Source organism: Marinobacterium aestuarii (assembly GCF_001651805.1).
Lineage (GTDB): Bacteria > Pseudomonadota > Gammaproteobacteria > Pseudomonadales > Balneatricaceae > Marinobacterium_A > Marinobacterium_A aestuarii.
Genome location: NZ_CP015839.1, coordinates 2,360,063 through 2,475,405, shown reverse-complemented (window position 1 = coordinate 2,475,405; position 115,343 = coordinate 2,360,063). Strand labels below are relative to the sequence as shown.

The window sequence follows — 115,343 nt, the reverse complement described above, 5'->3', positions numbered from 1 at the left end:
ATCAGCACCGCCAGATCCGTGCGTTGCAGGATCGCCAGCAACTGCTCCGCATGCTGATAGTTGGGCGTTACCACCACCAGGGCATCCAGCCCCTGCACCTGCAACAGCTCATCCAGGGTATCCAGCATCAGGGCATCGGGCGCCAGCTGCGCCGCCTGCGCCTTCATGTCCGCATCGGGTTCGGCAATTGCCACCACCTGCGCGCCCTCGATCAGCGCCAGGTTGCGCAGATGCTCCTGCCCCATCATGCCGCAACCCAAAATACCGTACCTGACCACCTTGCTCATATGTATTCACTCTCTGGTTTTATTATTGCTTGAAAGAATCACGACCGACCGCCCAGGCCTTCGCCGTCCTGCGGCATGACCTTCCCTGGCAGGGCTGTCAGGTCGCCCTGAGCAGCCATGAATCATTTATGGATGAATTTTGCGCTGATCCGCGGGCCCAGGTCTCAGGACCAGCGTGCGAAATAACGGCACTTCTGCGGGTCGAACCAGGTACGGGAAAACTCCTCAACCTGGTTGTTATTTGACCAACCCTTGCGTTCAACCCGTACCAGGGTCGTGCCCGACGGCAGGCCAAGCTGTTCGGTGACCCAGTCCGGCGCCTGGACGCAGTCGATGCGGTCCTCCACCCGGCCAATCCAGAAACCGAACACCTCGCGATAATGCATATAGAGGGACTCGTGCAGATCCTCCGCCACCAGGCTGTCGCTGTGGCGATGGTCAATCCAGATTTCCTCGGCCGCCACCAGCTGGGTATTCAGGTAACGCTTGCGCCGGATGGACCACAGCTTTGCCTCCAGATAATCCATCTCCAGCTGCTGCGCCACCTCCGGCTCCTGGCGCATGCTGACCGCCAGAGTATCCGCCCGGGGCACACCGCCGCCGCCCAGCAGCTCAAGATGAAAGAACTGGTAGATGGCGGTACCGGTGGGGGCGCGTTTGACGTAGGTGCCCGAGCCCTGACGGCGCTCCAGCAGGCCGTCACTTTCAAGCTTGGCCAATGCCTTGCGCAGTGTGCCCACGGCCACATTAAGGCTGGTCGCCAGTTGTGACTCTATCGGCAGGCGTTCACCGGGCTGCCAGTGGCCCGCGGCGATCTCGCGGTGCAGCAGCTCACCTATCTGGATATAGAGCGGCAACTTTTTGGATTTTCCGTCTTTCAACACAACTGATTCCTTAAGGTCCGTATCCGAGATGGCCGGTTGTACCGCAGTAGTACCTGGCACAGCGTCACTGCAATATACCGGCCCTTGGGGAATAAATACAACAATTCATGCACAATTGATTTACACAATAAAAATACACTGATAGGGTAGCTTCACTACCGGATCCAAGCCTGGCTGCTCTTATGGGGCGCAGCCAGTGCCACACCGGATAACAAGAACTGACCCGCTCGCCATCTCCACGGCACGCGCAGAACATCTGGAGACAGACCCTTGGAAAACGTTCAGTTAGGCAATACCGCAGTGAAATTCAGCCGACTGGTCTACGGCGTCTGGCGTCTGGCAGACGATGCCGATACGTCGGTGGCACATGTGCGCGCCAAGATTGACGCCTGCCTGGAACAGGGCATTACCACCTTCGACCACGCCGACATCTATGGCGACTACCGCTGTGAAGCCCTGTTTGGCAAGGCGCTGGCCGAAGACCCTTCCCTGCGCGCATCCATGCAGCTGATCAGCAAGTGCGATATAGCCCTGGTGTCCGATGCTTTCCCGGCCCGGCGCGTGAAGCATTACGACACCAGCGCAGCCTATATCCGCAACAGCCTTGATACCAGCCTTGCCAATCTTCACAGCGAACAGCTCGACCTGCTGCTGATCCACCGCCCCGACCCCTTCATGGATGCGGCCGAAACCGGCGCGGCCCTGGATGCGCTAGTCGATAGCGGCAAGGTGAAGGCATTGGGTGTGTCCAACTTCATGCACTGGGACTGGCGCCTGCTGCAGCAGCATATGAAACACCCTCTGGTGGTCAACCAGATCGAGATGAACCTGCTTGAACGCAATGCCTTTACCGACGGCACCCTGGCCTGCATGCAGCACGACGGCCTGCACGCCATGGCCTGGTCACCGCTGGCCGGTGGCGCCCTGTTCGGCGACTCCCCCGCCGCACAGCGCCTGCGGCCCTTGTTGCAGGCGATAGCCGCACGCCATAACAGCACCGAGGATCTTGTTGCCCTGGCCTGGCTGCTGATGCATCCGGCCGGCATCATGCCGGTGGTGGGCACCAACAATATCGATCGCATCCGTGCGCTTGCCGGCGCCTGCGACATCCAGATCGACCGTGAAACCTGGTTCGAACTCTGGATCGCAGCCAGCGGCCATGACGTTCCCTGAGGCTCGATAACCCATCCGGTGGTCTGAAGCCCCACTATAGTTTCACTGTCAGATAGGTCGGCGCCACGCCTGGCGAGGCGCCGATACAACTGAATCCCTGAATAATTTTAATAAAAGGGTGTTGGCAGCTTATGAAGATACTCAAGTTCTGCCTGAGCGGACTGGAATGGATAAACACCCTGTTGATCCGCGCCGGCAAGTCCGTGGCCTGGGTCTGTGTCGCCGCCATGGTGGCGGCAATACTGCTGCAGGTGTTTTGCCGCTACGTACTCAACAATGCCCTGCCCTGGCCCGAAGAAGCGGCCCGCGCCCTGATGATCTGGATGATGGCACTGGTGGCCGCCAACGCCTACCGCCAGGGCTCCTTTGTCGCCATCGACATGCTGCACGGTTTTCTGCCTCCCCGCATCAGGGCCGTCCTCAAGTTTTTCCTGCTGCTAGTATCGGCGCTGGTACTGATACAGCTGTTCAGCCTTGGGCTGGAATTTTTCCAGCGCGGTTTTCGCGCCCGCGCCGCCTCCTTTGATCTGCCCCGTGCCTGGATCTATCTGGCCATGCCGGTGTGCTTCGGCAGCATGTTGCTGGTCAACGCCGAGCTGCTGCTGCGGGAAATCGGCCGCCTGTTCGGCTCTGCCGAAGACTTCCCCGCCCCCGTGCTCGAATCCAATACAGTCCCGGAAGCCGAATAAAAGGATCACGCACCATGCTCGTATTATTCCTGCCACTGTTCCTGATTTTCCTGCTGATTGGCATGCCGGTGTTTTTTGCCATGCTGTCGGCCCCCGGTATCATGCTGCTGACCCAGGGCATGGACCGGGACATTCCCATGCTGTTTCGCAATATCTATAACGGCATCGACTCCTTCCCGCTGATGGCTATCCCGTTCTTTATGCTGGCCGGGGAACTGATGAACCGGGGCGGCATTACGATGAGCCTGGTCAACTTTTCCCAGGCCTTTATCGGCCATGTGCGCGGCGGCCTGGCCCATGTGAACGTGCTCTCGAGCATGCTGTTCGCAGGCCTGTCCGGCTCCGCCGTGGCGGATACCTCGGCCATCGGCTCCATGATGATTCCGGCCATGGAGAAAAACGGTTACACAAGACGTTTCTCCGCCGCCATTACGGCAGCATCTTCAGTCATAGGTCCGATCATTCCGCCGTCGGGCATCATGATTATCTACGCCTACACCATGGAAGTGTCGGTGGCAGCGCTCTTTGCCGCCGGTGTTGTGCCGGGCATTCTGGTGGGGCTTGGACTTATGGCGGTGATCGCCCTGATGGCCAAGCGCTATAACTTCCCGGTCGCTGGCCCCAAACAGAGCTGGCCGCAGCGCGCCACCGCCACCAAGAGCGCCTTCCTGCCGCTCATGACACCGGTCATTATTCTGGGCGGCATCCTGGGCGGCATCTTCACCCCCACCGAAGCCTCGGCCGTGGCGGTGGGTTACGCCCTGGTGCTGAGCATCTGGGTCATGAAGACGGTCAAGGTCAGTGAACTGCCGGGCATCTTCACCCGCAGCGCCCAGTCATCCGCCGTGGTGCTGTTGCTGGTCGGTGCCGCCATCGCCTTCAAGACGGTGGTAAGCCTGTCCCACACCGCCGAACAGCTGGCCGCCTGGGTGCTGAGCATCAGCGACAATCCGCTGATGCTGCTGTTCATGATCAATATTCTGCTGTTCATCGTCGGCATGTTCCTGGATGCCGGTCCCGCGATTATTATTCTGGGGCCCATACTGGCGCCGGTGTTTATCGGCATAGGCGTGGACCCGATTCACTTCGCCATTATCATGAGCGTCAACCTGACCGTAGGGCTGGCAACACCGCCCATGGGGCTGGTGCTCTTCGTCGCCTCCAGCGTGTCAGGGGAAAAGGTCGAAGCCATTGCCAAATCCATACTGCCGTTCCTGTTCATCGAGATCGTGGTCATTTTCCTGATTACCTTCTTCCCGGCGCTGTCCATGACCATCCCCCGATGGCTTGGACTCGCCTGACGCACTTAATGCCGGCGGGCACACGAGCCCGCCACACCATCAAGACCAACCGTAGCCACAACAAGAATCAAAGAGGATCTACCCATGGTGATTAACAAAAAACTCAAATCTGCCCTGGTGGGCACTTTGGCGGGCGCCACCCTGCTGTTCGGCGCCCTGAGCTCCGCCGCCGAATTCAACCTGCGGGCCGTGGCCAACTCCAACGAAAACGACGAGGACTACGATGGTCTCGTGGTGTTCAAGGACTTCGTTGAAGCCCACTCCAACGGCAAGATCGCCGTGGAGCTGTTTATCGGCACCCAACTGTGCGCCAACGGCACTGAGTGCATGCAGGCCCTGGAAGACGGTTCCGTCGACGTCTTCATCTCCACCGCCAGCGGTGTGGGCAACATGTTCCCCTATGTCCAGGTACTGGATCTGCCCTACCTGCTGCGCGATGACCGTGTCGCCGAAACCGTGCTGGCCGGCGACTTCACCCGCGAACTGCGCAAGTCCATCCTGGACGACTCCGACAACCGCGTGCGTCTGATGACCATCGGCAACACCGGCGGCTGGCGCAACTTTGCCAATACCAAGCGCACTGTCCAGACCCCCAAGGATATCGAAGGCCTGAAGATTCGCACCGTGGTATCGGACCTGCCCCAGGAGCTGGTCAAGTCCCTGGGCGCCAGCCCGACGCCGATTCCCTGGCCGGAACTCTTCACCTCCTTCCAGACCGGCGTGGTTGAAGGCTCCAAAAACGGCATCACCGATATCATGAGCATGAAATTCCCCGAAGCCGGCCTCAAGTACATCACCCTGGATGGTCATGCCTACATGTCCGCCTACTGGTTCATGAACAACGAGAACTTCCTGGCCATGCCTGAGGACATGCGCCGCGTCATCGTGGACGGTTTCTCGGCGCTACAGCAGGCCACCTTCGCCTCACCCAAGCGCAAGTCCATCAAGGCCTACCAGGACTTCAGCGCCGCCGGTGGCGAAGTCTATGTACCGACTCCCGAACAGAAAGATGCCTTCAAGAAAGCCGCAGAACCCGTTTACAGCTGGTTCAAGGGCAACGTCAAGGATGGTGAAAAATGGTTTAACCTGCTGGCCCAGGAAGCCACCAAAGCGGAACAGGCCATTGAGACCAGCTACACCAGCGATCTGAACTAAGGCGTCTCTTGCGGCCAGCAAAAACGGCCGCCGCTAAAGACCAGGCGGCTCGAACACAAAAGCCACGCATTCGCGTGGCTTTTTGCGTTTAGCAGGTTCTGGCCGCTCGCGAGAGCAATACCCGCCTTCAGAGCATGTCGAACAGACCGTTTGAGCTGTGCTGCAGAGCGTTCAATTCATCCTGCAGCAGACTGACAAAGCCGCGGGTCAGGACCGACTGCGCTCGATTACGGGGGAAAATCAGCGAATAGCGGTAGCCGATGCGGGGCTCAAAGCGCTTCACCACCAACCCAAGCTTGGCATAGTGCTGCGCCGTGACGGGGTCAACAACGGAGACACCATTGCCCGCCAGCACAAAGCCGCAGGCCGCGTAATGCAGCTGGGTGTCGATCAGTAGCTGACGACTCACGCCCGCCTGTTCAAAGACGTTATCGATCTTGTAACGCAAATCCTGCTCGGTCCCCAGGGACACAAAGACCTCCCCCTCCAGATCCTCCGGTCGAATCAGCGCGTGCTGTGCCAGCCGATGTCCCGGCGGCAGCACGCACACCAGGCGGCTATCGGCCAGGGTTGTCATGTCAATACCCGGATCGCTCAGCTGAATACCCGAAATAACCCCGACATCAAACTGCTGGCTGGCCACAAGGTCCGCCACCTGCTGGGTGCTGCGCACCTGCAGCGACAGCGATACCCCCGGATGCACATCATTGAAGCGCCGCAGCAGGGTCGGCAGGAACTCCACCGACATGGCCGGCATTGAGGCGACCCGCAGCGAGCCCATGCTAAAGCCGCGCAGTTCCTCGGCGGCACGGGAGAGATGTTCAAGGGAAACAAAAGCCCGTTCCACTTCGGCATAGAAGAATTTCGCCTCGGGCGTGGCGATCAGCCGCTTCTTGTGACGCTCGAACATCTCGACGCCCACTGTGGCTTCGAAATCACTCAAAAGGCGGCTCACCGCGGGCTGGGAAACACACAGGATATTGGCCGCGCCACTGGTGGTGCCACTGATCATCACGGCCCGGAAGGCCTCGATCTGACGGTAGGTTAAACGTGCCACAGGCGAAGTCCCTCTGCAGGAGCAAATAACATGATGTTATTAAATCATATAAACAAACGATTTGATGTTATTTACTCCAATCCCCAATATTCACCCGAACCTTGGCCACAATCACAACTAGAGACCGCCTATGGAACGCTTCTTCCGCTACACACTGACAGCACTGATCGGCCTGGTCGCGCTGTTTCAGTTTGTACAGGTCATCACCCGCTATGTCTTCGAAATGCCGCTTATGGGGCTGGAGGAAATAGCACTGATCCCCACCATCTGGCTGTACATCCTGGGCAGCGTTAACGCGTCCAGGGAAGACACCCAGATTCGCGCCAACGTACTGGAAATATTTCTGAAAACGGATCGCAGCCGGGCGCTGCTGCAAGCCTTTTCCGACCTGATCAGTATCGTGATTTCGCTCTGGATGACCTGGTGGGCCTGGAAATACTTCAGCTATGCGCTGCGCGTACTGAAGGAGTCCCCGACCCTGTATATCCCCACCATTATCTATGAATCGGCGCTCTTTCTTGGCCTGGTGATGATGACGCTGTTCACCAGCTGGCACCTGCTGCGCAACATCCGTTACCTGCTGGGCCTGCGTGCAACGCCGGATCACAGCCTGGATCCAGACTTCCCGCAGACCGATGAAGTGCGTGAATTCGACGTTCTTACCGACATCAGAAAGGACAATAACAATGGTTGAAATAGCCCTGCTGGCCTTCGCCGTGCTGGTCATTCTGCTGACCATCGGTGTGCCACTCCCTTATTGCTTCGGTGCCGGCCTGATGGTCATGACGCTGGTTGGTGAAGCCACCATGCGCGGCATGATGCTGTGGGGCTTCAGCCAGCTGACCAACCCGATTCTGCTGGCCATTCCGCTGTTTGTATTCGCCGGCACCATCATGAGCGTGAGCGGCATCGCCGCCAGTCTGTTGCAGTTCGTCAACGTCTTTATCGGCCGGGTTCGCGGCGGTCTGGGTGTTGTCGCCGCTGTCAGCTGCGCCATTATCGGTGCTATATCAGGCAGCGGCCTGACCGGCATTGCCGCCATAGGCCCGCTGCTGATCCCGGAAATGGAGCGCAAGGGATACCCCCGCGCCTATGCCACCGCCCTGATCGCCAACTCGTCCATTCTTGGGCTGCTGATTCCGCCCAGCGTGACCATGATTGTCTATGGCTGGGTTACCGAGACGTCTATCCTCGCCTGCTTTCTGGCGACACTGGGCCCCGGCCTGCTCATCATGTTCAACTTTTCAGCGGTCAACATGGTGGTATCACGCAAGTTCCCGCTGATACTGGATGAGCCCCTGCCGATCGACCGGATGATACGCGAAGCCGGCAAGAAGACCGTTAACGCCATCCCGGCGCTGCTGATGCCGGTGATTATCCTCGGCGGAATCTACGGCGGCATCATGACGCCCACGGAAGCGGCGGCCGTCTCTGTCATCTATGCCCTGCCCGTGGGCTTTATGATCTACCGCGGCCTGACCTTCAAGACGCTGCTGGAATCCGGCAAGGAGTCTGCCACGGCGGTGGGCGCCATCCTCATCATGATCCTGTTCAGCCTGATGCTGAGCCAGCTCTACGTGATGGAAAATATTCCCCAGTCCCTGGTCGATGCCATTTTCCAGATCACCGACAACAAGATCCTGCTGCTGATCCTGGTCAACCTGTTCCTGTTCTGTATCGGCATGGTGGTGAACGACATTACCGCCATCATTCTGACCGCCCCGCTACTGCTGCCCCTGATGACGGCACTGGGCGTCACCCCGATACAGTTCGCCGCCATCATGGGCGTGAATACCGCCATGGGCGGCGTGACGCCCCCCTACGCCAGCATCCTGTATCTGGGGGCGCGTATTGGCAACGTCAAATTCACCGAGGTGGTGAAGCCCGCCATGATGCTGATTCTGTTCGGCTATATCCCGGTGGTTATCCTCGTGTCCGTCTGGCCCGACCTGTCGGAATACCTGCCGCGACTGTTCGGTTACTAAAGCAAACCCTTTGCAGCAAGACCCACAAAACCAGGAGAGAAAAATGAAAACATCCCTGCTCAAGCCGCTGGCACTCGCCATCGCACTCACGGCCTCCCTCGGCGCCAGCCTTGAAGCGGCCACGCTGAAACTGTCCCATGTACGCCCGCAGGACACGGCGATCGATGTGGACGCCAACGCCTTCGCCGCCGATGTCCAGAAGGCCACCGAGGGTGCCCTGAAAGTGCGCATCTATCCGTCCAGTGCACTGGGCGACTACACCCTGGTACAGGAGCGCGTGGGTCTGGGCGCCATCGATATGGCGGTACAGCCGCCGGCCTCCAGCGCCGACAAGCGCTTTCAGGTGATCTACATGCCCTATATGGTGAAGAACTGGGACGACGCTGAACGGGTATTCGCCAAGGGCTCGCCCATCCGCCAGACCGCAGCCGAGCTCTACGCCGCGCAGGGCATCCGCGTACTGGGTGCCTGGCCGGTGTACTTTGGTGGTGTGGCCCTGAACCGGGACATCCCCGATGTGGCCAACCCCGAGATTGCCAAGGGCGCCAAGCTGCGTGTGCCGCCCATCAAGAGCTTTCAGATGACGGCTGACAACATCGGCTTTATTGGCTCGCCGCTGCCCTTCTCCGAAGCCTTCACCGCCGTTCAGACCGGTGTAGTGGATGGCGTTATGGGCTCAGGCGCCGAGGGTTACTACGCCTCGTTTCGCGATGTCACCAAGTTCTATCTGCCCATCAATACCCATTTCGAAATGTGGTATTTGCTGATCAATGACGACATCTACGGCGAGCTCGAAGACACAGAGCAAGATGCGCTGAATGCCGCCGCTGATCGCTTTGAAGCCGCACGCTGGAAAACGGCCCGCAAGGATCAGGCCCGCAACGAGAACCTGCTGGCTGAAGCCGGCGCGACCCTGGTGCCGGTAAGCGATGCTCAGCTAGACGCCACCGCCGCCATTATCCGCGCCACAGTCTGGCCGGAAATCCTCGACGATATCGGTGCCGACTGGGCGAACGACGTGCTGACCAAAGCACTGCAGTAGCCCTGTAACGCCAGAAGCACGCAAGCCCGGTGTCCTGGCGACGCCGGGCCCTGTCCACAGTATCCACACTTTGCAAAAAGGTAACCCCTATGCAGGCAACCTCACACGCGGCCCGTACGGCGGACCTGTGCCTTGTCGGCGGCGGCCTCGTTGGCCTCGCCGTTGGCCTGGGCCTGCAGCGCAACGGACTCAAAGTCACCATTCTGGATGAAGGCGATATTGCACTGCGTGCATCGCGCGGCAACTTCGGCCTCGTCTGGGTTCAGGGCAAGGGTGACACTCTGCCCGACTATGCCAGCATTACCCGACACTCGGCCCGCCTGTGGCCTCAACTGGCCCAGCGCCTGCAAGAAGGCACCGGCATTGATATAGAACTGCAGCAACGCGGTGGGCTTTACCTGTGTTTAAGCGAACAGGAACTCAGCGCCCGCGAAACCCTGCTCTTGCAGATGCAGCAACAGGTCGGCGACGACTATCCGTTTCAGCGTCTGGACCTTAAACAGGTTCGCGAATTTATTCCCCAAGCCGGACCCGAGGTCGCTGGTGCCACCTGGTGCCCCGAAGACGGCCATTTAAACCCGCTGCGGCTGCTGCGAGCCCTGACCGAACTCTTTGTACGCCAGGGCGGGCAGATCCAAAACAGCGGCCGGGTGAGCCGGATTACGCCACTGACCCGCGGCTTTCGCCTGGCCACCCCCCAGGGCGATTGGCACTGCGACAAGGTGGTGCTCAGCGCCGGCCTTGGCAATCGAGAGCTTGCGCCCCAGGTGGGCCTGTCCGCCCCGCTGATCCCCAACCGCGGTCAGGTGCTGATCACCGAGCGCGTGCAGCCCTTCCTGCACTACCCCACCGGTCATGTTCGCCAGACGGGTGAAGGCACGGTGCAGATCGGCGATTCCAAGGAAGATGTGGGCTTTGACAGCGGCACCACCACCGAGGTAATGGCCCAGATCGCCGCCCGTGCCACCCGCATGTTCCCGCTGCTGCGGGATCTGCGCATGGTGCGCGCCTGGGGCGCACTGCGCATCATGACCGCCGATGGCTACCCCATTTACCAGGCGTCCACACAACACCCTGGCGCCTATCTGGTGACCTGCCACAGCGGCGTGACCCTCGGAGCTTTGCACGAAGGCCCCGTGGCTGACTGGATTGCGACAGGCGATCTCAACACCAACACCAACACCAACACCAACACCAACAGTTATAGATTCCCACTGGAGGCCTTCCATGCCCGGCGCTTCGAAATTTGAACGGCTGGCCTGCGCCAGCAACGACTGGATACAGGTGATGGTCGAAGGCCAGCCTGTAAAAGTTCGTCCCGGTGACAGCGCCGCCGCTGCACTACTCGCCGCCGGTCAGTCAGCGGCACGCACCAGTGCGGTCAGCGGCGACCCGCGCGCACCCTACTGCCTGATGGGCATCTGTTTCGAATGCCTGCTGGAGATTGATGGCGTGCCTAATGTACAGGGCTGCATGGTGCAAGTGGCAGACGGCATGAACATCCGCCGCCAGCAGGGTGCACCTGTGCTGAATGACAGCCTCGCAGCAGGAGTTCCGGCATGAGCGCCCATGATGTTGATCTGGCAATAATAGGCGCCGGCCCCGCCGGCATGGCGGCGGCCGCCACCGCCGCACAACTGGGACTGAAAACCGTTCTTCTGGATGAGCAAAAGGGTCCTGGCGGGCAGATTTACCGCTCCATCACCCAGCCGGCACCCGCCGATGAAAACATCCTCGGCAAGGATTACTACCATGGCCGCAGCCTGGCCCTGGCACTTAAAAATACATCGCTGGATTACCGCCCAGGCACCAGCGTCTGGGCCCTGGATCAAGACCTGACCCTCAGCCTGTCCGGCAACGGCCAAAGCCAGCGGATTCGTCCGCGCCGTTTGCTGATAGCCACCGGTGCCCAGGAAAGACCGGTGCCCTTTCCCGGCTGGACGCTGCCCGGCGTCATGACCTGCGGTGCCGCCCAGATTCTGCTCAAAAGCAGCGCTCTGGTACCAACCCAGCCGCTGATACTGGCCGGCAGCGGTCCGCTGCTGCTGCTGATCGCCGCCCAGCTACACCGCGCCGGTGTGGCCATCGAGGCCATTCTGGATACGACTCCGCCCAGGCACTACCTTGCGGCGCTCAAATACCTGCCCGGGGCCCTGCGTAATCTGCCGCTGCTCGCCAAGGGTGCAGGTCTGCTGGCTGAATTGCGCCGTGCCGGCATTCGCCGTATTACCGGCGTCAGTGAACTCCGGGCACTGGCCGGCCCCGACGGGACACTGGGCCAAGTGCGCTTTCGCCAGGGTAAAAAGGCACAGACTCTCAGCGCCACCACCTTGCTGGTACACCAGGGTGTTGTGCCCAATGTACAGCTGAGCCGGTCACTCAACCTGTCCCATGATTGGGACCAGCTGCAGCAGTGCTGGCGCCCCCATACCGATTCATGGGGAGAATCCAGTCTGCCCGGCCTCTTTGTCGCAGGCGATGGCGCCGGTATCGCGGGCGCCCTGGCCGCCGAGGCCTTCGGCAAACTGGCGGCTCTGCAGATCGCCCGGCAACTCAATGTGATCAGCGCACAGCAGCGTGACCAACAATCACAGCGTGCACGCCGCACACTCAACCAGCAACGGGCCATTCGACCATTCCTGGACGCGCTCTATAGCCCGGCCAGGGAGTTCCTGCTGCCCGCAGATGAGACCCTGGTGTGTCGCTGCGAGGAAGTGACTGCAGGGGAACTGCGCCGTCTCGCCCGGGACGGCTGCCCCGGCCCCAACCAGGCCAAGGCCTTCTGCCGCGCCGGCATGGGCCCCTGCCAGGGACGCATGTGCGGGCTGACGGTGTCGCAGCTTATGGCCGATGAACGCCAGGTGCCCAACAGCGAGATAGGCTATTACCAGATCCGCTCGCCCATCAAGCCACTGCGCCTGGGCGAGCTGGCCGACAGTGCCCATTAATTGAATTCCATCGAACAATCAGGAGATACAGATGAGCATTGACCGTTATGAGACCGCCAGCCGCATGAGCCGTGCCGTGGTGCACAATGGCGTCGCCTACCTCTGCGGCCAGGTCGCGGCAGACCGCAGCGCCGATATCACCGGCCAGACCGAAACCATGCTGGCCAAGGTCGATGCCCTGCTCGAGTCGGTGGGCAGCCAGCGCGAGCAGATACTGTCGGCCACGCTCTATATCCGCGATATTAAGGACTTTGCCGCCATGAATGCCGTCTGGGATGCCTGGGTACCCGCGGGTCATGCGCCGGCCCGCGCCTGTGTCGAAGCCCGCATGGCAAGCCCCGAGTTACTGGTGGAGATCTCGGTGATAGCCGCGATTGACTGAACATTGCCCTGTCTGCGGCCCACACGGGCCCAGACGTTTACCCTGAGCCGATAGACAGCCGCCACCAGAACGCACACCCGCACGGCGGCGGCGACACCGCACTTCAACGGCCAGCATCAGCAGCCCTGATGCAGGGTCAGCAGCATGCCGCCCGGCAGCCCGCCATCGTCCAGTTCGCCCGCGCCACACTGAACAGCGAGTCGCGCCAACGACCCGCTATACAGCGCCTGACAAACCGCCGTCATCACCGCGCACCCACCTCCGCTCAATCCGGATCCGCAGACCCCGTCACTGATCGCTGATAGCTTATGGCTTATGGCTGACTTTATCGCCTCAGCACGCCATTCAAGCACCGCTGTCGCAGGCCACACAACGGCTTGATGACCGAGAAAACCCTTTGCCTTTTCGATAACTAACGTATGATCCATAGGCACATTCGATGAGTTGAATCCCGACAAACGATTTGTTGTCAAGGGCCAGATACCGGATGTTTGTTGCTACCAAATCACACAAAAACAACAATGTGAGGTATGCAGATGAGCAGTTTATTCTCCGTCCGGAATCCAAGATTCGAGCGCTGGCGCTGGCAGATATTTGCTGTCACCTGGCTGGCTTACGCGTCCTTCTACTTTACCCGCAAGGCCTTCTCGGTCGCCAAGATCGGTATAGAGGAAGATAGTACCTTTGACATGACGAAAGAGATGATGGCCAATATCGATGCCTCCTATCTCATCGCCTACGCCATCGGACAGTTCGTGTGGGGCATGTTCGCGGACCGTTTCGGTACCCGGGTAATCATCCTCGGCGGCCTGGTCGCATCGGTTGTGGCCACCGTCATCATGGGCTTATTCCATGGTGCCATGATTTTCCTGATTTTCATGTTTATTCAGGGCCTGGCCCAGTCCACCGGCTGGTCTTCCCTGTGCAAGAACGTCGGCAACTTCTTCTCGCGACAGGAACGCGGTCGAGTCATGGGCCTGTGGTGTACCAACTACGCCTTCGGTGGCCTGGTGGCGACGCCTTTCGCAGGCTGGGTCGCCTATGACCTGTTCAACGACTGGCGCATGGCCTTTTTCGCCAGCGCGGCGGTCGTGGCCGTAGTTGGGGTGCTGATAGCACTGTTCCAGCGCAACAAGCCGGAAGACATCGGTCTCTCGACGATAGAGGAATATCATAACGAGCCGGCCGATGAACTGGACATCTCGGATCCCGACGAGGCCCAGGGCTGGGTCGAGATTAAAGCGGTGCTATCCAACAAGGTGGTACTACTGCTCGGGCTGATCTATTTCCTGCTCAAGCCCGCCCGCTACGCTATCTTGCTCTGGGGCCCCTATATCGTCTATCAGGAGCTGACCGACGTTTCCAAGGTAGAGGCCGCCGCCATCCCTGCCGCCTTCGAGTTCGCCGGCCTGTTTGGCCCCATCATCCTCGGATTCATGTCCGACAAGCTTTTCAAATCAAAACGCATGCCCGTCTGCGCCATCAGCCTGCTGTTGCTGACCTGCACCCTCGCCGCCTTTATTCCCATCGTTCACACCGGCAGCATACCGCTGGTCGTTGGCATGCTGTTCCTGATCGGCATCACGCTGTACGGGCCAGACTCCATGCTCAGCGGCTCCGCCGCCGTGGATTTCGGTACCCGCAAGGGCGCAGGCACTGCCACCGGCTTCGTCAACGGCTGCGGGTCAATCGGCGCGGTATTCGGCGGCCTGCTGCCTGGTTATTTTGATTCCGGCAGCATCTTTATCGGCTTTGCGGTCTGCACCTTCATCGGTGGCCTGCTGCTGTTGCCACTGTGGAACCTGCTGCCCAAGTCCAGCGGCAATGATGATGCCGAGGTATCGATCCCCGCCGCAGCCAAACCCCTAATGACATGATCGTTGGCGCCTAAGGCGCGGCCATCCCCTCTACTGGCTGATGGCCAGGCGAGTTCCCAATGCAAAGGGCGTCTGTGGACGCCCTTTTATCCTGTCGCCGCCAGGCTTCGAACCTGTGTCAAAGCCCCCCAATGGCTGCGGATAACGCAGCAAGAAGCTGCCTACCCTGACCTACCTTTCTCTGTGCCCAGAACTCAGGCATAGACAAGCGTCTATCGCCTAATTATAGACATAAAAACCAAACAATATCATGTACTTAATATCGTACATTCAGGCTAATTATCTGATCTATACGATTACTTGTACGCCGCTACGACTCTGTCTACACTGAGTTCGATGCCAATCTGGTATATACCAGATTGGCATTTATGGATAACGCGTTAACTTTCAGGAAAACCGCCATGAAACATCGCTATGAACCCTTCTGGTTTGATCAGGCCCTGGGTCTGGAACAGCAAGTCACCGTCTCTGCCCTGCGGGCCGATACGACAGCCGATATCTGTATTGTGGGGGGTGGCTTTACCGGTCTGTGGACCGCCATTGAGCTGAAGCAGCGTCAGCCAAACCTGGACGTGCTGCTGATCGAACGTGATCTGTGTGGCAGCGGTGCCTCGGGCCGCAATGGCGGCTGCATGTTAACCTGGTCCACCAAGTATCTGACCCTCAAGCGCCTGTTCGGCGAGGCAGAGGCCAAACGCCTGGTACAGGCATCAGAACAGGCCGTGTTCGATATCAGGGACTTTTGCCAGAAACACCAAATCGACGCCCAGGTGCGGATCGATGGCACCCTCTATACAGCCACCAGCCATGCCCAGTGCAACAACATGGATCCGGTGATGCGGGCACTGGATGAGGCTGGCATCAACAGCTGGCAGACACTCGCACCTGAGCAGGTGCAGCGTCAGGCCGGCTCACCGCGTCACCTGGAAGGGTTTTACTCGCCTGCCGCCGGCAGTTTGCAGCCCGCAATGCTTGTACGCGGGCTGCGCCGGGTCGCCGAACAGCAGTATGCTGTGCGAATTCATGAACAAACGCCCCTGCAGCGGCTTGAGCCAGGAAGCCCGATAAAAATTCAAACGCCAGGCGGTACTGTCCGGGCATCGAAGGTCATCATGGCCCTTAACGGCTGGACACCGGAATTTGTGCCTGCGCTGCGCCGTGCCATTGTGCTGGTGTCATCCGATATGGCCATTACACCACCCATGCCCGAACAGCTGGCCCAGATCGGGCTCGATCATGGCCAGGCCGTGGTCGACTCAAGGGTGTTTGTGCACTACTACCGCACCACCCCGGACGGCCGCTTGATGCTCGGCAAGGGTGGCAACCTGTTTGCTTATGGTAATCGGATGCTCAGGGCTTTCGATGAACCCAGTCGCTACCAGCGCCTGCTGCGGGAGTCCTTCGATCATCTGTTCCCGGGCCTCCCCAGCCCGGCCTTTGTCCGCACCTGGACCGGCCCCTCCGATCGTTCGGTGACGGGCCTGCCGTTCTTCGATCGCCTGCCCGGCCACGACAATATTTTCTATGGCCTGGGCTATTCCGGCAACGGTGTGGTGCAGTCCCATATCGGCGGCCATATTCTGGCGTCGCTGGCGCTGGATGCCGACGATGAGTGGAGTCGCAGCGGGCTGGCTGCGGGCCCCGTGGGCTTTTTCCCGCCGGAACCCGTGCGCTGGCTGGGCGCCATGACAGTACGCAATGCCGTTCGACGCAAGGAAAATGCCGAGGACCACTGCCGAACGCCCTACTGGTGGGACAAGCGTCTGGCCCGTCTGGCCGGCGCTGCCGGCAAAACCGACAAGGCCTGACCAACTGCGAAGACGCACGGCAAATACGGGCAGCCGACACCGCGTGGCACTGCAGCGGTCTGTCGGCATGACACTGGCTTCACGCGGAGACCCTGGCGCTCAGATCCCCCGGTTCAGGGCCAGCAGCACCAGCCCCATCAGTATCAACAGGGTCCCCCCCCATTTCATGCGCGTGCTGCGTTCGCCCAGCAACCAGATGCCGACAAACACCCCCAGCGGTATGCTCAACTGGCGAAACGCCACCACGTAGCTCACATTGTCGGCATATTGCATGGCCCAAAGCACCAGGGCGTAGGTCAGCAGCATCATGCAACCCGACAGCCCCGCCATCTTCCAGTTCGCCCGCCCGACGCTGAACAGTGAAGCCCGCAGCTCCCTGCGACACAGCTGTAGCGGCAACAGCACTAGCAGCGAGCCTGCTCCCTGTAGCCAGATATACAGCAGCGCCAGGGACAGGTCGGAGCCAGCCGTGACTGAGGCGCGCATCAGATGAATGGCGCTGGCATCGAGCAGGGAATAACCGGTGGTCGCCAGGGCCGCCGCAACCGCCCAGCCACTGGCACGGTTAAGGTAAAGGTTGAGGCGAAAATCCCGCAGATGCTGCATCGGCAGCAGCAAGGCCCCGGCAACGACCACCAGCATGCCCAGCATTTCGGCCACCGACAATTGCGCTGCGGGGTACAGCCAGAAACTGGCCAGTGCCACCATCAGTACCGGCAGCGCCCGCGCCAGCGGATAGGTATGGGAAATATCGCCGCTGGCATAGGCCCCCGCCAGTGACCAGCTATAGCAGGCCTGACAGGTCGCAGACAGCCCCAGCAACAGCCAGAAGGCGGGCGGCATAGACGCCAGCAAACCCAGCGTCGGCGCAATCAGCGGCAACAGCACCAGGGTGCCGATACAGTAGGCCAGGGTGAAAAAGGCCGGTGTCGGGCTGACTTTTTTGCCAAAAAGATTCCAGCCTACATGCAAAAAGCAGGATGCACTGACCAGCAGCAGGGCCAGCAGACTCATCGCACACGCACCCGGAAACTGGCGTCAAGGCTGCCATTAGCGCGGCCGTCATGTCCGCTCAAGCCCCAACCTGTAGCCGCCACGCCACTGCGCCACACCGAGATCATCCCGTATTCCAAAGTCATGCGAAGTCCCGGCTCGATCGGTGCCACCCTATAAGGCAGCGAGTTTCCATTGTCGCGCCCGGTTAATGCCCAGGGCTAATATCCATACTCAGCTGTAGCGCCTCATGGCGCCAGATTTCCGTATCACACTCGACAACCTGCCCGGCACCATCCCGTACCAATCTATCGATACGGATACAGGAATAACCCACCGGGGCCAGCAGCGTCTCGGCCTGGGCACTGGTCAGGGTCGAGGCACGAATATTCAGTGTCTGGCGACTATAGTCCTGGCCATAATGCTCACGCAGCACGGCACTGACCGAGGGTTCCAGGTTTCGTTCGGCAATCCCCGGCAGCAGGGCGCTTCGCAACCATACCTGATCCAGGCACAGGGGCCTGTCTTCTGCACCGCGCACACGGGAGAGAAACAGCAGTGGCTCGCCGGGGCTCACCCCCATCTGCGCCGCCAAAGGCGCATCGGCGTTAATGGTCTGCTGATCCAGCACGCGACTGAAGGGTGTCACACCCTGCCCCGCCAGCAAATCCATAAAGAAGGCGCTGCGGCTCGGATCATACAGAATCCGCGCGGGCGTCAGGTACCAGCCGCGCCTGTTGGAGCGATAGATAACCCCTTCGGCCTCAAGCAGCTTGAGCCCTTCGCGCACCGTCACCCGGCTGGTGCCCAGGCGCTGGCTGATACTGCGCTCCGACTCAAGCCTGGCCCCCGGCACGGACAGCCCCCGGGCAATACCCTGCTGCAGGTCCTGAGCGACATCGAATGCAGTGACGGGGTTGAGCGATGCCATTGAGGATGGACTCCAGGAGGTGATTTTTGTGCATGATTCGCACAGCTCAGCGCTGGCGACGGGCCCTACTCTACAAAGATCCGCGCCGCCTGTCGCGTCCAGATTGGCACGCCGGCGAACCCAATCTGGACAGGCCCTGCTACAGCCGAGCAGCTATAGCGTTGACCGAAGATGCTTGTCCAAAGAGCCGATTCGGCCCGAGCTGCGGGATCATCGATGCTCCCGCCGCCCGGTCTGCAACCATACTTTGCGAGGTTTACCGATGATGGCGGCCTCGCGGCGACCCTATACCACTGGGGGCCAATAGAGACGCGTATTCGCGCCACTTTGGCACTGCGGCGCCGGCCATGGCCCTGTTAACCTGGGATGCACGCACTGGAGCTATAGATATCGGCCAAACCTATACTAAAAATAATAATTAACGATTAGTCCAATAGCTAAAACCGCTTTAGATTAAATCCCGTGTCCAGCACCCCTGCTAAAGCCAGCAGCTCACGGAGAAAGCACCATGAATAACAAGACTATCGAGATTAACGGCCGCACCTACTCCTTCCCCACTCAGGCCCCTGTGGTGGTGGTCTGCATCGATGGCTCGGAACCGGCCTACTCGGGCAGCGACAATGGCGGCTACATCGAACGCGCCGTCGAGGCCGGCTGCGCCCCCTTCTTCGAGTCCATGATGAAAACCGGCACCTACCGTACCGCCAACTCGGTCGTACCCAGCTTCACCAACCCCAACAATATTTCCATCGTCACCGGTGTACCGCCCCAGGTGCATGGCATCTGCGGCAACTTTTTCCTCGATACCGAACAGGATCAGGAAGTGATGATGAACGACCCCAAGTACCTACGTGCCCCGACCCTCTTTGCCGCCCTGCAAAAAGAAGGTGCCAAGATCGCCGTCATCACTGCCAAGGACAAGCTGCGCAAGCTGCTGGGCAATGGTCTGGACTTCAGCCAGGGAAATGCTGTTGGCTTCTCGGCGGAGAAAGCCGATGAGGTGAGCCTCGCGGAAAACGGTATCGACAATATTCTCGAACGTGTCGGCATGCCGGTTCCCTCGGTCTACTCCGCCGACTTGTCGGAATTCATCTTCGCCGCCGGCGTCGAACTGATGAAGCACGAACGCCCGGACATCATGTACCTTTCCACCACCGACTATATTCAGCACAAGCACGCACCGGGTACGCCCGAAGCCAACGCCTTCTACGCCATGATGGATCGCTACCTGGCGCAGCTGCATGAGCTGGGCGCTATTATCGGGGTCACCGCCGATCACGGCATGAAGGCCAAGCACAACAGCAGTGGCCAGCCCGAAGTCCTCTATCTGCAGAACGAACTCGACGCCTTGCTCGGCAAAGGTCAGAGCCGTGTTATTTTGCCCATCACCGATCCCTATGTAGTTCACCACGGCGCCCTCGGGGGCTTCGCCACCGTTTATCTGGAGTCTGCGGCGGATGCCGCTACAGCCATCCAGGCATTGAGCGAATACGCCGGGATCGAGGCGATCTACAGCCGCGAGGATGCCGCCCGTGAATTCCAGTTGCCCGCCGATCGTATCGGCGACCTGGTGATCGTGTCCCGTGGCGGCTGGGCGCTGGGCAGCAGCCCCGACAAGCATGACCTGTCCGGCCTTGATGTCCCGCTGCGCTCCCACGGTGGATTGTCGGAGCAGCGCGTGCCCTTCCTGCTAAATCGCCAGATCAGCTGGGACAGTAACAGCTTGCGCAACTTTGATATCTTCTACGCCGCTCTCAACGCCTAGCAATAAGCCCGAACAGCACAGCGGCTGCCATCGTGGCAGCCGCTGACCCCGTTTAAAGGAGTTCAAACAGCATGACAACAATCAACGTCCGCCATGAAACCATGCGCATTGCCGGCCAGCGCGTCGACAACGACCGCCGTATTGAAGTGCGCTACCCCTTTACCAACGCGCTGGTCGGCACCGTGCCGATGGCAACTCTGGACGATGTGCGCGGTGCCTTTCGCAGCGCCGCCGCCTACAAACCGACCCTGACACGCTATGAGCGCCACCGCATTCTGCAGCGCACCGCTGAATTACTGCTGGCCCGCAAAGACGAGATTTCGGACCTGATTACCCTGGAAGCCGGCCTCAGCAAGAAGGATTCGCTGTACGAGGTCACCCGCGCCTACGATGTTTTCATGCTTTCCGGTCTCTTGTGCCTGCAGGACGATGCCCAGGTGTTCTCCTGTGATATCACCCCCAATGGCCAGCAGCGCAAGATCTACACCACCCGCTCGCCGCTGCGTGCCATCGCCGCCATTACGCCGTTCAACCACCCACTGAACCAGGTCGCGCACAAGATCGCACCTTCGATCGCGACCAACAACTGCATGGTGCTCAAACCGTCCGAGAAGACGCCCCTGACCGCCCTGCTGCTGGCCGACCTGCTCTACGAAGCCGGCCTGCCGCCGCAGATGTTTTCGGTCATCACCGGAGATCCTGCCGAAATCTGCGACGAGATGCTTACCAGCGAACATTCGGACATGATCACCTTTACCGGCGGCGTTGCCATTGGCAAATACATTTCAGGCAAGGCGGTGTACAAGCGCCAGCTGCTGGAGCTCGGCGGCAACGACCCGCTGATCGTAATGGAAGATGCGGATCTGGAGCGTGCCTCGACTCTGGCGGTAAACGGCGCCACCAAGAACTCCGGCCAACGCTGCACCGCCGTGAAGCGCATTCTGGTGGTGGAGTCGGTGGCCGATCGCTTTGTCGAGCTGGTGACAGCAAAGGCGAAACTGATCCGTTTTGGCGATCCAATGTCAGCCGACAATGATATGGGCACGGTGATCGATGAAGAGGCGGCCGAGCTGTTTGAACGCCGCGTCAATGATGCCATCGTCGCCGGTGCAGAGCTGAAATACGGCCACCAGCGCGACGGCGCTGTCTATGGCCCCACCGTGCTCGATCGGGTCCCCCCGGAAGCCGAAGTGGTGCTGCAGGAAACCTTTGGACCGGTCATCCCGATTATCCGCTGCCCGGACGATATCGAGGCTGTTATCCGCATTTCCAACGCCACCGCCTATGGTCTGTCGTCCGGGGTCTGCACCGACAATTTCAAGTACATCACGCGCTTCATTGATGGCCTGGAAGTCGGTAGCGTCAACGTCTGGGAAGTACCCGGCTATCGCATCGAAATGTCGCCCTTTGGCGGTATCAAGGACTCGGGGCTGGGCTACAAGGAAGGCGTGCTCGAAGCCATGAAGCACTACACCCACCTGAAAACCTACTCGCTGCCCTGGTAGGGACTGCACAAACAGGAACAGCGCATCGACATGTGCGCTCCCCGGGTTCGGTGGCATCAAGGACTCGGGGCTGGGCTACAAGGAGGGCGTGCTCGAAGCCATGAAGCACTACACCCACCTGAAAACCCAGTCACTGCCCTGGTCGCCGGCTATTGGGGCTCGTCCCCCCAATGATGGTTCCGCATCCCAGCCCTGTTTTAGCCTGCCAGAGACGCAATCGGCTGGCACAGGGTTAACAACGCCATTTGAGCGGCCTGGCGCCGCTCTTTTTTTAGTCACACTCGAGTAAAAAATCCCATGAAAAAGCGCCTACTGACGGCGATTTGCATAGCGCTAAGCTCTACAACCGTCTGGGCTGACAAGCAGCCCAAAGTCCTTCTCATCGGTCTTGATGGCGTCCAGTATGAGCAGCTGCTTGAAGCCAGCACACCCAACCTCGACACCCTTGATATTCAACTGGGCTTCACCGGGGGTATCCAGGGCACAAACACCGAGCAGGCCACTTACTCTGGCCCGAGCTGGTCCACTATTCTGACCGGCACCTGGGCGAACAAGCATGGCGTCTACAACAATAGTGACCGCATCGCGAACCCCAACATCCCGTCGTTATTCAAGGTTCTTTCAGACCAGCAACTGTCCGTCGCCACCCTGGTGAACTGGGCCAACCCCATTAGAGATTACTTCACCTACGACCTCCCGTTGATGGACTTCGCGTATTACTCCGATACCAAGCACGAGACACTCGACCATTACAGAATACAGGACGAAAAACTATCCCATATGTTTGGACGGGTGCTTGAACGCCATAGCCCGGATTTTACTTTCGTACATCTGGATCACGTCGATGATATCGGTCACGAACTGGGCTTGGGCGCTGAATATAGCCAGGGCATCGAAGCACTCGATGCCTATATCGGCACTATGACCCAAGCCCTCAGTCAGAGGATCAATGAAGACTGGCTGATCATAGTGACGACCGATCATGGCCGCAGTCCGAAGGATGGCGGCAAGTCACATGGCGAACAAAGCCGCCAGGAGCGCAGCATCTGGATCGCAGCCAATCGGCCGCTAAGGAAAACCGGAGACTCCTCGTCCACTGAGGCATCACTGGCAGATATAGCCCCGACGGTCTACGACTTCCTGGGTGTCGATACCGCAAGCCTCGACCTTGACGGCCGATCCCTGCTGCTGAAATAAGGCTCGTTCGCCTCCCGAGGAGACAGCCCCTGGCTGTCTCCTCGGGTTACTACACCTGGCCGCCGTCTTGGGCCTCAAGCAACTCGAAAAAGGCCCGCACCGCCGGCATGGGGTAAGCTTCCTTCAGGCAGACAAAATACTCAGTGACATTGAGCACCGCATCACGAATGCCCAGCGGGTGCAGGCGATTGTCATTACCGATTTCACTGGCCGCAATCACGCCTATCCCCAGCCCCGCAGCCACGGCTTCGCGCACACCTTCACGACTGCCGATCTCGAGCACTTCGCCTGGGCGTATTTCATGGCGCCGCATCGCCTGCTCGAAGATGGCTCGGGTACTGGAGCCCTGTTCACGCAGAATCATGCGCTGTCCCTCCAGCTCACTGAAATAGATCGTGCTGCGCCGCGCCCATTCATGGCCCTTGGGCACCAGCATGACAAAGCTGTCCTTGCGATAGGGCAGCGCATGCAGGCGATGGTCATCGATATACTCCGGCATCACGCCAATATCGGCGCGCAGCTCGTACAGGTCCTGCAGCACCTTTTCGCTGTTGCCAAACTTAACCGCCATTTCAATGCCGGGATAACGGCGATAGAACTCTCCCAGCAAGGGCACCACCAGAAAGGGACTGTCGGCAATCACACTGAGCTGCCCGCTGATCAGCCCCTGGGCACGTGACAGCAACTGCTCGGCCTCGGCTTCCAGATAGGACTGGCGCCGGGTTATTTCCAGCAGTGCCCGTCCCAGCCCGGTGAGCACCACGCCGCGCCCATGACGCTTGAACAGCTTGATGCCATAGCGCTCCTCCAGGGATTTCACATGGTCGGAAAGCGTTGGCTGGGTCACATGCAGGGACTCAGCAGCCTTGGTATAGCTGCCCTGGCTCGCCACCGCATGGAAGGCCCTGAGCTGCGCATGATTCATCGAAATTACCTATGTCTTGAATTTGTATTATCGATTTGTCCAACATCTTAAAACTTATTACAAATAACCCTGTAGCGCAAAACCTATTTCACCGGCCTGTTGCCGCTGATCCCGACATTCAAAAGGGTTACCCATGAAACCGATCGAACTACCCACAACACCCTACCTGCTGCTGACACCCGGCCCCCTGACCACCAGCACCGGTGTGAAAAGCAAGATGATGGCCGACGCCTGTACCTGGGATGATGATTACAACACGGTGGTGCAGCAGGTCCGCAGCCGTCTGGTACAGCTGGCCACCTCCAACCCGGATTACACCGCCGTGCTGATGCAGGGCAGCGGCACCGCCAGTGTCGAGTCCGTCATCGGTTCCGTGATCCCCAAGCAGGGCAAACTGGTGGTGGTGGCCAATGGCGTTTATGGCCGGCGCATCTCGGAAATTGCCCGCTACCTGCAGATCCCGCACCGCATGATCGATCCGGGCGAAACCTCTGGCCCGGACCTCGAAACCCTTGAACAGGTGCTGGCGTGCGATACCGAGATCACCCATGTAGCTGTGGTGCACTGCGAAACCACCACCGGCATGCTGAATCCGATTGAGGAGATCGGCAAGCTCACCAAGGCGGCGGGCAAGCTCTTTATCGTGGATGCCATGAGCAGCTTTGGCGGTATCGAAATGGACATGGAGCAATTGCAGATCGACTTTTTGATCAGCAGCGCCAACAAGTGCATTCAGGGCGTACCGGGATTCGGCTTTGTGATCGCCAGGCGCAACTGCATGGAGAACATCGCCGGCCAGGCCCGCTCCCTCAGTCTCGATCTGTATGCGCAATGGAAATGCATGGAGGACCACAACGGCAAGTGGCGCTTTACCTCACCCACCCATGTGGTGCGGGCCTTTGCCCAGGCACTGAATGAACTTGATGCCGAGGGTGGCATTGCGGTTCGCGCCGAGCGTTATCGCCGCAATCACCAACTACTGGTAGATGGCATGCGCAGCCTGGGCTTCAAAACGCTGCTGGCGGACGCGCAGATGTCGACGATTATCACCTCGTTCTATAACCCCGAGGACCCCGAGTATCGCTTTGACCGCTTCTACAACCTGCTCAAGCAACGTGGCTTTGTCATCTATCCGGGCAAGGTATCCGATGCCGAGTGCTTTCGCATCGGCAATATCGGTGATGTCTGGCCGGCCGATATTGAGCGCCTGATCGAAGCCATTGGCGAATCCTGCTACTGGACCGATGCTGAGGATACTCTGGGCGTACTGGCCAGCGCCTGATCGACGACTACGGGCGAGTCCTGCTACTGGGCCGATGCTGAGGATACTCTGGGCGCACTGGCCCGCGCCTGATCGACGACTACAGACAGGGCCTGTGACTGCAGCGATGCCGTTGCAGTTACGCACGGATAACCGCAGTGCATTGGGCAGCGCCTGAAAAAGACCCGGGGCTGTATAGCCCCGCTACCCGATTACTCGCGTTTTTGCAGCAGCGCTTCCATGCGTGACAGTTGTTCGCGCATGGCCTGCACATCGCTACGCAGGCCATGCAGCTCCGCCGCCTCGCCCTCACCGCTTTCAAGCTCCATCTGCACGCTTTCCTTTTGCATCACATCCAGCACTATGCCGATCATCATGTTCAGGAACACAAAGGAGTTGAGGAAGATAAAGGTGATGAAGTAGATCCAGCTGTAGGGGAAATGCTCCATGGTGGGATAAAGCACCGCCGTGGCCCAGCTTTCGAAGGTGGCCACCTGGAACAGCGTCAGCATGGCCAGAGCAATATTGCCCCACAGCTTCTCGTTCACTTCGTGAAACAGGAAGCTGCCGATAGCGCCATAGATATAAAAAATGATGAACATCAAAAGCGCCACATAGCCCATACGCGGAATGGACTTGAACAGCGCCGTCACCAGCATGCGCAACTCGGGGATCATGGACACCAGCCGCAGCACCCGGAAGATGCGCAGCAGCCGCGCCAGCAGCACCAGTTCCGAGTCATTCATCGGTACAAGACTGGCCACAACTATAATAAAATCAAATACATTCCAGCCCTTACTGAAGAAATCCCTCAAGCGGCGTTCGCCCGCCATGCGAATCGTTAACTCCAGCAGAAAAAAGGCGGTGACACCCAGATCCAGTACGCGCAACGCCTGCTCGAAGCGGCTGGTCTCCGAGTAGGTTTTGGCGCCGACCAGCAAGGCCGACACAATGATGATGCCGATGACCAGGGCTTCAAACAGCTTGTTGGCACGCAGGCGCTCAAAGCGCGCCTGCAGGTTGGGAATGGCTTCACTCATGGGCAACTCGTCCGCAAACAAAAGGCGTGATCCGCAGGGGCGGCACGCGGGAAACGCGGCGGATTATCGCCCATCTGCCCCGCCATGCAAAGCGTCGGCGGCCACATCTCACGGCTGCCGACCCATACAACAAGTCGCGGCCCCGCCTTCACCATGACGTCGCAGCCAATACCGCGGCCATCGCTGGGTCAGGGCCCCGAAAATGCTACTTCAGTACCAGCCGATCGGTACTTTCTGCATATTTCACACCCTTTGCCTGCGCCTTATGCTGGGTTTTCATGCCCATAACAATAATCACGGGAAATAGGGTTGGATCATGCCTTGCCTTCATTTTTATCAACGCCTGAGCCTGTGTCTGAGCGCGAGCCTGCTGCTTTGCTCATTGCAGGCTCCTGCGCGAGCCGCTGATAAAGCCACAGATGCCGAGCTCGAAGTGCGTGTCGGCTACCTGAGCTACAGGCCCGCAACGCCGCCGGCGCTGTCCAATGTGCTGCCAGAACCCAGGGACTCCGGCCTGCGCGGTGCAGAGCTTGGCATCAGTGACAGCAACAGCAGCGGCCGTTTCCTAAAACACCATTACCAGCTCGACCAGCTAAGCAGTGACGACCCCGATGCCTTGCTGCACCAGGCGCTCGCCTGGCAATCCAGCGGTATCCATCTGATTGTGGCTGATCTGCCCGCTGCGGAGCTTGCCCGCCTCAGCCAGACGCTGGGCAGCAACGCGCTTATCTTCAACGCCGGCAGCAGTGATGACGCACTGCGCACCGACCAGTGCCTTGGCAATGTGCTGCATACCCTGCCGAGCCGCGCCATGCTCACCGACGCCCTGGCTCAATGGCTGGCATCGCGCCAGTGGCGCAACTGGCTGCTGATCAGCGGCAGCGAGCCCGAGGATCAGGCCTATGCAAGGGCGCTGCACCGTGCCGCCAAGCGCTTTGGCGGCAAGATCATCGACGAAAAGGCCTGGAGCTTTGATACCGATCTGCGCCGCACCGCCCAGAAGGAAATGCCGCTGTTCACCCAGGGCGGCGATTACGATGTGATCGTGCTGGCGGATGAGCGCGGCGACTTTGGCGAATACGTGCTCTACAACAGCTGGCTGCCCCGCCCGGTGGCCGGCACCCAGGGGCTGACGCCCGTGGCCTGGCATCGGGTGATTGAACAATGGGGTGCCGCCCAGCTGCAAAGCCGCTTCGAAGACCAGAGCGGGCGCTGGATGCAGGCCCGCGATTACGCCGCCTGGGCGGCGGTGCGCTCCATCGCCGAGAGCGTCACCCGGCTGCAGCAGACTGAGGTACCGGCGCTGCGCAGCTATATGCTGTCCGACGATTTCGCGTTGGCCGCCTTCAAGGGCCGCAAGCTGAGCTATCGCCCCTGGAGCGGCCAACTGCGCCAGCCCATTGCCCTGGTACACCCAAGGGCGCTGGTATCCCAGTCTCCGCAGGAAGGCATTCTGCACCCGATCACCGACCTCGACAGCCTTGGCTACGATGCGCCCGAAAGTCACTGCGCCTCGGCCTACACCACAGATGCAACAGATGGAGCCGCCCAATGAGCCTCACACACAACACCCGGCATCGCCTTGCCTCCTGCCTGACGCTGGCGCTGTTAAGCCTGGGATACCAGGGCAGCGCCCAGGCCGAAGTCGTTTATGTCTCCAACGAGAAGGATGACACCCTGTCACTGATCGATCTGGACAGCCTTGAGGTCATAAATACCTTTAACGTCGGCCAGCGCCCCCGGGGCATTACCCTCTCCGGCGATGGCAGCAAGCTCTACATTTGCGCCAGCGACTCGGACACCGTGCAGGTGATGGATCTGGCGACGCACAAAATCATCGCCAGCCTGCCGTCTGGGGAGGACCCGGAACAGTTCGTGCTGCACCCCAATGACCAACTGCTCTATGTCGCCAACGAGGATGACGCCCTGGTGACAGTCGTGGATGTGAACAGCCACCAGGTGGTGGCGCAGATAGACGTTGGCGTGGAGCCTGAGGGCATGGCGGTGAGCCCCGATGGCAAGTGGGTCATCAATACCAGCGAAACTACCAATATGCTGCACTGGATCGATACCGTCACCAACCAGCTGATCGACAATACCCTGGTGGATCAACGCCCGCGCCATGTGGAATTCAACCAGGATGGTTCCCTGCTCTGGGCCAGCGCTGAGATCGGCGGCACAGTGTCGGTGGTCGATGTCAGCACGCGCCAGATCATTCACAAACTGAATTTTGAAATCCGCGGCGTGCATCGCGACAAGATTCAGCCCGTGGGCATCAAGCTCAGCAAGGATGGCCGCTATGGTTTCGTGGCGCTGGGCCCTGCCAATCATATCGCCGTGGTGGATGCCAAAACCTATGAGGTGCTGGATTACCTGCTGGTCGGCCGGCGTGTCTGGCATCTGGAATTCAACACCGATGAGTCGCGCCTGCTGAGCGCCAATGGCGTCAGCGGCGATGTGTCGGTGATTGATGTCGACAAGCTCAAGGTGATCAAATCGATCAAGGTAGGCCGCTACCCCTGGGGCCTGGCGGTGAAACCCTGATGACCATCGTCGTCGAAAATCTGGGTTTCAACTACGGTGCGCGCGCCGCCTTGAGCAATCTCAGTTTTGAGCTGCAGCCCGGCAGTTTCAATGCGCTGCTGGGGCCCAATGGCGCCGGCAAGAGCACTCTTTTCGGCTTACTCACCCGCTTGCTGGCGCCGCAGCAAGGCGATATCCGCCTGTTCGGCCTGCCGATTCGCCAGCATGCCGGTGCCGTGATGCGCCGCCTGGGCGTGGTGTTTCAGCAGGGCACTCTGGATCTGGATCTGAGCGTGGCACAGAACCTGGCCTACCACGGTGCGCTGCAGGGGCTACCGCGGCAACAGGTGCAGACACGCATGCGTGCAGAGCTCGAGCGGCTGGAACTGGGCGATCGGCTGCATGAACGGGTGCGCAACCTCAATGGCGGTCATCGTCGACGCGTTGAAATCGCCCGCGCGCTGCTGCACCGCCCCGCTGTGTTGCTGCTGGACGAAGCCACCGTTGGCCTGGATACCCAAACCCGCGCCGCACTCAACGACTATGTGCGCCGCCTGTGTCAGGAGGACGGCCTCACCGTGCTCTGGGCCACCCACCTGATCGAGGAAATCGACGCCGAGGACCGGGTACTGCTGCTGCACCAGGGGAAACTGCGCGCCGACAACAGCGCCGCCGGCCTCTGCCGCAGCACCCGTACGATAAGCCTGACACAGGCCTTCGCCCAGCTCACCGATCCACAGCAGCAGCAGGCGCGGCCATGAATTCCCCCATCAGTCCTGCAGCGGGCACGGCTCCAGGATCGGCGCCTGTTACCGGGCCCGACAGCACTGACCACACAGCGGGCTGCAGCGCCGGATTGGCCGCCTACGGGCACTGCTTTGGCGGCATCCTGATGCGCGAGTATCTGCGTTTTGTGCAGCAGCGCAGCCGCTTTCTCAGCTCTCTGGTGCGCCCGCTGCTGTGGTTGGTGGTGTTTGCCTCAGGCTTTCGCGCCGCCCTTGGCGTGGCGATCATCCCACCCTATGAGACCTACATCACTTATGAAACCTATATAGCGCCGGGGCTCTGCTGCATGATCCTGCTGTTCAACGGCATGCAGAGCTCGCTCTCTATGGTGTACGACCGCGAAATGGGCAGCATGCGAGTACTGCTGATGAGCCCGCTGCCGCGCAGCTGGCTGCTGCTATGCAAGCTGATGGCCATTGGGCTGATTTCACTGAGCCAGGTCTATGCATTTCTCGCCCTCGCCTGGCTGGCGGTTGATTTCGATCCGCCACTGATGGGCTATCTAACCGCATTGCCAGCGCTCTTTCTCACCGCCCTGCTGCTGGGCGCCATCGGTCTGTTTCTGTCGACCCATATACGCCAGCTCGAGAATTTCGCCGGCGTGATGAACTTCGTCATATTCCCGATGTTTTTTATTTCGTCCGCACTCTACCCGCTGTGGAAGATGCGCGAAGCCAGCGAGTGGCTCTACTGGCTGTGCCTGGCCAACCCCTTTACCCACGCGGTGGAGCTGGTACGCCACGCCCTCTATGGCCAGCTCAACCTGCTCGCCCTGGCCATCACCGCAGGCACCACCCTGGTGTTCGCCCTGCTGGCGATTCTCGGCTTCAACCCCGAGCGTGCTGCGACTGGAGGCAAGGTGAAAGGTGAAAAAGATAACGGTATAAAAATCTGATTCCCGCAAACCGGATAGAAGTTAACGGTATAAAATTTCAGTTCCCCAGGCCAGCTCCAGCGCCTTGCGCTCCACCACCTTAAGGCCCCGCACCACCAGAGTGTAGGAATGGTCAATCATGCGCTGCACTTCACCGTCCGGCAACGAGCCATCCAGCAGCACCGTGTTCCAGTGGCGTTTGTTCATGTGATAGCCGGGCTTTACCGCCTCGAACAGATCCCGCAGCATCTGTGCCTGCAGCGGGTCGCACTTCAGATTCAGGCGCGCCCCGTTCTTGTCGGTGATCAGCAGCGCGAACATTTTCTGCCGTATCTTGAACACTGCAGGACCTGGGCCAAAGGGATAGTCCTCCCAGGCATCGGGTTTGCCGAGCAGGTAGTCACGCGCGAGCTGAGCGTCCATAGGCAATAATCCTTGTGTCACCGGTGATTAAAGTATTTCGATGGATTCAACGTAAATAACCTCGCAAGCCCCGCGGCCGACATCATCCCGCGTCAGGGAACTCTGCCAGCGCCAACCATCGTCGCCGGTCGCCTGGATCAGGTATCCGCTGATGCGCACCAGATCGCCGGTCCTTACGGATGCAATCTGCCGCTCGACATAGCTATCGGCGGGCACCATATGCATATTGGCGCTGCTATGTTCGATCTGCTGGCGCGGTACCGGGAGCTGTTCGGAACGCCAGCGATACCAGCGCCCGGACTGGCGGATGTCGATACGCTCCAGCACCCGGCTGTCGGACATGACACCCCACCCCAGCGCCAGGTCGTACTTCGACAGATCCGATTCCCGATCCAGCCAGTAGCGCTCCTTGCCCAGCACCCGGGCATCGATTTCGAATTCGGCCAGCGCGTCGATACGATAGCCCTCATGATCAAAAGGGGCACGGCTGACCGGGGCCTGGCGCGGTAACTGTTCCACCAGCACACCTTCATTCTGGGTACGCTCGCCCTCGGGGAAAAGCACTACGGCCATCACACCCAGTGCCAGCACACCCAGCAGTTTTTTTGCAGCCATGAAGCCTCTCCCTGCATGCCAAGGCGATAAACATCGCCCGTATCAATTGCGCTCAGTGCACCTGAATCCAAGAGCCTTGTCTAAGGTTACAGATACCAGCGGCAGAATCCAGAACCCTCATGAACGCCCTCCTCCCCATAACGGTTTACTACGACGGCGCCTGTCCCCGTTGCCGGCGCGACCGTGCGCACTATGAGAAGCTGGCCGGCCCTGCAGCAGAGTCCATCTGCTGGTTCGATATTAGCGGCCGGGAGATCGAACTGCGCCGTCTTGGCATAGACCCGTACAAGGCACTCACCGAGCTTCACGTACAGGATGCACAAGGGCGTATTCACCGCGAACTGGATGCCTATATCCTGCTCATGCGCCGTGTAGCCTGGCTTAAGCCACTCGCCTGGCTGATGGGTTTGCCGTTCATCAGGCCATTGCTTTCCCACTGCTATCATCGGCAGGTGATGCGCAGGCTAAGGCGGAGTCAGCGCCTTTGAAACAGCAGCCTTTTTGCAAAAAGCAGTACTTTAGTACTGGTTGTTAGGCGCCATGGTAGGATTTTTCCCGCACTAAAGGCGCGTTCTAATTAGGGCATGAATATAAAAAGCTGGATCCTGCCCCCTCTCCTCTGCCTGTCCGTAGCGCTGTCGTTGCCACTGTCGGCGGCGCAAAGCGAGACCCCCGGGAATGACGCAACACTGTTTTCCGCCGATGGCTACCGTATTGCCCAGTATCGCAGCCCGACACCGGCGGCTATCGACCAGGCCCACACCCTCGATACCGCCGCCCTGCAGGCATTGCTACAACAGCGCCCCGATACGGCACTGCTGAATGTACAGGCGCTTGAGTGGCGCAATGGTGTCTTTATCGAGCAGGAAGCCCGCATGCAGATCCCCGGCAGCTACTGGCTGCCCAATGTCGGCAAGGGCGCACTTGAATCCCGCTGGGCAGACTATTTTCGCGCTCAACTGGCAACTCTGCGAGACAAGGACAGCACAAGGCCACTGGTGTTCTACTGCCGGGCCGACTGCTGGATGTCCTGGAATGCGACAAGACGCGCCGCCAGCTGGGGTTACACTGCGCTTTACTGGTACCCCGAGGGCAGCGATGGCTGGCAGGATGCGATGCTATCGGTAGAGCCTGGCGTGCCGGTTCCCCTGACTGACACCCATTAACAGCGACGGCCAGCGACTGGCAACACCTCAAAACACACCCAGACTGACCGAGCCAAACCGCAGCACAGCGGTTAAGATAGGGCGAGCAACGGTAACCGGCACCTTTACCCGCGACCACCAGCGCGCTGCCGGATAATAACTATAACGGAGAGACCCCGTGTACAAGATACTGATTGCAGATGATCACCCGCTGTTCCGTGAAGCCATTACCAACGTCATCCGCACCAGTTTCCCAGGGTGCGAAACCATCGAAACAGAGAGCCTTGATAGCGCGCTGGCGCTGACACTGGAGCAGGACGATCTGGATCTTATTCTGCTGGATCTGAACATGCCCGGCATGCACGGCCTGAACGGCCTGATTACGTTGCGCAACGAAGCCCCCACAGTCCCGGTGGTAATCGTCTCCGCTGAAGAGGACAAGCAAATCGTGCTGCAGGCGATTACCTACGGCGCCGTGGGCTTCATTACCAAATCATCGCCCCGCGAGCAGATGACCGAAGCTTTGCAGCAGATTCTGGACGGCAACGTCTATCTGCCCTCCGACATCATCCGTTCCAGCAAGCCCGAAAGCCGCCGCAGCCGCAATGACGACACCCGTATCCCGGTGGAGCTGCTTTCTTCCCTGACCCGCCGTCAACTGCTGGTACTCGAGCGCATGGCCACGGGTGAGTCCAACAAGCAGATCGCCTACAACCTCAATATCGCCGAAACCACGGTGAAGGCCCATGTCTCGGCCATACTGCGCAAGCTCGGCGTACATAACCGCATCCAGGCCGTGCTCTCGGCCGGCAATATCGATTTCGCCCAATACCTGCGTCGCTAATACAGGAGCTGCGCCGTTAAAAAGGAGCGGCGCCGCTAAAAGAACCTGAATTAAAAGCACAAACCTTACGCGGCGGACACGCAGCGCAACACTGCATTTCAGTCCCTCACCCTGCCCCTCACCACCTGTTCATCCCGTCTTTTATCCAGCCCTTGGCATCGGCTGTTAGACATGAGCCCAAGGCGCTCAGCCACGGGTGTTCAGCAGGTGATTGAGCGTGGTTTTGAGCTTCATGGGTCGCACGGGCTTGTGCATCAGCAGATAGCCCAGATCGCGGATCTGCTGCTTGAGCTCATGACTGTAGTTGGCGGTGACCATCAGCACCGGCAACTCATCGCTGCGCTGGCGCTTGATCTCGGCCACCAGATCAATGCCGTTGTCGTCGTTATCCAGGTGATAATCCACGATCAGCAGATCCACCAGGCCGTCGACCACCGACACCTTGAGCTGCAGATCCGCCAGCGACAACGCGGTCACCACCTCGCAGCCCCAGCCCTGCATCAGGGTCGCCATGCCATCACAGATGGCCTGATCGTTATCCACCACCCACAGGCGCGCATTGTCGAGCCAGGCCTGGGCAGGCTCGCGGCTGACCTGGGCGCTCTCACTGCGAGGCTCCAGGGTTCCCAGTGGCACCTCCACCGAAAACACCGAACCGCGCCCCGGCACCGAGGTGACGGCTACCTGATGCCCCAGAATGCGGGAGATCTTGTCAACGATCGCCAGACCCAGGCCCAAGCCTTTGTCATGATGGCCGCCGCCCGGGGGCAGAATGCGCTTGAACTCCAGGAAGATCTCGGTGAGTTTCTCTTCGGCAATGCCGATACCGGTGTCCCACACCTCGATCAGCAGGCTGTCTCGGCGCCGACGGCAGCCAAACAGTATCCGGCCGGTCTCGGTGTAGCGCAACGCATTGGAGAGGAAATTGCGCAGTATGCGCGCCAGTAGCTGACTGTCGGAGCGGATCACCGCATCACTGCTGACAAAACGCAGCTGCAAGTTTTCCTTGCGCGCCACCTGGCTGTATTCGTTGGCGATATTCTGCAACAGGTCACGCACACAAAAAGCATTGATATCCGGCGTAATCACGCCAGCATCCAGCTTGGATATGTCGACCAGAGTGCTGAGAAGACTCTCGACATCGGCCAGGGAATTGCTGACCGATCCCACCAGGCGTGACACCGGATCTGCCATATCCTGCTCCTGCAGTGCACCGGTAAACAGGCGGGCGGCGTTGAGCGGCTGCAACAGATCATGACTCACGGCGGCGAGGAACTTGGTCTTGGACAGGTTCGCCTGCTCTGCCTCTTTCTTGGCTTCACGCAGGCGTGCCTCTATGGCAACACGTTCATGGATCTCCTGGCGCAGCTTGTCATTCAGCGCGGTCAGCTCGGCGGTGCGCTCATCCACCCGATGCTCAAGGTGCTGATAGGCCTGCTCCAGCGCATGGGCAGTGCGACGCCGCTCGGTAATGTCGCGGATCATGACGAAAATACCCACGGCTCGGCCGCTGCTGTCCAGGTTTGGCACATAGGATTTGAGCATGCAGCGCGTTTCACCCTGCAGGTTTTTCTCGTCGATCTCGAAAGTCACGCTCTCGCCGGCCAAAGCCCGTTCCATGTAAGGGCGAATCTTGCGGAACTGGGCCTCGCCCTGGACTTCGCTGATCAGGCGGCCATTCAGCTCGCCCCGCGGCCAGCCATACCACTCGTCGTAGACCTTGTTGCTGAACTGGTAACGCAGATCCTCGCCCACATAGCCAATCAGGGCGGGCACATGGTCGGTTATCAGCCGGATCCACTGCTCGCTCTCGCGCAGGGTTTCGGCGTAGCGATGCCGCTCGGTGATATCGGTATAGGTATTGACGTAACCGCCGGTGGGCATGGGATGGGTGCGAATCTCCAGTACCCGGCCATCGGCCAGGGTCTGCTCCAGCGCCTGGACACCATCACTGCATTGCAGCGCCGTGATCGGTGCCAGTACGGTAACATCGCCGCCTGCCACTAAGGCGTTGAACAGCCGCTGCTGCGGCACCTGCGCAGGATCAATGCCGCTGAGCTCAATAAAGCGATGATTCCAGACCTCTAGCTCGCCCTGCCCGTTCACCAGTGCTACGCCCTGGGAGAGGTGCTCAACCAGGCTCTGCAGCAAACGGGATTTTTGTGCCAGCGCCCGTTCGCGCTTAGCCTCCTCGAAAGCCTTGAGCTCTGTGATGTCGGTATAGAGCACCACCAGGCCACCGTCACGGGTGACCTTTTCGTTGACCTGCATCCAGTGGCCGTTGGCCAGCTTCATGACCGGGCTGCCAGAGCCTGCCCGGGAGCCGCTCTCCTCCACAATCAGGCCATGCTCATGGGCCAGGCGCTTGAGATCGGAGATGGTGGTGCCATCTTCAATACGAATGCCGGTGCCCTTCCAGAAGGCCCGAAAGTGACTGTTGGACAGCAGAATGCGCCTGTCGCGATCAAACAGTACAAAGCCATCGGATATGCTTTCAATGGCATCGATCAGCCGCTGCTGCGACATCTCGGCCTCTTCACTGGCCCGGGTCAGGGCGCGGTTGCTGCGCTTGAGTTGCAGCAGGGCGCTGTTGAGCGCTTCGGTGCGTTCCCGTACCTGCTCGGCCAGCACCACAGAATGTTCGAAAGCGCCGTAGGGATCGGCGCGATGACCACCGCCGGACTCGACCCGCTCGATCAGGGCGCCATTGATCGAGCGCAGTTTGGCATTGTCCCGCTCCAGCTCCGCGATACGCGCCTGCAGCTCAAGCAGCTGTTCAGGGGCGCTCATGGGCGGCGAGCTCGCAGCGCCCTATCAGCGCCGGTCATGACGGTAACCTCCAATCGCCACACCGGTGAATGTCTGGTTCAGGTGCATGCCGTTGAACTGCTCGCCATAGGTGTTGAAGCCAATAACGCGGTGCGCCTGCAGGTAATCGGATGTGACCCCATCAAGCCCGGTGTACTCGGCCTCAAGGCGGCGCAGAAAACAGTCGCAGCCAATCACCAGCCGCGGAGTACCTATGGCCTGTTCAATACGTGCAAACTCGGCATCAAGGTTTTCCAGCATGGCGCCCGGGCGCATGGCCGTCAGTACGATGCCCTTCTCCACGGCGCAGTAGAAGGTCATGCTCAGGTCCGGATTGACCCGCTGAATGGAGCGCACGTAGTAATCGTCACCGATACGCACCGCCACCGGGTTGAGCGCAAAGGCCCGATAATCGAGCTCCGCCACCTCGACCCCCAGCACCCTGGCATACTCCAGCGCCGCGGGCTCGGCATTGAGCTCAGTCACGGTACGGCTGTCCGGATCGGCGCCCGTCACCACCATTTTCTCACCGGGGTGCTCGATATGGTGACTGGAAAACACCTCGAAATCGCAACGGGTATTGAACAGCAACACCACGGCGGCATCGGTATGAAAACGCCCCTCAAAGAACACATGAGTATTGGCCAGATGAATGTCATCGCCGGCCGAGCCACCAAAATTGGGAATACTGCCCAGGGCAGAGTTAAGCGCCACCAGGAACAGCTCCTCCTGACTCGACAGGCCGTCGAGCAACGTGAGGGCAAAAGTATTGCGCTTGATGGGCGCCAGGTTACGGGCACGACAGCCCGCCGTCAGGCCTTCCACCACGGCCTGGGCGTCAGTCAGGGAAAAGCGCCCGATCTGCTTCACCAGCTGACCTTCGATGGCAAAGCCGCGGGCATCAAAACCAATGGCCGTTACGCAGCCCTGACCGTAACCCTGGGGGGTAATTTCACCCGCCGTGGTGCAGCCAGCCAGGCCGACGCCTGCGAACTCGGTCTGCAGTGCAGCACCCAGGGCTTCAAGGTCGTATTCGGCGGAGCAGAAAAAAAGCACAAATCCCAAATGAGGATTGTGCAGTGAATCGCGCAATTCACGCGATGCCGTGGCAGGGTCGGTGCTGTAGCTCACCGCCGTCGTTGCAGCTGGCTGGAGGTCTTCGAGGGTCAACGCTAGCCTCCCCGGGAGTATCAGCGTCAGAAAAAGGGCAGGTTCTATTGTAGGCGGTGCCGGGGCACAGCTTAAATACTACTTAGGATCAGCCTGCGAATATCCATTTAAATTACTGATTAATAAAACATTAAACGTCCATTAAGCATTCAGACCAAGGCAGCGTCGGCGGCGAAACAGTACTTTAGTAGCAGATAAAAGCGCACATAAAAACGCGGTTGCAGATACTGGAGAAGGGGGTAACCAGTATTTACAACCGCGTCACCGCGACCTGTTCGTATTACCAGGTCAGTACTGCACCGACTGCGATGGTGTCGGTATCCTCGAAGTCAGAACCACCCACGGCGACTTCGGTACGATTCAATTCTGCCACCAGCTTGAGATTTTCATTTAGATCGTGAAATACGGCGACGGCAGTGTTGCTGTACTCGGCATCCGCGCCCATCAGCAGCGGATCATTGCTGCTTTCGTTTTCACCATAGGACAAAACAAAGCGGTTTGCACCCAGTGTGTAAGAAGCTTGGGTCAGATAACCCTGCACATCGTTGTTCTCGGACGTCACCAAATTGCTCAATCCGGCCACAGTACCCAGCCCCTGACCATCCACGGCGGAGGCCGTAAGCGACAGGCCACCAAACTTGACGTTCACGCCGCCCGAGACACCACGGGAGTCAACATTGTCGCTGCCAGAAGCGGAGCTCTGATACAGACCACCCACCCAGGTCTTGAAGGAACCGCCATCAAAATCTCGCTGATAGGTCAGTTCGGTTTCAAACCGCGGCATCTCTTCGGACGACGCATCGTCAGTTTTGCTCGGGTCCATGATACCGCCTGCAAACTGCAGCCCATTGGTTACCGGCGAGCGATAGCTAATCTGCGCCACCGGGAAGGGATAGACATAACCGCTGCCGATATTGCCGAAGGACACATTGCCGCCATCCACCAGCCCCAGGGTATCGGACACCTGACCGTGGCCGAGCAGCAGTTCATCGGACAGAATATTGGTACGACTGAAAAGGCCGAAGTCCTTGCCGATCAACACCTGGCCAAAGTCGCCATCCACAGTACCGTAAAACTGACGCACGTCTATGCCGCTGCGTGTGCCGAGGCCATCAGCGCCGCGGTTTAAATCGGTGTCGTTCAGCGTCACCCAGAACGAAGAACGGGCACCGAGCTTAAGATCGCCCGCCTGCTTGGTCATATTGAAGCCGATCCAGTTGGGCAGAAAGCCCATGCGCACCCGGGCCTGGTCCCGGTCACCCACAGGGCCACCCTCGACGCTGCTCTGGGTATAGAAGACATTGATCAGGCCATCGGTACTGAAGGTCGTGCCCTCGGTGTCATAGAGGGTAATGCCGGCCAGAGTCTGCCCCGAGACCAGCAGCGCCACCGCGGCTGGCAACAGTTTCACAAGTCGATTTTTATTTTCCATTAGGTTTCCCTGGTGTGGGTTCGGTTGAAGGCTGGAGCCATTATCCGCACCCGTTATCCAGCAAAACACAGTCTGTTTGGCTATAAAAAACAGTGCTTTGGCACTTATAGCTGGAGCCCGGTCTAACGTCGTATCCAGGGGAGGCAAGAGCGTGCTACGCCTCACCCCCGCCCCGCCCGGGGACTTGCTACCCCACCCCGGCCCCCGCCATAAGTCGCGCTTTTTTACGCGCCCGCAGCAATGGCAACTGCAATCCATATCGCTGTGACGCCGCGGTTTCGACTATTCTGTGGAAGGTATCAAAGGCGGGAACGACTACAGAGCCGCCGACTTCAGAGGGAGTAGAGCGATGAAAAGAATCTTTGTACTGCTGATCAGCACCGCTGCGGTGCTGTTCGGTGCAGCGCCACAGGCATCGGAACTGTCGGACCAGCTGATCCGGGACGCCCGGCAAAGCTGTGCTGCCAATCAGGGGGGACAGCTCGGTTATCAGCCCGGCACTATCCGGGTGATTGACCTCAACCGCGATGGCATTGAGGACGAGATTGTCGACGAAAGTACCTACAGCTGCACCTCGTCTGCCACCCAGTACTGCGATGCCACCGGTTGCGGTCTCAAGGTTATCGTCAACAACCAGATGCTTGAGCGCCATGTGCGCCAGTGGCAAATCATCGACTGGGACAATGACCGCATGTTGCTGCTATCCCTGCACGGCTCTCAGTGCGGCACCCAGTCAGCCCAGGGTTGCTATGAAGCCATCACCTGGGTCGATGGCGACTTTCGCAGTGTACGCCGTTAAGTTGCAGCCTGACACTCGGCTTACCTAGCCCTATGCCTGCATTGCAAAACAACGGACAAGACGGCGCCTGAAAGCCATCACGGCTTTCAGGCGCCGTTTTGTTCTGGAAGAGCCGCTAGAGGCCAAGTTCGGTCAGGCCCGGATGATCGTCGGGGCGCCTCCCCTGGGGCCAGCGAAATTTGCGCTCGGCCTCGGTGATGGGCACATCGTTGATGCTGGCATGGCGCTGTGCCATCAGACCCTTATCGTCGAACAGCCAGTTCTCATTGCCACAGGCACGGAACCAGGCGCCGTTGTCATCCTGCCACTCATACACAAAACGCACGGCGATACGGTTGTCGGTAAAGGCCCAGAGTTCCTTGATCAGCCGATACTCATGCTCACGCTGCCATTTGCGCGTTAACAGATCCCGGATCTGTTCCCGCCCGGTGACATATTCAGAGCGGTTGCGCCAGCGGCTATCCGGCGTATAGGCCAGGGACACCTTTTCGGGGTCCTGGCTGTTCCAGGCGTCTTCCGCCAGGCGGATTTTTTGCATCGCCGAATCGCGGTTAAAAGGCGGTAGCGGAGGTCTGGGTTGCTCGTTTGTCATCTTTGATCCCCTTCTTGGGTCGGTTCTCGGGTGGATGTGCTTGATGTGATCTCTGAGTGCACTATCGATTACTGGCTCAGTTCACAGGCCGCGAGCTGAGCCCGTAAACGCCGGTTCTCATCGCGCAACGGCTGCAGTTGCTGTTCAATTTCCTGCTGGGTATAGCGCTGTACAAGGTGCTGCGGGCAGTTCCAGTCAAAGGCTTCAATTTTCACTATAAACCCCCGCTCAACGCTCGCCCTGTAATCTGGTACTGTCAGTGCGGCCAGAGCCTCAGTTTCCGCATCCAGCTCGCGCACCCGCCCCAGCAGCTTGAGACGGGCCTTGTTAGGGTAATCCATCATGATCAGTGCCACGCGGTCGTCGGTGCGAAAGTTGCCGGCACTGATGTATTGCCGGTTGCCCTTGAAGTCGGCAAAGCCGATATGGCAATCATCGAGCACCCGAACAAAACCCGCGGGCCCGCCACGGTGCTGCACATAGGGCCAGCCGGTTTCTCCGACACTGGCCATGTAAAAGCTGTCTCTTGCTGCAATAAAATCCGTTTCCCGCGGGCCCAGCCGATGATGATGCTCTTCGCCCTGTTCCATCCTGGCATAGCTGGCTCGACTGCCCATGACCTGCTGCGCATCGCGCACTGAGGCGGTAAAGGCTAACTCGGCGAATCGGTGTCCCATTCTGTACCTCCTGACTGTCAGAGCCTGCAACTGGATCGGCCTTGCCTTGTTGTGCCGGTGAAAAGCCATGATCACAAATATCACTTGCCAGAATAATTCTCAGAAAACACAATTCATTATTCTAGCCAGAGGAACAGTTATGGATAAGTTCCACCTCATGAGCGTATTTGTCGCCGTCGCCGAACAGCAGGGCTTCGCCGCCGCCGCCCGCAAGCTGGGCATTTCTCCGCCCGCCGTCACCCGCGCCGTTGCAGCGCTGGAGGACAATCTCGGGATCCAGCTATTGCAGCGCACCACACGCATTGTGCGCCCTACGGAGGCGGGTCTGCGCTACCTGGAAGATGCCAGGCGTATTCTGAGTGATGTCGAGGCGGCGGCGGATGCAGCCGCCGGCATTAATGCTCAGCCCCGCGGCCATCTGACCGTGACGGCGCCGGCGCTGTTCGGGCGCATCTTCGTGCTGCCAACACTGATCGAATACCTGGAAACCTTTCCTGAAACCCGCATGTCGAGCCTGTTTCTGGATCGCATCGTCAATATGCTGGAAGAAGGTGTGGATGTGGGGGTGTGCATCGGCGAGCTGCCTGATTCCAGCATGCGCGCACTGCGTGTCGGCTCCGTTCGCCTGATGCTCTGCGCGTCCCCGGCCTATCGGCAACAACACGGCAGACCCGAGACGCTGCAGGCGCTTGAGGGCCACAGCATTATCGCCTCAAGCGCCGGCAGTAGCGCCGCCCTTGGGGACTGGCGTTTTAACACCAAAACCGGGCCTCAAAGCATCGCTGTTCGACCGCGCCTCAGTGTCACCACCAACGATGCCGCCATTGAGGCGGCCATTCGGGGATTGGGAATTACCCGGGTGCTGTCCTACCAGGTCGCCGAGCATATCAGCAGCGGCGCACTTGAGGTACTGCTGAGCGATTTTGAACCGGCACCGCGGCCCATTCATATAGTGCATCGCGAAGGCCGCTACGCCAGCGCCAAGGTCCGCGCGCTGGTTGATCTGCTGGCACAACGGCTAAGAGCGAACCCTGCGCTTAATCAGGTACCAGGTGAATAGTGAATGGTGAATGGTGAATGGTGAATGGTGAATGGTGAATGGTGAATGGTGAATGGTGAATGGTGAATGGTGAATGGTGAAGCATAAGATAACGGTATAAATAAGAGACATAAAGGAACGTATCAGAGCGATACCGTTAAGGTCTGATCACCACAGCAGCCAGCAACCGCGTTGTTGAAAATACGCCTGCAGTGCCCTGTACTCCGGGCAATGGTGTTCCACCAGGCGCCAGAACCGCGGTGAGTGATCAAAATGGCGCAGATGGCACAGCTCGTGGATAAGCACGTAATCCGCAGCCTCGGGGCGAGCCATGATCAGTCTCCAGTTCAGGGATATCCGGCCGCGGCTGTCACAACTGCCCCAGCGACGGCGAAACCCGCGAATCGACACCCCCAGAGGCTTGAGCCCCGTCTGTCGGCCAAGCTCCAGCAGACGCGGGCCCAGCTGCTGCTCAGCCTGCTGCATACACCACTGCTGCAGCAGCATGCTCACGGCCTCTGCCGCGGGCCTGCGAATACGGCGTGACAAGGTGACCTGCAACTCATCACCGTCGATCATCACCCTGGACGCAGCCCCCGACTGCCAGCGCAACCGGTAATCCTGGCCCCGCCAGGGAATCAGCCCGCCTTCGACTATATAGATGCCGTGGGCCTCCTGCTGCACCTGTTGACGGTCCAAGTGACTGAGCACCCATTGCCGGCGGCTTTGCACAAAGTCGTCGACCCACTGCGCACTGACCCACTCGGGCACGCGCACCAGCACCGCATCGGCGTTAATCTGTATGGCGGCACTCTTGCGCTTGCTGCGCACCACCTTATAGTCAAACGGGTGCGGTGCCTGGTTGCGACGGTCGGTCATGGGGCTGTGCAGCTACTCTGTAATCTAATTTAACGGCCTACCAATTGTGGCCGGCGGCCATTATACGGAAGAATGGATTGTGGAACCGATACCTGCGTTAAATTGTGAGGCCCTGGTGGAGGAAGTCCGCCAGTGCCGACACTGCACGGGGCTGCCGGAAGCCGCCCGCCCTATCCTGCAGGCGGCAAGCAACGCCAGGATACTGATCATCGGACAGGCGCCTGGTGCCAGAACCACGGCCCAGGGTCGTCCCTTTGATGATGCCAGCGGCGATCGACTGCGTGGCTGGCTCGGACTGACGCGGGAACAGTTTTACGATACCGGCTGTCTTGCCATCATGCCCATGGGGTTTTGCTTTCCGGGTTCATCCGCCAGTGGCGACAAGCCGCCGCGCAAGGAATGTGCACCCTTGTGGCATCCGCGCCTGCTTGAATCCATGCCGACTATTCGCCTGACGCTGCTGATCGGGCACTATGCTCAACGCCGCTACGTTACCGGCAACTATGCTTCGCTCACTGAAACCGTCTTGCACTGGCGCGAACTGCCAGCGGGCTGCCTGCCGCTGCCCCACCCCTCGCCGCGCAACCAGCGCTGGTTCAAAGCCAACCCCTGGTTTGATGAAGAGCTGGTGCCGGAACTGCGTCTGCGGGTACAGCAGGCGCTGCTCTAGGCGCGTCTGACGCGTTTTAAATGGGCATCGTCACAACTGACGCACACAGGCGCGCACAGCCGCCAGATAGGCTCTGTGTAACTGGGCGTCGCTACCTTCGGCGTAACGCAATTGCTCATACAGGCGCGCCACAGTACCTATAATTGGCGCCAGATCAGGCCGCTCCAGCGCGATACGCTGGGCATAGCGGCCCACAGGTTCACCGGGTTTGCGCCCAAGGCCACGACTCTCGAAGCGGCCACTCAGGCGCAGCAAGGCCGCATCCACCGGATCTTTCGTTTTGGGTCTGCGCTGGCGCAACAGGCCGAGCGCAACCCAGCCCAGCACCAGACTGAAGGGAATCAGCAGCCCCAGCGCCAGTTTCCACAGGGTGACTTCGCCGAGCAGCTTTTGCAGCAGGTCATTCTGGCGCAGCTGATAACTGAGTACCCAGCGATGCCAGACGAAGTTCAGCGCATCGGTCCGCATGCGCAGCGCATTGATCCAGCCGATGTGACCAAAACGTACCGGCGATAGCGGCGTATCGGCCAGAAAGCCCGGCTGACTGGACAGCAGTTGCTCGGCACTCTGCTCGATACGTTCAGGCGCCACGGCGGCCGTTGGGTCGATCCGCACCCAGCCACGCCCCTGGTGCCAGACCTCGGTCCAGGCATGGGCTTCGAACTGGCGTACCACCAGATAGGATTCATAGGGGTTCCACTCGCCCCCCAGATAGCCCCCGACGATACGGGTCGGCACGCCCGCGGCGCGCAGCAAAAAGGTCAGGCTGCTGGCAAAGTGGCCACAAAAGCCTTCTTTGGTCTCAAACAGAAAGTCATCAACACTGTCATCACCCAGACGCTCCGGTGTCAGAGTGTAGCTAAACTCCCGCCCATAGAGCGCCAGCGCCCGCGCCACAAGACCTTCGGTTGAGCCATCCTCCGCCCGCCAGGACAAGGCCAGCGCCCGGGCCCGGCCGTTACCCTGCTCCGGCAGCGCCAGATAGCGTTCGCGCTGCGCCGCTGTCAGCGGTTGAAAGCGGTCACTGGCAAGGCGTGATGCCAGAGCAAAATCCACCCGCTGGCGGATCTTGGCCGGCGCCCTTAACGTCTGATTGGCCTGCATGCGCAATGGCCAGGGGGCCGCTACCGGATAATCCAGCGCATAGACCCAGGGCTGACCGCTGGGCTCCTGGGTGATGTTATACCGCAGCAAAGTGCCGGACTCAGAGTCTGGCGACCTGAACAGGCTGCGGTCCGCTTCCGCCTCCCAGCGCCGTCCATCGAAACGATCATAGGTCAGACCACGCCAGTATCGACTGGACGCTGGTGGCGGCCGGCCACTGTCAAACTGCACGCGAAACGCAACGTCGCTGGAGCCGGTCAACCGGCTCACGTCCCCCGGCGACAGCGTATCCGACAGCCCGGTGCGGGCCTCAGTCTGCGCCAGGGGCGCATACCAGATCGGGCCTATGCGCGGCACCAGCACAAAGAGCACCACCATGAGCGGCAATGCCGGCAGCACCAGCCGCACCGATGCCCGCAGGGGCCGCCAGAAGTCGGGATGGCGCTCACTCTGGTACACGGAATTGAGCGCCGCCGTTATCAGCACCAGCACCAGGGCGACATAGAGCGCATGCAACAGACTCTGACCGAAAAGCAGCTCGGTGGCGGCGAGAAAATAGGCCACATAAATCAATACCAGCGCATCGCGGCGTTTGTAGATTTCAAGCAATTTGAGGGAGAAACCTGCGAACAGCAGCGCCACGGCAAGCTCCGGCCCGTTGCCCCGGCCGATGGACATGATCACACCGATGCCAGCGGTCACCGCCATCATGAATTTGACGCTCCAGTGCGGAAAGGAGGTGCGCCCCAGATGCACCCACAGGCGCCAGCCCAAAGCACCGAAGGTCATCAGCGGCAACCACCAGGGCAGGCGCAGACTGTGGGGCAGCAGCACCGCGACGACCATCAGCAACTGCCACAACAAGGCCGGACGCGTGAGCTGATATACCGCCTTCATTGTGACGCCCGCCCATGCAGCGCCAGTGCCCGCAACACCTGATGGCGGTGCCGACCACCGCGCCCTGGCGAGATTTCGACCCCGGGCAGGCGCAGACCGTACTGAACCCGCTGACGTGCGAGTTTGAGTGTCCAGTAGCACAGCCGTGACAGGCGCTGTTCGGTATCCAGTTCCGGCCAGAATGACCAGTCAAGCCAGAGCTGCTCATCGGCGTGATCCACGAACTGCTTGGCGTGCAGCCCCTGACCCGCGGCCAGCTGCTTCCAGGCAATATGGCGCGGGGACATGCCCTGCTGGTAGGTTTCAAGGCCGGCGAAGTCCTCGCTGCCGCGCCCGCTGGCCACAGAGCCGCGCTCACCGCTGCCAAGCCCCTGCGGCAGGAGACCACCTTCCTGCGGGCGCGGGTAGGCCAGGGCCTGCAGATCGGTTTCGAGCCAGGTCCAGGCACGCAGCAGGCCCAGCGGATAGAAGGTTTCAATCAGCAGGGCCCCCGGGCGCCACCAGCCTCGCTCAACGGCCTGGGCATAGAGCCGCACACGCCTTTCACTGTCATCGATAAGATCACAGCTCACCGGTGCCTGATCCACCCAGCAAAGCTGCAGCGCTTCATAGTTGCGCCGTCGCCCGGCCCGCAGCAGCAGTTCAAACTCGGCACTTTCCCCCACCAGGCAAGGTCTGGCCGAGAGCGCGGTAATCGTCAGGCCCGCAAGGTTGCTGTAGGTATGCAAAATGGACACGACAAAGAGCGACAGCAGCACAAAACTGACCGCATACACCAGGTTGTTTTCGTAGTTGATCCCCAGCAGCAGTATCACCAGGGCGGCAAACAGGAACCACAGACCGGCCCGGGTCGGGAAAATAAAGATGCGCTTTTGCGTCAGGGTCAGGCTCCTGGCAGGCGCATGGCGCCGCAGTGCCCAGCGTCGCGCCCGTGCGCCCAGCCTGCGGCTCCAGCGTTCAGTCATGGGAAGGCTGCAATCTTCGCCACGTCCATGGCTGCATACCTGCGTGCCTAGCCAACCACATCGACCTGCTCCAGCATCTGCCGGATCAGGACCTCACTGCCGTGACCGCCCACCTGTTCGGCCACGCGCAAGCGATGCCCCACCACCGGCTCCAGCAGGCTTTGCAGATCTTCGGGCACGACATAATCGCGCCCGTGCATATAGGCCCAGGTGCGGGCGCACTGCAGCAGCGCCAGGCTGCCCCGCGGCGATACACCATAGGCAAACTGGGGCGATTCGCGGGTGTACTGCACCAGCCGCTGCAGGTAGTCGATCAGGCTGCTGGACACCCGCACCGCCTGACACTCGGCGCGAATAGCCTCCAGGTCATCCTGATCAATACAGACCGCCAGGGGCGCACGCCTGTGCCGGCTATGGCCTTCAGCGAGCAGCTTGCGCTCGGCTTCCGGGTCCGGATAGCCCAGCTCGATTCTCATCAAAAAGCGATCAAGCTGGGATTCTGGCAGCGGGAAGGTGCCAAACTGGGTGTTCGGATTCTGCGTCGCAATCACAAAGAAGGGTTCTGGCAGCGGGTGACTCTGACCATCCAGCGTGACCTGGCGTTCCTCCATGGCTTCGAGCAGCGCACTTTGGGTCTTGGGCGTGGTGCGGTTGATTTCATCGGCCAGCAGCATCTGGGTAAATACAGGGCCAGGATGAAAACGGAATGCCGAGGTACTCTGATCAAAAATCGACACACCGACGATATCCGCCGGCAGCATGTCGCTGGTGAACTGAACGCGCTGAAAACTCAATCCCAGAACCTGGGCAAGACCGTGGGCCAGGGTCGTTTTACCCATGCCCGGCAAGTCTTCAATCAGCAAATGGCCCTGGGAGAACAGACAGGCCAGCGCCATGCGGATCTGGCTTGGCTTACCCAGTACCAGGGTACCTACGCTGCTGATCGCACGCTCGACCTTGTCCCGCAGGGCGACACTCTGTTTGTTAATCGCAGTCGATACCTGCATTGGCCCTACCTCGATGACGGACTCCGTGTACGGACCCCTGAATGCTATTGACTGACTGCTAACCCTTCCCTGCCAAGCGTGCCATCATCTCATTAAAACTGTCGCCTGCACATTAGGGCCACCACACAGCAAAACACCTGCCGTTAAGTCAACCGGCAGGTGTCGGGCCCGCGCCATGCTGGACTCCAGGTTCAGAATTTAAGCGGTATCGAATCACGATGATAATCCATCACAACACCGGCGCAGGTTTCGTCATGGGGCGTGACTTGCACCAGGTTGGCTTCATGCACCCCGGCGCGATGACACAGATCGTAGGCCTGGGTGACGTTGAGACAGGTGAAAACGGCGCCATCGCTGTTCTTGATCAGGTCCTTGCCACCCTCGTATTCCACTTCAACCACCATGGGGCCACAGCCGGATTCGATAAAATTGACCGCTTTCAGCTTATGGCTTGAAACTAGCGCCTTGAACTCGGAAATTTGCATGTGCGCCCTCCACAGATTGCACTCTGGCAACAGCTTAGAGGCACCAGCCCCACAGGTTCAGTGCAGTCACCTGACTGCAGCCCACCTTTGAAGCCCGCCTTTAACCTAAAGGCGAACAGAGCACCCCAACGGTTGCACCTGCAGTATAGAAGCTTTATGGCACCGGCTAGAGGACAGGCTGTGGCAATGGCTGGGTATCGGGTATGGCCCCAATCACCGGCTTGCCGTAGAAGTATCCCTGCACCCGGCGACAGCCAAACGCATAGAGCAGATCACTCTGCGCCTGGGTTTCAACACCTTCGGCGATCACTTCAAGGTGAAGCTGAGCCGACATGGCAATCACCGCCTGAATGATCTGGCGGTCTTCTTCGTCCTCGCCAATATCCTTTACAAAACAGCGGTCGATCTTCAGCGTGTCTACGGGCAGCTGTTTGAGTAACGCCAGGGATGAATAGCCGGTACCGAAGTCGTCAATCGAAATGCGTATGCCCAGCACCTTGAGGGCATTGAGAATGTCGATGGTGGCAGCCAGATTGTCCATCAGCGTGCTTTCGGTGATCTCGAACTCCAGCAGTTCAGGCGGCACCCCGGTCTCGTCCAGGATCGCCTGCACTTCGATCATGAAGTGCTTGTCGCGAAACTGCTGCGGGCTGATATTGAGCGCCACCGGCACCACATCACGTTGCGCCTCTATACGTGCCACCAGCCCCTGGCAAACCGAGCGCAGTACCCAGTAACCCAGCGGCACAATCAGACCCGACTGCTCGGCGGCAGGAATAAAGTGACCCGGCATCAGCAGGCCCTGTTCGGGATGGTGCCAGCGCACCAGCGCCTCAAAGGCCGCCACCCGGTTGTGCTCGAGATTGACGATGGGCTGAAACGCCAGTGCCAGCTGCCGGTGCGCCAGCGCATGACGCAGGTCTTCCTCCAGCAGCATCAGGCGTAAAGCCTCGCGCTGCATATCGATATTAAAAAACTCTATACAGTTCTTGCCGCGACGCTTGGAGGCATAGAGTGCCAGATCTGCATTGCGCAGCAACTGGCTGGCCGAGTCACCATCATGGGGCGCAAGGGTGATGCCCATCGAGGTGCTAATCACCAGATCCCGGCTGTTCAGCCGCACCGGACGACTCAGTGCCAGCACGATCTTCTCGGCCAGGCGCAGCAAATCATGCTGGCCACCGCTGTTCAGCAGCACAACAGCAAACTCGTCGCCCCCGAGCCTGGCGACAATATCGTTGCCTCGCACCTGGCCGCGCAACCGATTGGCGACTTCCACCAGCAGCTGATCCCCGACCTCATGCCCCATGGAATCGTTGATGCGTTTGAAGTCATCCAGGTCCAGGTACAAGAGCGCGACCTGACCACCCGCGTAGGACTGCTCACGCAGCACCTGGCCCAGTTGCTCGTTCAGCAGACGCCGGTTGACGAGCCCTGTCAGATAATCATGGTAGGCCAGCTCATGCAGCTCCCGCGTGCGCGAATCCACCAGCGCCCGCAGCCGGTAGGGCTCTCGCAAGACATAGTGCACCAGCCAGGCCAGAGTAAGCGCCGCGAACAGGCTAAGGAAGTGGCCAAAGCCGACGACCAGCCCCTGCGCAGCCAGACCATGACTCATGCGCAACTGCCAGCGATCATTCGGCACCCGTACGTCCAGTGTCTGCACATTGTCGCCGTTCAGCGCCTCCCCACTGCTGAAAACCACACGCTCCGGCAGACCAGCGTCTGCCGGCCTCACCAGCTCATACTGGAAGCCACGGGTTGCCAGCTTTTGCAGATCCGTGACCGACAGCAGGCGGTCTATATCAATCACCGCTGACACAAAGCCCCAAAAGTGCTCCTTGCCACTGGCGTCGAGCAGATACACAGGATTACGCCCGATCACCGCACTGCCACCCTGCACCAGAGTGAGCGGGCCATTGATGGTCATCCGATGCTCATCCCGCGCCCGCGCGGTAGCGATCGCCGTAGAGCCATGCTCGAAAATATTCAGCCCCAGCGCCGCTTCATTGCCGGCAAAGGGGAAAATTTGCAGGTTAATGCCACCAGGGGCGAGCTGCAGACTGGACACCGAGGGGAAATCACGCAGAATTTCGGCCGCCCGGGCGGCAAAATCCGGCGGTTCGCCCTGACTGCGCCGCACCTCATGGGCCAGCAGCTCGGTCGACAGCAGGGAAAGGTTGAGCAAACGCTCGACGGAACTGACCTGTGTATTGATCAGGTCACGGACAAGGGACGCCTGGTCGCGTTGCTGTAGCGTCTGGTTGAGCTGGTTCCAGTAAAAGCCCAGCAACAGTGTGGCTACAAAGACACAGGCAGAAAAAACAGAGGTTTTACGCAGCACCCAGTCTCCCGTTGCGCTCACCGACGATACATCCATGCATCGACAGTCGCAGAACTGACTTCACCCGGATTGCTGCATCGGCGCTACAGAGTCTTTCTGCAAGGTTGCCGAGCACCGGGAAAGTTCAACGAATTGGGGTGTTATCCATAACATGACTAAAGTGGAGCGCCGACTCTTTTCGACGCTTGATTACGCAAACAACCGGGCCTGGGCCCGGTTGTTGAAGCGGTGAGTCGCCGTCGCCGGCAACCCGCATCCGCTTAGTGGTGGTGACCACCCTCGCCGTGGGCGTGGCCGTGCTGCAGCTCTTCTTCGCTGGCCTGGCGCACATCAACAACTTCAACCGAGAAGTTCAGGGTTTCGCCGGCCAGTGGATGGTTGCCGTCCAGCTGCACGCTGTCATCGGCGACCGCAATAACGGTTACCGGCTGCTCACCCCAGGGGGTCTGCGCCAGAAACTGCATGCCGACTTCAATGTCCTCAACGCCAACAAAGTTGCTGCGTTCAACATCCTGCACCAGGTCTTCACGACGCTCGCCATAGCCACGCTCTGGCTCTACAGTCACATCGAGCTTGTCGCCAACGGCTTTACCGACCAGGGCAGACTCAAGACCTTCAACGATGTTGCCACCGCCGTGCAAATAGGCCAGTGGTTCCTGCCCTGCGGAGGTATCAACCACATCGCCGGCGGCATTTTTCAGGGTGTAGTGGATCTGCACTATGGTATTTTCAGCTATCTGCACTGGTATTACTCCGTTCTGTCGTCACAACTGACTCAGATCACCATCGGATTTTCCGCCCGGTTAGGACATTTAGAACCTGGCACTGAAACAGCATACATTTAAGTAGTTGAAAACCTGTGTGAGCCACCCGCAGACAACGCCACCAAGCATTCCACGCGCATCCTAACGTGCCAATCCGCGACTGTCACCCCTCGGAGGCTGTCCGACAATACTCAACCTACTGCGAACCATCTGAACTTGACTGTTTTTTGTGCTGTCTTGCGTTAAATAGAACCACTATTCGCCTTAAAACACCGCAAAAACCCGCTCAAATCAGCTGGCTCTCGCGACGGCCAGCATTCTCGGACAGCCTCCTTGCGCAAGTCGTTAACCGGCGCTCAAACAGCGATTAGAGACCCCGTTTTAGCGCCCCGGCATCGGCATCCCAGCGCCAGATGCCACTGCCGCCAAAATGAACACCGCCGATCCAGCGATCAATTGCCTGCTCCGACAGCCAGTCCTGTGCTCCAGCCAGCACCTGCTGCCCCCTGGGCGTAAGCGAGAAGCGCAGTGCCAGAAACGCCTCATCGCAACCAGCAAGCGCAGGGCGTACAAAATGCCCCCCCTCAGAGCGCAGCAGCGCAGCCGGCGCGCGCAGCAACCCCTCCAGCACCCGCCAGAAGCTGGCATCCCCCATAAAGGCCACCTCCTCTGCCGCACGCACAGCCCGGAACAACCCCGCAGCATCCTCAACACCAGCACTCACAGCCTCAAGCAGCTGCTTTTCGGTGCGATTAATACCCCAGGGGCCCGGATACTCCTGCAACAAACGCTCAACTGCTGCAGCCAGGAAGGGTAGCGCCGACAGATCCTGGCGCAGCAGGTTCGCCAGGGTGCGCGGATTGGCGCTGCAAAACGCCTGCCAGGCATCCACCGCCAGCGTCATCTGCGCCTCGCTTACTCGCTGCCGGGTGGCATAGAGTACTGCCGCCCGCTCAGGTTCCGTCTGACCAAGGTAATCCTCCACCAGCACCAGTTCCGGCCAGGCAAGCCCCTGGCCCTCCTCGTGATACCAGTTGAGCAATTGCAGCAGGTGCAACTGATCATAGAGTTCGAACGAATTCCATATGACAATACCGCCTGCACGCGCGCCGCGGCGAAACAGGGCGTCCCGCGCCTGAAAATGGGTCTGGGCTTCAAAGTCGGTCGCCCAGCCACAGTTGGCGATAAAGGCGGCACGCACCCGGGACAACTCGTCCAGCGTCAGCCCGCCCGGCACCGGGCCTTCATGCAATACATCGCTCCAGGCCAGATACTCATCACCGATACCTGCACTTTGCAGCCACTGATTCGCCATGTCGCCATTGGTTATATGAAGCATGGTTTGGGTCCTCTTTCTATAATCTGCATGACTCGCGGGCAGCCCTGCTCTTGCTCAAGGCCGCTGCCTAGGGCAGGCGACTCTTGACCAGCAGGGTCTCGGCCGTCTCCACATGGGGGTTGCCGAACCCCTGCACCGCGCGAATGCGTTTGTTGCGCTCAAGCTCCCAGCTATCCACGGGGTCGGCACGGTTCCAGACTTCAAGCAGGCGCGTTTCACTTTGGCTCAAACGCAACTGGTAGCGATCGCGCATGTAAAAATAGATGCGGGCAATATCGCCCCGGATCGCGTCGCTGGGCTCCAGGGTGCGCCCCTTGAAATCCACCTCAACATCGCAGGCGCCATAGGCACGCGGCTCGCCGGAAATCATGCCGTAAGCATAGTTGGAGCGATCTCCGTTCACCTCGCCGATGGCCGGCACCAGGTTATTCATGTCGGCCTCCATGAGCTTGAAGTCCGGATCTTTACTGCAGGCCCGGCGTCCACCCTGCTGCCAGCACTGGCGCTGATGCCCGAACACCCAGGCCGGCATCACATGTTCCCACTCGATTCGACCGGCACGGTTGGCGTTTTTGCGCGCCTGGTAACCACAGCTGGCCAGATCCGGCTCCAGACGTTTGCCGTGCGCTCCGTAGCGACAGCCACAATAAAACGACGTCGGATTGTCTGCATAAATGGCGACCAGTTCCCGCTTGGCTGCACTGAAGGACGCCGGCTGATCGGCAAACGCATACAGTGGCAACAGCAGTGCCACCCACAACATACGCATGGAGTATTCCGTATGACTCGCATCCTGCGGTTGAAACAGACGTCCTGTCTGCCAATAAACGGGACTGGCCCGTACAACAACTCGAAAACTCTGACCATGCGTTCAAAATTAGGACTTAGTCCTAAATATTTTTGCCAGGGTCTCCCCTAACATTACCCCTGTGTACCAATGTTTGAGATTAGATACACAAAATCCACAGCCTGTTTGGACAAGCAACATTCGGCGCATTGGATGCAAACCGAAACTACAGTCGTACAACCTGAGGCAATCGACATGGAAAGCACCTGCCCATCATGTGAACTCCTGATTTCGCAGCAACGCCACCATCCCTATCTGGTCAATATCAGTACGCTGCAGGACAGCCAGCTATACAAGTGCCGCTGCTGCAACAGCTACCTGCATTGCTACCTTCAGCAATGGGAAATCATCAGCATCGGCTATTACGACGAGCGTCAGAGCCCACTGACGCCCAGCACCGACAGCAAGAACCGCACAATGTCGTTCGCAAATTCACTGGCCTTACACCTGGCGACCAATAGCAGGTAAAACCGCCGCGAACAGATTCAAGCGCGGCACTATACGCGGATTTTACCAGCGTCTTCAATATAAGCTCTGTAGAAGGCATTCCCGCGAATGTATACCCACTTCAGCCGGCTCCGAAAAACGACCTCCCCCTGCCAAAGCAGAGCGCGTTCTGGCGGGAATGAGGTCATTCAACCTGCATCCTTATACACGCATGACCAACCTCTTGCGCCTATGCACGGTCTCTGTCCTTGCTGCGCCCACGCCCAGGGCCCGGCAGTGGAAACAACAGTGCCCGCAGCAGGCCTGATCAGCATTCGGTTTGTTCGGGAAAACCTGTGTATTGCCCGTTGCGACAACTGTGGTACCTGGCTTGCCAATGACAACGGAGTATGGGAACCGCTGCTGAGATACCAGCGCGACTCTATAATTGAGCACCTGAACGCAGATATCTGATCTCAGCCCTGAGCATGCTTGCGTTCAAGCGCCGCATTTTCCAGCGCCACCTGAATAGCAGGATACTCGTGCATGGCCTGCACCAGATCATCGCGACGCAGTTCATAAAGCGAGCAGGGCGTCATCGCCCGAACCGTGGCACTGCGCGTCGCATTATGCAGCAACGCCATCTCTCCACAAAAATCGCCCGCCATCAGGGTCGCCAGCTGGCGATCCTTGCCATCGTCACGCCGTATCACCCGCACCACGCCCCGTGCGATCAGATACACCGAATAGCCCGTATCCCCCTGGCTGATAATGTTTTCTCCCTCGGCCACGGTCACAGAGCGCATGCGTGTCGCCAGCTGCGCAAAATCAGCCTCCGGGATGTCCTGCAGGAAGGGCACCTTGCGTAGCAGTTCGGACGGTTCAACCCGCAGTTTTTTAATGGCCGCCCCGCGCAAGGCCCGCAGCTTGGTGCGCATCTCGGCCTCCAGTGTTTCGGCGATGCCCTGCGGCAGGGTTCCACGCTCAAGCTGCTCGCCAATCGCCTCGCCTTCGGCAAGCAACACCAAACGCTGCCCCAAACGTTCTTGCATGTCTGCAACAAATTCAGGGAACTGCTCGGCCATCTGATCGAGCTGTGTGCAGGCGGCTTGATGCCAGGCAAGGTACTGCTGTCGGACTTCAGATGCCACCTCGGCGGATATGGATTCCGTTTCCACCAATTCGTCAAAACGCTCCAGCACCCGCGAGCAGCTCTGATAACGCCCCCAGGCAATCTCATAGTCCTTGGCCACGCGCCTGATGCGCAGCCACTGGGCATAACCTGCCAGCACCGCAACGCGGCCCAGCAAACGCAAACGCTGTTGCGCCAGCACCGACTCCTGCCGCTCGCAGAAAACGATATGGTCCAGCCGATCCTGGAAACGGACGCTGTCTAGATCCAGCGCAACACGCTGACGTAATTGCCAGAACGCCGCCTCACACAGGTGTCCCTTGTTGAACATGTCGATAAACAACGACTGCTCTTCGGCAAAACCGCGCAGGTAGAGTAGCCGACGTTCCTCGTTGGCATTGAGTTCAGTCTGACGCAGCTGATTCAACTCCTCACGGATGCTGATTAATTCCTGATCGGAGTTGAGCTGCAACCGCTGCGCAATGGAGCCCGAAAACAGGCCACCGGCCATGAGTTCGGGGATACGGTCCTGAGCACGTCGTTTGGCCAGCAGGTTACCTTCCATACGGGCGAAGCGGTCTGCCAGCGACGGCCTATCCAGCCCCAGACGGTGCACCAGGCTATTGATCGACAGACCCTGTACCACCAGGGTAAAGAGCACCGCGCCCATCACCAGGGTGGTAAAGGTGGCCGAGTGCTCGAATTCGGGCAGGCTCAGTACGATAGCCAGTGCGATGGCCCCGCGCAGCCCGCCCCAATACATCACTGCCTTGTAACCCAGCCCCACGGGTTGGGCGCCAGGCAGGCGTTCCATCAGCGGTATCAGGCCGAAAATCACAACAAACCGCGACAACAGCATCCCCAGGATCACCCAGACAAGCAGCGGCATGGCCTCCAGCAGCGCCGAGACCTCGGCCTGCATACCCACCATCAGAAAGATCAGGGCCGTCGCTATAAAGGCCATGTATTCCCAGAAGTGCTCCAGGTAGGCACGCACTTCTGGACTCACCTTGATCCAGCCCCAACCACTGAAACTCAGTGCCGCCGCCACCGTTGCCATGACACCGCTGACATGAAACACCTCTTCTGCGACCAGAAAAGAGACGTACGCCAGAATGGTGGTTAGCGTAATCTCGATAAAGTGATGCCCCTGTAGTACCCCCAGCAGATATCCGGTCAACAGGGCCATCAGCCAGCCCACCAACAGGCCACCGACAAACACCACCACAAAATCCAGTACACCCTGCAGTACCGACTCAACAGACACGGCACCGGCCACCAGTACGCCCACCAGCACCCGCGCCAGCACAATCGAGGTGGCGTCGTTAAACAGGCTCTCCCCTTCAACCAGTACGGTCAGCCGGCGCGGTGCCCCCAGACGCTTGAACAGGGAAATCACCGCCACGGGGTCTGTGGCGCTCAGGATGGCGCCGAGCAGCAAGGCCGCCGAAAACGAAATGGGCGTGGCCAACGCCATGACGCCACCAATAATAAAGGTAGAGACCAGCAGACCTGGCACCGCCAGCATCACCACGGGCGCGAGATCGCGGCGCAATTGGCGGGCATCGAGATGAAAGGCCGATTCAAACACCAGGGTGGGCAGAAAGACATACAAAATCAGACCCGAGGAGATTTCGATACCTTCAAGCGGCCCCAGCGCCTGCGGGTAGGTCTGTGCCACTTCAGTCAGCACCATGCCCACCAGCACCAGCGCCACCGTAAAGGGAAACCGCAGCCGTTCAGTGACCGCCAGCGTCACCGCCGCAATCAGCAGCAAGGCAATAATGCCTGCGACAAGGTGGGCAATGTGCAGACTGTGCTCCATGGATAGTGCTCCCTTGAGCTGCGCAGCATCGCAGCGTTCGGCCCTCAAAGGCTGGCGCTGATGCTTACAGTAAAGAAGTGATACCACCTAACGGTCAAACCCAGGCGCACATCCGTAACAGCAGCCGCATCGAACAGCGCAGAGTATAGATAGGGTCAATTTCCGAGGTTTCCTCCGGGCACAGACGCCAGACCCTCAAAAAAATCCAAAATTATTCTTATAAAAAACCATATAACGCATAAAAATGCATTTATGACGCGGCTAAAAATTAAATCCAGCGGATACCGGGTTGAAATAACCAACAAATGCAACTAAACTAGTCTCAAATGAAACTATCAAAAAACGCCGCAGACCTGCAGGAACAGAGCGAGACTGCGATCCAACCTGACGGAAATTCGAACAATGACAAAGTCCCACACACTCGAATACCTCAACGGTTTCGGCAACGAACATGAAACCGAAGCCCTGCCAGGTGCCCTGCCCCAGGGGCAGTTCAACCCCCAGCGCTGCGATTACCAGCTCTACACCGAGCAGTTCAGCACCACCGCCTTCACGGCGCCACGGCACAGCAACAGGCGCACCTGGACCTACCGCATCCGGCCGTCCATCGCCATGGGGGACTTCAGCCCCATGGACAAGGGCCTCATCCGTACCGCTCCCATTACCGAAGTGGACTGCCCGCCCAATGTGCTGCGCTGGGACGCACTGTCGATGCCTGAGGCAAATACCGACTTTATCGACGGCCTGGTCACGGTCGCCGCCAATGGCGATGCCCGCAGTCAGATCGGCATCGGCATTCACGTTTACTGCGCCAATACCGGCATGGGCAACCGCTTCTTCTACAACGCCGATGGCGAAATGCTCTTTGTACCCCAGCAGGGCGCGATTCTGGCGTATACGGAACTGGGTGTTCTGCATGTGAAACCCGGCGAAATCCTGGTTATCCCCCGTGGCATCAAGTTCAAAATTGAACTGCCGGAAGGGCCGGTACGGGGCTTTATCTGCGAAAACTACGGCGCCGCACTGCACCTGCCGGAACGGGGCCCGGTGGGCGCCAACGGCTATGCCAATGACCGGGATTTCCAGTACCCGGTGGCCTGGTTTGAAGATGTGGACGGCGACTACGAAGTCGTGGCCAAGTTCTGTGGCGGCCTGTACCGCGCACCGCTGGACCATTCCCCGCTGGATGTGGTCGCCTGGGTCGGCACCTCCGCCCCCTACAAGTACGACCTGTCACGCTTCAACGTTATCAATACCGTCAGCTTCGACCATCCGGACCCGTCCATCTTTACCGTACTGACATCCCCCAGCGAAAGCGCAGGCGTGGCCAATGTCGACTTCGTGATATTCCCGCCGCGCTGGATGGTGGCCGAGAACACCTTCAGGCCGCCCTGGTACCACCGCAATATCATGAGCGAATTCATGGGCCTGATCGAAGGCGTCTATGATGCCAAGGAAAAAGGCTTTGAGCCCGGCGGCATGAGCCTGCACAACTGCATGACGCCCCATGGCCCGGAGGCAACCGTATTCGAAAAAGCCAGCGCTGCACAACTTAAACCCGAACAGTACCAGGACACCCTGGCGTTCATGTTCGAGTCACGCTATGTGATCGCGCCCACGCGTCATGCGCTGGAAAGCGATGCCCGCCAGCACAACTATGTGGACTGCTGGAGCGGGCTGAAAAAATACTTTAACGGCGATAAATAAAGGCTGGACCCATGACAACACTGAACGAAACACACGACAGCACACTTACCAGCTGGGTCGCATCCGCCAACAGTGGCGACAGCGACTTCCCGATCCAGAACCTCCCCTTTGGCAGCTTTCGTCGCCAGGGTTCCACTGAAGCCTTTCGCGGCGGCGTCGCCATCGGCGACCAGATACTCGACCTGGCGGCCGCCCACCACAGCGGCCTGTTCACCGGCCTGGCCGCCGACGCGCTGCAGGCAGCAGCAGAGCCGACCCTGAACCGCTTCATGGCCATGGGCAAGGCAGCCTGGTCGGCGCTGCGCCTGGCGCTGTCCCGCGCCCTGCGCACCGGTTCCAGCGCCCAGTCGGCGCTGCAGGCCTGCCTGGTTCCCCAGGCCGGGGCCGAGTACGCCCTGCCCTGCAGCATTGGTGACTACACCGACTTTTATACCTCCGTGCATCACGCAACCAGCGTCGGCGCCCTGTTCCGCCCGGACAACCCGCTGCTGCCGAACTACAAATGGGTACCGATCGGCTACCACGGCCGCGCCTCGTCCATTGATGTCTCCGGCCAGACCTTCCACCGCCCCAAGGGCCAGCTCAAGGCACCGGATGCGGCAGAACCCAGCTTCGGCCCCTGCAAGCGCCTGGATTACGAACTGGAAGTCGGCATATTCATGGGCAGTGGCAATGCCCTGGGGGAGCCGGTCAGCATCGATGAGGCCGAGGACCATGTGTTCGGCATTTGCCTGTTCAACGACTGGTCGGCGCGGGACATCCAGGCCTGGGAATATCAGCCCCTGGGGCCTTTCCTGGCGAAAAACTTTGCCTCGACCATCTCGCCCTGGCTGGTGACCCTGGAAGCCCTGGCCCCCTATCGCCAGGCCTTTGTGCGCGATGCCGCCGACCCGCAGCCGCTGCCGTACCTGAGCTCCGCGGCCAACAGCGCCGAGGGTGCCCTGGACATTCAGCTGGAATGCCTGCTGCAGACCGAGCAGATGCGCGCCGCCGGCCAGGCCCCCACCCGGCTGTCGACATCCAGCTTCAAGCATTCCTACTGGACCATCGCCCAGATGGTGGCACACCACACCGTGAATGGCTGTAACCTGCAACCCGGCGACCTGCTGGGCTCCGGCACCCAGTCCGGCCCGGAGCAGGCCGAAGCCGGCTCTTTGCTGGAGCTGAGCCAGGGTGGCAAACAGGCGATCAGCCTGCCCAATGGCGAAACCCGCACCTTCCTGGAAGATGGCGATGCCGTGGTGATGCGCGGTTTCTGCGCCCGGCAGGGCGCGGCCCGCATTGGCTTTGGCGAGGTTGTAGGCACAGTGCTGCCGGCCCGCACCTAACCCACAGGAGCCGTACCCCAAAAGGCGCCCTCGCTGCGAAAGTTTTAGCCTTGAGCTATTGCCGCTGCTGTTCGCGGCGAGGCGCCGCTCCTACGTATTTTCCAGGAACACCCCATGGAACTCTTTACCTACTTTCGCTCCTCCGCCGCCTACCGGGTGCGCATTGCACTCAACCTCAAGGGCATCGAGCACCGCCTTACGCCGGTCAACCTGCTCACCGGCGAGCAGCAGGGCGCTGCCTACCGGGCGCTTAACCCCCAGGGCCTGCTACCGGCGCTGAAACTGGACAGTGGCGAGCTGCTGACCCAGTCAACGGCGATCCTGGAGTACCTTGAAGCGGTGTACCCGCAAACGCCACTGCTGCCGGCCGATGCCATTGCCGCCGCCCAGGTGCGCGCCTGGGCCAACCTCATCGCCTGTGACATTCATCCCGTCGACAACCTGCGGGTGCTGAAATACCTCAAGGGCACCCTGAACATCAGCGAGGATGAGAAAACCGCCTGGTACCTGCACTGGATAACGGAAGGCTTTGACGTGCTCGAGACCCAGTTGAAAGCCGCGCCCTATTGCAACGGGGCCGAGGTCAGCCTGGCGGACCTTTACCTGATTCCCCAGGTGTACAATGCCCTGCGCTTTAAGCTTGACCTGTCGACCTACCCGAAGATTAAGTCGATCTGGGATGCCTGTAACCGCCTGCCCGCGTTCGATGCCGCACGGCCGGAAAACCAGCCGGACTCAACACTGTAACGCCAGTCCCCATCGGGAGATCCGCGTTTGCAGCCGGGCGGCCTGCATGCAAAAATCCACCGCAGCCCAAACACCCGCGGAGTCCACCATGTCCGAGCCCACCGATATGAGCGCCAAGTCACTGATGCTGAACCAGTTCATACCCTATCGCATGGTAAATCTGGCCAGGCGCATGAGCGACAATCTGTCACGCATCTATGGCGGCGATGACTACCAGGTGAGCATACCGGAGTGGCGCATCCTCGCCCGCCTGGCGGAAGATAAGCGCCTGAACGCCAAGGACCTGGGGCGCATCACCCAGATGGACAAATCCAAGGTTTCCCGCGGCGTGAAGCAGCTCGATGAGCGCGGCTACCTGAACAAGGAAAAGGACAGCCAGGACAACAGGGTCACCTACCTGTCCCTCTCCCCCGAGGGTCTTGCCCTTTACCAGGAACTCGCCCCCAAGGCCCTGGCCTGGGAAAGCCGCCTGATCAGCGCCCTGGATGCCAGCGAGTACCGCGACCTGATGCGCATTCTGGAAAAACTCGACCGCCAGGTTGACGCCATGCAAGACTAAAGTAGTCATCAGCTGCGGGCTTGTTCGCAGGCGCCGCTGCTTCGTTCACACACAACATCGACGACCTTTACCTGAGCGCAGCGCGCCCGAGTCCCTGCGGCATCTCAATCAAAGACACCCCTTTTTTCAATCCTGCCTTTCATTCCCTACTGCTCACTTAAGGTCTGCCACTTCCAGACCGGCGCCTCACGGCTATCGAGCTGCACCTATATAAGCGACGCCACGCCAGCGCTGTCGCCGCGGCACACATCATTTAGATTATAAATACATACATTATAACTATTGATTTTTAATATGCCGGTGCGAGGGATAGGATCAGTTCAAGCCAACGAAACGCCCGGGCACCGCGCCCGTTCAGCCGAAGTGGAAATCGTCCGGCCTTACTGTTTTTACAAGAATAATCAGGAGCCAAACCCATGCTTACCATGCCCCAGACCCTGCAGCTGCCCAATGGCGAAAAAGTCCGCCCGACCTTCAGCAAGGCTGAACTGCAGTCCCGCCTCGACAAGCTGCGCCGCTATATGGCGGAAAATGATGTGCAGGCGGTGCTCTTTACGTCCTACCACAACATCAACTACTACAGCGATTTCGTCTATTGCCGCTTTGGCCGCGACTACGGCCTGGTTGTCACCCAGGACAGCTACACCAGCATCAGCGCCAATATCGACGGTGGCCAGCCCTATCGTCGCAACCAGCTGGGCGATAACGTCATCTACACCGACTGGCAGAAGGACAACTTTTTCTACGCGGTGAAACAGCTGATCAAGGACGGCGGCAAGGTCGGTGTCGAGCACGATCACATGCCACTGCAGAACCTGCACAAGATGCAGGCGGCCCTGCCTGAGGCGACTTTCGTGGATATCGGTGTGCCCACCATGCAAATGCGCATGATCAAGTCGGCGGAAGAAATCGCCCTGATCAAGCAGGGTGCCCGGGTAGCCGATGTCGGCGGCGCGGCCATCCGTGATGCTATCGCCGTAGGTGTGCCCGAGTTCGAAATCGCCCTGGCCGGTACCCAGGCCATGGTGCGGGAAATCGCCGGCACCTTCCCCCATGGCGAGCTGATGGACACCTGGGTCTGGTTCCAGTCGGGCATCAATACCGATGGCGCCCATAACCCCGTCACCACCCGCAAGGTCGAGGCCGGCGATATTCTGAGCCTGAACACCTTCCCGATGATCGCGGGCTACTACACCGCCCTGGAGCGTACCCTGTTCGCGGAACATGCCTCCGACCGTCACCTGGAGCTGTGGGAAATCAACTGCAAGGTGCACCGCCGCGGCCTGGAACTGATCAAGCCCGGCGCCCGCTGCAGCGATATCGCCGCCGAGCTGAACGAGATCTTCGCCCAGCACGATGTGCTGCAGTACCGCACCTTCGGCTACGGCCACTCCTTCGGCACCCTGAGCCACTACTACGGCCGAGAAGCGGGCCTGGAGCTGCGCGAGGACGTTCATACCGTGCTGGAGCCTGGCATGGTGGTATCCATCGAGCCCATGCTGATGATCCCCGAAGGCCGCCCCGGTGCCGGTGGCTACCGCGAGCACGACATCCTGGTGGTGGGCGACAGCAGCGCCGAAAACATCACCCGTTTCCCGTTCGGCCCCGAGCACAACATCATCAAGGGCTAAGCAGATGTAATGCGGCAGCTTAGAAGATAAGCTGCCGCTCTTGTTCGAGCGACAACGGTATACGAAAACCCAAGGCTCACTCACCGGGTCCTGGGTACACAAGAATAATATTCAGGGGCCCCGCCCCCCGCATGAGGTAGCCATCATGGTGCTTACCAAAGGGCTTTGTAAGGGAATCAATCCGTTTATCGTGATTATCTCTCTGGCCGTTATATTCGCGTTCATCCTCTACACGCTTCTGCTACCAGAACAATCCGCATCCATCATAGATACAGCACGCACACTCATCACCCTCACCGCCAGCAGCTGGTATGTAGCACTCGCCGGCGGTTTTCTGGTGTTTTGCATCTGGATCACGTTCAGCCGTTATGGCCAGATAAAGCTCGGCGACGATAACGAAAAGCCCGAATTCGGGTTCTTTGCCTGGTTTGCCATGGTTTATGCGGCCGGCCAGGGAATCGGCATTATCTTCTGGTCCATCGCAGAGCCCATGTTCCACTTTTCGAGCGGCACGCCTTTTTCCGCCGCTGTCGGCGACGCCCAGGCCGCTGACGTCGCGATGAAGGTCACCTTCTTCCACTGGGGCTTTAATGCCTGGGCGATCTACTGCGTGGTTGGCTTGGCCCTTGCCTTTGTGTCCTACCGCCTTAAAAAGCCGCTCAGTATCCGCTATACCCTGTACCCCTTGCTCGGTGACCGCGTCGATGGCTGGATAGGCGTGCTTGTCGATATCATTGCCGTCTTTGCAACCCTCTTTGGAATCGCAACCTCGCTGGGCCTCGGTGTTCAGCAGATCAATGCCGGACTGAACGCTATCTGGGATGTGCCGCAGAACACCAGCGTCCAGTTACTGCTGGTTGTGGTCATTACCATCTGTGCACTCATTTCAGTGCTTACTGGCCTCAAACGCGGCATAAAATACCTCTCACTCAGCAATATGTGGCTCACATTGCTGCTGCTGGCATTTTTCATTATCTTTGGGCCGACCCTGTACATTCTCAATCTGCTCTTTGGTGTGTCGGTAGACTACCTCGTTGATCTGGTATCAATGAATATCTTCCTCGAGGCCTCCACCCAGTCCATTGGCGATGCGGATGCCAGCTGGAAAAGCATGTGGCAGGGTTGGTGGACAGTGTTTTACTGGGGCTGGTGGATGTCCTGGGCCCCCTTTGTCGGCGTCTTTGTTGCCCGCGTATCCCGTGGCCGCACCATTCGTGAATTCGTACTCGGCGTTGTCGGAGCCTCCAGCCTGCTGTCCTTTGTCTGGCTGGCAGCCTACGGCGGTACTGCATTGAACATCGACCTTTTCGGCAATGGCACTATTGCTGAGGCTGTCAGTAACAATGTCGCCACCGCACTCTATGCCACCTTTGACGGCATGAATCTGGGCACCCTTGGCGATATGGCCGCGATTGCAGGCACACTGCTGGTGGCGTCATACTTCATAACGTCGTCTGACTCCGGCACCCTGGTACTGACCACGATCATGAGTGAAGGCAATCAGCACCCACTCAAGCGCCACCGCACCTTCTGGGGTGTCATGCAGGGCGTTGTCGCTGCCGTGTTACTCGTAGCCGGTGGCAGTGCAGCATTGAGCACCTTGCAAACGGCGTCTATTATCGCAGCGCTGCCGTTCTCTGTTTTGATGGTGCTCATGTGCGTCGCGCTGATCAAAGGCGTCCGACAGGAATATCAGCGCATGGAATCAGCAACCTTAGCCGGGAAAGTACCCGCTGGAGAGTTACCGCAATGACCAGAATGGCAAACCTTGACTGGAAGACCTACGAGCAGCGAGTCGCAAAAGGAGACGCGACCATACTCCTGCCCATAGGCGCCATCGAGCAGCATGGCCCGCATATGTCGATGAACCCCGACGTGCTGATCCCCGAAGGCATCTCGGACGGTGTTGCCAATGAGCTGGCCAACGTCCTGATAGCCCCGCCGATTTCGTACGGGTACAAATCCCAGGTGAAATCGGGTGGAGGCAACTTTTTCCCGGGCACGACCTGCGTCAATGGCAAAACGCTGATCGATACCGTAAAAGACGTTCTGGTCGCCTTCGCCCGCCACGGCAACCGCCGCTTCGTGCTGGTCAATGGTCATTACGAAAATTCGATGTTTATCGTTGAAGGTATCGATCTGGCGCTCGAGCACCTGCGCCATGAAAACATCGATGCCCGGGTAATGTTGCTGTCGTACTGGGATTACGTCGACAAGGAAACCATTGCGACCGTCTTTCCGGATGGTTTCACCGGATGGGATGTGGAGCATGGCGGCGTGCTGGAAACATCCCTGATGCTGCACCTGCACCCTCAGCTAGTCGATATGGAGAAGGTGGTCGATCATCCCGCGGCCAGCTTCCCGCCCTACGACGTCTTCCCGTCCGATCCCTCCTGGGTACCGTCCAGCGGCACCCTGTCATCAGCCAGCAAGGCGACGGCGCACCATGGAAAACTGCTTTTCGATGTCTGCGTTGATGGCATTGCGAAAAGCATAGGCTCGCACTTCAAAGACTGAGGTCAACAACAGCTACCCGTGCATCAAGGATGCACGGGTAGCTGTTGTATCACAACTGTCACACTACCGCCTCCTTCTGCGTTAACCGCCCGCTATTCTCCCCATCCGCTGACGCCACCTTCAGTGTCGCGCCGCTGTTCCTCAAATGTAGTTTTCGCCATGGCAAGCACCTTGCTGGCTCTCAGCCACTGGCCCATCAGGGCACTGACTGATTAGTACCCGAAGCTGCTGTATGGCGATGAGTTCCAGTGATCCGCCTGAGTCCCCCGCGCACCTGCCCTGCTTCACACCGCCACCCGCGCTGACCGCGTTAAACGCTCACCATTCCGGACATCGCTGTGCCCTGTATTAACCCGGATAAACCCGCAGCTGCGTTCAGAACAGCTTAGGCAAAACCAGGCATTTGTATTGCAAATACATCTATTTTAATTATTGATTTCTATTATACAGATATCAGGGATAGCATCCGTTCAAGCCAACGAAACGCCCGGGCAGCGCGCCCGTTCAGTCATAGCGGATCTCGTCTGGCCTTACCGAATGTACAAGAATAACCAGGAGCCAAACCCATGCTTACCATGCCCCAGACTCTGCAGCTGCCTAACGGCGAAAAAGTACGCCCAACCTTCAGCAAGGCTGAACTGCAGTCCCGCCTCGACAAGCTGCGCCGCTATATGGCGGAGAATGATGTTCAGGCGGTGCTCTTTACGTCCTACCACAACATCAACTACTACAGCGATTTCGTCTATTGCCGCTTTGGCCGCGACTACGGTCTGGTTGTTACCCAGGACAGCTACACCAGCATCAGCGCCAATATCGACGGCGGCCAGCCCTATCGTCGCAACCAGCTGGGCGACAACGTCATCTACACCGACTGGCAGAAAGACAACTTCTTCTACGCCGTAAAACAGCTGATCAAGGACGGCGGCAAGGTCGGTGTCGAGCACGATCACATGCCACTGCAGAACCTGCACAAAATGCAGGCGGCCCTGCCAGCAGCGACCTTCGTGGATATCGGTGTGCCCACCATGCAGATGCGCATGATCAAGTCGACGGAAGAAATCGCGGTGATCAAGCAGGGCGCCCGGGTGGCAGACGTCGGTGGCGCGGCCATCCGTGATGCCATCGCTGTTGGCGTGCCCGAGTACGAAATCGCCCTGGCCGGTACCCAGGCCATGGTGCGGGAAATCGCCGGCACCTTCCCCCATGGCGAGCTGATGGACACCTGGGTCTGGTTCCAGTCGGGCATCAATACCGATGGCGCCCATAACCCCGTCACCACCCGCAAGGTCGAGGCCGGCGATATTCTGAGCCTCAACACCTTCCCGATGATTGCGGGCTACTACACCGCCCTGGAACGTACCCTGTTCGCAGAACATGCCTCCGACCGTCATCTGGAGCTGTGGGAAATCAACTGCAAGGTGCACCGTCGCGGCCTGGAGCTGATCAAGCCCGGCGCACGCTGCAGCGATATCGCCGCCGAGCTGAACGAGATCTTCGCCCAGCACGATGTGCTGCAATACCGCACCTTCGGCTACGGCCACTCCTTCGGTACCCTGAGCCATTACTACGGCCGCGAAGCGGGCCTGGAACTGCGTGAAGACGTTCATACCGTGCTGGAGCCCGGCATGGTGGTCTCCATTGAGCCCATGCTGATGATCCCCGAAGGCCGTGCCGGTGCCGGCGGCTACCGCGAGCACGACATCCTGGTGGTGGGCGACAACAGCGCCGAAAACATCACCCGTTTCCCGTTCGGCCCCGAGCACAACATCATCAAAGGTTAACAGGCCTTTTACAGGCCAGCTGCGCAACGAGAGCGCCCTACCCCACGGGGTGTTCTCGCCGGGGCTTTGCAGCCCCGGTGCACTTTCGGACCTTGGCCTGCGAGCATTCGTTGCCTCGCAGGCCGAGCGCCCGAATCTTCACCACAACACCCAGCACTTGAATAAGCGCGCTTGAACAAGCACACCTGAGCAAGCGCAGCTCAGCACGAGCACCAATACAAACCTTATAGATCCTCAAGACAGTACCTAGAGCAACAGCTCGACTATAAAAATAATCCGCGGCGAGCACGGCTCCCGCAAGCACAGGTAACGCATCATGCTTATAAACGCCTGGACCCTGGACTGGTTCCTTATCCTCAATGCTGTATTGCTCACCCTGACTGCCCTGTCCTATGGCTGGCGCGAACTTCGGGCCACTTCAACCACCTCGGTAAACTGATCGCAGGGAGAGCACTATGGATACTTATGACTGGCTTAACTGGGGCCTTCTGCTCGGCTCCTTCGCAATACTGATCTATATAGGCTATGCCTCCAGCCGCACCGTAAAATCAGACGATGCAGCCGGCTTTCTGGTCGCAGGCCGCTCCTTGGGGCCCTTCGTTGGCGCCGGTACCATCGTTGCCACCGGCTTTAGTGGCTGGGGCTTTATGGGCTCACCAGGCGTTGCATTCGAGTTCGGCGCCATCGAAATCCTCGGCAACTTCTTTTTCGCACCGGCCATGGTGATCGCCGTGCTGTATTTTGCCAGTTTTCTGCGCAAACAGGCCGACAGTCTCGGCAGCTGCACCATCCCGCAATACATTGCACAGCTGCACGGCAGCGGACCTTTGTCCCGCCTCGTTCAGGGTGTGGCGGCACTGATATCCATCGTCCTGCTGCTGGTCTTTCTCACCAGCCAGATCAAGGCGGTTGGCCTGCTGGGGGCCTCCTGGCTTGGTATCGATCTTGGCAGCAGCGCCACCATGATGATCGGCGTCATTATTCTCTACACCATGCTGGGCGGACTTGCCGCCGTAGCCTGGACCGACACCCTGATGGTCTGCGGCATGGCTCTGGGCGCCGTTGTCATGATGGTGCAGATGTTTACCGACCTGAGCCCGGCCGAGCTTGTCGCACGGCTGGATGCCATTGATCCTGGCCTGCTCAACCCCAGCAGCGCCCAACCCTATGGCGAGAACAAGAGCTCCGTCTTCCTGGTACTGCCCTATGCATTTCTGTTCACCGCAGTCCTGCCCTATATGGCGGTGCGCTTTCTTGCGCTCAAGCCCGGCGTCAAGTTCCATCAGGTGGCCATCTGGGTTGCCCCACTGGGCTGCCTGCTGAGCCTGGTGCCTATCGTTGGCCTCTATGTGCGCGCCAAGCATCCGGAACTGGCCCAGGCCGATCAGGCCATGCCCTACTACCTGAGCCACTACCTGCACCCGATACTGGGGGGCATCATCACCCTCTTTATCCTGTTTGCGATGAAATCCACCGCCAACTCCCTGCTGCACACCATCTCGTCGGCCGCCTCCCACGATCTGCGTCTGGCGCTCTTTCCCAACAGCGGCGCCTCCAACGCAAGGGTTCTGTGGATCAACCGCAGCGCCGTGGCACTGCTGGGTATTACCGGCCTGGTCATGATGCTGTTCGCGCCGCCATTCATGCTGTCCTGGCTCGGTATTCTGGGCACAGGCACCCTGCTGGCCGTACTGATAGGACCGGTGTTTATCTCGTCCATCTGGCGCGGCAACAGCTACGGCGCACTGGCGGCCATGTTCTCGGGCCTTGTCACCAGCGGCGGCTGCCTGCTGTTTACGGACCTGGGCTGGGTTGAAGGACCACTGATCGGCTGTGCGGTATCGAGCTTCATGTACGTTGCCGTAAGCCAGCTGACCTTCGCAAGATCACCCAGAACGCAGTCAGCGGGTCTCTCCCAGCAACAGCCCCAGAACTAGATAAGTCACAACTCAAACATTTACGAACCTAAACCTCTGATATGCCAGGGCCCGCTCGCAAGAGCCGGGCCCTTACTGACTTTTACCACCCAAGACAAACGGAAAACGCCCAATGAATACCACCTGGCTTATTACCCTGGCAGGCCCCGACTGTCCCGACCTGCTGCAACAGTTCAGTGAAACCATTGCCCTGAGTGAAGGCCTGTTACTGGATCGCCAGTTGGCAGTGATGGATGGCCGGATCAGCGGCCTGATGAAAATGCAGCTGCCAGATACACACGCCGACTGGGCCTGGAAACGCCTCGAAAGCTTCAGTGCTCAGGGGCTGCATATAGTCACCCGCCAGACTCTGGAGACCCTGTCGCCCGGCGGCCAACAGTTATCGCTGGCGGTAAGGGGCAACTTTCGCCTTGGGCTGGATCACGAGATCCGTCAGATTCTGGAAAGCCACGGTGCAAGAATCGAGCAGTACAATCAGCATTTCGTCGCCGCGCCCCTGCTTGGCGAACAGGGTTTTCATGCCCGCATCCACGCCAGACTCACCCGCAAGTTGTCGCCGCTACGCCTGACTTCTGCACTGCATCGCCTGGCCCGCGGCCTCGAGCTTGATCTCAACACCGAAGATCTGCAGCAGGCCTAAGCGAGAGCCCGTCAGACCCGGTGTGGCGGCTGATACAGCTGACTCTGTTGCAGCCCCTGGCGCAGATATTCCAGCAGGCGGGCGCTGGCGGCCGACAGGCTTGCCACGTCGTAATTGAAACCAATGGTTACATCCCCCAGGGATGGAAGATGCCCAAGCACCTTGTCGGCCCGCAGCACGCCCGGCACCGTATTGCTGGCCAGGGCACTGATGCCAAGCCCGGCTTCGATGGCCGACTGTATCCCCAACAGACTCGAGGTACAGTACAGAATACGCCAGGCAATGCCCGCTTTGTTCAGCGCCTCAGTGACATTGTGGCGATAGACGCAACCCTTGGGATAGAGCACCAGAGGCACCGGCTCTGCCGGGTCAAGCTGAAAACCAGGGCCACTAACCCAGGTCAGCGGCTCGACAATGGCATCCCCCTGCAAAATCTCGGACGAGGGATGTTCATCCATGCTCATCACCATATCGTAGGCGCCGCGCAGGTAATCCCGCCGCAGGTTAACACTCAAATCACTGCTGACATCCAGCATCACGTTGGGATAGGCGCGGGAGAATTTCGACAGCATCATGGGCAGGAAAGACACTTCGAAATCATTGGGGATACCCAGGCGCACCGAGCCGCTCACCGCCGGGGTCATCAGCTGCGACACCGCAGTATCGTTAAGGTCCAGTATCTTGCGGGCATAACCGTAGAGCATCTGCCCCTCTTCGGTCAGACGCAGCCCCTGGCTACGATTGAACAGCTGCAGCGCCACCAGTTCCTCGAGCCGCTTGATCTGCAGACTGACCGCAGGCTGCGAACGCCCGAGCACCTCCCCCGCCTGGGTAAAACCGCCCAGATCATTGATGGTGACGAAGGTGCGCAGCAAATCCATCGGCAGATTTTTCATGCAATATTCTCACGCCAGTTTCACAACCATGCGGAAAGGTCCGCCCAGATCACGACATTAACAAATAAAATGTGCTCGGCGCCACCATTTAGAATTGATATAAGCACTGCAGACCTGCGCGCCTTGCCTTGCCCACACTAGTCTTTACGTACCTGCAAGCCATGCTTGCGCAGCCGCCGGAACACCGTCGGTTGGCTGATACCCAGGTAGTCGGCCAGCTCATAGGTGGTGCTGCAGCGTTTAAGGGCCTGCTGCAACAACTGCTTTTCAAAGGCGTCCAGCGCCTCGGGCAATGAGCTGAAATCCCCGGATTCCAAGACTGATGCGGGCTGCCCGGACGCCAACGAAGGCGCAGCAGCGGTGCCGCTGACACTGGGCACAGGGTCGGGCCCCTCGTAGTGAATTACCGTGCCTGGGCTTGCGACATAGAAGCGCTCCAGCACATTCTCCAGCTCCCGCACATTGCCAGGCCAGGCATAATGAATCAGCTGATGCCGGGCCCGGCTGTCCAGCACCTTGTGTTGCTGGTAGCGGGCGTTGAGGCGTTCAAGCACGCGCTCCAGCAGCAGCGGAATGTCCTCGGGCCTATCGCGCAGCGGCGCAATGGTGACAGGCACCACATTGAGCCGGTAGTACAGATCCAGCCGAAAATGCCCCGCCTCCACCTGTTGCTGCAAGGGCTGATTGGTGGCACTGATCAGACGGAAGTCCAGCACCCTGGGCTCGGTACTGCCAATGCGCGTGACCTTGCCATCCTGCAGCACCTTGAGCAACTTGACCTGCATCGACAGTGGCAGATCGCCCACTTCATCAAGAAACAGGGTGCCCTGGTGCGCCTGTTCAATCAGTCCGGGTTTGCCCTGTCGTGACGCGCCGGTAAAGGAGCCCGGCGCATAGCCAAACATTTCCGACTCGAACAGGTTTTCCGGGATAGCACTGCAGTTAACCTCGATAAAAGGCCCCTCCCTGCGCGGACTCAAGTGATGCGCCAGCTGGGCAAAGGCCGTCTTGCCGACACCGGACTCCCCCAGCATCAGCAGGTTTGCATCCGAGGGCGCCACCCGTTGCAGCAGGGCGTACAGTTCCTTCAGCTGCGCGCTTTTAAACGTCAGCTCCTGCGCCTGTATGACCTCGGCATCGTGGGCAACGCTGCGCTGCTGCAGCTTTTGCTGCAACAGCTCGTACTCCTGCTGCAGCAGCTGCAGATCGGTAAGGTCCTGGGAAAAACTGATGACGCGATAGAGCGCGCCCTGAGCATCAAACAGCGGAAAACCCTCCGCCATCACGGTGCGGCCGGTCTCGGTCGTCTGCATCAGCTGCACCGCCCGGCGCGTCTTGAGCACCTGTGCCGAGACCGACGGTTTGAGCACACCCTCGCGTTCCAGGTCGTAGACTGAGCCCCCGAGCATCTGGTCGATTTCGCGCCCATAGATGACGGCGCACTTGCTGCCTGCCTTGAGAATGCGACCCTCGCCATCGGTGATCATGATGTTGTCACGGGATTTCTCCAGCACCAGGTCCAGCTCAGCGTCAGCCACAGACGTGGTTTTCTGCGTCATCAAGCTCCCTCCTTTCTGTGTGTTGGCGACAGCCACTGTTCTGTGCAGAACACGACGATTCAGTTTTGAATTTTAATTCAATTTAGAATTACAAAATAGACCTCATTAATTCATAAATGAATCAAAAACATCTAATACCTTGAAATATATGAGTATTATTTATTGGCACGGTTTTCGCTGTGTACAACGACATAACTCCACTGATCTGAACACAGAGAATAAAAGGTAACCCTATGTCGGACTCCCGCTTCAACCAGCCCCTTGGCGGTAACGAAATGCCCCGTTTCGGTGGCCCCGCCACCATGATGCGCCTGCCGGCCCAGGAAACCGCCGCAGGCCTGGACGTGGCCTTTATTGGTGTGCCCTTCGATATTGGTACCTCCAACCGTCCGGGCGCCCGCCTGGCACCGCGCCAGATTCGCGACGAATCCCGCATGCTGCGGCCCTACAATGTCGCCACTTTTGCCGCCCCCTTTGAAAGTCTGCAAGTGGCCGATATCGGCGACGTGCCGATCAACACCTTCAACCTGCTCAAAAGCATGGACATCATCGAAGAGTTCTACGACGAGGTGCTGGAACACAACTGCAAGCCGCTGACCCTCGGCGGTGACCACACCATCGCACTGCCGATACTGCGTGCGCTACGCAAGAAATACGGTCCCATTGGCATGGTGCATGTGGATGCCCACGCCGATATCAACGATCAGATGTTCGGCGAGAAAATCGCCCACGGCACGCCCTTTCGTCGTGCCGCCGAGGAAGGCCTGCTGGACTGCAACCGCGTGGTGCAAATTGGCCTGCGCGGCACCGGCTACAGCGCCGATGAATTCGACTGGTCCCGTGACCAGGGCTTTCGTGTGGTCCCAGCCGAGGACTGCTGGCACAAGTCCCTGACCCCGCTGATGGAAGAAGTCCGCGCCAAGGTCGGCGGTGGCCCCGTTTACATCAGTTTTGATGTCGACGGCCTGGATCCGTCCTATGCGCCCGGTACCGGCACCCCCGAGATCGCAGGGCTGACCGTGCCCCAGGGGCTGGAAATCATCCGCGGCTGTCGCGGGCTCGATATTGTCGGCGGCGACATGGTGGAAATCTCCCCGCCCTACGACAGCACCGGCAACACCGCGCTGCTGGGCGCCAACCTGCTGTTCGAAATGCTCTGCGTAATGCCAGGCGTACGCTACGACAAGTAGCACTCACTCCCGACAGGCGTAACCCTGACGGCGCCTGTCGGAATTTGAGACAATAACTACAATATTCAAGGAATCTCCTGATGAATCAACATTTGGACCAACAGGAAGCCGCCAGCGTTCTACTGAGCGATCGCAACGGCCCCCGTCCCAAGCACAGCCTTTACGCTTACCTGAAATTCATTATCCCATCCCTGATTGGCATACTGTTTTTCCTCACCCCGGTCGTGGTCGACGACAAGGTCACCATCGGCCTGGGGGTCGTGGCTGACATGCTCAAGGCCTCAACCAAGGATTACCTGCCCGCCTTTGCCACCGCCTTGCTCGTGCTCTCCGCCGTCATCGCCCTCTTCGCAGCGGCATTCAAGCCCCGCTGGGCGCAGCGGGACAGTGCCCTGGCCGAAGTCTTCACGCCCAAAGGAGTCTGGCTGGCGCTGCGCGTGCTCGGCGCAGCCTTCGCCGCCATGACCCTGTTTGAGGTCGGCCCCGAATGGATCTGGAACCGCAATACCGGCGGCGTGATGCTGATAGATCTGACGCCGATGCTGATCACCTTCTTTTTCTTCGCCGCAATTCTGCTGCCGTTTCTGGTCGACTTCGGCTTTATGGAATTTATCGGCACCCTGGCAAGCAATATATTTCGCTGGCTCTTCAAACTGCCGGGGCGCTCATCCATTGACGCCGTGGCCTCCTGGCTGGGCTCAGGCACCGTGGGCGTACTGATCACAACCCAGCAGTACGAACAGGGATTCTATTCCAAGCGCGAAGCGGCGGTCATCGCCACCAACTTTTCCATTACCTCGATCGCCTTCAGCCTGCTGATCGCCAATGTTATCGGGCTGGAGCACCTCTTCGTCCCCTTCTACCTGACTGTTGTGGCCACAGGTCTGATCGCCGCGGTGATCACCCCGCGCCTGCCACCGCTGAGCTGGAAAAAAGACGAATACCACGAAGCCACCGGCAAACAGATCAAGGAAGAACTTCCAGAGGGACATTCACTGTTTTCCTGGGGGCTGGAACAGGCCGTACGCCGTGCCGCCACAGCACCAGGGCCAGCAGCTCTGGGCAAAAACTGCCTGATGAACGTCAGCGATATCTGGTTTGGCCTGCTGCCGCTGGTGATGGCCATCGGTACCCTGTCCCTGGCACTGGCTGAATACACGCCGGTTTTCACCTGGCTGTCCTACCCCTTTATTCCGCTGCTGGAGCTGCTGCGCATACCCGAAGCCGCCGCCGCCGCACCGACCATGCTGGTTGGTTTTGCCGACATGTTCCTGCCGGCGGTACTGGGCAAGGGCATTGAAAGCGAACTGACGCGCTTCGTCATCGCCAGCGTCTCCCTGACACAGCTGATTTACATGTCCGAAATTGGCGTGCTGTTGTTAAAGTCGAAAATTCCGCTGAACCTGCTGGAACTGTTCGCGATCTTTATTCTGCGCACCCTGATTACCCTGCCGATCATCGCCCTGATCGCCCACACCCTGGTGTTCTGATCCAGACCAAGGCGCAGGCCCGCAGTCATGGGGCCCGCGCCCGACAACCGGGGCCTGCGGGCCCCGGTTCTGTCTTCACCTGCCAAACCTATGTTGGAGAGACCGATGAGTACCTGTGGAGAAATCCTGGTTGAACTGCTGGAAGCCTACGGCATAGACACCGTATTTGGCATTCCCGGTGTCCACACCGTTGAGCTGTACCGTGGCCTGCCGAATACCGACATCCGCCATATCACCCCGCGCCACGAACAGGGGGCGGGCTTCATGGCCGACGGCCATGCCCGTGTCACCGGCAAGCCCGGGGTCTGCTTTATCATCACAGGCCCCGGCATGACCAATATCGCCACCGCTCTGGGACAGGCCTATGCCGACTCTATCCCCATGCTGGTGATTTCCAGCGTTAATCACAGCCATGAACTCGGGCTGGCCGGTGGCCGGCTGCACGAGCTGCCCAATCAGCGCCAGCTGATATCCGGACTCACCGCCTTCAGCCATACCCTGATGCGCCCGGACGAGCTGCCGGACGTACTGGCCCGCGCCTTCTCTATTTTCGCCAGCGCCCGCCCACGGCCGGTGCATATCGAGATCCCGCTGGATGTCATTACGGCCCCGGCGGATCATATCCGTCGTACTGTCGCCGCGCTGCCAAGCCGACCGGCACCGGCACCCGCGGCAATCGAACAGGCCGCCGCACTGTTACAACAGGCCCGCAACCCCGTGGTATTGCTCGGCGGTGGCTGCAGCGATGCCGCCAGTGATGCCAGGGCACTGGTGGAGATGCTGGATGCACCCACGCTGCTGACCATCAATGCCAAGGGCGTACTCATGCCCGGACACCCTCTGTCACTGGGATCTAACCAGTCACTGGAACCGGTGCGGGCAATGGTACGCGACGCCGACGTTGTGCTGGCCATCGGCACGGAGCTTGGCGAGACCGATTACGATGTGGTGTTTGATGGCGGTTTTAGCATCCCCAGCCCACTGATCCGCATCGATATCGACGCCGAACAGTTGAACCGTAACTACCCCGCCGACATCGCCATTCTCAGCGATGCCGGCCTGGCCATGGCTGCCCTTAGACTGCAACTTGAACGCAACGGCTTTAGCGCCGCCGATAAGGGGGCTCAGCGCGTGCAGGCCCTGCGAGCCCAATTCGAACAGGATTGGTCACAGCCCTTTCGCGCCCAGCAGCGGGTACTGGAAACCATCCAGCAGACCCTGCCGGGTGTGATCATTGCCGGCGATTCAACTCAGCCGGTGTACTCAGGCAACCATCTGTACGAGGCCGAATCACCGCGCAGCTGGTTTAACTCATCCACCGGCTACGGCACCCTGGGCTACGGCCTTCCGGCGGCGATCGGCGCCAAGCTGGCCTTGCCCGAACGCCCCGTGGTGGCCCTGATCGGCGATGGCGGCATCCAGTTCACCCTGCCTGAACTCGCCTCGGCGGTTGAAGCCGGTGCGCCCGTCATAGTGCTGCTGTGGAACAACAGCGGCTATGGCGAGATCAAGCGCTATATGGAAAACCGCAATATCCCCACCATCGGTGTCGATATCTATACGCCGGATTTCCTCACCATCGCCCGGGGCTTTGGCTGCCATGCGGTTGCGCCACAGAGCTTTGATGAACTGCGCGAGCAACTGCAAATTGCAGCTGCGGCCAAGCGCCCGACGATCATTGAAGTTCGCGAAGATGCCGACTTCATCACCGCGTTTACCCACGGCTGACGCCAGGAGCACACCCATGTACGACAAGCTCTTTATTAACGGTGATTGGGTCGCCCCCCGCTGCGGCAAAACCCTGGCGGTGATTAATCCCGCCACTGAAGAAGTCATCGCCGAGGTCGCCGCGGGCGGCGCGGCCGATGTCGATCGTGCCGTCGCGGCGGCCAAACAGGCATTCACAGGCTGGAGTAAAACCAGCGGCGCCCAGCGCGGGGTTTACCTGCGAGCCATCGCCCGGGCCATCGAAGCCCGCGCGCAAGAGCTGGCGGCACTGTCGTCCAGCAACAACGGCAAACCCCTGTTTGAAGCCCAGATTGATATCGAGGATGCCATCGCCACCTGGGATTACTACGCGGGCCTGGCCGAACAGCTCGATGCGCGCCAGAACGCCGAGGTGCCGCTGGCCATGCCAGGCTACAGATCTTCCAGCCGACTGGAACCTGCGGGGGTTGTGGGCCTGATCGTGCCCTGGAACTTCCCCTTCGTCACCACCGCCTGGAAAGTGGCACCGGCACTGGCCGCCGGCTGCACCCTGGTGCTGAAACCGTCCGAAGTCACGCCCCTGGTGGAGCTGCAACTGGGCACCATTGCACAGAGCGTCGGCCTGCCTGCAGGCGTGATCAATATCGTCTGCGGCAGTGGTAGCGACGTCGGCAGCGCCCTGACCGTACACCCGGATATTGCCAAAATTTCCTTTACCGGCAGCAACCGGGTCGGCGAGATCGTCATGCAAAGCGTGGCGAAGCAGGTCAAGGGCCTGAGTCTGGAGCTGGGCGGCAAGTCACCGATGCTGGTAATGGATGATGCCGACCTTGATCAGGCCACGGACTGGATCCTGGGCGGTATTTTCTACAATGCCGGCCAGATGTGTTCCGCCACTTCGCGCCTGCTGCTGCACGACAGCATCGCACCAAAGCTGCTGCAACGCCTCAAGACCGCAACCCAAGCGCTGAAACTCGGCGATGCCTTCGAAGAGGGCGTACAGATGGGACCGCTGACGAGCAAGGCCCAGTTCGACACCGTGATGGGCTATATCGAACGCGGTCGCGCCGAGGGCCTGACGCTGCTCACCGGCGGCACGCGTGCAGAAGGTTTCGAGCGGGGTTACTTCATCGAACCGACCATCTTTGTGGATGTACCCACAGACTCAGCCCTGTGGCGTGAAGAGATCTTCGGCCCCGTGCTCTGTGTACGTACTTTCAGCAGCGAGGCAGAGGCCATCGAGCTTGCCAATGACTCCGACTTCGGCCTTGCCGCCGGTATCATCAGCCAGGACAGCGCCCGCGCCCAGCGGATCGCCGAACAACTCCAGGCCGGGCATATCTGGATCAACAGCCTGCAGGTCGTCTGCCCCGAAACCTCCTGGGGCGGCTTCAAGCGCAGCGGTATTGGTCGTGAACTAGGGCCCTGGGGCCTGAGTGCCTACCAGGAGGTAAAACATATCACCCGGCCGCTGAGCGAGCTTGAATCCAACTAAAACGCCGCTGGAAACGACTCGGCCCTGTGGCGGAACCCCGAAGTCCCGCCACAGGGTCTGCCTGTATCAAGGCCGCCGAACATGTACGGTGCAGACTACCCCAGGGCTTCGCCTATAAAGTCCAGCAGCATGCGCACTTTCGGCGATAAATGGCGGTTATGGGGATAGATGGCCCAGATGCCCTCATCAGCCTCCTGGTAGTGCTGCAGCAAAGGCAGCAACTGCCCTGAATCCAGCGCGGGCCGAACATAATAATCCGGCAGCTGCACAATACCGATGCCTTTCAGGGCGGCATCCAGCAAGACCCAGCCGCTGTCACAGCTGATATTGCCTTTTACCCGGACATTGCGCGCCTTGCCCTGCTCCTGAAAGCGCCAGTAATCCAGGTTGCCCTGCAGACAGTTGTGCTGCTCCAGCTCCGACAGCGAGTGGGGCACGCCATAGGTCGACAGGTAATCCTGCGAGGCGCACACAAACTGGGTTCTTGACGACAACCGTTTGGCCATCATGCTGGAGTCCTCCAGCTTGCCCAGCCTTACGGCCAGATCATAGCCTTCGGCCACCAGATCCAGCGTCTGATTGGTCAGGCGCAGTTGCACTTCAAGCTCCGGGTAACGCAGCACGAAGTCATTCACCAGCGGGGCTATGGTTTTCTCCCCATAGGTCACCGGCGCCGTAATCCGCAACTTGCCCCTGGGCGCCAGCTGCAGGTTGGTGATGGTACGCTCCGCCTCCTCCAGTCCATCGAGCACCTGCCGACAGTGCTGATAATAAATCTGCCCGGCTTCAGTCACCGAGACCTTGCGGGTCGTGCGATAAAACAGTTTGGTCGACAACCGGGCTTCCAGCGCACTGACCTGCCGGCTGACCTGAGCCGTGGAAATGCCCAGCCGCTTGGCGGCAGCGGTAAAACTCTCCGCCTCAGCCACCGCGACAAACTCGCTCACCCCTTCCCACATAAACATAGCGACACCTTTGCGCCTGATACTGGAACTGCCTGACGCCAGCACAGATTTAACGCTGCCGAGTCAAACAGCAAAAGCCCCTATTGTTACCCTGAGGTAAAGGTAATTTACAATAAAGGCAGATTATCACCATAAAGAAACTAAATATAATAGCGGCCATCGACACAGCGGGCGTCTCCGCTGTGATGTCACCACGACCAGGGAGCCTCTGATGACTCAGATAATCAAATCCAAAGCCGCCATTGCCTGGGGCCCGAAACAGCCGTTGTCCATCGAAGAAGTCGATGTGATGCCGCCCCAGGCCGGTGAAGTTCGAGTGCGCATTATCGCCAGCGGCGTCTGCCATACCGATGCCTTTACCCTGTCAGGTGATGATCCGGAAGGCATCTTCCCGGTCATCCTCGGCCACGAAGGCGGTGGCATCGTGGAATCAGTCGGCGAAGGCGTGACCAGCCTGCAGGTCGGCGACCACGTGATCCCGCTCTATACCCCTGAGTGCGGCGAGTGCAAGTTCTGCACATCCGGCAAGACCAACCTGTGCCAGAAAATCCGCGAAACCCAGGGCAAGGGCCTGATGCCGGACGGCACCAGCCGCTTCTTTAAAGACGGTCAGCCGATCTTCCATTACATGGGTTGCTCCACCTTCTCCGAGTACACGGTGCTGCCGGAAATATCCCTGGCCAAGATCAGCAAGAAAGCGCCGCTGGAAGAAGTCTGTCTGCTCGGCTGTGGCGTCACCACCGGCATGGGGGCGGTCATGAACACCGCCAAGGTAGAAGAAGGTGCCACCGTAGCCATCTTTGGCATGGGCGGCATAGGCCTGTCCGCTGTGATAGGCGCCACCATGGCCAAGGCCGACCGCATCATCGCCATCGATATCAATGAAAGCAAGTTTGACCTGGCGCGTCAGCTGGGCGCCACCGACTGCATCAACCCGAAAGATTACGACAAGCCCATCCAGGATGTGATAGTCGAACTGACTGACGGCGGTGTGGACTACTCCTTCGAGTGTATCGGCAACGTCAACGTGATGCGCTCTGCGCTGGAATGCTGCCACAAGGGCTGGGGCGAGTCGGTCGTTATCGGCGTGGCCGGCGCCGGCCAGGAAATCTCTACCCGTCCGTTCCAGCTGGTCACAGGCAGGGTCTGGCGAGGTTCTGCCTTCGGTGGCGTCAAGGGCCGCTCCGAGCTGCCCGGCATCGTCGAGCGCTACATGCAGGGTGAGTTTCAGCTCAACGACTTCATCACCCATACCATGGGTCTGGAAGGGATCAACGAGGCCTTCGACCTGATGCACGAAGGCAAGAGCATTCGCTCCGTTATTCACTTCGACACGTAAGGCCAAGCGGTCGCCTGGCATTGCACAGGCGACCTGCTTTTACTGGAGACTCAAATGAGCATTGAAAACCTCAGCTGTAATAAAAGCTTCGGGGGCTGGCACAAGCAGTACAGCCATTATTCGAATACGCTCAATTGCGCCATGCGCTTTGCGATTTACCTGCCGCCCCAAGCCTTGAGCGGCGCCAAGGTGCCGGCACTTTACTGGCTGTCTGGCCTGACTTGCAGCGATGAAAACTTTATGCAAAAAGCCGGTGCCCAGCGCATCGCCGCAGAGCTCGGCATGGCCATTATTGCGCCGGACACCAGCCCCCGCGGCGATGAGGTGGCGGATAATGACGGCTACGATCTGGGCAAAGGGGCCGGCTTCTATGTGAACGCCACCCAGGCGCCCTGGAACCGTCACTACCAGATGTACGACTATGTGCTGAACGAACTGCCGGCACTGGTCGAATCCATGTTCCCGGTCAGCGACCAGAGATCCATTGCCGGTCATTCCATGGGCGGCCACGGTGCCCTGGTGCTGGCACTGCGCAACCCGCAACGCTATCGTTCAGTCTCCGCCTTCAGCCCGATCAGCAATCCGGTCAATTGCCCCTGGGGCAAGAAAGCCTTGAGTGCTTACCTGGGTATAGATAGCGCCGGCTGGGCCGACTATGACGCCAGCCTGCTGATGCGCCAGGCCAGCCAGTGTGTGCCGGCGCGGGTGGACCAGGGCGAAGCCGATGACTTCCTCAGCGCGCAGCTCAAGCCCGACACCCTGGAAGCCGCCGCCACTTTCAGCGGTTACCCGCTGGAGCTGAACCGCCACGAAGGCTACGACCACAGCTATTACTTTATCGCCAGCTTCATAGAGCAGCACCTGCGCTTTCATGCCAGGCACCTAGGCCAGTATTAGCTGCAAGGGGATACTCTCCCCGCTAAGCGCCTGTTGCCATGGCGCTGAAAGCGGGAGTATTGCAAACACACTCTACGGCTTACCCCAGGGCGCGCAGCAGCGCCTTGGCGTTCTGCAGATCCGCAGTGTCAAAGCCTTCTGAGAAGCGGCTGTAAATCGACGCCAGGCGCTGCCGGGCAGCGTCGGCCTTGCCCTGCGCCTGCCACAGGCGGGCAAGCTCTGTCACCGCCCGCAACTCCAGCGCAAGCACCCCTTGCTTTCGGGCAACGCTAATGGCCTGTTCAAAACAGCGCTCGGCCTCGCTGTGGGAAGCCGTCTTCAGATTGGAATCACGCGCAATAACCCCACGCAATCGATGCAGCTCCGCGGCGCAAAAGCCCTCGCCATTCGCGGCACAGAGTGCTTCGGCGTCGTGAACCACCCTCAGTGCCTCATCGAAACGCTCCGCCCCGAGCAGGGTTTCAGCCAGGCGTAACATCAGGTAGCTGCACCCCAGTTCTGCCCCATTGGCACGATAAGCGACAAGACCTGCGCGCATTTTCTCAATACCGCCGTCGACATCGCCCTGCTGGGCCATTACCCAGCCAAGCAACACGCCGCCCTGGGCCTGCCAGTACGGAAAACCCTGTTCGATCGAGAGCGCGACTGCAGCCTCGGCCCGTTCGCGTACCCGTTCGACCTCTCCGCGCAGCTGATACAGCTCGGCGGCATAGCCCAGGGCAAACGCCAGACTGAAGGGATGATTAACCTTTTCTGCCAGCGACAGCATCTTTTCACAACGGCGCATGGCGGTATCCGGCTGACCGCAAAACCACAGCACCCAGGCCATGAAGTTGTGCCCAAGCACACCGGGGTCCATGCCGTAATCGAACGCATGGTGCTGGTGGCGCTGCGGGTCATAGCCCTGGCATACCGCCTCCAGGTGTCGCCTGGCGGCAGCGAAATCACCCAGGAAAAAGCAGGTGGGGCCTATGGCCGCATGGGCCTCCAGCAGCAGATCCGGATCGGCGCTGTTCTGCGCCTGACTCAGCAACAGCAGACCGACTTCCTGAGCACGGTGAAATTCTGCCCGCAGATTATAAAAGCGGCGCAAACCCACCAGTACCGAGAACAGTTGCGGCGCCTCGCCCAGGCGGCGCGCCAGCGTCAGTGCCCGACTATAGGTCGTTTCAACCTCGGACGCGGCATAGCCAAGACTGGCCATATAGATGGGGCCCAGCACTATCTGCAGCGCCAGTTCGCAGTGGTCACGCTGGGGGGATTCGGGCAGAGACTGCAACAGTTCCAGTGCCCGCCCCAGATGGGTCATGGCTTCCTGATTGGCCGAGCGCTGTGCCGCCTGGTAGCCGGCGCGCTGCAGGTACTCCACCGCCTTGGCGGTGTTGTCGCTATGGCCATAGTGCCAGGCGAGCTCACTGCAATGCTGTTCCAGCACATCCTGAAACAGGCTTTCCATGGCCTGGGCCGTACGCTCATGTAACTGGCGGCGATGTTGCAGCAGTAGAGTACCGTAGGCCACCTGCTGCGTCAGGCCATGCTTGAAGCTGTACTCAATCTCCGGAAATGCCGGGTGCTGGTAGATAAATTCACCCGCCTGCAGCCGGGCAAGGCCGCGCCGCAGCACGTCGTCCGACTGCTCAAGCACCCGCTGTATCAGGCTCCAGGGGAAATCCTTGCCCATCACCGCCAGGGTTTGCAGCAGGGTTTTCTCCGTGGCCGACAACCGGTCAATACGGGCGCACAGAACCCCCTGAACCGTAGTGGGAATATGCAGATTGTCTGGCGTCTGTTCGAGACTGTAGTGCCCGGCGCTACCACTGAGCGCCTGTTCTTCCACCAGCGTCTGTACCACCTCCTCAATAAAGAACGGATTACCGCCGGTTTGCGCCAGAATGCGGGGTTTGAGTGCCTCAAGCGATGAGTCGAGCCCCAGCAGCGCGTCCAGCAGTTCCGCCGTCTCCTGCTGCCCCAGCGGCTGCAGCATCAGCTGGGCGTAATTGCTACTTTGCGCCCAATCGTGACGGTATTCGGGGCGGTAATTGACCAGCAGCAAAATGCGCGCAGCAGCGATGCCGGCGCGAAAATACTCCAGAAACGCCTCGGTTTCCTGATCCAGCCATTGCAGATCCTCGAACACCAGCTGCAGTGGCTGGTTAGCACTTTCGCGCAGCAACAGGCGGCGCAGCGCATCGAAGGTTCGGGCGCGGCGCAGGGCAGGATCCATCTGTGCCAGGGTTGAGTTCGCTTCGGCCAGCCCCAGCAGATAAAACAGATAGGGCAGACAGTCTTCCAGGCCTCGGTCCAGCGTCAGGATTCTGCCCGTCATGACCTCGCGCCGACGGCGGTCATCATCCTGCGGACTCAGTTGCAGGTAATTGTTCAGCAACTCGATAAGCGGGCGATACGCAAACGCCTTGCCGTGGGAGACCGAAAAGGTTTCCAGCACCAGACAGCTGTCCTTTGTCCCAAGCGTGAATTCGTAGAACAGCCGCGACTTGCCGACCCCGGGCTCCCCAACCACCCCCACAACCTGCCCGAACCCGGCACAGGCCTGATCAAAGGAGTACTGCAACTGCGCCAGCTCCGGCTTGCGCCCGACAAAGGGCACCAACCCGCGCACGGCTGCAAGCTGCAGGCGGGTACGCAGGGGACCGAGCCCCAGCACCTCAAATGCCGCCTGGGGTTCGGACATGCCCTTGACCGGGGTCACGCCCAGCGGCCTGAAGGCCAGATAGCCGTCGGTCAGCCGATAGGTCGACTCACTGACGACGATCGACCCCGGAGTCGCGATACCTTCCATGCGCGAGGCTATGTGGATGGTCTGCCCCACAGGGTCATAGTCCGTCTGCAGACTGTCGGTACGAATGGCCCGCACCACCACCTCACCGGTATGAATGCCGACGCGAATCTGCAGCGGTATCGCCTGATCCAGGCGCAGCCGGTCGGCATAGTGGCGCATGGTGTCCTGCATTCGAAGCGCCGCATAGAGCGCCCGCTGCGGGTGATCCTCATGGGCAATAGGCGCCCCGAACAGTGCCAGGATGCCATCACCCAGAGATTTGGCGACATAGCCTTCGTAGTGATGCACCGCATCCATCATCAGCGCCAGTACCGGGTCTATCAACTGACGCACCTCTTCGGGATCCAGCCCCTGAATCAGGGCGGTGGAACCGGCCATGTCGGCAAAGAGCACGCTGATGGTTTTGCGCTCGCCGTTAGCCGCAGCACGGGCCTGCAGGGCGGCCTGCTCGGCTAGAATGCGTTCGGTGAGGTGAGCCGGCGTGTAGCCAATGGGCGCAGTCGCCTGGACACTGGCCGCCGAACTGCCTGTTGCAGCATTAAGAGTTGCATGGAGCGCCGTGCCACATTCGCTGCAGAATTTTGCCGCTACAGTAACGATGCTGCCACAACCCGGACAGACCGGATCAAGCACCGCGGCACACTGGCCACAGACCCTGGCGCCGGGCGGATTTTCAAAGGCGCATTGGCTACACAACATAAGATCCCGGACTCCCGCTTGCGCCGCATGATGCGGCCAAAACCTCTGCAGAAACCGGGTCCGTCGCTCCCTGATAACGCGATGCATCTGCCCGTTTGACGACTGCGTTCAGCAGCCGCCAATGGATGACTACACGACTGCTGTAACCTGCCACCCTTAGAGCATAGCTTTATTTTCCCGCAGCCCGGTTAGATGGCCTGTAGCAAATGGCGCTTGATTTACGCCGCCCAAACACTTGTAATCAATGTCCCCCTACGGTTACCGATAAACCTTTGCGCTGGGCGAAATACGCCCAAGGAAGGCCCGGACCGACATCCACATCTGGAGAAAAGAACAATGAGTCATGATGTTGTTGTACTAAGTGCTACCCGCTCCGGCATCGGCACCTTTGGTGGCGGCCTGAGCCAGATCGAGCCTGCGGAACTGGCCGGCCAGGTAATGAAGGCGGCGGTAGAGCGCTCCAAAGTGGACCCGCAGCAGATCAACTATGTCACCGCCGGACACTGCATTCCCACCGATTCGCGCTTCGCCTATGTGGCCCGTGTCGCCTCCATTCAGGCCGGCCTGCCGATGGAGTCCGTCGCCATGGCGGTGAACCGCCTGTGCAGCTCCGGCCTGCAGGCCATCGTCTCCACCTCGCAATCGATCATGCTGGGCGACTGTGACTACGGCATCGGCGGCGGTGTTGAAGTCATGTCCCGTTCCGGCTACCTGTCGCCGGCAATGCGCTCGGGTGCGCGCATGGGCGATACCGCCATGATTGACATGATGGTGGCGACCCTCAACGATCCCTTTGGCGTCGGCCATATGGGCATTACCGCCGAGAACCTGGCGGAAAAATGGAACCTGAGCCGGGAAGACCAGGATGCCGTGGCCGTGGAATCCCACCGCCGTGCCGCCCAGGCCATCGAGGAAGGCCGCTTCAAGTCCCAGATCGTGCCGGTGACGCTGACAAGCCGCAGGGGCGATACCATTTTCGAGACCGACGAACACGTCAAGCCTGGCACCAGCCTGGAATCCCTGGCCAAGATGCGCCCGGCGTTCAAGAAGGACGGTAGCGTCACCGCCGGCAACGCCTCAGGCCTGAATGATGGCGCCGCCTTCATGGTGCTGGCCAATGCCGAAACGGCCGCCAAAGCCGGACAGACACCCCTGGCGCGGCTGGTATCCTACGCCGTGGCCGGCGTGCCCAACCACATCATGGGTGAAGGCCCGATTCCGGCCTCCCTGCTGGCACTGAAAAAGGCCGGCCTGAACCTCAGCCAGATGGATGTGATCGAGTCCAACGAAGCCTTCGCCGCCCAGGCCCTGGCCGTGGCCAAGGGACTGGAACTGGATCCTGCCAAAACCAACCCCAACGGCGGCGCCATCGCCCTGGGTCACCCCATCGGCTGCTCCGGCGCTTTTATCGCAACCAAGGCGATTTATGAGCTTCACCGTACCAATGGCAAATACGCTCTGGTGACCATGTGCATCGGCGGTGGTCAGGGTATCGCAGTGATATTCGAACGGCTCTGATTTGATTTCGTAGGGTGGGTTAGCATCGCAAATGGGACCAAGCCTGAAATGGCAAAGTGTTCTGGGCGATGCGTAACCCACCAATCCACAACCCCCAATGCCTCGCGACAGCAGAACCCAGTGGTGGGTTACGCGGTGCGCCCGCTTTGATGCAGCCGGAAACCACGGCAACACGGCACCGCTAACTCACCCTACAACTCGTTTTGACGCCGTAACAAGTGCTGCAAACTCAGGCCACGCCGGTGCTGTACAAAATGCGCCAGGCATCCCAGCACAACTCCCCAGAAAGCCGCACCTATACCCAGCACAGAGATGCCGGAGGCGGTGGTCATGAAGGTAATAAGGGCGGCATCCAGCTGATCCTTTTGCTCCATCGCAGCACTCAGGCTGCTGCCGATCGCGCCCAAGAGCGCAAGACCTGCGAGGATGGCAATCATCTGGGCCGGAAAGATCGAGAAGAACAGCACTATAGTGCCGGCAAAACAGCCACCCAGCAGATAGAAAGCGCCATTGGCGACACCGGCAACATACCGCTTGTCAGGGTTTTCATGGGCATCGGGGCCGGTACAGAGCGATGCAGTAATGGCAGCAACCACCGTAGTGATGCCACCAAAAAATGCCATGGGAATGGACACCAGGCTGGATACGCTGATGATCGGGCGCGTCGGTACAAGGTATCCCGAGGTTTTGAGCACCGCAAAGCCCGGCAGGAACTGCCCGGTCAGGCTGACGATCACCAGCGGCAACGCCAGACTCAGGCTGGCGTGCCAGGTCCAGATGGGGGCAATAAACTGCGGGCTTGCCAGGCGCCATTCCAGCCGGCTGAGATCCGCATCCAGCATGCTCAGGGAAAGCAGCACGCCCACCCCGAACAGCAGCACCAGATAGTAGCTGCGACTCAAGCGCTTCAGCACCACATAGGCCACAAGCATGGCGATGGCCACAGGTGCAATGGACTCCAGTGCCTGGAAGGCGCCCAGGCCAAAATCAAACAGAATACCGGCCATCATGGCCGCCGCCACGCTACGGGGAATCAGGCGGATAACGCGGTCAAACAGGCCCGTTATGCCGATAACGAAAATCACCAGCGCCGCCGTGATATAGGCGCCGACGGCCTCATTGATCGACAGCTGCGGGAACAGGGACACCAGCAGCGCCGTGCCCGGCGCCGACCAGGCGGTGACAACCGGCACCCGCAGCCAGAGACTAAGCCCTATACCGGAAATGGCGGCACCGATGGAGATAGCCCAGACCCAGGACGTCATCATCTCGGGGGATATTTCGGCGCTTTGGGCGGCCTGGAAAAAGATCGCCAAAGGCCCCGAATAGGACACCAGCACGGCCACAAGACCGGCGACGACCGCCGGCACAGAAAGGTCTCGCAGAAGGCTCGACATAAGCATGAATCCGTTGTTGATGTACGCGCCCGCAACACAGGTAGGTCCTGGTAAACAAAACTCAGACTGGCTGCCTAATAGCTGAGACCTGGAGCAAGGCGCCACATCTCAGGGGCGCTCGTCGCGATACTCTTATGTCGCTGCGGACACCCAGTCGCGGCGCGCCTTAGCCCAGGTCGCCCCCTGCGACCGGCATAATGGTGCCGGTGATGAAACTGGCGGCGTCGGATGCCAAAAACAGGATGGGCTCTGCCTGTTCGTCCAGGGTGCCGTAGCGGTGCATGAGGCTGCTGTCCTTGGTCTGGTCAATCAACTGCTGATACCACCCCTTTTCCTGCTCGCTTTGCGCCTGTGTATTGCGTGGCGTCAGCCGCGGGGGCGCTTCTGTACCGCCAGGAGCTGTGGCATTCACCCTGATGTTGTGTGGCGCATACTCGTACGCCATGTTCACGGTCATGGCGTTCACGCCGCCCTTGGCCGCACCATAAGGCACTCGCATCAGCCCGCGCGTGGCGACCGAGGACACGTTTACAATCACGCCGCCCTCTTGTTCCAGCATATGGGGCAATACAGCACGGCAGCACCAGAGCGTGGTAAACAGCGAGCGCTGGATTTCCTTTTCGATCTGCTCCGGCGTGTACTGGTCGAACGGCTGTGCCCAGATAGTGCCGCCGACATTGTTGATCAGAATGTCGATACGGCCAAAGTGCTTGTGGGCCTCGGCCATAATGGCTTGCGCGCCGTCCCAGGTTTCAAGGTTGGCCTCAACTGCAACAGCGTCGGCACCCTGCTCACGCAGCTGTGCCGCAACGCTCTGTATATGATCCGCGATATCGACCAGCAACAGCCTGGCACCTTCTGCGGCCGCCAGTTCCGCCACACGCTTGCCGATACCCTGCGCGGCCCCGGTAATCACCATCACCTTTTGAGTAAAACGGGCTTTCATGCGACTTACTCCCCGGGTGCGCTTGCGGTGAATTTCTCATAGTGAAAGGAATTCGGTTTGATGCCCTGTTCCCGGAAGTAATGCAGCACGGCATCCACCATTGGAGGCGGGCCACACAGGTACACATCGACATCACCGTCGTTGATCGGCGCCTCAGCCATATGATTGGTGACATAGCCCTTGTGTGGATGCTCACTCTCAGCACTGGCCACTACGGTGCGAACGCTGAAGTTGTCCATCTCCTGGGCAAAGGCCTCAAGCTGGTCCACATACACCAGATCTTCGTCGTTGGTAACACCGTAAATCAGGTGCGTGGGCTGACCGGTAAGATTCTGGGCCTTCATATACTCGAGCTTGGCCAGAAAGGGTGCCAGCCCGGTACCACCGGCCAGCATCAGAATGGGGCGTTCGATCGGACGCAGGTAGAACACGCCCATAGGACCGGTCAGACTGACCTTGTCGCCGGGCTTGGCCGTATCCACCAGCCAGGAGCTCATCAAGCCGCCTGGCACATTGCGGATCAGAAAGCTGAGGTCCCGACTGCCCGTCAGGGAGCTGAACGAATAGGCGCGGACCTCTTTAGTGCCCGGCACCTGGATATTCACGTACTGACCCGGCAGGAAGGCAATGTCACTTTCGGCGGTGATTTTCAGTTCGATGGAGGTCGCTGAAATCAGCTTGACCTCTGTTACCGTGCCAGTCACTTCTGCCTTACCGGTCTTGCACATGGTGGACGCCACAGGCACCTCCACCACGCAATCGCTGGAGGGCACCATCTGGCAGGTCAGGACCACGCCCTGTCCGGCCTCTTCCTCGGACAGCGCTTCGTCAAGGTACTCATCACCCAGGTCGAACTTGCCTTGATGGCAGGTACCTTTACAGGTACCACAAACGCCATCGGAGCAGTCCATGGGTAGATTTATCTGCGCACGGTAGGCGGCATCAAGAACTGTTTCACCTTCCTTGCAGGTCACAAAACGGGTAACGCCATCTTCAAAATTCAGGGCAATGTTATAACTCATGATGATGCTCTCCCCTCAATTACAGGTGGTAAACGTCAAGCACCTGATTGATGCAATCGTTGCTCAGAACCAGTTTCTTGTCGCGGATGAGCGGCTGCTCACCCGTGATGTCCAGGGTGCAGTAAGAGGTTCCGAAAAATTCAGCCACTGTTTTGTAGCGGTACGCCTTGGTCAGCCAGTTAAACCGCAGCTTCACTTCCTTATCATCCTGAGACAGGATCTCCAGGTTGCTGGTGAAGTGCGTGGTGCGTGGCTGTGGCAGGGTGCTGGCGCCGGACCGCTCGGTCTTGATCCGGTATACCCGGTCTTCCAGGCCTTTCTTGTTGGGATAGAAGATGAGCGAGATCTCGGTTTGCGGATCTTCAGTCAGCTCATCGTCGTCATCCCAGGCGGGCATCCAGTAGGTGACGTTCTCGTGATAGCAGGCCAGCCAGCTGTCCCATTCACGGTCGTCCAGAAAGCGGGCTTCGCGAATAATGAACTGCTCAATGTCGTGGTAGCTCGGGCTCATGCGGAGGTCTCCTCTGAGGTCACGGGAATAAGACGGGCACGTTCGGCCTCTATGGCGCGGGTCATCTCAAGCTGCCAGTGCTGGTGATGGTTCACGTACAGGCCTTCATCGTCCGGCCGGGAACCACTCATGATGGGTTTCATGTCGATCTGTTTGGCGTGCTCGTCCGCACCGTCAATCCAGTGCTGGTTGGCACCACGACTCATGTCGTTCCAGCGCATGCCGCCTGCTTCGTAACCGGTCTGGCAGGCGCGGAACTCTTCCAGGTCATCCGGGGTGCCCATGCCTGTCACGTTGAAGAAATCTTCATACTGACGAATACGCTTGGCACGCAGCTCTGCCGGCTCGTTTTTCGGAGCAAAGGCGTAGATGGTCACTTCTGTCTTGTTGACAGCGATCGGACGCGTCACCCGGATCTGGGTGGAGAATTGATCCATCAGATAGACGTTCGGGTACACCAAAAGGTTTTTGGTGGTGCCAACGATGGAGTCGGCACGCGCCTCGCCAAAGGTCTTTTTCAGGCGCTCCAACTGGGTGAATATCGGACGCACTTGCGGGTTGAGTAGACGGGTCCACAGCATCATGTGGCCGTTCTCAAAGGAATAGAAGCCGCCATCGGCAGACCAGCTCTTGGCGTCTACCGCCTCGGTGCCACCCTTGTCGTAGTCCCGCTGCCCCATGGTGGACAGATAATTCCAGTGCACCGTGCCTACGTGATAACCATCAGCGCCGTTTTCAGCGGTCAGTTTCCAGTTGCCTTCGTAGGTGTAGGTCGAGCTGCCGCGCAGAACTTCCAGGCCGTCTTCCGACTGATCCACGATGTTGTCGATGATCTTGGTTGTTTCACCCAGGTACTCTTCCAGTGGAGCCACATCTGCATTGAGACTGCCGAACAGGAAACCGCGGTAATTGACGAACTTGGGCAGCTGCTTCAGGTCATGGGAACCTTCGGTATTAAACTGTTCCGGATAGCCGCCCGTCTTCTGGTCTTTGGCTTTGAGCAGTGTGCCATCGTTACGGAATGTCCAGCCGTGGAACGGACAGGTGAAGGAGGCCTTGTTGCCACGCTTTTTGCGGCACAAAGTGGCGCCACGGTGGGAACAGGTGTTCAGCAGTGCCTTGAGTTCGCCATCTTTGGCGCGGGTAATCACCACCGGCTGGCGGCCCAGGGTGATGGTGTAGTAATCACCCGGATTCGGAATCTGATTTTCGTGCGCCAGATAAACCCAGTTGCCTTCGAAAATGTACTTCATTTCCAGATCGAAAAGTTCCTGATCCGTGAAGATGCCACGATCGCACTGATAGCGACCGGTTTCTGGGTCGGCGACAACGGCATTGCGTACCTTGTCTGCGAGCTTGTCGAGTTTGGTCGTCATATCGTTCACTCCGTCTTGTTTTAGATAGCACTTACGCAGCGTCTTTTTGCAGGGCGCGCAGACCTGCGTGGTATTCATCTGGCAGCCTGTCGGACTTAACGCTGATCTCCTGCGGAAAAGCCGATTTTGGTCATTTATCGCGCTCTTTTTTGTTAAATAGAACCACTATTCGTCTCAAAAGAGCTCAAAAACTGCCTCAAAACGGACTTCCCCTCGCTACGATCGGTCAAGCTCGACAGGCTGCTAGGCGGCTTAACGGCCTTGGGCAGTTTGATACGACGGCGCAGGCTGAATTCCCTAGCACCCCATGTATCCCTCGCCAATGACAAGGCTGGCACCTGGCTAACAGTTCCTGTGTAGCGGTCAGTCTCACCAATGGACGACGCTATCAGGTCAAAATGCTTGGGATGCCCTCCTCATTTGCATCCAGCTTAAGGCGGGAGCCCTGCGGGCCACTATCCAGTTTCTGACAGCCTTTATCCCTTTCCTGCATGACGTGAAGTTCAGTTAGAAGGGGCAAGGTCAAAGGTGAAAGGTGAAAGGTGAAAGGACATGGTGATTCGTGATTCGTGATTCGCCAGACCGTTTGGCCTTGGGGGGGACATGGCAACCGCATAAACCGGGAGCCGCAGCGCCTGTGGCTATGCGCCATCAGCGCCTGGGCAAATACCGCCCAAGAGACCTATCAGGGAAACGACCCAAAATGCCGCCCCATATATCGCTGCGAAGCACTGCTGCGCGGCCGAGCCAGGCACCTGTTGAATATCCGCCCGCCGCCCAGGCTTGCATGTAACGGATAAAGGGATGCAGGCAATGGCTATTGCCCAGACAGGACTCGATCTAACAATGGGTCTCCCGCTATAAATCGAATACTCAAGGGAGTCTTCCGCCATGCACAACAACAAAAACAGACTGCGCAAACTTGTCACGGCCTGCGCTACTGCCGGCCTGCTCGGTGCTGCTGTTACTGCCGCGAACGCTGCAGAGCCGGTCAAGGTGGGCGTAATGCTGCCCTTCAGCGGTGTCTATGCCGCCCTGGGCGATGCCGGGCGCAACGGTTTGAAACTGGCATTGCAACAGAACGCTGCCCAGCTGCACGGTCGCGAGATTGAATTTCTGGAACTGGATACAGAAGCCAAGCCCGAGCGTGCGCCGGAGCTGGCCTCATCCCTGCTCGACAAGGACAAGGCCGACTTTATTATTGGCCCCGTGCATTCCGGCGTCGCCATGGGCATGTCCAAGGTGCTGCGCAACAAGGATGCCATCATGATCATCCCCAACGCAGGCGCCGCGGCTGCAACCGGGCCCCTCTGTGCACCCAACGTATTTCGCACCTCTTTCTCGTCCTGGCAGCCGTCCTACCCCATGGGCAAGGTCGCCCTCGATGCCGGCTACAAAAAGGTCGTGACCATGAGCTGGAACTACGGCATGGGCAAGGAAAGCCTGGAGGCCTTTGAAGAATCCTTCACCGCCGGCGGCGGCGAGATCGTCAAGCAGATTCTGGTGCCCTTCCCCAAAACCGAGTTCCAGCCCTATATCACCGATATAGCGGCAACCGCACCCGATGCGGTGTTCGTCTTCTTTGCCGGCGGTGGCGCGGTGAAGTTCGTCAAGGACTACAACGCCCTGGGTCTGAGCGACAAGATTCCGCTGCTGGGCGCGGGCTTTTTGACCGAAGGCACACTGGAAGCCCAGGGGGATGCCGCCGAAGGCATTCTCACCACGCTGCATTACGCCGACAACCTGGATAACCCCGCCAACCACAAATTCCGTCAGGATTACGCCAGCAGCTTCGGCAAACCGGCTGATATCTATGCGGTGCAGGGCTATGATGCCGGGCTGCTGATCGCCCAGGCCATGAATACCCTGGGGGGTGATATCAGTGATCGCAAGGCGCTGATCAAGGCGATGGAAGAGAGCACCATCGACAGCCCCCGTGGCAAATTCACCTTCTCCAAAGCCCATAACCCGGTGCAGGATATCTATCTGCGCAAGGTTGTGAACGGCGAAAACCAGGTGCTCAGCATCGCCGCCCAGGCGCTTGAAGACCCGGCCCGCGGCTGCAAGCTGTAGCAGCCTGTCGGACTTAACACTGATCTACTGCGGAAAAGCCGATTCTCTCCGGAAAAGAGGGGTCATTTTTCGAGCTCTTTTTTGTTAAATAGAACCACTATTTGCCTCAAAAGAGCTCAAAAACTAACTCAAATCGGTCTTTCCCTCGCTACGATCGGCCAAGCCCGACAGGCTACTAGTTCTCCCCCGCTACCACTCTCTCCTGTAATCGACCTGAGCGAGCCCGCGTCCTGACGCCGGCCCGTACAGGTGACCGTCGCTGTCCGCGCGCCCCGATGGGCGCGGATCAGCGGCGCACAACCTGGCACACGACGATGGATATAACCCTGTTTCTGTTCCAACTGATGAACGGCGTGCAGTACGGCCTGCTGCTGTTCCTGATCGCCTCCGGCCTGACCCTGGTGTTTGGGGTCATGGGCATTCTGAACCTGGCCCACGGCTCCATGTATATGGTTGGCGCTTACCTGGCCTGGTACTTCACTAACAGTACCGGCAGCTTCGGGATGGCGGCGGTAATCTCCGCCATTATCGCGCTCTTGCTGGGCATACTGATTGAACGCACCCTAATCATCCGCCTGTACCGGCGCAATCACCTGGATCAGGTGCTGCTGACTATCGGTCTGATCTTTGTGTTCAACGCCCTGCAAAGCCTGCTCTGGGGCAACGATCCGCTGGGCGTGGCCGTCCCCGCCTGGCTGGATGGCGCTATCCCGCTGACCGACATGATCGAGTACCCGGTCTATCGGCTGTTCGTTTCAGGCCTGTGCATTCTGATTGCCATCGGCATGTACCTGACCATCAACCGTACCCGCCTTGGCATGCTGATTCGTGCCGGCGAGTCCAACCGCGACATGGTCGAATGCCTGGGGGTGGATATCAATCGCCTCTATACGCTGGTGTTCGCCGCCGGTGTTGCCCTGGCCGCCATCGCCGGCATCGTCTCGGCGCCTATGGTGTCGGTGGTGCCGGGCATGGGCGAGCATGTGCTGATTTCGTGCTTTGTGGTGGTGGTTATCGGCGGTATGGGGTCCATCAAGGGTGCCTTTGTCGGGGCCCTGATGGTGGGCATAGTCGATACCTTTTCCTCTATCATGCTGCCGCAGATATCCAGCATGATGATCTACATCCTGATGGCGGTTGTGCTGCTGATAAGGCCCAAGGGCCTGTTCGCCAACTAACGCCCAGCCCGGAGAAAATCCCATGTTTACCAATCGTGCGGAAAAACTGTTTGTCTGGGTGTTCTTCCCGCTGGCGCTGCTGATGCCGCTGCTGCTGGATCAGAACACCTACTATGTTAACAAGCTGGCAACCATCCTGATTCTGTCGATCTTTGTTATGTCGCTGGACTACCTGGTGGGCCGCTGCGGCCTGGTCACCCTGGGCCATGCGCTCTTCTATGGCATGGGGGGCTACCTGTTCGTGATGCTGGCGCCGGAATACGAGGCCGTAAACTTCTGGATTTACACCTTCTATGTTCTGGCAATCTCCTCAGTGGTGGCGCTGATCGTCGGCTTTATAGTGCTGCGCACCAGCGGCATCTACATGATCATGATCACCCTGGCACTGGCGCAGATGTGCTTTTACTTCTTCTCGGACTCAACCGAATTCGGCGGCAATGACGGTGTCTTTATTTACGTCAAACCCGAGACCAGCGTTTTCGGCCTGAACCTGTTCGATCTCGACAACCCGACGCACTTCTACTATCTGTGCCTGCTGTCGCTGTTTAACTGCCTGCTGTTCTTCAAGCTCATCATGCGTTCCAAGTTCGGCCGCATTGTCGATGCCGTGCAGGAAAACCCCGAGCGCACCACGGCGCTGGGCTACAACGTGTTCCATTTCCGCCTGGCCAGCTACGTCATCGCCTCGGCGCTGGGGGCCTACGCCGGTTATCTGTTTGCGCTGCAATACGGCTTCGTCAATCCCTCGATGCTGTCCTGGCAGACCTCCGGCACCGCCCTGGTGATGTCGATACTCGGCGGGCTGGGAACGCTCTACGGCGCCATTCTGGGCACCCTGGTGTATGAGGGCCTGCACTATGGCTTCGAACATCTGACCGAAAACTGGCTGCTGCCCATGGGCGTCCTCATCATTCTGATGGTACTGGCGTTCCGGCATGGTCTGGCCGGATATCTGGAATCCCTGCTGGAGAAACGCAAATGAGCAGCAATATCATTCTGCAACCCAGCGCCCTTGCCGACACACAGGCGGGCCATAAACCCCTGAGCGATACCGAGCTGGTGCTCGAAACTGAAGCCCTGTGCAAGTACTGGGGCGGCCTCAAGGCACTGGATGATTTGTCGCTGCAATTTCGCGACCGCCAGCTGCATGGCATCGTCGGCCCCAACGGCGCCGGGAAAAGTACCCTGCTGAACCTGCTGTGCGGCACCTACAGCCCCACCCGCGGCCGGATACTGCACAAAGGCGAGGCGATAGAGTCAATCAAGCCCTACGAGTTCAGCAGACGCGGTATTGGCCGCGGCTTTCAGAAAACCAATATCTACCCCAGCGCCACCTGCCTGGAGAACTGCAGCATCGCCGCCCAGCGCCGTGTCGGCGGCAGCTTTAATATCTTCCGCTCACGCCATAGCGAGAAACTGCTGACCGAGATGGCCGAGCAGGCGCTGGAAAAGGTTGGCCTGGCCCACAGGCGCGACGCCGTAGCCTCGCGCATCAGCTACGGCGAACAGCGCCAGCTCGAGATCGCTACTGTGCTGGCCACCGCGCCCTGCGTGTTGCTGCTCGATGAACCCATGGCGGGCATGGGGCATGAAGAATCCCAACTCATCATCCAGCTGCTGAAAACGCTCAAGCAGGATTACTGCATCGTGCTGGTGGAGCACGACATGGATGCGGTGTTCGAGCTATCGGACCAGCTCACGGTGATGGTCGACGGTCAACACCTGATCACCGACACCGTAGACCAGGTGCGGGATGATCCAAGGGTAAAAGAGGCCTATCTGGGTCAAGGCGACGAGGTGATTTGATATGAGTAATCTATTGGCGAATTATGATCAGCCTAGTCTGCATACCCTTTACGGCGAGCTCCATGTGGTACGAGGCAATTTGATATGAGTAATCTATTGGAAGTACGCAGTCTGCATACCCTCTACGGCGACAGTCACGTACTGCACGGTGTGTCCTTTGACATTAAAAAGGGTCAGGCGGTCAGCTTGATGGGCCGTAACGGTATGGGCAAGACCACTACGCTCAAGTCCATTCTGGGCGTGCTGACGCCGCGCAGCGGTCAGGTACGTTTTCAGGATCAGGATCTCGACGGGCTGCCAACCTGGCAGCGCATGCGCCGCGATATCGCCTACGTGCCCGAAGGTCGGGGCATGTTCCATAATCTCAGCGTGAAGGAACACCTGCTGATGGCGGCAAGGCCCAATCAGCGCCGCGAAGTGCTGTGGGATTACGACCGGGTGCTCGCGACCTTCCCGCGCCTGCAGGAGCGCCTGGGCAACCTGGGCACCCAGCTGTCCGGTGGCGAACAGCAGATGCTGGCCATAGGCCGCGCCCTGATGACCAACCCGGATCTGCTGATTCTGGATGAAGCCACCGAAGGCCTGGCGCCGCTTATTCGCAAGGAGATCTGGGACGTGATACGCACCATCAAGGCCAGCGGCGTCTCCACCCTGATTGTCGACAAGAACATCCAGGTACTGGAGAAAATCTGTGACCATCATATAGTGCTGGTCAAGGGTCGGGTGATGTTCGAGGGCGACAGCCAGCAACTGCTGACACAGCGGGACGAGGTAGAGTCGCACCTGGGGGTGTGACTACCCCGCTTGCGGTGATTGACGCCAGCAGGGTGCCGGTTGCAGACTGCGCGCCATGAAATACAGCGGGCGACCTTCACAGCAAGGCTCACGCGGCTGATCAACACTGACCAGGAACAGGACGCCCATGACACCAGCCAAAACAACACCTCCGTCCGTGACGGAAAGCAGCCGCCAGGGCATTGGCTCGCTGGAGATAGGGCTGCGGGTACTGAACGAAATTGCCCAGTCGCCCAAACCCCTGAGCCTGAAGGAGCTATCCCTGCGGCTCGACCTGTCCTCCAGTCGGCTGCACAAGTACCTCATCAGCCTCAGCCGCATGCAGTACATAGTGCAGGTGCAGAACGCCCGTTACACCCTGGCGAGTGCGAGCCTCAACCTTGGCATGGCGGCACTGAAACGCATCGACCCCATGCCCATTACCTTTGATGCCGCCGCACGGCTGCACCTGGCCACCGACAGAACCGTATCGGTAGCGATCTGGAACGGCACTATGCCGCTGATCGTCAACTGGCTGGACTCCAGCCAGGTACTGGCCGTCAATGTGCGCCTGGGCACTGAGCTGTCGCCGTTTTTCTCCGCCGCCGGCAGGCTCTTTCTGGCCTACCTGCCCGAAGAGCGCCAGCGCCAGATTATCGATGACTTCTACCAGGCCCCCAGCGCCCTGCCCCGTTTCAGGGGCAAGCAGCTGAACAAGGATGAGTTTAGCGCCCTGATCCGCAGCACGCGGGAAAACAGGTTGGCCTGTTTCTACGGTGACTTTCTGCCGGATATCAACGTTATCAGCAGTCCGGTCTTTAACCTCGGCGGCCAGATACAGGCCGTGATCAGCCTGATGGGCATGGCCAGCGACACCGATGTGCAACCCGGGCAACGCTATGAGCGCCTGCTGAGCGCCACCACCCGCGGCACTACCAAACTGATTTGCGGTACGGCGGTTTGAAGGCAGGGCCAGAAAACAAGAGCAAGGGGAAAGGGGAAAGGGGAAGCCGAGAGCTGAGAGCTGAGAGCTGAGAGCTGAGACCTGAGAGGTAACTGTGCCAAAACGGCTTCGGGCATCAAAATTTTCAGCTAAACGAAAAACGGGGAATATCCGGCCAAAGCCGAGTATTCCCCGTTATTTCAAAGGTGTTTCACACCCGTGTCAAAGCAGCGCTATCAGGCGCGTTCAGCGACCGCAGCAGTGCTTTCACGATTGTAGATGGTTTCATCCAGTTCGTTTTCGCTCTTGCCCACCAGCACCGACACCATCATGTCACCGCAGACGTTCACCGTGGTGCGTGCCATATCCAGGATACGGTCGATACCGGCAATGATCGCCAGACCTTCCATCGGCAGACCCACGGTGGTCAGCACCAGTGACAGCATGATCAGGCCTGCACCCGGCACACCCGCCGTACCTATAGACGCCAGGGTCGAGGTCATGATGATCAACAGGTAATCCGAGAACGCCAGGTCAATACCAAAGGCCTGGGCGATAAAGAGCGCACAGACACCCTGATAGAGCGCCGTGCCATCCATGTTGATGGTGGCGCCCAGCGGCAGCACGAAGCTGGAAATTCCCTTGGAGACACCCATTTCCTCACGCGCGGCCTTGATGGTGGCAGGCAGGGTCCCTGAGCTGCTGGTGGTGGTAAACGCCACCGCCGCCGGGTTCACCAGGCCTTTGAGGTAGCGCAGCGGATTGAGGCGGCCCACCAGGCTGATCATGCCGGAGTAGAACACCACAACATGGATGACGGAGCCGATATACACCACGGCGATCACCTTGACCAGCGGCAGCAGGATCTCAAGACCGTACTTGCCCGCTACCCAGGCCATAAGTCCAAAGACACCGTAGGGCGCGAGCTTCATCACCAGTTCGGTCAGTTTGTACATGCCCTCGGCCAGGCTTTCAAACAGCTCTACTGCAGGTTTCGCCTTTTCACCGCTGAGATTGAGCGCTATGCCCAGGCCCAGAGCGAAAACGATGATTTGCAGAATATTGCCCGCGGCCAGCGCACTCACCGGATTGGTTGGAATCATGGCAAGCAGGGTCTGCACCAGGGTCGGTGCTTCCTTGGCGGCATCGGCCGTGCTGGAGGCAACCATGTTGATGCCTTCACCGGGTGCAAAGAGCGCCCCCAGGCCCAGGCCGATACTGATGGCCACCGCCGTGGTGCCCATATAGAGCAGCAGCGACTTCAGGCCGATACGCCCGAGCTTGCGGGTATCCTGCATGGAAGTAACACCCACCACCAGAGAACAGAACACCAGGGGGACGATCAGCATCTTGATGGCGTTGATAAACAGGGTGCCAATGGGTTTCAGAATCTCGGCATCGGGGCCCAGAAACACACCCGTGATCATCCCCAGCGCCATACCGATAAGGATCTTCTTCCACAGTGCCAGTGAGCCCCAAAAGCCCTGACGGCTCGCTTCAATGGTTGCCTGTTGCATGTGTAACTCCGTTGTTATTTGGTGTTGTTGTAATGAGCGCGTTAAGCAATCTTGGCCGCGTTAGCAGCCAGACGGCGACGCTGCGGGCGAATCATGTTGGCGGGTTTGAGCACTTCGTTGAGCTCTTCTTCGCTCATCAGCGCTTCTTCGCGGATCAGTTCCAGTACGCCGCGACCCGTCTCAAGCGCGTTCTTGGCGATACGGGTGGAATTCTCGTAACCGATGTAGGGCACCACGGCGGTGATAACACCGATGCTCATGTCGACCAGCTCCTGGCAACGGTCGCGGTTGGCGGTAATGCCGCGCACGCAGCGGTTACGGAACATGTCCATGGCCTGGGTCAGCATGCGGATCGATTCCAGCACGTTGTAGGCGATCAGCGGCTCCATGGCATTGAGCTGCAGCTGACCGGCCTCGGCCGCCATGGTGATGGCGATATCGTTGCCGATCACCTGATAGGCGACCTGGTTGACCGCTTCCGGGATCACCGGGTTGATCTTGCCAGGCATGATGGAGCTGCCGGGCTGCTGTGCCGGCAGGTTGATTTCGTTCAGGCCACAGCGCGGCCCCATGCTGAGCATGCGCAGGTCGTTGGCGATCTTGGAGAGCTTGACGGCCAGGCGCTTGAGCATGCCGGAGAAGAGCACGAAGGCGCCCATGTCGGAGCTGGCTTCCACCAGGTCAGTGGCACGCTTGAATTCAAAGCCGCTGAGCTGGGACAGGTGACCCACCGCCAGACGGGCGTATTCAGGGTCGGTATTGATACCGGTGCCGATGGCGGTACCGCCCAGGTTCACTTCCTTGAGCAACTCGGACAGGCCATCGATAAGCTTGATATCTTCGCCCAGGGTGCTGGCAAAAGACTGGAATTCCTGGCCCAAAGTCATTGGGACCGCGTCCTGCAGCTGGGTACGGCCCATCTTGATGATGTCGGCAAACTCTTCACCCTTGGCGGCGAAACTGTCCCGCAGGGAGGCCAGGGCTTTTACCAGATCGCTGTGTTTCAACAGGATGGACAGACGCACTGCCGTGGGATAGGCATCGTTGGTGGACTGGGACATGTTGACATCGTTGTTGGGGTGCAGGTGGGCGTATTCACCACGCTGATGTCCCATGGACTCAAGACCAATGTTGGCCATGACTTCGTTGGCGTTCATGTTGGTCGAGGTGCCGGCGCCACCCTGAATCATGTCGATGATGAACTGATCGTGGTACTGGCCGGCCAGCAGCGCCTTGCCCGCAGCCATGATGGCATCGGTCTTGGTGTCGTCCAGCAACTCAAGCTGGTTGTTGGTTTTGGCACAGGCCATCTTCACCAGCGCCAGCGCCTTGATCAGCTGCGGGAAAAGACTGAGCTTGATGCCGCTGAGATCGAAGTTTTCCTGGGCACGCTGAGTCTGAATGCCATAGTAGGCCTTGTGTGGGACCCAGGCTTCACCAAGCAGATCCTTTTCCCGCCGCCGATCGTTCAACTGTTGCGCCGCTTCATGCTGGGCCATCGCGTTCATCTCATGCTGTGTGTTGTTGTACCGGCCTGGGGCCCGCCTGAAGGTAAGCGGGGGAGCTGTGGCGCGATCTCTAACATTCACAAGCAAAGACGGTGCCAGAACGCTAACTATGACCTAAGCGACTGTTATTGAAGAACTAATGGCCGGGTGGCGACTAGGATGTACCCATCCGAGGGGTATAACGAAAGGCATAGGAAAAGCCAATAAATGGCAATTACCTTTTGTTTATCAATACGTTAAGGCGTTACTCCAGGGTTATAGCTATAACCCTGGTTATAGGGGTTCAGAGAGGCAACTCGCGCAGGGTTCTGAAAAAGCGTGGGAGGGATGAAAAAGGGAGGTGAAGAGCGAGCCTGATCAAGGCTTACTCCGGCTGGGATTTTTTCAGCCGCTTGCTGAGCGCTGGCTGCGAGATACCCAGCAGGCGTGAGGCCAGGGACTGATTGCCCTGGGCGCGCTGCATGGCTTCAGCCACCAGCAGGTCGGCAACTTCCTGCAGCGAGGGCAAGGGCTGATCCGGTGCAAACAGCGACCGCGTGCTGGCCTCATGCTCGGGTTCCGGCACGGCAGCGCCCTGCCCGACCGCGCGCCTGAATACCTCCATCGACAGCACCCCGCCGCGGTGCTGACTCAGGGCATCGTAACAGAGCGCACGCAGCTCCCGCACATTGCCGGGAAAGGCATAATTGTGCAGCAGTACCGGCAGCTCCCGCGGAAAGGTCGGTTTGTTGCGACCCAGCTCTTCGGCGGCCTGGGCCAAAAAATATTCCAGCAGCAGGCCTGTATCGTCGCGGCGCTGGCGCAGCGGTGGCAACTCGACCTGATGGGTGCGCAGGCGATAATACAGATCCTTGCGAAAAGCGCCGGCGCGCTGTTTCTGCTCCAGGTTGTGGTGGGTTGCCACCAGCACTCTGGCACGCATGCGCTTGGGGCGATCACTGCCCAGCGGATAGTATTCGCCCTCCTGCAGCAGTCGCAGCAGTTTGACCTGTGACGCCAGGCTGAGATCACCAATTTCATCCAGAAACAGGGTGCCGCTGCCGGCCTGCTCTATCATGCCCGCCCGCGCCTTGTCGGCGCCGGTGAAGGCCCCGCGGTGATGGCCAAACAGCGTATCGGCAAAGATGTTGTCATCCAGGCCCGCCACATTGACACTCACCAGCGGCCCACTGCGACCACTGAGCGCATGCACCGCATGGGCAATGGCTTCCTTGCCGGTACCGCTTTCGCCGCTGATCAGTACCGGCTGACTGCTGGCCGACACGGCTTCAAGGTACTGAAACACCGAGCGCATGCCCTTGTCGCGGGTAATGATGCCTTCGAACACCTCCGGCCGCTCCAGCGTATCGCTGAGAAAACGCCGGCGCATTTCCTGGTTTTCCAGCCGCATCTCCTGCATCCGTATCGCCTTGCGGATGCCTTCAATCAGCCGGTCTTCCTCGGTGGTCTTGATAAAGTAGTCGTAGGCGCCCTGGCGAATACAGCTGACCGCGGTTTCCAGCTGATTCAGGCCGCTGATGATAATGACGCCGACATCGGGATGTTCCTCGACGATGCGCTGCAACAGCGCCTCACCCGACAGGTGCGGCATGGTCAGATCCAGCAGCACCAGCCCGATCGGCTCGCGGGCGATCATGCCCAGCGCCTCGCGGCTGTCTTCACAGCGAAAGATATGGCTGATGCCACCACGGCGCTCCAGCGCGATACTCAGACTGCGCAGAAAAGGCGCTTCATCATCGACCAGCAGGACACCGAAGGAAGGATACAGATTCTGACTCATATCGGTTTGGCTTCCTGGTTGACGGGCAGTGACAGTACTGCGCGGGTGCCGGCGCCTGGCGCCGAGTAGTATTCCAGAATCCCGCCATGTTCCTGCACGATACTGGTGGAGACCGAAAGCCCCAGCCCCATGCCGCCCTGCTCCCGCTTGGTGGTAAAAAACGGATCACTCAGGCGGGCGAGATTTTCCGGCGCTATGCCGTGGCCCTGATCCTCCACCTCAAGACGCAGCATCTTGCTGGCGGCGTCATAGCGGGTTTCGATCCTGATGGCATTGTCCCGGGACTCGAGCGCCTGGCAGGCGTTCACGATCAGGTTGATCACCACCTGCTCTATTTTCTGGCCATGGCCCCTGAACGCGGGCAGCTCGTCGGCATAGCTGATCTCAAAATGTTCCGTTGCCTTGCGAATACTGTTGTCCACCAGCCGAATGGCCGTGGCAACCACCTCGTTGAGGTCGACCGACTCACTCAGTTCAACCGGCCCCTGGCGGGCAAAATCACGCAGATCATCCACAATACGGCGGATACGCTGGGCGCCGGTGAGCATGTCATCCAGCATCAACGGTACCTCGTCGCGCATGCGGGCGTAGGAAAGCCCGCCCAGGTCAAAGTCGCCTTGCTCCTGGTAATGGGCTTCCAGAATGTCTTCGCAATCGCGGTACACATCCTGTAATACGGACAGGTTGAGCAGCAGCAGGCCGCAGGGGTTATTGATCTCGTGGGCCACGCCCGACACCAGAATACCGAGGGAGGTCATTTTGTCGGCCTGTATCAGTTTCTGCTGCTGCAGCTGCAGCTCCTGGGTCCGGCGCAGCACCTGGCGGGTCAGCATGCGGTTCCAGATAACGATAGCCCCCAGCACCAAAAGCAGTACCAGGGACATCAGCCCCGCCGCCTGGCCTATCTTCTTCCAGGGCACGCCACCGCCCTGCAGCGGGCCAAACCACTTGTCGTATATGGCCTGCTGACGGCCGGTGTTTTTGAGAATCGCCAGGCCTTCACTGAACTGTGCCAACAGCTCTTCATTGCCCTTGAGAACACTGTAACCGTAGCGCTGTGCCGCAAAGGGCTTACCCACCGGCACTATGTTGGAAAGCTCAAGCTCGCGCCCCAGATAAAGCCCCGGCAGGTTCGCCACCAGGGCATAGTCATGCTTGCCGGAGGCCAGAAGGCGCAGCGCATCGGCGTGGGTATCCGCCAATATAAGCGTGGCGCCGACATCGTCGTTCAGCATCTGATCGTGCAGAATACCGCGATCCTGCACTATGACTTCCTTGCCCCGCAGCTGCGTCAGGTCATCGATTTCGGGATCGCCCCTGCGGGCGAAGATCGACTGATGAACGATGGCATGGGGCGGCGAGAATACATAACCTTCGGCACGATCCTGGGAATAGGAAATGCCCTGAAGCGCGTCCACCTCACCTTCTTCCAGGCGCTGGCGCATCTCGGCCCAGCCGCCCAGCTGAATCTCGACATCCATGCCCATAACTTCAGCGATGGCCCGGGTCAGGTCGGTATTGTAGCCATCCGGCTGGCCATCGCTGTTTATAAACTCATAGGGCGGGTAGTTGTGATCCCCCGCAACTATGATCAGCTCCCGGGAGCTTTCGCCCTGGGGTAGGACCCTGGCATAGATCTGGGAGCTGGCGAACAGCGTGATGCCCATCGCCAGCACCCACCCCGCAAGGCTCGTCAGCACACGGCTTGAGCGGCCCCTCATGCTTCAGTCTCGACGTTCTGACTTGCGGAGAGACCATAGCGGCGTTCCAGCACCTGCCACAGGGTTTCGGCTTCCAGGCTCAGGGGTCGGCTGCAGCGATAGAGACATACCGTCAAGGGCCGCTGCCAGGCCGGCGCGCCGCACACCACCAGAAAACCCTGGCGCAGCTCATCCGCAATGGCAAAGGTCGGTACCCAGGCCACACCCAGGCCCTGCAACGCCATCACCTTGAGACTGTCCGCCAGCGGCGACTCAAACGTCTGACGCAATGTCACCGGATGGGGCGGCTTTGCCAGCAAGGCATCCACACAGCGCCCAAGATAGATGCCGGAGGGGTATGCCAGATAGGGCAGGGTTTTCCCGTCGAGGGCATCGAGATCAAACAGGGGTCGGCCTTCGTCGTCAGCCCGAGAGATGGGCACCAGCTGTTCGGTTTGCAGCTCGAGTTTGCGAAACGCCTCCGACTCCAGGGTGGAATCTTCAAACGCCAGCAGAAAATCACAGATGCCATTTTTCAGCGCCTGAACGCTGTCATCCACATTGGCCACCAACTGGCGCGTGCGGGTGTCTTCAAGCGCATCTTGCAGGGACTGAATAAAGGCCGGGAAGAATGACAGCGACAGCGTATGGGACACCGCCACATCGATAACCCGGGTGCCCTTTTTACGCAGTGATCTTAGATGGGCAACACTGTCCTGCAGCTGGAGCACCAGGTTTCTCGCCGTGATACGAAACAACTGACCTTCGTCGGTCAGCTGTACCGGCACGCTGGTTCTGTCGATAAGCTGACAGCCCAGGGCGAACTCCAGCGCCTTGATCCGACGACTGAACGCAGGCTGAGTCAGGTGGCGCTCCTGCGCCGAGCGGGAAAAGCTCTGGGTGACCGCGAGCGACAGGAAGTCTTCCAGCCATTTGGTTTCAATATTCACCTATCAACTCCCCCGCTGCCGCTAGCACCCTGGCCCTGGATTAAACATCGGTCCTGCAGTGGGTGCAATTGCGCCCAGTATACCTGCATGCCAAGCTCGTAATCCCACTCTGCACAGCCCTATGCCAACACCACCTACCCCATACCGGGCAGGTATATAGCCAATATCCTGTTGATTAGCAAACGGAATAAACCCGCCCATGCAAAACCTGCATGGGGCCTGCCGATCCGGCATTGGTCGCGCGCGCCCCTGCTGCGATAGCTTTCTCGCTGTCACCTCAGGAGAAACACATGCACACTACGATCGGTATTCTCGGCGGTATGGGCCCCCTGGCCACGGTCGACTTCGTCAAAAAAATCATCGGTCAGACAGTAGCAATACAGGATCAGGATCACCTGCCGCTGCTGATTCACTCGGTTCCACAGATACCGGATCGCACCGCCTGCCTGATGCAGAACCGCGAATCCCCCCTGGCGGCACTGACGAAGGGCCTGCACACCCTGGTCGATGCCGGCGTCGGCTGTATCGCCATTCCCTGCAATACCGCGCACTACTGGCATAAAGATCTGGCCAGAATTAGCCCGGTCCCCATACTGCACATTGCCCGCGCCTGCTCAAACCAGCTGGCGAAAGACGGTGTTGGCACTGTCGGCCTTATGGCAACGGATGGCACCCTGAAAGCGGGTTTCTACGCAGGCGAGCTAAGCCAGCACGGTATTCACCTGATCGACACCCCAGCCCTTTTGCAGCAGCGGGTAATGGAAGGCATTTACCGGGTAAAATCCGGCGCGCTTGAGCAGGGAGCAATAATGCTGGAAGACTGCCTGCAAAAGATGCTGGCACTGGGGGTTGAGCGGGTGATTCTGGGGTGCACCGAAATCCCTCTGGCGCTGGATTCAATCAGTTCGGGCTTGAGCCACTATGGCGTTGATGCCACCGGGGCTCTGGCCCGCGCCTGTGTCGACTGGTATCAGGTTAATAGCCACAATCAGGACGTGGCTGCCTGAAACATCGCAAGGCGGGCAAAACAGGCAACTCTGCTAGCGGACTCGGCGCAGGGTTTCAGAGGGCAACTCGCCAAACAGCTTGCGGTAATCCGATGAAAAACGCCCCAGATGGCTGAAGCCATAATCCAGTGCGATCTCGGTCACATTGCGGGCGTTAACACCCTGCTTCAGGTCCGCATGCAGGTTCTGAAGCTTTAGCTGCTTGATAAACAGTTTGGGCGTGATGCCCACATCCCGGGCGAAGATATTATAAAGGCTGCGCACACTCACATTGCACAGACCTGCCAGCTCTTCCACCGTGACATCATCGCGAATCCGCTCCTGCAGATAGCCCCGAATCAGCCGCAAGGCCCCCTCATTACCGGCAACACTGCGATCCTGCGTCAGGTTGCAGGGAAACACCGACAACAGCTTGGTGGCCAGCAGATCGGCATAGGCGCCGGAGGCTCGGGCCATATCCACCCCGCTTTCTGATGCCTCTTCATAGACCGCCTCCACCAGACGCATAAAGGCGATGGACGCGTCCAGGTTCATCACCTGACGCTGAAAGCGCAGGCCGTCCCTGGGCAAGGCCCGGCCGTTATCGACACAGGCCGACTTGAGGATGGATTCGGGGATTTTGACGATCAGTTTCTGGCAGTCGTCGGAATAGGTAAGGTCGCTTTTTTCATGGGGGTTCATCATCAGCGCCTGGCCGGCGGACAACGACAGACGGTCTTCGTCGAAATTCCAGGTGCAGCTGCCACTGGTGACCACCTGCAGATGGTAGACCTCTTCCAGATCCGGCGAATGCACCCGCACCTTGCCGCCATAGGATATATGCGACAGCCCCAGGCGGGCAAAATTGGCATAGCGCAGGGATGAACGCATATTGCCAGACCCCAGCGTCGTCAGTCGATGCTGCCCGATATGGGCATTGACGTAATCCGACACATCCTCGGGGCACACATCCTTGCGCACGACGCTGTTGGCAAGTACGTGATTCAGCATCCGCAGCACCTTTTGTCATTATTGTAATAGCGTCAATTATATGTGAATGCACTACCCGACTCAATGCGTGAGCCTGATCAATTGGGCCCTTAATACATTGTGAATTCCAGGCTGTAGCTGTATTCCAGACCTTTGCAGACCTTTCGTACGGAGAATTGCGGAGAGTTGTTTTTGGCGGGATAAGCGCCACGTAACGCAACGCTGCGCGCTGGGTCTGGGCCGCTCACGCATGAGACGACCGACTCCCAAGCAAAAATGATGGTTGCTTAGTCGTTCGCCCTGCTTAAGCAACAGCGCGTGAGGCTAAAATTCGAATGCCACTTTTCCAGATCCAGGTATTCCCCGGTATCAGGATTTACGCCGCCAGAAGCCAATACCGAGGATACCCAACACCAGCAAGGCCAGGGTTCCGGGTTCCGGCACCGCCACAGTCTTCGGGTCTGGGACTGGGTCCAGCCGCGGCGTATAAGCGGCATAGACGAAATCGTCAGCGGTATACTTCTCCGGACCACCTTGCTGAGTTCCGCCGGCAAGAACGAGCTGCGTAAAGCCAACATCCGAAATAAACCCAAAAAATTCCCCGGCATGGCCAGAGGGAATCTCTACAGGGATCAGGACAGCTCCTGCGTTTATCTGAATACCCCGCCCTGCGCCCCGAAACCTCAAATCCCAGTTACCCCCGAAGGCGAAGATCTCGAAGTCGAAGGTAATGGTCGTACTGCTTCCCGATGCCAGTCGGTCGGTCAATTGGCCCATGGTATCAAAGCCGTTATGCAGTGTGCCGGCAATAGAAATGCTGAAGTCGTCCAGCACACCGCCGGCAAAGTCTTCTTCCATGTAGGCGCCGACCTGAGCTTCCCAGTCGGCACGCAACTCGCCACTGCCGACGCCATGGAACAGGCTGATGATTCCGGCCTGTGTCGCACTGCTGACGCCACCGATGGCGAATGCGAGGCCGGCAACCAGAATTTGTTTGTGTACTTTCAAAATATCTCTCCCTGATTTCTTGTCTTCAGGTGGTGAGGATCTGAGCCTGATCAATGATCATTATAGCTACCCACCTGCTCAGGCGGCGTACCCAGTGGCCGTCCCACCCTTATTATCCCGCATCACATCTGCGCTGGCGTCTCTAGGATCCCCAACGAAATCACCTGGTTTCAATTCTGAAGCTGTCAAACGAGCCCAGGTTTGCAGATGTGCAAGCCATCACCAACAAACAGAACAGAAATAATTCCCTTATTACAGAGGTTGATATTTAGAAAGCTAAAAATAGATAAAAGCAAAAAACACACCACTATTATTAACCAACTGTTTTTTATAGATTTAAATAATATTGACGATGTTTATTTAGCATAATGTGTAAAGAAAATGGACAGTTTTATTAAGGAAAGGGTTAATGCCAGATGCCCCGCTGCACCGTTCAATAGACAGTGCCGATCAGATACCGCCAAAGCCTGCACCGACGATCAAAATACGCTGTTTCATGTTTATCTCCAGGTAGACATTATGTCCTATCGAAAAATCACGCACGGGCTTCTCTTTCCGACTGAACCTTGAACTCAGACCTTGCTGTTGAGCACCGCATAACTACGAATATATTAGTCGTAGTTATGCGGTGCAATATTTTTTGATACCCATGCATGACTGGCTCAGTACGACCTGCATGGAAAGCAAACAAAAAACAAAAAAATTATTATTAAACAATTATTTAAATAACACACAAGAATAAAGTATTTATTCTTGTGTCATTGTTCAGGCTATCCATGGTTTGAGATAATCCGGCGTTATCAGCATAATTCTACGAATTACATGGTCGGAGTATATATGGCTCTTTACAGCGCGGGAGTGGAGTACGGACTCCATTGCCTGGCACTACTGGTGGACAACAAGGGTGACAGCCGGGAAGCCAGTGCGCGCGCACTCGCCGAACTGCAGGGTGTCCCGCCTGAGTTGCTAGCGAAGGTATTCACGAAGCTGGCCAAAGCAAACCTGGTTGTCGCAACCGAAGGCGTACGCGGTGGATTCCAATTGGCCAGACCGGCTGAAGAGATCACCGTGCTTGATGTCGTGCAGGCAATAGATGGTCAGAAAGACATTTTTGAATGCCGGCAGATCCGTGAGCGCTGCGCGCTTTTCAGCGATTCGCCACCAGACTGGTCAACGGCGGGTACCTGCTCGATCCACAGCGTGATGCTGACCGCCCAGAAGCGCATGGAAGAAGCGCTGGCACAACAGACCATCCTGGACATCGCCCGGCGTGTTGGGCGCAAGGTTCCACCCGACTTCGGTGATCAGATAGACGGATGGATCAATGCGCGCAAACTCATCGCCCGAGAAGGCTAAACATTGACAGCCAGCCAGGCTCCTCCCACCTGGCTGATTGCCGGAACGCCGTCAGATACGTTTGAACAACGCCGAGCGCTCCGGGCCCGCTGCGCCATCGGCTGCGGTAACGAAACGCTCCATATGAATGTCCCGCTCGAACAGGCGCCCCTGCATCAGGGTGCTGATGGCGGCATCAATCATCGGTGGCGGACCGCACAGATAGGCCTTGTGACCGTTGAAACGGTTATCGAAATGCTGTTTTGCCGCCTCATGTACGTAGCCGGTAAAGCCCTGCCAGTCGTCCTCTGACGCGGGAGCGCTCAGAGCGGGTATGTAGTGAAAGTGCGCATGGTCCCTGGCCAAGGTGTCGAACAGCTCGCGGTTATAGAGCTCGGCCACATTGCGTGCGCCCTGGAACAGGTAGATCTGGCGCTGATCGCCCTGGGCCAGCATATCCAGAATCATCGACTGCGGGCTCGACAGGCCCGAGCCGCCGGCCAGAAAGATCGCGTCCTGGCTATCGGAAGTGCGCACGAAGAACTGGCCGAAGGGGCCGCTGAGCGCCAGGCTGTCACCAGGCTGCATTTGTTCATGCAGCCAGGCCGTGCCTGCACCCCCGTCCACCCGTCGCACATGCAACTCGATGATGTCGTTATCACCGGGCGGGTTGGCGATGGAAAAGGCACGGGTGCCCTCCACCCCTGGAATATTGAGGTTGATGTACTGACCGGCCTGGAACTCCATAGGCCGATTCAGTTTCAGCTGGATACCCCGGATCGTCGGTGACAAATCAGTAATGCCCGCCACAGTGGCGCTATAGTCCTGTACCGGGAACCCCTGAAAGTCCGGGTCCACATCGATATCGGCCTCGATCACCATATCGGATTCCGGGCGCGCGCAGCACACCAGTATCTTGCCCTCATCCCGCTCCATGTCCATCAGTGCAAAGGATGAGGCCTCGCCGAGGTCGACGTCACCGTCCAGCACCTGCACCTTGCAGGTGGCGCAGGTGCCGTGACCACAGGCAAAGGGCAGCCAGACGCCCTGGCGCAGGGCGGCATCAAGGATGGTCTGCCCTTCTTCGACCTCGATCAGGTCGCCGGTGGGTTCAACTGTAATCTGGTAGCTCATGACCGCCTCCCTCAGACAGCCGCGGACATAAAGCCCGTCAGCTCAGGGGTCTGAAAACGCAGCAGGGACTTGTGGTCTATACCCTGCGCCTGCAGGGACGCATCGAGTTGCGGTACAAAGGCTTTGCCATTGAGCAACCAGCCGGCGCTATCCCAGTTGATCTGGGTCCACTCAGGGTGCGGGCTGAATACCGATGCCATCACCTGGTCTCGCAGCTGACCAAAGGGCATGTCCGGCGACACCGCAAGGGTGAAGGGTGCGCAAAACATCAGGTGGTGGTCCCAGCCGACATAGAGCAGCTGATTGCCATTAAAATTTTCGAGGCGATCTTTCACCTCACCGCTATAACCCGGTTTCAACGTTTTAAGAGACATAGTCATACCTCCGCACGCCGGATTCAGCCCGGCGCGCCTTGTCAGTCGTTATTGTTATCTGCTGATTAAAACAGGCTAGGCTCAGGCGACACCCTTCCAGCTTTTCCAGCGCTGCTCGTCCGGTGAGCCCTTCATATCCAGGTTGTCGGCGCCGACATTCATCTGGTAATAATCGCGCAGCACATCCTCGAGCCCCGGCCCGCCGCAGTTACCCTGCAGGATCTGATGCACCGGCAGCCAGGACTGAACATACTTCTCGGGTTCAGCGACGAAGATGTCGTGACAGCCGTCGGAGCAGAAGTGGTAGCGCTCGTCCCTGTAGACGGTGTCGCGGTAGGCCAGCTGGGTCGGGTTGTCCATTTCGGTAAACATCAGCGGAATCTGACAGCAGTTGCACAGCTGCGGCAGGCCCTTGGTGTAAAAGCGCTTGCCCTCGGCCTCCATCTTTTTGGCCATCTCCCAGCGCGGACGGTAATACTTGTCAAAGGTGTCGGGGTACTTCTCGCTCAGCCAGTCCAGCTCCTCATCGGACGGGATCCAGGTGTGGAAGGCGGTCGCATCGCCGTAGCTGTAGAACAGCCACCAGGCCTGATGCGAAACGTGTTCCTTCTCTTTTTCGATGGTCTCGGCATATTTGGGCGCACGGATACCGTAGCGGGCCAGATCCTTGAACAGGGCACCGCCGGCCTCTTCGAAATACACTTCCCAGGCCTCTTTCCAGCTCATGACCTTGTTGGGCAGCATGTAGTCCATCATCATCGACACCAGCGTGAGCAGCCGGGTACCGCGCCAGAACCACTTGTCGATCCACTCCTGCACGATGGGGACGTTGTCTTCGTGCTGCTCCAGCAGGAACTTGATGACTTCCAGCCCCAGGGTCATGTGTCTTGCCTCATCGGACTGGGCCGAAAAGCCGAAGGTCACGGTCGCCATGTCACCGTTATAGGCCGCGCCCGACATAAAGGGCACGAACAGCAGGTTGGTCAGCACGTATTCGAAGCTGAAGCTGATGGCCACCAGGAATTCGAACGGGCCGGCGCTGCGGGCATCATCGAAGAAGGATTTGGGCACCGACAGGTACCAGACACGGTCATGCATATGCGACCAGTCCTGGAAACCATCAAAGAACTTGTTGTAGTGGCTCATGGCATGAACCTGGGTCTGCACATGACGCAGTTCGTCGATAGACTGCATCTGGCAGGCGATGCGGGCACCGACGCCGCCGAACTGACGCCCGGTATGGGCGAAACCCTGGTGCGCCTGGTACTCCAGCGGCGAAACGCCGGTCAGGAACAGCTTGAGTGCATTGGCATAACGCGGATCCGAAATATTGGTATGGCCGTTGTTCTGCGCCACAGCATCAAAAATGGCATAGAGCTTTTTCTCTTTTTCCGCCTGGTACTTCCAGTAGGTGTCCATGGTGAGGCGAAACGGATCTTCCCATTTCGACCAGTCGGTAATCTTGATACCCTCGAATTCCTCGAACGGAAAGGCCTGCTTGCGATCCTCATAGGAAAACTCCCAGTCCAGATCCCGTGTCAGCAGTCGATATTTGTCTTTGGTATTGAGTTTTTTAGCAGCCATGTCGGATACCTCTTTTCTTATTAAGTGCGGTTATGCGTTCCAGCTCAGGCTGAGTCGATCATCGTCTTCATCGACGTTGCCACCGAGGGTGATCAGGTTCAGATGCAGCTCCTGTATATCCCAGTCCCGGCCGAGCTTGTCCTCCACGGTTTCGCGTCTAACCACCAGCTGACCTTCGCATTCGATGCGGATCATGGCCGGCATGTAATTGACGGTGACCTCGGGGTTGTCGTCTTCGATGGCTTCAACGATGTAGCGGGACTGGTCGTTGTCCTGCAGCGCGATATAGACCTTGGACATCAGACGTTTCCTCCTGCGATACCGGCTTTGGCCAGGCGCTTGTCCAGCGCTGCCAGCGATTGGGCCAGGGCGTCATCGCCCAGCATTTCCTGTGCTACGGGCGCCAGAGCCTCGGCGGCCTTGCCACGCCAGCGCTCGACCCACTGGCCCAGCAGCACCTTGTTGGCGTCGGATTCTGCGGCGGCGATTTTCAGCACCGCATCCACCCAGCGTGTGTGCTCCTTGCACCACTCCTGCATGAACTCGGTCAGCATCGCCACATCCTGGCCGCCGTTGGCGGCCAACCAGGCATCGAACTGGGTGTAGACCAGGTCACTGACCAGGCTGTCGATGACCAGATCCTGGGCCACAAACAACTCAAACCAGTCCTCGGTCACCAGGGTTTCCTCGCACAGCGCCCGCATCCCCTGCCAGAGCGGGTCCTGCAACCACAGCTGCTTGGCCTCCACCAGCGCATCACCGCTGTTGCCATCCAGAATCAGGCCGATGCGCGAGAAATACTGGGCGATGCCCAACCGGTCCATGGCGTCGTACAGCAGTGCCTGGGTGATGGCAGTGCCGTAACCGTAAGCAGTGCCGTACATGTTGTTGAGGTTGGCGGTATGTTCGACGTGGCGCAGCGGCACCAGCAGGCGGATCAGACTGGCGCGCAGTTCATCGCTGAGCAGCGCCGCCAGATTGCGTTTTTCGAAGAAGGCATAGTTGTTCTCGGCATGCTCCTGCATGCGGGCGCGCTGGCCAACATAAGCACCGTAGTAATACTGGCGCGGATCTTTAAAGGCATACCAGTCCTGCATCTCAATGGCGGTACGCCCCTTGTCGTTGAGTTCGAACTCGGGCTGCCACAGCGGGCGATAGTGGTAGTTGGTTTCGGCCTGAAGGTCGTAGGTCGCTTCCTGATAGCGGGTCGCGGGCTTGTCGCCAAAGCGGCGTTCGATATTCGCAAAGGTATTGCGCACCGGCTCCAGCGTGGACGTCTTGATTTCAACGCTCATGTTAATTTCCCAACTCTGAGTTGTTGTTATTGGCGGATCGATTCTGGTTCTGTGCCATCAGGGTGCCTTCGCCGTAGCGCCACTTTTCCATCTGGGCATCCACCTCGGCGGTCTGCGCGGCCGTCATGGCAACGGCCCCCTGGGCCCGGCAGAAACGTTCAAAGGCAGTAACGGGCATCACCAGTTCCACGAACAGGGTCGGATCGCCGATGGCAAAGTCGAACTCGACAAAACGGTCACCGGGCTGACTGCGCACCCGGACGTATTTCGTCATTCGATTGAAGGTATCGGGACGCATCCCGACAGGTTCTTGAGAAGGCAATCTGCTCATCGCGTTTGTTCTCGTTGTCGCTGATGAAAGTTCACCAGGACAATCTGCAACCGACGTGCCAGATGGTAAAAACAGGCAAAAAAAAACGCCAAGATAATCATTTAAGCTATTGAAAATATTATAAATAATTATTTTAATCTGGACCTATTAGACAGAAAAAAATGGATACCAAACCGCGGGACAGTTCTGAAAAAAGTGACCAAATGATTAAGCCCGCCCAGGTGAAGTGACCATTTGATCATGTCTCAGCACCCGATCGGGCCTCGGCGAAAGAACACAAAGTGGCACAACCCCTTCCAATTCAGGCGAGAATCAATCAACAATAAAAAGAGATTTCACCTTCAGCGCCGGTATATAACAACAATGGCCATTCAGACCGATCTGCAGCTTCCTGCAAACGCAGACCTGCTGTCCCAAATCCGTTTTGAAACCGATCGCGGCAAGATCTGGTTCAACGAACAACGCATGCTGCTGATTCATTCCGCCGTCATGGGCCAGTTACGCAAGGAGCTGGTTGAAACCATGGGCGTCGAGCGAACACGCGGCTTCCTGATGCGTTTTGGCTACCACTCGGGCTGGAAGGACGCAGAGCTGGTCGCCAAGGTGCGACCGGATTTGTCAAAAAAAGAGGCCTTTTTCGTTGGCCCCCAGCTGCACGGCATCAAGGGGATGGTCAATGTGCAGCCCATCGATCTGGAGTTCGATATAGAAGCCGGCACATTCTACGGAGAGTTTGACTGGATAGACTCCTATGAAGCCGAAGTACACCGGCATGACTTCGGCCTCGCCGACGACCCCATCTGCTGG

General features: G+C 59.1%; 102 protein-coding genes (2 of these 102 running past the window's edge). 55 read left to right on the top strand and 47 right to left on the bottom strand.

All coding sequences use genetic code 11. The features are described from left to right. Together A8C75_RS10890 and A8C75_RS10885 are read right to left on the bottom strand one after the other, a co-directional pair. Positions 1 to 287, bottom strand: partial view of a Gfo/Idh/MocA family protein gene (locus A8C75_RS10890; protein ID WP_067381943.1) — the 5' end (the start) only. The gene continues 838 nt to the left of window position 1, outside the view; 287 of the gene's 1,125 nt are visible here — the first part of the coding sequence; its start codon is at positions 285 to 287; its stop codon lies off the left edge, out of view. 164 nt (positions 288 to 451) lie between these two features. Continuing rightward, on the bottom strand, positions 452 to 1,171 hold the full coding sequence (locus A8C75_RS10885; protein WP_067381940.1) for a GntR family transcriptional regulator: 720 nt from the start codon (positions 1,169 to 1,171) through the stop codon (positions 452 to 454). Between the two features lie 300 nt (positions 1,172 to 1,471). On the opposite strand from A8C75_RS10885, the gene A8C75_RS10880 reads away from it, so the two are divergent. From A8C75_RS10880 to A8C75_RS10865, 4 genes are all read left to right on the top strand, one after another. Further along, positions 1,472 to 2,344: an aldo/keto reductase gene (locus A8C75_RS10880; RefSeq protein ID WP_227819886.1), complete on the top strand. Its 873-nt coding sequence runs from the start codon at positions 1,472 to 1,474 to the stop codon at positions 2,342 to 2,344. A 131-nt stretch (positions 2,345 to 2,475) separates the two neighbouring features. Continuing rightward, the gene (locus A8C75_RS10875; protein ID WP_067381934.1) at positions 2,476 to 3,033 is read left to right on the top strand and encodes a TRAP transporter small permease; all 558 of its coding nucleotides are present in this window, start codon (positions 2,476 to 2,478) and stop codon (positions 3,031 to 3,033) included. A gap of 14 nt (positions 3,034 to 3,047) precedes the next feature. Beyond that, positions 3,048 to 4,334, top strand: coding sequence for a TRAP transporter large permease (locus A8C75_RS10870; protein ID WP_067381931.1), 1,287 nt, complete (start codon positions 3,048 to 3,050; stop codon positions 4,332 to 4,334). A gap of 84 nt (positions 4,335 to 4,418) precedes the next feature. After that, a complete protein-coding gene (locus tag A8C75_RS10865) occupies positions 4,419 to 5,489 on the top strand; it encodes a TRAP transporter substrate-binding protein (protein WP_067381928.1) in 1,071 nt (356 codons plus the stop codon). Positions 5,490 to 5,616: 127 nt separating this feature from the next. Here A8C75_RS10865 and A8C75_RS10860 read toward each other — a convergent pair whose 3' ends face one another. Further along, positions 5,617 to 6,546: a LysR substrate-binding domain-containing protein gene (locus tag A8C75_RS10860; RefSeq protein WP_084783975.1), complete on the bottom strand. Its 930-nt coding sequence runs from the start codon at positions 6,544 to 6,546 to the stop codon at positions 5,617 to 5,619. 130 nt (positions 6,547 to 6,676) lie between these two features. Between A8C75_RS10860 and A8C75_RS10855 the strand changes: the two genes are divergently transcribed. From A8C75_RS10855 to A8C75_RS10825, 7 genes are all read left to right on the top strand, one after another. Continuing rightward, positions 6,677 to 7,240: a TRAP transporter small permease gene (locus tag A8C75_RS10855; RefSeq protein WP_067381925.1), complete on the top strand. Its 564-nt coding sequence runs from the start codon at positions 6,677 to 6,679 to the stop codon at positions 7,238 to 7,240. After that, positions 7,233 to 8,531 carry a TRAP transporter large permease gene (locus A8C75_RS10850; protein ID WP_067290288.1) on the top strand — a complete coding sequence of 433 codons (1,299 nt, stop codon included), beginning with the start codon at positions 7,233 to 7,235 and terminating at the stop codon, positions 8,529 to 8,531. The genes A8C75_RS10855 and A8C75_RS10850 overlap by 8 nt, the downstream gene beginning before the upstream one ends. A 43-nt stretch (positions 8,532 to 8,574) precedes the next feature. Beyond that, positions 8,575 to 9,573, top strand: a complete 999-nt coding sequence (gene dctP, locus A8C75_RS10845; protein ID WP_067381922.1) for a TRAP transporter substrate-binding protein DctP — start codon at positions 8,575 to 8,577, stop codon at positions 9,571 to 9,573. Positions 9,574 to 9,662: 89 nt separating this feature from the next. Next, on the top strand, positions 9,663 to 10,823 hold the full coding sequence (locus A8C75_RS10840; RefSeq protein WP_084783973.1) for an NAD(P)/FAD-dependent oxidoreductase: 1,161 nt from the start codon (positions 9,663 to 9,665) through the stop codon (positions 10,821 to 10,823). Next, a complete protein-coding gene (locus tag A8C75_RS10835) occupies positions 10,801 to 11,136 on the top strand; it encodes a (2Fe-2S)-binding protein (protein WP_067381920.1) in 336 nt (111 codons plus the stop codon). Before A8C75_RS10840 ends, A8C75_RS10835 begins: the two co-directional genes overlap by 23 nt. After that, complete coding sequence (locus A8C75_RS10830) at positions 11,133 to 12,521, top strand: FAD/NAD(P)-dependent oxidoreductase (RefSeq protein ID WP_067381917.1); 1,389 nt, start codon at positions 11,133 to 11,135, stop codon at positions 12,519 to 12,521. The genes A8C75_RS10835 and A8C75_RS10830 overlap by 4 nt, the downstream gene beginning before the upstream one ends. A gap of 31 nt (positions 12,522 to 12,552) precedes the next feature. Then, positions 12,553 to 12,903 (top strand): RidA family protein, encoded by a 351-nt coding sequence (locus A8C75_RS10825; protein WP_067381914.1) that lies wholly within the window; start codon positions 12,553 to 12,555, stop codon positions 12,901 to 12,903. Positions 12,904 to 13,019: 116 nt separating this feature from the next. Here the strand turns inward: A8C75_RS10825 and A8C75_RS23610 are convergent, their stop codons facing one another. Further along, positions 13,020 to 13,376 carry a hypothetical protein gene (locus tag A8C75_RS23610; protein WP_157890262.1) on the bottom strand — a complete coding sequence of 119 codons (357 nt, stop codon included), beginning with the start codon at positions 13,374 to 13,376 and terminating at the stop codon, positions 13,020 to 13,022. A 63-nt stretch (positions 13,377 to 13,439) separates the two neighbouring features. On the opposite strand from A8C75_RS23610, the gene A8C75_RS10820 reads away from it, so the two are divergent. Further along, positions 13,440 to 14,780: an MFS transporter gene (locus tag A8C75_RS10820; protein ID WP_067387195.1), complete on the top strand. Its 1,341-nt coding sequence runs from the start codon at positions 13,440 to 13,442 to the stop codon at positions 14,778 to 14,780. Positions 14,781 to 15,181: 401 nt separating this feature from the next. Beyond that, complete coding sequence (locus A8C75_RS10815; RefSeq protein WP_067381910.1) at positions 15,182 to 16,588, top strand: FAD-dependent oxidoreductase; 1,407 nt, start codon at positions 15,182 to 15,184, stop codon at positions 16,586 to 16,588. A 99-nt stretch (positions 16,589 to 16,687) separates the two neighbouring features. Here A8C75_RS10815 and A8C75_RS10810 read toward each other — a convergent pair whose 3' ends face one another. Further along, entirely contained in the window at positions 16,688 to 17,602 is a 915-nt protein-coding gene (locus A8C75_RS10810; protein ID WP_067381906.1) for an EamA family transporter, read from the bottom strand. 187 nt (positions 17,603 to 17,789) lie between these two features. Continuing rightward, positions 17,790 to 18,512 carry a UTRA domain-containing protein gene (locus A8C75_RS10805; protein ID WP_067381903.1) on the bottom strand — a complete coding sequence of 241 codons (723 nt, stop codon included), beginning with the start codon at positions 18,510 to 18,512 and terminating at the stop codon, positions 17,790 to 17,792. A 508-nt stretch (positions 18,513 to 19,020) separates the two neighbouring features. On the opposite strand from A8C75_RS10805, the gene phnA reads away from it, so the two are divergent. The 3 genes from phnA (at position 19,021) to A8C75_RS10790 (ending at position 22,979) form a co-directional block, all read left to right on the top strand. Then, on the top strand, positions 19,021 to 20,277 hold the full coding sequence (phnA, locus tag A8C75_RS10800) for a phosphonoacetate hydrolase (RefSeq protein WP_067381900.1): 1,257 nt from the start codon (positions 19,021 to 19,023) through the stop codon (positions 20,275 to 20,277). A gap of 71 nt (positions 20,278 to 20,348) precedes the next feature. Continuing rightward, a complete protein-coding gene (gene phnY, locus A8C75_RS10795) occupies positions 20,349 to 21,782 on the top strand; it encodes a phosphonoacetaldehyde dehydrogenase (RefSeq protein ID WP_067381898.1) in 1,434 nt (477 codons plus the stop codon). A 297-nt stretch (positions 21,783 to 22,079) separates the two neighbouring features. Further along, complete coding sequence (locus tag A8C75_RS10790) at positions 22,080 to 22,979, top strand: alkaline phosphatase family protein (RefSeq protein WP_067381896.1); 900 nt, start codon at positions 22,080 to 22,082, stop codon at positions 22,977 to 22,979. Positions 22,980 to 23,028: 49 nt separating this feature from the next. Here the strand turns inward: A8C75_RS10790 and A8C75_RS10785 are convergent, their stop codons facing one another. Beyond that, a complete protein-coding gene (locus tag A8C75_RS10785; RefSeq protein ID WP_084783971.1) occupies positions 23,029 to 23,904 on the bottom strand; it encodes a LysR substrate-binding domain-containing protein in 876 nt (291 codons plus the stop codon). Positions 23,905 to 24,037: 133 nt separating this feature from the next. Here A8C75_RS10785 and phnW point away from each other — a divergent pair, with 133 nt between their 5' ends. Continuing rightward, positions 24,038 to 25,186, top strand: a complete 1,149-nt coding sequence (phnW, locus tag A8C75_RS10780; protein WP_067381889.1) for a 2-aminoethylphosphonate--pyruvate transaminase — start codon at positions 24,038 to 24,040, stop codon at positions 25,184 to 25,186. Between the two features lie 191 nt (positions 25,187 to 25,377). On the opposite strand, the gene A8C75_RS10775 is transcribed toward phnW, so the two are convergent. Further along, positions 25,378 to 26,205, bottom strand: coding sequence for an ion transporter (locus A8C75_RS10775; protein ID WP_067387193.1), 828 nt, complete (start codon positions 26,203 to 26,205; stop codon positions 25,378 to 25,380). A gap of 316 nt (positions 26,206 to 26,521) precedes the next feature. Here A8C75_RS10775 and A8C75_RS10770 point away from each other — a divergent pair, with 316 nt between their 5' ends. Genes A8C75_RS10770 through A8C75_RS10755 form a run of 4 tightly spaced genes read left to right on the top strand, consistent with a single transcriptional unit; the run spans position 26,522 to position 30,409 of the window. Then, on the top strand, positions 26,522 to 27,760 hold the full coding sequence (locus A8C75_RS10770; protein WP_067381886.1) for an ABC transporter substrate-binding protein: 1,239 nt from the start codon (positions 26,522 to 26,524) through the stop codon (positions 27,758 to 27,760). Continuing rightward, positions 27,757 to 28,749, top strand: coding sequence for a YVTN family beta-propeller repeat protein (locus A8C75_RS10765; protein ID WP_067381883.1), 993 nt, complete (start codon positions 27,757 to 27,759; stop codon positions 28,747 to 28,749). Before A8C75_RS10770 ends, A8C75_RS10765 begins: the two co-directional genes overlap by 4 nt. Then, positions 28,749 to 29,489: an ABC transporter ATP-binding protein gene (locus A8C75_RS10760; protein ID WP_067381881.1), complete on the top strand. Its 741-nt coding sequence runs from the start codon at positions 28,749 to 28,751 to the stop codon at positions 29,487 to 29,489. The genes A8C75_RS10765 and A8C75_RS10760 overlap by 1 nt, the downstream gene beginning before the upstream one ends. After that, positions 29,486 to 30,409 (top strand): ABC transporter permease, encoded by a 924-nt coding sequence (locus tag A8C75_RS10755; protein WP_169822846.1) that lies wholly within the window; start codon positions 29,486 to 29,488, stop codon positions 30,407 to 30,409. Before A8C75_RS10760 ends, A8C75_RS10755 begins: the two co-directional genes overlap by 4 nt. A gap of 21 nt (positions 30,410 to 30,430) precedes the next feature. Here A8C75_RS10755 and A8C75_RS10750 read toward each other — a convergent pair whose 3' ends face one another. Both A8C75_RS10750 and A8C75_RS10745 read right to left on the bottom strand, forming a co-directional pair. Beyond that, complete coding sequence (locus tag A8C75_RS10750; protein WP_067381876.1) at positions 30,431 to 30,811, bottom strand: MmcQ/YjbR family DNA-binding protein; 381 nt, start codon at positions 30,809 to 30,811, stop codon at positions 30,431 to 30,433. A 27-nt stretch (positions 30,812 to 30,838) separates the two neighbouring features. After that, positions 30,839 to 31,426: a hypothetical protein gene (locus A8C75_RS10745; RefSeq protein WP_067381873.1), complete on the bottom strand. Its 588-nt coding sequence runs from the start codon at positions 31,424 to 31,426 to the stop codon at positions 30,839 to 30,841. 119 nt (positions 31,427 to 31,545) lie between these two features. Here A8C75_RS10745 and A8C75_RS23025 point away from each other — a divergent pair, with 119 nt between their 5' ends. The 3 genes from A8C75_RS23025 to A8C75_RS10730 all read left to right on the top strand — a co-directional run bounded on the left by A8C75_RS23025 (position 31,546) and on the right by A8C75_RS10730 (position 33,415). Then, positions 31,546 to 31,914 carry a thiol-disulfide oxidoreductase DCC family protein gene (locus A8C75_RS23025; RefSeq protein ID WP_084783968.1) on the top strand — a complete coding sequence of 123 codons (369 nt, stop codon included), beginning with the start codon at positions 31,546 to 31,548 and terminating at the stop codon, positions 31,912 to 31,914. A gap of 96 nt (positions 31,915 to 32,010) precedes the next feature. Continuing rightward, positions 32,011 to 32,592: a rhodanese-like domain-containing protein gene (locus A8C75_RS10735; RefSeq protein ID WP_067381867.1), complete on the top strand. Its 582-nt coding sequence runs from the start codon at positions 32,011 to 32,013 to the stop codon at positions 32,590 to 32,592. A gap of 157 nt (positions 32,593 to 32,749) precedes the next feature. Beyond that, complete coding sequence (locus A8C75_RS10730) at positions 32,750 to 33,415, top strand: response regulator (protein WP_067381864.1); 666 nt, start codon at positions 32,750 to 32,752, stop codon at positions 33,413 to 33,415. 186 nt (positions 33,416 to 33,601) lie between these two features. Here A8C75_RS10730 and A8C75_RS10725 read toward each other — a convergent pair whose 3' ends face one another. From A8C75_RS10725 to A8C75_RS10715, 3 genes are all read right to left on the bottom strand, one after another. Further along, on the bottom strand, positions 33,602 to 36,205 hold the full coding sequence (locus A8C75_RS10725; RefSeq protein ID WP_067381861.1) for a hybrid sensor histidine kinase/response regulator: 2,604 nt from the start codon (positions 36,203 to 36,205) through the stop codon (positions 33,602 to 33,604). Between the two features lie 24 nt (positions 36,206 to 36,229). Beyond that, entirely contained in the window at positions 36,230 to 37,393 is a 1,164-nt protein-coding gene (nosP, locus tag A8C75_RS10720) for a nitric oxide-sensing protein NosP (protein WP_067381858.1), read from the bottom strand. 280 nt (positions 37,394 to 37,673) lie between these two features. Next, the gene (locus A8C75_RS10715) at positions 37,674 to 38,825 is read right to left on the bottom strand and encodes a porin (protein WP_067381855.1); all 1,152 of its coding nucleotides are present in this window, start codon (positions 38,823 to 38,825) and stop codon (positions 37,674 to 37,676) included. Between the two features lie 349 nt (positions 38,826 to 39,174). On the opposite strand from A8C75_RS10715, the gene A8C75_RS10710 reads away from it, so the two are divergent. Continuing rightward, positions 39,175 to 39,624 carry a hypothetical protein gene (locus A8C75_RS10710; RefSeq protein WP_067381851.1) on the top strand — a complete coding sequence of 150 codons (450 nt, stop codon included), beginning with the start codon at positions 39,175 to 39,177 and terminating at the stop codon, positions 39,622 to 39,624. A gap of 115 nt (positions 39,625 to 39,739) precedes the next feature. Here A8C75_RS10710 and A8C75_RS10705 read toward each other — a convergent pair whose 3' ends face one another. Then, on the bottom strand, positions 39,740 to 40,216 hold the full coding sequence (locus A8C75_RS10705; protein WP_067381848.1) for a nuclear transport factor 2 family protein: 477 nt from the start codon (positions 40,214 to 40,216) through the stop codon (positions 39,740 to 39,742). Between the two features lie 68 nt (positions 40,217 to 40,284). Further along, positions 40,285 to 40,893: a pyridoxamine 5'-phosphate oxidase family protein gene (locus tag A8C75_RS10700; RefSeq protein WP_067381845.1), complete on the bottom strand. Its 609-nt coding sequence runs from the start codon at positions 40,891 to 40,893 to the stop codon at positions 40,285 to 40,287. A gap of 139 nt (positions 40,894 to 41,032) precedes the next feature. Here A8C75_RS10700 and A8C75_RS10695 point away from each other — a divergent pair, with 139 nt between their 5' ends. Next, positions 41,033 to 41,953, top strand: coding sequence for a LysR family transcriptional regulator (locus A8C75_RS10695; protein WP_067381842.1), 921 nt, complete (start codon positions 41,033 to 41,035; stop codon positions 41,951 to 41,953). A gap of 147 nt (positions 41,954 to 42,100) precedes the next feature. Here the strand turns inward: A8C75_RS10695 and A8C75_RS10690 are convergent, their stop codons facing one another. Next, positions 42,101 to 42,811 carry a M48 family metallopeptidase gene (locus A8C75_RS10690; protein WP_067381838.1) on the bottom strand — a complete coding sequence of 237 codons (711 nt, stop codon included), beginning with the start codon at positions 42,809 to 42,811 and terminating at the stop codon, positions 42,101 to 42,103. A gap of 79 nt (positions 42,812 to 42,890) precedes the next feature. On the opposite strand from A8C75_RS10690, the gene A8C75_RS10685 reads away from it, so the two are divergent. Beyond that, positions 42,891 to 43,481, top strand: coding sequence for a uracil-DNA glycosylase family protein (locus A8C75_RS10685; protein ID WP_067387191.1), 591 nt, complete (start codon positions 42,891 to 42,893; stop codon positions 43,479 to 43,481). A 30-nt stretch (positions 43,482 to 43,511) separates the two neighbouring features. Here the strand turns inward: A8C75_RS10685 and A8C75_RS10680 are convergent, their stop codons facing one another. From A8C75_RS10680 to A8C75_RS10645, 8 genes are all read right to left on the bottom strand, one after another. Continuing rightward, positions 43,512 to 45,482 (bottom strand): transglutaminase TgpA family protein, encoded by a 1,971-nt coding sequence (locus A8C75_RS10680; RefSeq protein WP_067381836.1) that lies wholly within the window; start codon positions 45,480 to 45,482, stop codon positions 43,512 to 43,514. Next, positions 45,479 to 46,447 carry a DUF58 domain-containing protein gene (locus A8C75_RS10675; RefSeq protein ID WP_067381835.1) on the bottom strand — a complete coding sequence of 323 codons (969 nt, stop codon included), beginning with the start codon at positions 46,445 to 46,447 and terminating at the stop codon, positions 45,479 to 45,481. Before A8C75_RS10675 ends, A8C75_RS10680 begins: the two co-directional genes overlap by 4 nt. 47 nt (positions 46,448 to 46,494) lie before the next feature. Then, on the bottom strand, positions 46,495 to 47,454 hold the full coding sequence (locus A8C75_RS10670) for an AAA family ATPase (protein ID WP_067381833.1): 960 nt from the start codon (positions 47,452 to 47,454) through the stop codon (positions 46,495 to 46,497). A 191-nt stretch (positions 47,455 to 47,645) separates the two neighbouring features. Continuing rightward, the gene (locus tag A8C75_RS10665; RefSeq protein WP_067381830.1) at positions 47,646 to 47,939 is read right to left on the bottom strand and encodes a DUF6482 family protein; all 294 of its coding nucleotides are present in this window, start codon (positions 47,937 to 47,939) and stop codon (positions 47,646 to 47,648) included. A gap of 166 nt (positions 47,940 to 48,105) precedes the next feature. Next, complete coding sequence (locus tag A8C75_RS10660) at positions 48,106 to 50,304, bottom strand: putative bifunctional diguanylate cyclase/phosphodiesterase (RefSeq protein ID WP_162272099.1); 2,199 nt, start codon at positions 50,302 to 50,304, stop codon at positions 48,106 to 48,108. Between the two features lie 239 nt (positions 50,305 to 50,543). Next, complete coding sequence (locus A8C75_RS10655) at positions 50,544 to 51,026, bottom strand: FKBP-type peptidyl-prolyl cis-trans isomerase (RefSeq protein WP_067381828.1); 483 nt, start codon at positions 51,024 to 51,026, stop codon at positions 50,544 to 50,546. 388 nt (positions 51,027 to 51,414) lie between these two features. Beyond that, positions 51,415 to 52,386 carry a hypothetical protein gene (locus tag A8C75_RS10650; protein WP_067381822.1) on the bottom strand — a complete coding sequence of 324 codons (972 nt, stop codon included), beginning with the start codon at positions 52,384 to 52,386 and terminating at the stop codon, positions 51,415 to 51,417. A gap of 67 nt (positions 52,387 to 52,453) precedes the next feature. Beyond that, positions 52,454 to 53,155, bottom strand: a complete 702-nt coding sequence (locus A8C75_RS10645; RefSeq protein ID WP_067381818.1) for an endonuclease — start codon at positions 53,153 to 53,155, stop codon at positions 52,454 to 52,456. Positions 53,156 to 53,386: 231 nt separating this feature from the next. Between A8C75_RS10645 and A8C75_RS10640 the strand changes: the two genes are divergently transcribed. Continuing rightward, on the top strand, positions 53,387 to 53,701 hold the full coding sequence (locus A8C75_RS10640; RefSeq protein ID WP_157890261.1) for a hypothetical protein: 315 nt from the start codon (positions 53,387 to 53,389) through the stop codon (positions 53,699 to 53,701). A 434-nt stretch (positions 53,702 to 54,135) separates the two neighbouring features. On the opposite strand, the gene A8C75_RS10635 is transcribed toward A8C75_RS10640, so the two are convergent. After that, the gene (locus A8C75_RS10635) at positions 54,136 to 56,616 is read right to left on the bottom strand and encodes a cation:proton antiporter (RefSeq protein WP_067381814.1); all 2,481 of its coding nucleotides are present in this window, start codon (positions 56,614 to 56,616) and stop codon (positions 54,136 to 54,138) included. Between the two features lie 402 nt (positions 56,617 to 57,018). Here A8C75_RS10635 and hmgA point away from each other — a divergent pair, with 402 nt between their 5' ends. From hmgA to A8C75_RS10585, 11 genes are all read left to right on the top strand, one after another. Further along, positions 57,019 to 58,323, top strand: a complete 1,305-nt coding sequence (hmgA, locus tag A8C75_RS10630; RefSeq protein WP_067381812.1) for a homogentisate 1,2-dioxygenase — start codon at positions 57,019 to 57,021, stop codon at positions 58,321 to 58,323. Between the two features lie 11 nt (positions 58,324 to 58,334). After that, a complete protein-coding gene (gene fahA / locus A8C75_RS10625) occupies positions 58,335 to 59,651 on the top strand; it encodes a fumarylacetoacetase (protein WP_067381810.1) in 1,317 nt (438 codons plus the stop codon). Between the two features lie 114 nt (positions 59,652 to 59,765). After that, complete coding sequence (gene maiA / locus A8C75_RS10620; RefSeq protein ID WP_067381809.1) at positions 59,766 to 60,398, top strand: maleylacetoacetate isomerase; 633 nt, start codon at positions 59,766 to 59,768, stop codon at positions 60,396 to 60,398. Between the two features lie 88 nt (positions 60,399 to 60,486). Then, entirely contained in the window at positions 60,487 to 60,957 is a 471-nt protein-coding gene (locus A8C75_RS10615) for a MarR family winged helix-turn-helix transcriptional regulator (RefSeq protein ID WP_067381807.1), read from the top strand. 416 nt (positions 60,958 to 61,373) lie between these two features. Next, positions 61,374 to 62,588 carry a M24 family metallopeptidase gene (locus A8C75_RS10610; RefSeq protein ID WP_067381805.1) on the top strand — a complete coding sequence of 405 codons (1,215 nt, stop codon included), beginning with the start codon at positions 61,374 to 61,376 and terminating at the stop codon, positions 62,586 to 62,588. 145 nt (positions 62,589 to 62,733) lie between these two features. After that, entirely contained in the window at positions 62,734 to 64,341 is a 1,608-nt protein-coding gene (locus A8C75_RS10605; RefSeq protein ID WP_067381802.1) for a BCCT family transporter, read from the top strand. Next, a complete protein-coding gene (locus A8C75_RS10600; RefSeq protein ID WP_067381800.1) occupies positions 64,338 to 65,105 on the top strand; it encodes a creatininase in 768 nt (255 codons plus the stop codon). Before A8C75_RS10605 ends, A8C75_RS10600 begins: the two co-directional genes overlap by 4 nt. A 566-nt stretch (positions 65,106 to 65,671) precedes the next feature. Next, a complete protein-coding gene (locus A8C75_RS10595; RefSeq protein ID WP_067381797.1) occupies positions 65,672 to 66,886 on the top strand; it encodes a M24 family metallopeptidase in 1,215 nt (404 codons plus the stop codon). Positions 66,887 to 67,202: 316 nt separating this feature from the next. After that, positions 67,203 to 67,325: a hypothetical protein gene (locus tag A8C75_RS24145; protein ID WP_257737044.1), complete on the top strand. Its 123-nt coding sequence runs from the start codon at positions 67,203 to 67,205 to the stop codon at positions 67,323 to 67,325. A 16-nt stretch (positions 67,326 to 67,341) separates the two neighbouring features. Beyond that, on the top strand, positions 67,342 to 68,823 hold the full coding sequence (locus A8C75_RS10590) for a sodium:solute symporter family protein (RefSeq protein ID WP_067381792.1): 1,482 nt from the start codon (positions 67,342 to 67,344) through the stop codon (positions 68,821 to 68,823). 112 nt (positions 68,824 to 68,935) lie between these two features. Continuing rightward, a complete protein-coding gene (locus A8C75_RS10585; RefSeq protein ID WP_067381788.1) occupies positions 68,936 to 69,463 on the top strand; it encodes an ACT domain-containing protein in 528 nt (175 codons plus the stop codon). Between the two features lie 11 nt (positions 69,464 to 69,474). On the opposite strand, the gene A8C75_RS10580 is transcribed toward A8C75_RS10585, so the two are convergent. Together A8C75_RS10580 and A8C75_RS10575 are read right to left on the bottom strand one after the other, a co-directional pair. Then, entirely contained in the window at positions 69,475 to 70,359 is an 885-nt protein-coding gene (locus tag A8C75_RS10580; RefSeq protein ID WP_067381786.1) for a LysR substrate-binding domain-containing protein, read from the bottom strand. A 137-nt stretch (positions 70,360 to 70,496) separates the two neighbouring features. Further along, complete coding sequence (locus tag A8C75_RS10575) at positions 70,497 to 71,918, bottom strand: sigma-54 interaction domain-containing protein (protein ID WP_067381784.1); 1,422 nt, start codon at positions 71,916 to 71,918, stop codon at positions 70,497 to 70,499. A gap of 233 nt (positions 71,919 to 72,151) precedes the next feature. Between A8C75_RS10575 and speB the strand changes: the two genes are divergently transcribed. The 4 genes from speB (at position 72,152) to A8C75_RS10555 (ending at position 77,800) form a co-directional block, all read left to right on the top strand. Then, positions 72,152 to 73,108 (top strand): agmatinase, encoded by a 957-nt coding sequence (speB, locus tag A8C75_RS10570; protein ID WP_067381781.1) that lies wholly within the window; start codon positions 72,152 to 72,154, stop codon positions 73,106 to 73,108. An 80-nt stretch (positions 73,109 to 73,188) separates the two neighbouring features. After that, a complete protein-coding gene (locus A8C75_RS10565; protein WP_084783964.1) occupies positions 73,189 to 74,598 on the top strand; it encodes a YjiH family protein in 1,410 nt (469 codons plus the stop codon). Between the two features lie 105 nt (positions 74,599 to 74,703). Beyond that, complete coding sequence (locus A8C75_RS10560; protein WP_067381778.1) at positions 74,704 to 76,326, top strand: 5-guanidino-2-oxopentanoate decarboxylase; 1,623 nt, start codon at positions 74,704 to 74,706, stop codon at positions 76,324 to 76,326. 16 nt (positions 76,327 to 76,342) lie between these two features. After that, a complete protein-coding gene (locus tag A8C75_RS10555) occupies positions 76,343 to 77,800 on the top strand; it encodes an aldehyde dehydrogenase family protein (RefSeq protein WP_067381776.1) in 1,458 nt (485 codons plus the stop codon). A gap of 95 nt (positions 77,801 to 77,895) precedes the next feature. Here the strand turns inward: A8C75_RS10555 and A8C75_RS10550 are convergent, their stop codons facing one another. Beyond that, complete coding sequence (locus tag A8C75_RS10550) at positions 77,896 to 78,765, bottom strand: LysR substrate-binding domain-containing protein (protein WP_067381774.1); 870 nt, start codon at positions 78,763 to 78,765, stop codon at positions 77,896 to 77,898. Positions 78,766 to 78,976: 211 nt separating this feature from the next. Between A8C75_RS10550 and A8C75_RS10545 the strand changes: the two genes are divergently transcribed. Together A8C75_RS10545 and fghA are read left to right on the top strand one after the other, a co-directional pair. Further along, entirely contained in the window at positions 78,977 to 80,104 is a 1,128-nt protein-coding gene (locus tag A8C75_RS10545) for an S-(hydroxymethyl)glutathione dehydrogenase/class III alcohol dehydrogenase (RefSeq protein ID WP_067381770.1), read from the top strand. Positions 80,105 to 80,158: 54 nt separating this feature from the next. Beyond that, positions 80,159 to 81,001 carry an S-formylglutathione hydrolase gene (gene fghA / locus A8C75_RS10540; RefSeq protein WP_067381767.1) on the top strand — a complete coding sequence of 281 codons (843 nt, stop codon included), beginning with the start codon at positions 80,159 to 80,161 and terminating at the stop codon, positions 80,999 to 81,001. A 79-nt stretch (positions 81,002 to 81,080) separates the two neighbouring features. Here the strand turns inward: fghA and A8C75_RS10535 are convergent, their stop codons facing one another. Next, positions 81,081 to 84,500: an adenylate/guanylate cyclase domain-containing protein gene (locus A8C75_RS10535; protein ID WP_067381766.1), complete on the bottom strand. Its 3,420-nt coding sequence runs from the start codon at positions 84,498 to 84,500 to the stop codon at positions 81,081 to 81,083. A 336-nt stretch (positions 84,501 to 84,836) separates the two neighbouring features. On the opposite strand from A8C75_RS10535, the gene A8C75_RS10530 reads away from it, so the two are divergent. Continuing rightward, positions 84,837 to 86,018, top strand: a complete 1,182-nt coding sequence (locus A8C75_RS10530; RefSeq protein WP_067381763.1) for an acetyl-CoA C-acyltransferase family protein — start codon at positions 84,837 to 84,839, stop codon at positions 86,016 to 86,018. A gap of 191 nt (positions 86,019 to 86,209) precedes the next feature. Here A8C75_RS10530 and A8C75_RS10525 read toward each other — a convergent pair whose 3' ends face one another. The 5 genes from A8C75_RS10525 to A8C75_RS10505 all read right to left on the bottom strand — a co-directional run bounded on the left by A8C75_RS10525 (position 86,210) and on the right by A8C75_RS10505 (position 91,270). Further along, positions 86,210 to 87,415, bottom strand: a complete 1,206-nt coding sequence (locus A8C75_RS10525; protein ID WP_193788194.1) for a benzoate/H(+) symporter BenE family transporter — start codon at positions 87,413 to 87,415, stop codon at positions 86,210 to 86,212. Positions 87,416 to 87,581: 166 nt separating this feature from the next. Beyond that, positions 87,582 to 88,361, bottom strand: a complete 780-nt coding sequence (gene benD, locus A8C75_RS10520; RefSeq protein ID WP_067381757.1) for a benzoate diol dehydrogenase BenD — start codon at positions 88,359 to 88,361, stop codon at positions 87,582 to 87,584. A gap of 5 nt (positions 88,362 to 88,366) precedes the next feature. Continuing rightward, a complete protein-coding gene (benC, locus tag A8C75_RS10515; RefSeq protein ID WP_067381755.1) occupies positions 88,367 to 89,383 on the bottom strand; it encodes a benzoate 1,2-dioxygenase electron transfer component BenC in 1,017 nt (338 codons plus the stop codon). Between the two features lie 19 nt (positions 89,384 to 89,402). Beyond that, positions 89,403 to 89,894, bottom strand: a complete 492-nt coding sequence (gene benB, locus A8C75_RS10510; protein ID WP_067381752.1) for a benzoate 1,2-dioxygenase small subunit — start codon at positions 89,892 to 89,894, stop codon at positions 89,403 to 89,405. After that, positions 89,891 to 91,270 (bottom strand): Rieske 2Fe-2S domain-containing protein, encoded by a 1,380-nt coding sequence (locus tag A8C75_RS10505; protein ID WP_067387185.1) that lies wholly within the window; start codon positions 91,268 to 91,270, stop codon positions 89,891 to 89,893. Before A8C75_RS10505 ends, benB begins: the two co-directional genes overlap by 4 nt. Before the next feature lie 891 nt (positions 91,271 to 92,161). Here A8C75_RS10505 and A8C75_RS10500 point away from each other — a divergent pair. The 6 genes from A8C75_RS10500 to A8C75_RS10475 all read left to right on the top strand — a co-directional run bounded on the left by A8C75_RS10500 (position 92,162) and on the right by A8C75_RS10475 (position 98,065). Beyond that, the gene (locus A8C75_RS10500; protein WP_067381749.1) at positions 92,162 to 93,343 is read left to right on the top strand and encodes an ABC transporter substrate-binding protein; all 1,182 of its coding nucleotides are present in this window, start codon (positions 92,162 to 92,164) and stop codon (positions 93,341 to 93,343) included. 314 nt (positions 93,344 to 93,657) lie between these two features. After that, positions 93,658 to 94,521: a branched-chain amino acid ABC transporter permease gene (locus tag A8C75_RS10495; protein ID WP_067381747.1), complete on the top strand. Its 864-nt coding sequence runs from the start codon at positions 93,658 to 93,660 to the stop codon at positions 94,519 to 94,521. Positions 94,522 to 94,543: 22 nt separating this feature from the next. Beyond that, positions 94,544 to 95,503, top strand: a complete 960-nt coding sequence (locus A8C75_RS10490) for a branched-chain amino acid ABC transporter permease (RefSeq protein ID WP_067381745.1) — start codon at positions 94,544 to 94,546, stop codon at positions 95,501 to 95,503. Beyond that, a complete protein-coding gene (locus tag A8C75_RS10485) occupies positions 95,500 to 96,327 on the top strand; it encodes an ABC transporter ATP-binding protein (protein ID WP_084783961.1) in 828 nt (275 codons plus the stop codon). The genes A8C75_RS10490 and A8C75_RS10485 overlap by 4 nt, the downstream gene beginning before the upstream one ends. Before the next feature lie 84 nt (positions 96,328 to 96,411). Continuing rightward, positions 96,412 to 97,122 carry an ABC transporter ATP-binding protein gene (locus A8C75_RS10480; RefSeq protein ID WP_067381743.1) on the top strand — a complete coding sequence of 237 codons (711 nt, stop codon included), beginning with the start codon at positions 96,412 to 96,414 and terminating at the stop codon, positions 97,120 to 97,122. A 127-nt stretch (positions 97,123 to 97,249) separates the two neighbouring features. After that, entirely contained in the window at positions 97,250 to 98,065 is an 816-nt protein-coding gene (locus A8C75_RS10475) for an IclR family transcriptional regulator (protein ID WP_067381740.1), read from the top strand. Between the two features lie 215 nt (positions 98,066 to 98,280). Here A8C75_RS10475 and A8C75_RS10470 read toward each other — a convergent pair whose 3' ends face one another. The 5 genes from A8C75_RS10470 to A8C75_RS10450 all read right to left on the bottom strand — a co-directional run bounded on the left by A8C75_RS10470 (position 98,281) and on the right by A8C75_RS10450 (position 105,499). Further along, positions 98,281 to 99,561, bottom strand: a complete 1,281-nt coding sequence (locus A8C75_RS10470) for a dicarboxylate/amino acid:cation symporter (protein ID WP_067381738.1) — start codon at positions 99,559 to 99,561, stop codon at positions 98,281 to 98,283. A 41-nt stretch (positions 99,562 to 99,602) separates the two neighbouring features. Next, entirely contained in the window at positions 99,603 to 101,060 is a 1,458-nt protein-coding gene (locus A8C75_RS10465; protein WP_067381736.1) for an aspartate ammonia-lyase, read from the bottom strand. A 373-nt stretch (positions 101,061 to 101,433) separates the two neighbouring features. Then, a complete protein-coding gene (locus A8C75_RS10460; RefSeq protein WP_067381733.1) occupies positions 101,434 to 102,849 on the bottom strand; it encodes a sigma-54-dependent transcriptional regulator in 1,416 nt (471 codons plus the stop codon). Then, entirely contained in the window at positions 102,846 to 104,570 is a 1,725-nt protein-coding gene (locus A8C75_RS10455) for a transporter substrate-binding domain-containing protein (protein WP_084783959.1), read from the bottom strand. Before A8C75_RS10455 ends, A8C75_RS10460 begins: the two co-directional genes overlap by 4 nt. Next, positions 104,567 to 105,499, bottom strand: coding sequence for a LysR substrate-binding domain-containing protein (locus A8C75_RS10450; protein WP_067381724.1), 933 nt, complete (start codon positions 105,497 to 105,499; stop codon positions 104,567 to 104,569). Before A8C75_RS10450 ends, A8C75_RS10455 begins: the two co-directional genes overlap by 4 nt. Positions 105,500 to 105,789: 290 nt before the next feature. Here A8C75_RS10450 and cuyB point away from each other — a divergent pair, with 290 nt between their 5' ends. Further along, a complete protein-coding gene (gene cuyB, locus A8C75_RS10445) occupies positions 105,790 to 106,506 on the top strand; it encodes a cysteate racemase (RefSeq protein ID WP_067381721.1) in 717 nt (238 codons plus the stop codon). A 33-nt stretch (positions 106,507 to 106,539) separates the two neighbouring features. On the opposite strand, the gene A8C75_RS10440 is transcribed toward cuyB, so the two are convergent. Beyond that, entirely contained in the window at positions 106,540 to 107,496 is a 957-nt protein-coding gene (locus A8C75_RS10440) for an AraC family transcriptional regulator (protein WP_067381720.1), read from the bottom strand. 348 nt (positions 107,497 to 107,844) lie between these two features. Further along, positions 107,845 to 108,483, bottom strand: a complete 639-nt coding sequence (locus tag A8C75_RS10435; protein WP_067381716.1) for a PEP-CTERM sorting domain-containing protein — start codon at positions 108,481 to 108,483, stop codon at positions 107,845 to 107,847. 837 nt (positions 108,484 to 109,320) lie between these two features. Between A8C75_RS10435 and A8C75_RS10430 the strand changes: the two genes are divergently transcribed. After that, the gene (locus A8C75_RS10430) at positions 109,321 to 109,839 is read left to right on the top strand and encodes an RrF2 family transcriptional regulator (protein WP_067381714.1); all 519 of its coding nucleotides are present in this window, start codon (positions 109,321 to 109,323) and stop codon (positions 109,837 to 109,839) included. Positions 109,840 to 109,890: 51 nt separating this feature from the next. Here the strand turns inward: A8C75_RS10430 and A8C75_RS10425 are convergent, their stop codons facing one another. The 6 genes from A8C75_RS10425 to A8C75_RS10400 all read right to left on the bottom strand — a co-directional run bounded on the left by A8C75_RS10425 (position 109,891) and on the right by A8C75_RS10400 (position 114,479). After that, on the bottom strand, positions 109,891 to 110,952 hold the full coding sequence (locus tag A8C75_RS10425) for an NADH:ubiquinone reductase (Na(+)-transporting) subunit F (RefSeq protein WP_067381712.1): 1,062 nt from the start codon (positions 110,950 to 110,952) through the stop codon (positions 109,891 to 109,893). An 11-nt stretch (positions 110,953 to 110,963) separates the two neighbouring features. Further along, entirely contained in the window at positions 110,964 to 111,326 is a 363-nt protein-coding gene (locus tag A8C75_RS10420; protein ID WP_067381710.1) for a phenol hydroxylase subunit P4, read from the bottom strand. A gap of 81 nt (positions 111,327 to 111,407) precedes the next feature. Beyond that, positions 111,408 to 112,910 (bottom strand): aromatic/alkene/methane monooxygenase hydroxylase/oxygenase subunit alpha, encoded by a 1,503-nt coding sequence (locus A8C75_RS10415; protein WP_067381708.1) that lies wholly within the window; start codon positions 112,908 to 112,910, stop codon positions 111,408 to 111,410. Between the two features lie 30 nt (positions 112,911 to 112,940). Next, on the bottom strand, positions 112,941 to 113,210 hold the full coding sequence (locus A8C75_RS10410) for an MmoB/DmpM family protein (RefSeq protein WP_216821279.1): 270 nt from the start codon (positions 113,208 to 113,210) through the stop codon (positions 112,941 to 112,943). Next, positions 113,210 to 114,205, bottom strand: a complete 996-nt coding sequence (locus tag A8C75_RS10405) for an aromatic/alkene monooxygenase hydroxylase subunit beta (protein ID WP_067381706.1) — start codon at positions 114,203 to 114,205, stop codon at positions 113,210 to 113,212. The genes A8C75_RS10410 and A8C75_RS10405 overlap by 1 nt, the downstream gene beginning before the upstream one ends. Position 114,206: 1 nt before the next feature. After that, on the bottom strand, positions 114,207 to 114,479 hold the full coding sequence (locus A8C75_RS10400; protein WP_227819885.1) for a phenol hydroxylase subunit: 273 nt from the start codon (positions 114,477 to 114,479) through the stop codon (positions 114,207 to 114,209). A 420-nt stretch (positions 114,480 to 114,899) separates the two neighbouring features. Here A8C75_RS10400 and A8C75_RS10395 point away from each other — a divergent pair, with 420 nt between their 5' ends. Then, positions 114,900 to 115,343, top strand: the 5' end (the start) of a protein-coding gene (locus tag A8C75_RS10395) for a sigma-54-dependent Fis family transcriptional regulator (RefSeq protein WP_067381697.1). 1,275 nt of this gene lie beyond the right edge of the window; the window shows 444 of its 1,719 coding nt (coding positions 1–444); the start codon lies at positions 114,900 to 114,902; its stop codon lies off the right edge, out of view.

What these genes read in the sequence shown, in the direction of transcription:
- A8C75_RS10875 (WP_067381934.1), top strand. Translation starts at nt 2,476, where the DNA reads ATGAAGATACTCAAGTTCTGCCTGAGCGGACTGGAATGGATAAACACC.
- A8C75_RS10870 (WP_067381931.1), top strand. Translation starts at nt 3,048, where the DNA reads ATGCTCGTATTATTCCTGCCACTGTTCCTGATTTTCCTGCTGATTGGC.
- A8C75_RS10865 (WP_067381928.1), top strand. Translation starts at nt 4,419, where the DNA reads ATGGTGATTAACAAAAAACTCAAATCTGCCCTGGTGGGCACTTTGGCG.
- A8C75_RS10855 (WP_067381925.1), top strand. Translation starts at nt 6,677, where the DNA reads ATGGAACGCTTCTTCCGCTACACACTGACAGCACTGATCGGCCTGGTC.
- A8C75_RS10850 (WP_067290288.1), top strand. Translation starts at nt 7,233, where the DNA reads ATGGTTGAAATAGCCCTGCTGGCCTTCGCCGTGCTGGTCATTCTGCTG.
- dctP (WP_067381922.1), top strand. Translation starts at nt 8,575, where the DNA reads ATGAAAACATCCCTGCTCAAGCCGCTGGCACTCGCCATCGCACTCACG.
- A8C75_RS10840 (WP_084783973.1), top strand. Translation starts at nt 9,663, where the DNA reads ATGCAGGCAACCTCACACGCGGCCCGTACGGCGGACCTGTGCCTTGTC.
- A8C75_RS10835 (WP_067381920.1), top strand. Translation starts at nt 10,801, where the DNA reads ATGCCCGGCGCTTCGAAATTTGAACGGCTGGCCTGCGCCAGCAACGAC.
- A8C75_RS10830 (WP_067381917.1), top strand. Translation starts at nt 11,133, where the DNA reads ATGAGCGCCCATGATGTTGATCTGGCAATAATAGGCGCCGGCCCCGCC.
- A8C75_RS10825 (WP_067381914.1), top strand. Translation starts at nt 12,553, where the DNA reads ATGAGCATTGACCGTTATGAGACCGCCAGCCGCATGAGCCGTGCCGTG.
- A8C75_RS10820 (WP_067387195.1), top strand. Translation starts at nt 13,440, where the DNA reads ATGAGCAGTTTATTCTCCGTCCGGAATCCAAGATTCGAGCGCTGGCGC.
- A8C75_RS10815 (WP_067381910.1), top strand. Translation starts at nt 15,182, where the DNA reads ATGAAACATCGCTATGAACCCTTCTGGTTTGATCAGGCCCTGGGTCTG.
- A8C75_RS10810 (WP_067381906.1), bottom strand. Translation starts at nt 17,602, where the DNA reads ATGAGTCTGCTGGCCCTGCTGCTGGTCAGTGCATCCTGCTTTTTGCAT.
- A8C75_RS10805 (WP_067381903.1), bottom strand. Translation starts at nt 18,512, where the DNA reads ATGGCATCGCTCAACCCCGTCACTGCATTCGATGTCGCTCAGGACCTG.
- phnA (WP_067381900.1), top strand. Translation starts at nt 19,021, where the DNA reads ATGAATAACAAGACTATCGAGATTAACGGCCGCACCTACTCCTTCCCC.
- phnY (WP_067381898.1), top strand. Translation starts at nt 20,349, where the DNA reads ATGACAACAATCAACGTCCGCCATGAAACCATGCGCATTGCCGGCCAG.
- A8C75_RS10790 (WP_067381896.1), top strand. Translation starts at nt 22,080, where the DNA reads ATGAAAAAGCGCCTACTGACGGCGATTTGCATAGCGCTAAGCTCTACA.
- A8C75_RS10785 (WP_084783971.1), bottom strand. Translation starts at nt 23,904, where the DNA reads ATGAATCATGCGCAGCTCAGGGCCTTCCATGCGGTGGCGAGCCAGGGC.
- phnW (WP_067381889.1), top strand. Translation starts at nt 24,038, where the DNA reads ATGAAACCGATCGAACTACCCACAACACCCTACCTGCTGCTGACACCC.
- A8C75_RS10775 (WP_067387193.1), bottom strand. Translation starts at nt 26,205, where the DNA reads ATGAGTGAAGCCATTCCCAACCTGCAGGCGCGCTTTGAGCGCCTGCGT.
- A8C75_RS10770 (WP_067381886.1), top strand. Translation starts at nt 26,522, where the DNA reads ATGCCTTGCCTTCATTTTTATCAACGCCTGAGCCTGTGTCTGAGCGCG.
- A8C75_RS10765 (WP_067381883.1), top strand. Translation starts at nt 27,757, where the DNA reads ATGAGCCTCACACACAACACCCGGCATCGCCTTGCCTCCTGCCTGACG.
- A8C75_RS10760 (WP_067381881.1), top strand. Translation starts at nt 28,749, where the DNA reads ATGACCATCGTCGTCGAAAATCTGGGTTTCAACTACGGTGCGCGCGCC.
- A8C75_RS10755 (WP_169822846.1), top strand. Translation starts at nt 29,486, where the DNA reads ATGAATTCCCCCATCAGTCCTGCAGCGGGCACGGCTCCAGGATCGGCG.
- A8C75_RS10750 (WP_067381876.1), bottom strand. Translation starts at nt 30,811, where the DNA reads ATGGACGCTCAGCTCGCGCGTGACTACCTGCTCGGCAAACCCGATGCC.
- A8C75_RS10745 (WP_067381873.1), bottom strand. Translation starts at nt 31,426, where the DNA reads ATGGCTGCAAAAAAACTGCTGGGTGTGCTGGCACTGGGTGTGATGGCC.
- A8C75_RS23025 (WP_084783968.1), top strand. Translation starts at nt 31,546, where the DNA reads ATGAACGCCCTCCTCCCCATAACGGTTTACTACGACGGCGCCTGTCCC.
- A8C75_RS10735 (WP_067381867.1), top strand. Translation starts at nt 32,011, where the DNA reads ATGAATATAAAAAGCTGGATCCTGCCCCCTCTCCTCTGCCTGTCCGTA.
- A8C75_RS10725 (WP_067381861.1), bottom strand. Translation starts at nt 36,205, where the DNA reads ATGAGCGCCCCTGAACAGCTGCTTGAGCTGCAGGCGCGTATCGCGGAG.
- A8C75_RS10715 (WP_067381855.1), bottom strand. Translation starts at nt 38,825, where the DNA reads ATGGAAAATAAAAATCGACTTGTGAAACTGTTGCCAGCCGCGGTGGCG.
- A8C75_RS10710 (WP_067381851.1), top strand. Translation starts at nt 39,175, where the DNA reads ATGAAAAGAATCTTTGTACTGCTGATCAGCACCGCTGCGGTGCTGTTC.
- A8C75_RS10705 (WP_067381848.1), bottom strand. Translation starts at nt 40,216, where the DNA reads ATGACAAACGAGCAACCCAGACCTCCGCTACCGCCTTTTAACCGCGAT.
- A8C75_RS10700 (WP_067381845.1), bottom strand. Translation starts at nt 40,893, where the DNA reads ATGGGACACCGATTCGCCGAGTTAGCCTTTACCGCCTCAGTGCGCGAT.
- A8C75_RS10695 (WP_067381842.1), top strand. Translation starts at nt 41,033, where the DNA reads ATGGATAAGTTCCACCTCATGAGCGTATTTGTCGCCGTCGCCGAACAG.
- A8C75_RS10690 (WP_067381838.1), bottom strand. Translation starts at nt 42,811, where the DNA reads ATGACCGACCGTCGCAACCAGGCACCGCACCCGTTTGACTATAAGGTG.
- A8C75_RS10680 (WP_067381836.1), bottom strand. Translation starts at nt 45,482, where the DNA reads ATGAAGGCGGTATATCAGCTCACGCGTCCGGCCTTGTTGTGGCAGTTG.
- A8C75_RS10675 (WP_067381835.1), bottom strand. Translation starts at nt 46,447, where the DNA reads ATGACTGAACGCTGGAGCCGCAGGCTGGGCGCACGGGCGCGACGCTGG.
- A8C75_RS10670 (WP_067381833.1), bottom strand. Translation starts at nt 47,454, where the DNA reads ATGCAGGTATCGACTGCGATTAACAAACAGAGTGTCGCCCTGCGGGAC.
- A8C75_RS10665 (WP_067381830.1), bottom strand. Translation starts at nt 47,939, where the DNA reads ATGCAAATTTCCGAGTTCAAGGCGCTAGTTTCAAGCCATAAGCTGAAA.
- A8C75_RS10650 (WP_067381822.1), bottom strand. Translation starts at nt 52,386, where the DNA reads ATGCTTCATATAACCAATGGCGACATGGCGAATCAGTGGCTGCAAAGT.
- A8C75_RS10645 (WP_067381818.1), bottom strand. Translation starts at nt 53,155, where the DNA reads ATGCGTATGTTGTGGGTGGCACTGCTGTTGCCACTGTATGCGTTTGCC.
- A8C75_RS10640 (WP_157890261.1), top strand. Translation starts at nt 53,387, where the DNA reads ATGCAAACCGAAACTACAGTCGTACAACCTGAGGCAATCGACATGGAA.
- A8C75_RS10635 (WP_067381814.1), bottom strand. Translation starts at nt 56,616, where the DNA reads ATGGAGCACAGTCTGCACATTGCCCACCTTGTCGCAGGCATTATTGCC.
- hmgA (WP_067381812.1), top strand. Translation starts at nt 57,019, where the DNA reads ATGACAAAGTCCCACACACTCGAATACCTCAACGGTTTCGGCAACGAA.
- fahA (WP_067381810.1), top strand. Translation starts at nt 58,335, where the DNA reads ATGACAACACTGAACGAAACACACGACAGCACACTTACCAGCTGGGTC.
- maiA (WP_067381809.1), top strand. Translation starts at nt 59,766, where the DNA reads ATGGAACTCTTTACCTACTTTCGCTCCTCCGCCGCCTACCGGGTGCGC.
- A8C75_RS10615 (WP_067381807.1), top strand. Translation starts at nt 60,487, where the DNA reads ATGTCCGAGCCCACCGATATGAGCGCCAAGTCACTGATGCTGAACCAG.
- A8C75_RS10610 (WP_067381805.1), top strand. Translation starts at nt 61,374, where the DNA reads ATGCTTACCATGCCCCAGACCCTGCAGCTGCCCAATGGCGAAAAAGTC.
- A8C75_RS10605 (WP_067381802.1), top strand. Translation starts at nt 62,734, where the DNA reads ATGGTGCTTACCAAAGGGCTTTGTAAGGGAATCAATCCGTTTATCGTG.
- A8C75_RS10600 (WP_067381800.1), top strand. Translation starts at nt 64,338, where the DNA reads ATGACCAGAATGGCAAACCTTGACTGGAAGACCTACGAGCAGCGAGTC.
- A8C75_RS10595 (WP_067381797.1), top strand. Translation starts at nt 65,672, where the DNA reads ATGCTTACCATGCCCCAGACTCTGCAGCTGCCTAACGGCGAAAAAGTA.
- A8C75_RS24145 (WP_257737044.1), top strand. Translation starts at nt 67,203, where the DNA reads ATGCTTATAAACGCCTGGACCCTGGACTGGTTCCTTATCCTCAATGCT.
- A8C75_RS10590 (WP_067381792.1), top strand. Translation starts at nt 67,342, where the DNA reads ATGGATACTTATGACTGGCTTAACTGGGGCCTTCTGCTCGGCTCCTTC.
- A8C75_RS10585 (WP_067381788.1), top strand. Translation starts at nt 68,936, where the DNA reads ATGAATACCACCTGGCTTATTACCCTGGCAGGCCCCGACTGTCCCGAC.
- A8C75_RS10580 (WP_067381786.1), bottom strand. Translation starts at nt 70,359, where the DNA reads ATGAAAAATCTGCCGATGGATTTGCTGCGCACCTTCGTCACCATCAAT.
- A8C75_RS10575 (WP_067381784.1), bottom strand. Translation starts at nt 71,918, where the DNA reads ATGACGCAGAAAACCACGTCTGTGGCTGACGCTGAGCTGGACCTGGTG.
- speB (WP_067381781.1), top strand. Translation starts at nt 72,152, where the DNA reads ATGTCGGACTCCCGCTTCAACCAGCCCCTTGGCGGTAACGAAATGCCC.
- A8C75_RS10565 (WP_084783964.1), top strand. Translation starts at nt 73,189, where the DNA reads ATGAATCAACATTTGGACCAACAGGAAGCCGCCAGCGTTCTACTGAGC.
- A8C75_RS10560 (WP_067381778.1), top strand. Translation starts at nt 74,704, where the DNA reads ATGAGTACCTGTGGAGAAATCCTGGTTGAACTGCTGGAAGCCTACGGC.
- A8C75_RS10555 (WP_067381776.1), top strand. Translation starts at nt 76,343, where the DNA reads ATGTACGACAAGCTCTTTATTAACGGTGATTGGGTCGCCCCCCGCTGC.
- A8C75_RS10550 (WP_067381774.1), bottom strand. Translation starts at nt 78,765, where the DNA reads ATGTTTATGTGGGAAGGGGTGAGCGAGTTTGTCGCGGTGGCTGAGGCG.
- A8C75_RS10545 (WP_067381770.1), top strand. Translation starts at nt 78,977, where the DNA reads ATGACTCAGATAATCAAATCCAAAGCCGCCATTGCCTGGGGCCCGAAA.
- fghA (WP_067381767.1), top strand. Translation starts at nt 80,159, where the DNA reads ATGAGCATTGAAAACCTCAGCTGTAATAAAAGCTTCGGGGGCTGGCAC.
- A8C75_RS10535 (WP_067381766.1), bottom strand. Translation starts at nt 84,500, where the DNA reads ATGTTGTGTAGCCAATGCGCCTTTGAAAATCCGCCCGGCGCCAGGGTC.
- A8C75_RS10530 (WP_067381763.1), top strand. Translation starts at nt 84,837, where the DNA reads ATGAGTCATGATGTTGTTGTACTAAGTGCTACCCGCTCCGGCATCGGC.
- A8C75_RS10525 (WP_193788194.1), bottom strand. Translation starts at nt 87,415, where the DNA reads ATGTCGAGCCTTCTGCGAGACCTTTCTGTGCCGGCGGTCGTCGCCGGT.
- benD (WP_067381757.1), bottom strand. Translation starts at nt 88,361, where the DNA reads ATGAAAGCCCGTTTTACTCAAAAGGTGATGGTGATTACCGGGGCCGCG.
- benC (WP_067381755.1), bottom strand. Translation starts at nt 89,383, where the DNA reads ATGAGTTATAACATTGCCCTGAATTTTGAAGATGGCGTTACCCGTTTT.
- benB (WP_067381752.1), bottom strand. Translation starts at nt 89,894, where the DNA reads ATGAGCCCGAGCTACCACGACATTGAGCAGTTCATTATTCGCGAAGCC.
- A8C75_RS10505 (WP_067387185.1), bottom strand. Translation starts at nt 91,270, where the DNA reads ATGACGACCAAACTCGACAAGCTCGCAGACAAGGTACGCAATGCCGTT.
- A8C75_RS10500 (WP_067381749.1), top strand. Translation starts at nt 92,162, where the DNA reads ATGCACAACAACAAAAACAGACTGCGCAAACTTGTCACGGCCTGCGCT.
- A8C75_RS10495 (WP_067381747.1), top strand. Translation starts at nt 93,658, where the DNA reads ATGGATATAACCCTGTTTCTGTTCCAACTGATGAACGGCGTGCAGTAC.
- A8C75_RS10490 (WP_067381745.1), top strand. Translation starts at nt 94,544, where the DNA reads ATGTTTACCAATCGTGCGGAAAAACTGTTTGTCTGGGTGTTCTTCCCG.
- A8C75_RS10485 (WP_084783961.1), top strand. Translation starts at nt 95,500, where the DNA reads ATGAGCAGCAATATCATTCTGCAACCCAGCGCCCTTGCCGACACACAG.
- A8C75_RS10480 (WP_067381743.1), top strand. Translation starts at nt 96,412, where the DNA reads ATGAGTAATCTATTGGAAGTACGCAGTCTGCATACCCTCTACGGCGAC.
- A8C75_RS10475 (WP_067381740.1), top strand. Translation starts at nt 97,250, where the DNA reads ATGACACCAGCCAAAACAACACCTCCGTCCGTGACGGAAAGCAGCCGC.
- A8C75_RS10470 (WP_067381738.1), bottom strand. Translation starts at nt 99,561, where the DNA reads ATGCAACAGGCAACCATTGAAGCGAGCCGTCAGGGCTTTTGGGGCTCA.
- A8C75_RS10465 (WP_067381736.1), bottom strand. Translation starts at nt 101,060, where the DNA reads ATGGCCCAGCATGAAGCGGCGCAACAGTTGAACGATCGGCGGCGGGAA.
- A8C75_RS10460 (WP_067381733.1), bottom strand. Translation starts at nt 102,849, where the DNA reads ATGAGTCAGAATCTGTATCCTTCCTTCGGTGTCCTGCTGGTCGATGAT.
- A8C75_RS10455 (WP_084783959.1), bottom strand. Translation starts at nt 104,570, where the DNA reads ATGAGGGGCCGCTCAAGCCGTGTGCTGACGAGCCTTGCGGGGTGGGTG.
- cuyB (WP_067381721.1), top strand. Translation starts at nt 105,790, where the DNA reads ATGCACACTACGATCGGTATTCTCGGCGGTATGGGCCCCCTGGCCACG.
- A8C75_RS10440 (WP_067381720.1), bottom strand. Translation starts at nt 107,496, where the DNA reads ATGCTGAATCACGTACTTGCCAACAGCGTCGTGCGCAAGGATGTGTGC.
- A8C75_RS10430 (WP_067381714.1), top strand. Translation starts at nt 109,321, where the DNA reads ATGGCTCTTTACAGCGCGGGAGTGGAGTACGGACTCCATTGCCTGGCA.
- A8C75_RS10425 (WP_067381712.1), bottom strand. Translation starts at nt 110,952, where the DNA reads ATGAGCTACCAGATTACAGTTGAACCCACCGGCGACCTGATCGAGGTC.
- A8C75_RS10420 (WP_067381710.1), bottom strand. Translation starts at nt 111,326, where the DNA reads ATGTCTCTTAAAACGTTGAAACCGGGTTATAGCGGTGAGGTGAAAGAT.
- A8C75_RS10415 (WP_067381708.1), bottom strand. Translation starts at nt 112,910, where the DNA reads ATGGCTGCTAAAAAACTCAATACCAAAGACAAATATCGACTGCTGACA.
- A8C75_RS10410 (WP_216821279.1), bottom strand. Translation starts at nt 113,210, where the DNA reads ATGTCCAAGGTCTATATCGCGCTGCAGGACAACGACCAGTCCCGCTAC.
- A8C75_RS10405 (WP_067381706.1), bottom strand. Translation starts at nt 114,205, where the DNA reads ATGAGCGTTGAAATCAAGACGTCCACGCTGGAGCCGGTGCGCAATACC.
- A8C75_RS10400 (WP_227819885.1), bottom strand. Translation starts at nt 114,479, where the DNA reads ATGACGAAATACGTCCGGGTGCGCAGTCAGCCCGGTGACCGTTTTGTC.